Genomic DNA, 115,343 nt, shown 5'->3' with positions numbered 1-115,343 from the left:
AAGCCCAAGCTCCCTTCATAAGATTGTTTAATTTCCATCGTCGCCTGTTTGTACCACAAACGTTGATGAGCATAACTGTATTTCAAGGTCAACTCGCCACCTTTGGCAATTTGATGTTGCCAACCCTGTGGCGGCTCAGAGCCTGTCACTTGATGAATGCTTTCTTGCAGGCGCTGTGCGGCCTTTGTTCCTAAAATACCGACCGTTAGTGTACTTTGATTAGCGGTATTATCGTCGACTATCTGTAATTGTGAATTTGCTAAATACAATAAACTGGCGTAAGGACGGTCATCATACACAATATTTTCTTGCTGAATATCTTCTGGCGAAAAAGCGGCAATGCCCAATTGTAGACTGTGTAAATACAGGTTATTGGGGTGTCTGATACCTAAACCTTGATTGATGAAGGTGAGAGCCCTATCGACAGAGATTGGCCATCTTTTTACGTGTTGACCTGCAAAGGTGATATTTATACCGCCTGTGTAGTCTCTATCTTGTTTATGCGGACTAAATAAATCGTTATCAATATGCAGCGACCAACCACTTTGTTCAGGCTCTGGCCAGAGGTTGTCGTTATTGTTATGGCTATAGGCATTTTCTGGACTGAGCGCGAATAATAAGCTGACCGCAGCGTAAAAACGCTGCCAAGTTAACATCACCCATCTCCTTCAAAATAGTTGATTAAAACACTAGGTTATAACGCTATTTTTAGGGATAAAAAGTGTACTGAGTAGTACACAAACCTTGAAAATGGTGTTTCCTATTTGGAAAAAGTCCAGCGACTTACGGTGGATTAGACAGTTATTTTTTGATGGACAAGCAGTGATACCACAGAGGCACGGTTAGAAACCTGTAATTTACTAAAGATGTTTTGGATATGCCATTTGGTCGTTGACAAGGAAATACCCACAGTTTGGGCAATATCTTTATTACTCAGCCCTTTTTGAATCAGGCTTAAAATTTCATACTCTTTGGCAGTCAATTGGTCTGCTGCTAAGGTGGTGGGCGTGCCGACGTAAGGGTAAAGCACATCACGGTAGTGTTGTAGATAGATATCGGGTAGGGTGATAATGCCTTTTTGGTGTGCATCACGGACAATATGGGCAAAGCCAGGAGCTTCGTCAAACACGGTGCGGATGCCTGCTTGTATACCCGCATGGTGACACAAACGGACTAATAACTGTTTCGCCTCTTCTGCGTTGCCTTGTAAAGATAACAGCACGATTTGATTGGCTTTGATAATCGTGCGTCGACTGCACAATTGATAGCGCGCTAGGTGTTGGTCGAGTACCGTTAATATCGTCAGTGCAGCCGCATATTGCTTGCGACTACGCAAATACAAGGCAGCCGCCAAACCGCGATATACCCATGATTCTTGATAAGTCGAAGGTGGACTTAGCCAACTTTGTTGTGTGATGTCGGCGAGCAAGTCGTAATCATGGACAATGGTTAAGAGATGTTCTAATTGTTGCGTCCGTAGACTGTGACAGATTTCTTCTGCCAACAGTTGATTGAGTAAACGGCTGTGTTGGCCATGACGTAATATGCGTCTGAGTTGTAGCAGCAGTTGATTGGCACGCTGATTGGCCGCTGTACCCTGTAGCCTAGCTAAGGTCACATAGACATGAAACATCAGTTCAGTGACACAAGCGGAATCCATAGTTAGCATTAATTGTTCGCAGATATCTTTGGCTTCAGCACAGCGATTTTGCTCATATAAACTGACTGCCATACAGGTGGCGGCATTGACCCAACACGGGGTTTGCGGTTGCTTGGCGTATTGTTGAAAAAATGCCTGTGTCATTTGCCGTGCCACGACAACATGTCCTAGCTCACGCTCGGATAAAATTAAAATGACATCATTAAAACTGCTTAAATAATCGTGATTGAGTTCTGTCAGTAGTGTTTTAGCGTATTTGGCATACCGAATGGCCGCCTCACAATCGCCTTGCAGCATGGCATGACGTGCTAAAAAGGTATGAGCCGCATCACGGATATCATAATAATGCTTGTGTTGGTTTAGGTCATTGAGAGCGGGCGCGGGGTCGTAATTATCATCATGAAATAATAAAAGCACATTTTCTAAAAAGTGTAATGTCATGACGGTGTTTGCGTGGTCGTCGTGTCCTATCTGTTGTTTTAGTAGCCCAAGTTGATAAAACGCAGCACTAAATTGGCGAGAAAAAATCAGTGCGCACAGATGTAGCAAGGCCAAATTGGGTTGAGCTAAACGAAGGTGTGCATCAATTTGTTGTAACCATGACAGCATCAAGGCCAATTTACCTTCTTTTAACCATTGCTGACAGCACTGTGCCAAAATTTGATAAAAACGTTGTAAGTCTTGTAGTTGTTGTGCATGGTGCAAGGCGGATTCTGGCTCATGGTGCTGTAAAAAATAATTTGATGCGCGTAAATGTAACTGTTGTGCGTAGAGAGGCGATTCTTGCCATAAACGTGTTTGTAAGGATTGCTGAAATAAGGGGTGATAACGATAGACATGAGATTGTTCATCTAAGGGATGAATAAACAGATTTTTTTGCCAAACCCGTTGTAGTAACGGCCAACAGTCTAAGTTAGGCAGTAAAAACGACATAATTTTGGCATCTACTTTGTCCAGAATGGCACTGACCAATAAAAATTCACGTAAGGGAGCATCCAGCTCATTGAGCACGACATCTAAAAAATAATTCACAATTTCTGGGTGTGTACCCTGAAAGTCACCTGTTGCTAATTGGCCTGTTTTGGCTCTGGCCAGTAGCGCCAGTTTAATGCCTGCAATCCAGCCTTCTGTGATTCTGACTAGCTCATCGGTTTCTGGGTGTGTGAGAGCAGGCTGCTGTAATAAATCGCAAAACTCATGAATCTGGGCGAGGGGTAAACGCAGGTCGTGTTGGTCGATGAGCAGCAGTTGGTCATCGAGCTTCAAACGGCTCAAAGGAAAGGCAGGATAATTACGGCTAGCAATAATCACGTGAATATGTGCAGGTAAGTCATTCACTAAGTCTGCAAAAAACTGTTGAATTAACGGGCTACTGGCATAATGAAAATCGTCTAATAACAAAAAGAAGTCTGTCGCTAGCGTATTAAATGCATCTAGCAAGCATTGTACAAAGACATCGAGCTGTTGGGCGTCAGCCTCCAACGCATTACCTGATAATACAGGGCTGATGGCAACATACTGTGCAACCGTTTTGTGTAAACGATGAAAAAAATACATCGCATCTTGGTCGCGTCTATTGAGCGATAGATGAGCCACTGTCCCGTGTGAAGTTTGGCTGCGCCACTGTTGTAATAGTGTCGATTTGCCTGAGCCAGCAGGGGCTAAAATCAGGGTTAAGGCTACGGTTTGGCTGTGGTCGAGTAAATGTAATAGCTCGGGTCGTAGCAAGCGTTGGGGCGACGTATGAGATTTAGACAAGCTCATGACATATCCTTGTGACGGACGTGTGTTATCTTGCTACAGCGAGGAGATAGAGGCATTGACACCGTGTGCGGAGGGAGATAAAGGCGTATTACAAACACCGTCTACAGAAAACCGCTTTAAGGTAAATAACCATTCTGCGCCGTATCAGACGATACACTATTATTGTTGTTTTGATGGGGATGAATTATAAGCGCATTTTGGGGACTATCACCCCATACTTTGGTATGGGCAATGTAACCTAAAGGAGGGGCGATGAAGGACTTGACCGCCTAATACTAAAAGATGACCGTAAAAATCAAAAATAGCGTACTTTGCTTGCACAATCCGTGTGTGCCAACGCCAAAAATCAGCATAATACGGCGTGATAGCACAAAAAATGACAGATAATCACAAAAAAATTGTCAAATAACGCCATAAGTCGGGCGCAAAAATCTTCAATATGCCCCCACCCAAAGCAGGGGTGGGAAGCCAAAATCCTTTGTTAGACTTACCCACGACTGAATGTGGCTGTAGAAAAATAACGCTTAGGATGTACACGACTAGCACTTATTTGCTCGCTAAATAAGCGCTTTTAGCGATTTTTAGCTCACAAAACGCGCTAATTTCGGTGAAATCCCTACGTCCTAATCTGAGATACAGTGCAATGTATCGAAATAGATAAACCTCTACGTCCTTCAATATTCAGCCAGCTCCTAAACACAACAATATCCATAGGACTGATGCATCCACTGCATGCCGCCCCGTTGCCTACATGTTTTAAGTCGGTAGTGAGCGTGCGTACATCGGGTTTGTTTGAGTCCTAAGCGACCACATGAGGAATACCATAATGGCAATTTGGGTCACATGGCCTGCTTGGACTAAGCTAGGTACATTGGGCATTGCTGCTGGGCTAATTACTTTAGCAGCCGAGCGTAATGAATTATTAAAAAATAATATGTTTGATTTGGAAGATTATCCTAAACTCAACAAACATATTGTCTGTGATGAACGCAGTAAAAGCGCACGTACCGAAGACGGTACGTGTAATATTTTAAGCAATCCTGCCGAAGGTTCGGTGTATGTGCGTTTTGGCCGTAATGTCAATCCAACGTATACTGCAGGCGAAACCGAAGCCAACACTTTATTAAGCCCAAACCCACGCGAAGTCAGTAATACGCTGTTAGCTCGCGGTGAATTTAAACCTGCGCCTAGCCTTAACTTTATCGCCGCCTCATGGATTCAGTTTATGGTGCATGACTGGGTTGACCACGGCGAAAATCAAAGCACAAACCCAATTAAAGTGCCATTACCTGCGGGTGATAGCATGGGTAGTGGCACTCTAAATGTACGCCGCACTCAGGCAGACCCAAGCCGCACGGCTGCTGATGCAGGCAAGGTTAATACCTACCGTAACCACAATACTCACTGGTGGGATGGCTCTCAGTTATATGGTAGCAGCAAAGCCCAAAATGACAAAGTACGCTCTTTTGTTGATGGTAAATTAAAAATTAATGCCGATGGCACATTACCCACTGAGTTATTAAGCGGCAAACCCATTACTGGTTTTAACGAAAACTGGTGGGTGGGGATTAGTATGCTCCATCAAATCTTTACCAAAGAGCATAATGCCATTGCTACCATGCTCAAACAAAAGTATCCAAATGCAACTGACCAATGGTTATATGACAAAGCTCGTTTAGTTAACTCGGCATTAATGGCCAAAATTCACACCGTTGAATGGACCCCTGCGGTGATTGCCAATCCAGTGACCGAACGTGCTATGTATGCAAACTGGTGGGGCTTAATTGGTAATGCCAATGGCCGTGACAAATATCAAGCCGAAACCCGTAAATGGTATGAAGACCTAGCTAAAACCGACTCTTTCTTAAAAACGTTTTTAGGGGCTAATACCGATATTGCAGGTACAGTCGGTAGTGGCACTTTAGACCACGCGATTGCAGGTTTGGTTGGCTCTGCGAATCCAAACAATTATGGCGTGCCTTATACCTTAACCGAAGAATTTGTTGCCGTATATCGTATGCACCCGTTAATGCGCGACAAAGTGGATGTGTATGATATTGGCTCTAACGTAGTGAGCAAGTCCGTGCCTGTCGAAAACACTCGTGACCGTAATGCTGAATCCATGTTAACTAGCGAAAGTCCTGACCGTTTATGGTATTCCTTTGGTATTACTAACCCAGGTTCGTTAACCTTAAATAACTATCCAAACTTCTTGCGTAATTTGTCTATTCCTATCGTCGGTAATATTGACTTAGCAACCACCGATATTTTGCGTGACCGTGAACGTGGTGTGCCTCGCTACAACCAATTCCGTCGTCAAATTGGCTTAAATCCCATTACTAAATTTGAAGACTTAACCACAGAACCAGCTGCTTTAGCTAACTTAAAACGTGTGTATAGCAACGACATTGAAAAGATTGATACCTTAGTAGGGATGATGGCTGAGACCGTACGTCCTGATGGCTTTGCTTTTGGTGAAACCGCGTTCCAAATCTTTATTTTGAATGCTTCTCGTCGTTTAATGACCGACCGTTTCTTTACTAAAGACTATACGCCAACCGTTTATACGCCAGAAGGTTATGCGTGGGTAGAAAACACCACGATGGTTGATGTGATTAAACGTCATCATCCACAATTAGCGGCTAGTTTGGTGGGTATGGAAAATGCCTTCAAACCGTGGGGTTTAAATATACCTGCTGACTACGAAAAATGGTCTGCTCAAGCCAAAGCCGATCATTTATGGGTCAATGGCGCACAACGTACTCAGTACAAAACTACGATGCCCAATTTAGTTCCTGTGGATATTGGTGGTTTAATTAGTTCTATCTTGTGGAAAAAAGTGCAAACCCGTACCGATGTTGCGCCAGCAGGTTACAAAAAGCCGATTCATCCATATGGGGCAATGGCTAAAGTGAAGTTTATTCCTGTTGCCAATAATGGGTATACAGGGTTATTCCAAGGCTCTGACTATGGTTTATTACGTTTATCCGTAACAGGTTTACCCTCTGACCGTGGTTTTGCACCGGGTTTAGCATGGAAAGCCTTAGTTGATGGCAAACCCTCAGAAAACGTATCCGCCTTATATACCTTATCGGGTCAAGGTCAAAATCATAACTTCTTTGCTAACGAGTTATCTAACTACGTCTCGCCAGAAGCTAATGAAACCTTAGGTACAACGGCATTGTTCTCTGCGGTATCTACTAAGCCTACTTTAGTGGTGATGAACGATATGGCCGAAGTGACGCAAAAAGGCGTAGCGGTATTAACGCCTAAAGCACCCACACAGATTTATTTTGTGCCACGTCCCGAAGTCAAAACTAAATTTTCTACGGCAGCGCATGACTTCCGTTATGACTTAGCCACGTTAGGTGCAGGTTCCAAACTCTATGATGTCTATGCCACGTCAATGGAAATTAAAACTTCTATTATTCCATCAACCAATTTAAGTTATGCACAACAACGTCGTGCCAGTGCTAAAAAAATTGGTGAATTAGAGTTAACCTCGCCATTGATTGTCTCTGCCTTTGGCGACAGCGGAGTCTTTTTCAAACATCAACGTTATGAAGATAGATAATTAAACTGCGTTTGTTTAGTATCTGGGTTTGCCTGTTGTCTCTCTCATGCAGACCCAAACTCCTCCTAAATGGGCAATCATTGCCCATTTTCAAGTCTCAACACGCTGACCTATAAAAAGAAAAATTTGCGTCTTGAAATCTTTTGGCTATACCTCATTTCATAAAATATAACCTTAAATTTTATGTGTGAATGACTTACCCATCGCTCTGCAATTAGCGCGGTTTATGAGCATAAAATCGTTAACAACGAGCTAGATGTGAATAAATAAGCGATAGCCGCGTAAGTCATTCAAAATGAATGAGGACTCATCATGCGTTTTGACCGTTTTACTGCCAAATTACAACAAGCATTAAGTGAGGCTCAATCCTTAGCAGTAGGTAAAGACCATACTACGATTGATGCTGTGCATTTATTATTAGCCTTTATTCAGCAACAAGGTGGCTCGATTAAACCTTTATTAACGCAATCAGGCGTGAATATGGCGAGCTTAGATAAAAAGTTGAATGAAGTCTTAGCACGTGCGGCGACGGTAAACAAACCAACGGGCGATGTGCAAATTGGCCAAGAGTTACAGCGTGTGTTTAATTTGGCTGATAAATTAGCGCAACAACGCCAAGACCAATTTATTGCCAGTGAGTTAGTACTGTTGGCGATGATTGAGCAGGGGGGCGACACCGCCAAAGCCTTACAACAAGCAGGCTTAAACAAACAACAACTCCAACAAGCGATTCAACAATTACGCGGAGATAGTCCTGTGACTGATAGTAATGCCGAAGATAACCGTCAAGCCTTAAGCAAATATACCATTGATTTAACCGAGCGTGCCGCCAAAGGCAAATTAGACCCTGTCATTGGTCGTGATGACGAAATTCGCCGCACTATTCAAGTGTTGGCACGGCGTACCAAAAATAATCCTGTGTTAATTGGTGAACCCGGTGTGGGTAAAACCGCGATTGTTGAAGGTTTAGCACAACGTATTATTAATGGTGAAGTGCCAGAAGGTTTACGCAATAAAAAAGTGTTGTCTTTAGACATGGGCGCATTGATTGCAGGTGCAAAATTTAGAGGTGAATTTGAGGAACGCCTAAAAGCTGTGCTGAATGATTTGGCCAAACAAGAAGGCAATATTATTTTATTTATTGATGAATTACATACCATGGTGGGTGCAGGTAAAGCCGATGGCGCGATGGATGCAGGCAATATGCTCAAGCCTGCTTTAGCGCGTGGTGAGCTGCATTGTGTCGGGGCAACAACTTTAGATGAATATCGTCAATATGTTGAAAAAGATGCCGCTTTAGAACGTCGTTTCCAAAAAGTATTGGTTGATGAGCCAAGTGTGACCGATACCATTGCCATTTTACGTGGTCTAAAAGAGCGTTATGAGTTGCATCATGGTGTGGATATTACTGATCCTGCGATTATTGCCGCAGCAAAAATGTCACATCGTTATATCACTGATCGTAAGTTACCAGACAAAGCCATTGATTTAATTGATGAAGCGGCTTCACGGATTCGCATGGAAATGGACTCCAAACCCGAAGTGATGGATAAACTTGACCGCCGTATTATTCAATTAAAAATGGAGCGTGAAGCCTTAAAACAAGAGGAAGATAAAGCCTCAAAAGTGCAGTTAGAGTTAGTTGAAGGCCAAATTCAAAAGCTAGAGCGTGAATATGCCGACCTTAACGAAATTTGGCAGGCAGAAAAAGCCAGTGTTAAAGGTTCACAAAACATTAAAGAAGAATTGGAAAAAGCCAAGTTTGCCTTTGAGCAAGCGCAACGTAAAGGCGATACCAATGAAATGGCACGCCTTAAATATGGTGTGATTCCTGATTTGGAAAAACAACTTAATCAAGCCGATGATGCCGAGCAAAGCACACATCAATTATTGCGTAATAAAGTCACTGATGTAGAAATTGCCGAAGTTGTTTCCAAAGCAACAGGCATTCCTGTGGCTAAAATGATGGAAGGTGACCGCGAAAAATTATTGCGTATGGAAGAAGCTTTACATCAGCGTGTCGTTGGCCAACATGAAGCCGTCGAAGCGGTATCTAATGCGGTACGTCGTGCGCGTGCGGGCTTGTCTGACCCCAATCGTCCTAGTGGTTCTTTCTTATTTTTAGGGCCAACAGGGGTCGGTAAAACCGAGTTATGTAAGGCATTAGCGAATTTCTTGTTTGATACTGATGAGGCGATGATTCGGATTGATATGTCTGAGTTTATGGAAAAACACAGTGTGTCGCGGTTAATTGGTGCGCCACCGGGTTATGTCGGTTATGAAGAAGGCGGTTATTTAACCGAAGCGGTGCGTCGCAAGCCATATTCCGTGGTGTTGTTGGATGAAGTGGAAAAAGCCCATCCCGATGTCTTTAATATTCTATTGCAAGTGTTAGAAGATGGACGTTTAACCGATGGTCAAGGTCGTACGGTAGATTTCAAAAATACCGTGATTATTATGACCTCTAACTTAGGCTCAGAAGTGATTCGTCATTTAAGTGAAGACAAACAATATGACCAAATTAAATTAGCGGTATTGGAGGTCGTTGGCAAACATTTCCGCCCTGAATTTATTAATCGTATTGATGAGATGGTGGTATTTCATCCTTTGCAGGAAAGTCAAATTCGTGGCATTGCCGAAATTCAATTAGATAGATTACGTTCACGTTTAGCGGAACGTGATTTAAAAATTGACCTCAGTGAAGCGGCGATGGAGCAAATGGTGGTTGCAGGTTATGACCCTGTGTATGGTGCACGTCCATTAAAACGTGCTATCCAAACTGGCTTAGAAAATCCCTTAGCCCAACGTTTGTTAGCAGGCGAGTTTGTGTCTGGTGATACCATTTTGGTGGATGTTGAGCATAGCCAATTAGTGTTTCATAAACAGCGATTGCATTAATGTGTTAGAAACATGGCTATGGTTATTGTAGGTAGAGCTCGTATGTTTAACTAAGTCTCATTTTGTAAAAAAAGGCGCGAAATAGCGCCTTTTTTTATGGGGCATTGCCAATAAACACACAGTTTCAGACTAGGCTTAAGTTGATAATTCTTTTTGCTTATTTGTGGGTTTAACCGAGTAATAACAATGAAAAAACTATTATTAACATTACTTATTGCCAATGCCTGTTCGACAACGGTGTTGGCCAGTGATTTAACGAGCGCTATTAGCAAAGGTAATGCCTATTTAGTCGATACCGTAGACGAACTTTACACCGCGATTGATGCTCAAGTGATAACGACTAAAAATTTACAAACCAGTTTTATTAATGGGCTATACCCACCTAATACAGCGATTAATTATAACGCAGGTCAGAATAGCCAAATTTTTAACATCTATGATATTAGTCGTACATTTCCTGTATTAATGGGCTCTGCTAAAAATACAAATTTAGCGATAGCAGGGACTTACGGCAATGGGCGGTTTTTGGCTTGGGGTACCAATGTGCCAGCTCGCCTGCAAGCAGGTGACATGAGCGGTTTAGAACGCGTGATGGATAATAGTTTACGGATTGCGTTAAAAACCACGATAACTGCTTTATCAGCCAATAAAAAAGTCAGTATTGTCATGATGTCAGGTACAGACCTGACGCGCACCCAACAATGGTTACAAGCGCGATTTCCATTGTGGACAATTAACGTTTGTAATGATGCAGCGAATTTAGCAACATGTATTGCTTCTGCTAACCTGATTATTAGTGGTGACAGTATTGCAGATACGGCCGCATCTGGCGCTTTGGCAAATGTGTTGGCACGTGTAACGACAGGTGTGGGCTTGGTATATTTTCATAACCGTTGGAGTACGAATGCCTATTCTAATGGCTTAATGCAAACGATTGGCGCAGAAATGCCCTATGCAGGAAATTGGTTCAATGGCGATTATGCCAGTTGGAGCAATAAGAACCCTATGATGCTTCTAGATATGCCCTTAAAACAGGTAGGTAGACTGGTTGGTCATCTAAAAAACCAAGATTTTCCGAGTTTTGACTGGTCTAAATGTGTTAATAACGTAGGGACAGTCAGTTGTGATGCTGTTCCACAATGGAATAGCGAATTTGTTGCGCCTGCCAGTTATTTGCGTAATAGTTTACGCCAGCTCGACCAGTCGGGTACATCATTATTCCAGTTGCAAGGATATCGCTTGTTAAAAATGTTTGTCTTATTGGGCGATAAATTACGCACACAAATTGATTATCCCTTAGATAAACAAACCAATCCTTATGGCTTCTATAAGGCCTATTTAGCCGACCACTTAAATAGTTATGTGCGTAGCTTAAATCCTCGTCAGGAAGATTTAGGTACTTTTGCTAATCATCTGAATCCGACGCCTACCACCACCTCTAAAGAGCTGGTTTTTAATTTAGGCACGAACCCTCAAAGCGTGAGCACGGGTTTATACGCTTTAGCAGGGATGCCTCTTAAAGTCGTACGCACCGATACAACGGGTGCTAATGTTGGGTTGTATCTTAATTCGATTCGTAGTGGTTCAACCCGTGCATTTAATAGCAATGGCTTAGCTAGACCGAAATACCTACAAACCCCAACCATTCCTACCACTACGATAACGAAAACCATTATCTCGCCTTATGGTGGAGCGGTTTATCTCAATCTCCCCGCAGGTACGGGACAGGTTAAGATGCGCATGGTGGGGGTTACTATGTATCCGTATTTAAGTAATATTAACAACACAACGTTAGTCAATAATTTCCAAACAACCCTCGCAACGACGCCTTACGATTGGGCAGGTATCAAAACAGATTTTGTTGATATCAACTCGCGTGTCAGTATGTTGAAGCAAACTATTAATAGTGCGCCATATAACGGTGACTTGAAAAAAGCCTTTGCCGATATTTGGACTTATATGATTAAAGGCACTTATGATTTGGCAGGTTTTACAGGGGATGGTTTGGCCTTGCCGACGGCCGTACAAAATAAATGTACAGCTTTAGGTTGGGATTGTACAAGTACAAGCATTCATGCCAAACCTGTGGTGCAACATATTACCGTGGATACCATGGCACATTGTGGTTCGGGGTGTTCTGGCAATCCTTACGACCAAGATTGGCCGTTATCGCCCATGGGATGGGGAGAAAGCCATGAGATTGGCCATAATTTACAGCGTGAACGCTTAAAAATTTATAGCGGTAAATCGACCGAAGTCTCCAATAATTTATTCCCCAGTTATAAAGGTTGGCAATACTATCAAGCAACGGGTCTCAAGGTGGAGCATTGTAGCCGTGGCAACGACACCAAAATGTATACATGGTTACAAGAGGCTAAAAAGACAACTGACGCTAAGTCAGCGATGTACACTAAATTGTGGTCACAAACAGGCACATATGATAATGCTTTTGAGCGTTTAGCCTTTTATTTGCAACTCGCTTATGCCGCCGACACCTTAGCAACGCTGCAAAATGGCTGGCAAATTTATACCTTGATGTATTTACACGAGCGTTTATTTACCGAAGCGATTAAATCGTCCACGGCGTGGACAGCGAATAGCGTAAAACTCGGTTTTGGCACATACAGTGCCGCGCCTACGTCAATGAACGGCAATGATTTTATGTTGATAAGTTATTCCTATTTAACGGCTAAAGACCAGCGTCCGTTATTTGATGCATGGGGTATCACGTACAGTGATGCCGCCAATCAGCAAGTGGCAAGTTATGGTTTTATGCCTGCCACGGTAGTGTATTACGGGGCAACCGAACATTGCAGCACATTGAAAGTTGCTGCTCGTCCAGTAGATGGCGTTACAGTTTGGCCTTAATCGACGGTTAATCACAACAAGGGCTGTGATAGCCCTTGTTGTTTTTAGCGTAGCCACACTAAACAAAGTTGCACAATAAAGGTGTTGGCAAAATCAATAAAAAAAGCACCGACAATAGGCACAACCAAATAAGCACGTGGCGCGGGGCTGTAACGACGTACAAACGCCTCCATATTGGCCATTGCATTCGCCGTTGTCCCCATCATAAAGCCATAGAATCCCGTGGCAGTGACTGCAGCTTCATAATCTTTACCCATATACCTAAATACAAATACGGCACTGATGGTGGCTATCAATACGACTTGTATGCTAATAAGCACTAAAATCGGGATAGCGACCGTACTGAGTTTGGCTAACTCTAAGGTCATTAGCGATAATGCCAAAAAATAGGCCAATGCCACTGAGCCGATAGTGTCTACAGTCTCTGGGTTGACGGGCGCAATACGGTAATAGTCATTGAGATTACGTAAAATGGCAGCGACAATCATGGCGCCAATATAAGCAGGTAAGGTCAGACCTAAGGCAATAAAACCTGCACTGACCCAACTGCCTAACCACATCGCCATGATAATTAAGCCAAAACAACTCAGTAAATGCGTATCGCTGTGAGAATTGAGGCTGTGATGAAGTTTATCGAGTACGGAGGTGGGGGAGCTAGCTGACATGGCTTTGCCATCACGTTGAAGTCTGGTTAAGAGCCAAGTACCAATCGGGCCACCAAAGACCCCGCCCATAATAATCCCACACATCGCGGCTGCGACAGCAATCGCTTCTGCCCCTGCAATCCCTGCTTGCTCAAATTGAGGCGCAAATGCCAAACCTGTCGCTGGCCCCCCCGTCAACGTGACCGACCCACACAGTACCCCAAATAGGGCAGGCAGCCCCATTAAGTGTGCCGCCGTCGCCCCGACAACATTTTGTAGAATCGCTGCGATAATACTCAGAGCTAAAAATATCAAGACAAAACGACCGCCAATTTTGAGTAGGCGTAAACTGGCAGCAAAACCTAAGCTGGTAAAAAAGGCGAGCATCAACGGGGTGCGTGCACTGTTATCAAATTTGACTCGATAGTCAAAAAGCTGTTGTCCTAGTAATAACAATAGCGCAATCACCAAACCGCCAATGACGGGCGTCGGTAAGTTATAGCGGCGTAAAAAAGAAATATGTTGTTGTAAGTAGTAGCCGATGATTAAGACTAGAGTCGCCACACCTAAAGTGGCAATCGCATCAAACGTCAGCATAAAACGCATCCTTTGTGTGTGAGACCCTGTGCCTGTATAGCGGCTGGCAGTTTGGGAACTGATAAATAACGGGTTTTGTGTCAAACAGACACTCAGGAATAAAATACACTAAAAATTAAGATTAAACCGTACAGTAAATAAGCAATTTGTTGGCAGTACATTGGCAGATGTGACAAATTTTATCGTCAAAAGAGTGCTTTTACTTGCTCCCTAGGGACGCTAGTGCTACTGTCAGACGCTTAATTTATGCCGAGTGTTTTAGCCTTAGAAGGGGCGGACAGCTTCTAAGCTCATACAGTCAGGCAGAGGGGCATCACATGTCTGTTGATGCCAGCCTCAGGTTGTGTTCCATTTTGCCAAGAGACCAAGACAGTGAACAAACAAAAAATTTTGCTAGAGTTACAGCGTGCATATGTTGCCACCATGATGGAAGTTGTGGGACGGGGTTTGGTATCTACCAGTTATGTCGATGAAGAAGTGCGTAAAGAAGTTGCGGGCTTACCCGTCGGCTTTCATATTCAAATGATTGTGTTACCCAATGGCTCGCGTTTTACCGCCAAAGTCATTGCGGGTGGGCATTTAGAGTTAGTCTCTGACTTTACAGGTAAACCTGACTTAACGGTTAAGTTTAAGCATTTATCACATGCCTTTTTGGTGTTGTCTTTTCAAGAAGGGACAGCACGTGCATTTGCTAATGACCGTATGGTGGCTGATGGTGAAGTGTCACATGCGATTCGTTTAGTGCGTTGTTTAGATAAAATGGAAGCCTTAATTTTGCCAAAAATGATTGCACAAATGGCGGTTAAGCGTTATCCAGAAAATTTAACCTTGAATGAAAAAATCAATAAAGCTGCCCGCATTTATGGGTTAGTGGCAAAAAATTTCTTAAATCGGAGTTAATCATGGCCAAATCATATTATGAGTTTTTTTGTCCTGTTAAAGTCGTTGCAGGTCATAAAGCCTTAGAACATATTCCTTTTGAATTGGCGACCTTACAATCTAAACGCCCCATGATTATTACCGATAAAGGGGTGCGTGGTGCAGGCTTATTAGAGCATGTGGCTAGTGCGTTTGAAGGCGCAGAGAGTCAGGTTGTGGCTATTTTTGATGATGTACCACCCGATAGTAGTTTGCATACAGTACGTAAGGCGGCTGCCATTTATCGTGAACATCATTGTGATGCGATTATTGCGATTGGCGGCGGCTCAGTCATTGACACCAGTAAAGGGGTTAATATTTTAGTCAGTGAGGGCGGCGATGACCTCTTGAAGTATTCAGGTGCACATAATCTTCCCAAACCCTTAAAGCCATTTTTTGTTGTACCAACCACGTCGGGTACAGGTTCTGAGGTGACGATGGTGGCGGTAGTTGCCGACACCGACAAGGGCGTAAAACTGCCTTTTACCTCTTACTTTTTAATGCCAAATGCCGCCGTTTTAGACTCGCGTATGACCTTGACCTTACCGCCCCATATTACGGCGATGACAGGTATGGATGCCTTAACGCATGCGGTAGAGGCTTATACGTGTTTGGGTGCTAACCCCATGAGCGATGCCTATGCCACCGCAGCCATCCGTAAAATTAGCCAAAATCTGATGAAGGTCATGGAAAATCCTAAAGATGCCGATGGCCGTTTAGAGTTAGCCCAAGCCTCAACCATGGCGGGTGTGGCTTTCTCTAATTCGATGGTCGGTTTAGTGCATGCGCTAGGACATTCATTAGGGGCAGTCTGTCATATTCCGCATGGCTTATGTATGAGTTTATTTTTGCCTTATGTTTTGGAGTATAACCAAGAAGTTAATGGTGAGCGTATTGGGGAGTTGTTGTTGTATTTAGCAGGCGATGATGTCTATGCCGCAACGCCTAAAGCCCAACGTCCAGCTAAAGCCATTCAATACATTCGTGCCATGCGCGATGAATTATATCAACGTTGTAAATTGCCACGTACCTTAACCGAAACGGGTAAAGTGCGTGAAGACCAGTTACAACAAGTCGCTGACTTAACCGTAAACGATGGCGCGATTATTTTTAATCCCAAGGAAGCCAGTGTTGAAGATGCTTTAGCCATTCTGAAACGTGCTTGGGTCTAAAACCTGATGTGTGTGCTTGTAGGGGGTAATCACCCCTACAAACATCAAAATTTTATCTGTATTTTTCTGCCATTTAGTTTGGTCCCTCTTTCTATATTCTAATGACATATATAAATTGTGATTGAATACACAATAATAAAAATCATATTACTCTTATCTCAAAAAAATGCTTATTACAACTGCCCCTAAAGTGGCAGCAGTTTTTTGCTATCATCTAATATCAAGTGGGTTTAATCGTTTAATAATCGCTATAAATGATTCAATGCAGACACACTAAAACATAGGCATCGTGTTTGCGATTTAATATTCCAAAGTCCGAATAAGTAGCAACGAGGGGCGTATGAAGTATGAGACAAATGCTTTAGGACAAGCAGTTGGATTAAAAGTTAGCCATTGGATTGCGCCACAAACACCTCCCTTAACACACATGCAAGGTCGGTTTTGCCGTGTTGAGCCCTTAAATCCAGACCGTGATTCGCAAGCCTTATTTGAAGCGAACAGTTTGGATAAAGACGGCCGTATGTGGACATATTTACCTTATGGGCCATTTGCCAGCTTTGAGTTATATCGTAGTTGGTTAAGAGTTTCAGTGTTAACCAGTGACCCGCAGTTTTATGTCATTATCGACCAACACACCAATAAAGCGGTAGGTATTGCAGCGTATTTAAGAATTGACCCCAAAAATGGTTGTTTAGAGGTCGGACATCTGAATTTTTCGCCGCTGATGCAAAAAACGGCCATCGCCACAGAAGCCATGTATTTGATGATGGATTATGCGTTTAGTTTGGGCTATCGTCGTTATGAATGGAAATGTAATGCCCTCAATAAGCCGTCGCGGCGTGCCGCCAAACGGTTTGGTTTTAGCTATGAAGGGGTTTTTAGGCAAGCCATGGTGTCTAAAGGACGTAACCGAGATACGGCATGGTACTCCGTGATAGATGAAGAGTGGCCTACACTCAAATCGGCTTTTTTGACGTGGTTAGCCCCTGATAACTTTGACGAACAGGGTGGTCAAAAAGTAGCGCTGTCTTCGTTAACCGCACCCTTAGTGAAAGCATGGGGCTAATTTATCACTGAGTATACAGTCGCCGTACTCAGTGAAACTCACTAATCTACCATAGGGTATGCCAATCAACAGGCTTTGTTGTCTGTGTAGCGTTAGCAAACACAGACTCATCCGATAAGCCTCTTAATGTCTTCTTAAGCGGTCATCATAAGTGGCCTTACCTCATGTTCATGCGCGCGAACGGGTATTTTTGATATACGAGCTTGACTTTATACGCCAGAATATCTGTGCTTATTTGCATATTGTTTGACTAAATGAGCAAACTGACTACGTTAAATCTATTACAGTAGCTTCGCTTAATCTATCACCTTATATTAGGGGCTGTTGACGTTTGGCGTGTGAGCCGCGTTGCTGATAAAAATGGACTCAGGCAAGGCACAAAACGCAGGGAGTAGTGATTCTATTGTCCAGTTTTGTCACGCAGAATGAGTCAATTTTTAACGCAACCCACAGGGAAAGAGCTATTTTTTGAGGCGACTTTGTTGCTCATCGCTGATTTGGAATAACCAAACTACGCGCTTCATGCCTCGTATCCTCTAAAAAATAGTCTCTTTCGCAACCATAATCAAAACGTCCACAGACCCTAAATGATTAAAACAGTGTTTGAGTCTTCATGGTGAGCTCAACAAAACGATATATATAAAATAATACGACTTACGCCAGCGATAGTTAACGCATATTTATAGCTCTGACTAGTGATTGCGGGGACTGTCTAGTGATAGAGGCGTAAGTCATTTGTCATCTTAAGGAGAAGGGCTTTATGCGCCATAAGCCATTCGAGTTTGTTAGTCGTGGCCAAAAATTATACGCACAACGCTGGTGGCCAGACGTTTACCCTAAAGCGGTCGTTATCTTTATTCATACGTGGGCAGACCATTCTAATCGTTATATGGCATTAGTTGAACGCCTGACACAAGAAGGTTATGCCTGTTATGGTTTTGATTTTGCAGGGCATGGTCAATCACAAGGTAGACGGGCATATATTGCCGATTTTGACCATTGGGTCGCCGATTTAACGACATTTATTGAAGTTGTGCACCGTGAATTACGCAGCGTACAAGTGTTTTTACATGGTTATGGCGTCGGTGGTTGTGTTGCGGCGCATTATTTGGTTTCAGGACGACATGATATTGATGGTGTGATTTTTAATAGTGGGGCGTTGGCCGTAGGTAAAAAAATCTCTAAAGCACACATTATTTTAGCGTGGATTATTGGCGGGATTATCCCGCGTATTCCCGTTGCGCCATTGCCTCCTAACAGTATGTCATCCGTTGTATTAGAACAACAAGCCTACGATACCGACCCCTTAGTCTTTCATGGACAAATGACAGCGGGCACAGGTAAAGAATTATTGATGGCGAGTTTGCATATTACCAAGCGTCTGGCGCGGATTAGTGTGCCATTTCTGACCCTTGTAGGCGAACAAGATACCTTAGTCACGGGCGGTGAGTTACTGTATAAACAGGCAGAAAGTGTGGATAAAGACATCAAAACCTATACGGGCGCACTACACGATTTATTGCACGAAAAAGTCAAAACGCAAGTTATAGAAGATATCGTGCTGTGGTTAGAAGCGCACGTGGTTCAGCATTAAACATTTCTGCGAGGTGGTGGCATGTTGTGCTAACGAATACCCGCAAGTTGCGCTAAACAGTTTTGGCGCGCGCTGGTCAAAAAGTCTTCAATAAACGCAAGTTCGGTATCCTCTTGGCGTATGGCGGCATACAAGGTGCACCACACGCCATGCTCACCTAAAGACACCGTTTTTACCCAGTCACGTGCCACATATTCTGCGGCAACCCAATTAGGTAAGGAACAAACACCCCGTTCGCTGGCGGCCAGTTGTACCATCATTAAGGTGAGTTCACTGCTGCGTAAGCGACTAGGCTGTATGCCCGCAGGACTTAAAAAATGTTGAAAAATATCTAAGCGGCTGTGTGGAATCGGGTAGGTAATGAGGGTTTCATCGGCCAATTCATGGGCATAGATAAAGGGACGTTGCTGAAAACGATGCTGTTTACCAACCACTAATACCGACTCATAGTCAAATAAGGGGATAAACCGTAAATCGGGATGTTGCGTTGGATTCGAGCTAATGACTAAATCAATCTCACGTTGTAAGAGACTTTCTTGCGCATCGTCAATAAAACCCGTTTGAAAATCAAGCTCTACTTCTGGCCAATCGTCCCTAAATTGATTCAATGTCGGCATCAGCCATTCAAAGCAACTGTGACATTCAATCGCTAACATCAATCGACCTGCTTGGCCATGCCGTAATTTATTTAATTCGCGCTCAGTTTGACGCACTAAGGGTAATACGTGGTCTGCTAAGGCTAATAAGGCTTCGCCTGCTTTGCTAAAACGTGGAGGGCGAGTCTTACGTACTAAGAGTGTTAGGTCGAGTACATGTTCTAGGTCTTTTAATTGGTGTGATAACGCCGATTGTGTTAGGTGCAAGCGCTGTGCCGCTTCGGCGAGAGAGCCTGTATCACGAATCGCGACGAGCGTTTTGAGTTGGCGTAAATCGAACATAGTCACTGTACTCTGGCTTATAACATGAATATATCTCAATTTAATTATTAAATAAATGAGTTTGTTTCAAGTTTTTATCCTAAGCATACTGTATGTCAGCAAGCTATTAGATAAAAGGTGAAACGTGATGCGAGCACATTGTTTGGGTTTTCCGCGCATTGGCGCACAACGAGAGTTAAAAAAAGCCTTAGAGGCGTATTGGTCAGGTCAAATCAGCCAACAAGAGTTAGAGCGTGTAGGACAGACCTTGCGTCAACAACATTGGCAGTTACAAGCGGACGCAGGTTTAGATTGGGTGACGGTGGGTGACTTTGCATTTTATGACCATGTATTGAACCATAGTTTGTATTTTGGTGTCATTCCGCAGCGATTTCAGACAAATGAGACGACAACAGACCTAGATTTGAGTTTTAGATTAGCAAGAGGGCGTGCGCCGACGGGGCAAGATGCGCCTGCATGTGAAATGACCAAATGGTTTGACACGAACTATCACTATATTGTCCCTGAGTTAGCCGACGACCAAGACTTTCACTTATCTGCACACCGTTTATTGGCCGAAATTAAAGAAGCACAAGGCTTAGGTCATACCGTCAAAGTGGTGTTGTTAGGCCCATTAAGCTATTTATGGTTGGCTAAGGCGTATGGTAATCAGCAAGATAAATTAGCCTTGTTAGACCGTTTAGTGCCTGTTTATATTGAATTATTTAGCCAAATTGCTGGTTTAGGCGTGGCGTGTTTACAAGTTGACGAGCCTATTTTAGCCTTAGACTTAGCGCCAGCATGGCAAGCCGCTTTTGAACGCGCTTACCATAAATTACAACGCCGTGACTTGTGTATAGTATTAGCAACGTATTTTGCGCCATTGAACGAAAATTTATACATCGCCAGTCGTTTGCCTGTCTCGGGTTTGCATATTGATGTGGTACGTAGTGGGCAGGAATGGTTACAAGCCTTAGACCAGTTACCCGATTATAAAGTATTATCCTTAGGACTCGTCGATGGCCGTAATATTTGGCGCCACGATGTGCACGCCAGTTTGGACATACTCAAACCTGCCTATGAACGTTTAGGCGAACGCTTATGGGTAGCAAGTAGTTGTTCTTTGTTGCATGTGCCAGTCGATTTAGAAGCAGAACAACAACTCTCCTCGGAGGTAAAAGTCTGTTTGGCATTTGCCAAACAAAAGCTGGCTGAAATTGCCTGCCTCAAACAAGCCCTTCTACAGCCTGATGCGGTCACGGTACAGCGTGCTAGCCAAGAAGCACGACAGGCATATCAGCAGTTAGAGCAAAGTACCCGTTGGCGCAATCTTGCAGTGCAACAACGTGTGGCGCAACTGACAGCACAAGATGCCCAGCGCGCAAGTGCGTTTGAACAGCGTGCGTTGATTCAACACCAGCGTTTACAACTCCCGTTATTACCCACAACCACCATTGGTTCATTTCCGCAAACCCCAGAGATTCGTCGCGCACGCGCTGCTTACAAACAAGGCTTGTTGAGCGAGTCTGATTATGTGATTGCGATGCAGCAGGAAATTAAACAAACCTTAGCCATTCAAGAAGAGCTAGGTTTAGATGTCTTAGTGCATGGGGAAGCGGAACGTAATGACATGGTCGAGTATTTTGGCGAGCAGCTACAGGGCTATGTATTTAGTCAACAAGGGTGGGTGCAGAGTTATGGTAGCCGTTGTGTCAAACCCCCCATTATTGTTGGCGATATTAGTCGTCCTCAGCCCATGACAGTGGCGTGGGCTCAATATGCGCAACAACAGAGTCAGCGTTGGGTTAAAGGCATGTTAACAGGCCCTGTGACCATGCTATGTTGGTCATTTGCGCGTACCGATATTAGTCGTGAGCAAATAGCCTTGCAATTAGCACTAGCGATTCGTGATGAAGTCGTTGACTTGGCTAAGGCAGGCATTCAGATTATTCAAATTGATGAGCCAGCCTTTAGAGAAGGTTTACCGCTTCGTCAACAACAGCAGGCAGACTACTGGCGATGGGCTGTATTGGCTTTTAAACTCAGTGCGGGTGGCGTGAGTGATGACATACAAATTCATACGCACATGTGTTATTCGGAGTTTAATGATTGTATTGAAGCAATTGCAGCGATGGATGCCGATGTGATTACCATTGAAACCGCACGTTCGGCTATGGAGTTATTAACCGCATTTGAACAATTTGCCTATCCCAACGCGATTGGACCAGGTGTATATGATATTCACTCGCCTCAAGTCCCGACAGCGGCAGCCATGAAAAAGCTACTGCAAAAAGCGGCACAAGGGATAGACAAACAGCGCTTATGGGTGAATCCCGATTGTGGATTAAAAACAAGAGCATGGCCAGAAGTGAAACAAGCGTTAACGCAGATGGTGCAAGCGACACAGGAGTTAAGAGCGTTGTGGCAATAATCAATCGAGGGTAGGGGATGTCACAGTACTCCCGTTAGGGAGTACTGTCTCAGGCTTTATTCGGCTTTGTTTTCCACAGGCGTAGGCTCAGTCTCTCCTTTGATATAACCCTGCTGGACTAACCATGTTAAGTTGGCTTTAGCGGTGGTATCCCCTTGGTCAGCGGCTTTACCCAACCATTTTACGCCTTCATCAATATTTTGGCGTACCCCTCGACCACTGATGTACATCATGCCTAAATTTAATTGTGCACTCGTTTTACCTTGTTCGGCTGCTTTTTTGTACCATTTAGCCGCTTCACTAAAGTCTTGCTTCGTGCCTGTCCCTGAGGCATACATCATGCCAATATTAAATTGCGCACTGGGTTCACCCAAATTGGCGGCTTTTTGAAACCACTTGAAGGCCTCCTCGTAATCACGTTTTACGCCATCACCGTGATAATAGTGCCAACCCATCGTATTTTGTGCTTCGGCAAGCCCGCGTGTGAGGGATTTAGGCGTGGGCTTTTCGGCTGGTTTGGTCTCTGCTGCTGGAGCAGGTTTGGTTTCGGTGGCAACAGTAGCAGGCGCAACAGCTGGCGTCGCCACAGGTGCAGGCTCAGTGACTTCGGTCGTGGTAGCAGTATTATCGTTAGCGGATGTTGTCTGAGTGACGGTTTCTTTCGCTGGTTTTTCAGGTTTTGGGGCTTTTTCTTTAACGACTTTGGGTGCAGGCGTACTTGGACTCCCCGATAATAACACACTATCAGGTGTCTCTTTTTTGTTCTTGACCGTAGCGACTTCGGGTGTGCTGACACTACTGGCTTCACTCAGTAAAGCAATATTCGCGGCGGCGACATCATCAACAGGTGGCTCTTCTGTGGGTAATAATTCGGCAGGTTCTTCAGCAGGCGTAGCCTCTACCGCTAATGCAGGGGCAGGTTCTGGTGTCGCTGCGGTGCTAGTATTGTCTTGTTTTAAGTCTAATAAGGTATACGCCTCATAACCCAACTGTAAGGCAACTAACACGGCAATCACCGCCCATTTATTAACACTAATGAGCTCGTCTTCTTTTTCTTTAACGGGCGCGCTTGCCATCGTTAAGAGTTTGGCAGGTGGCTCATGGTTACTGTCTTCTTGTAAAGCGGCTGCGACTTCTGGACTGACACTGATAGCTTCGGGTTTGTTAGTCGCTGAGGTCTCCGTGATGTCCTCATTATTAGTCACATGGCTGGTTGGCTCGGGCATGTCAGTTTTATTTTGAAGCGTTTCTGTTGTGTCAGGCGTTGGTGTCGACAGCGTATCGGTCGCCTCTGTTTCCGGTGTTGTGGGTGTGTCAGTGGGTTTAGATGGATGTAATTCAGCCTGTGCAATCGCATCAATCTCATCCAGTTCTAAGGTTTGTTGCGATACAGCAGCTACTGTTGCAGCGGCGGCAACCACGACAGGGGCTGCATCAGATGTGTCTTCAGTGTCGCTAGACGGCACAGCGTTGCGCGCTAAGGTGGCAGGTCGGCGTTGTGGTGCAGGGGGCGTCCCAAAAAGTTTGCCCGCAAATGCTGTCGCACCTCCACACAAGAGAATCAGCATCATCGAGGATAAAATATCGAGATTAAGCTGATTGCCATCACTGTAAATAAAAAACATCAGCATGAGTGTGATGACTGAAGGGATAACGACACCCTTCGATAATTCAACAACGTCAGCCGCGCTTTCCTGCGCACTGACGACATCGTCATGGTCCTGCATAGGGGTGGTCTCTGTTTTTATGGAGTTTGTTGTTGTTATGTTGTTTGTACTGGGCGTCGATTTAGTTAGCATTTTGCACGCAAGCGCGGCAAGAATGCCGACGACCAACACCAAGCTAGAAGAGGCCAAGACATCAAGGCCTAGCTCATTACCCGATTGTACAAAAAAGAAAATGATTTGAGCGGTCACAATTAAAGAAATCACCACCCCTTTATTCAGCTCAATATGGCTATCTACTAACGAAGAATCGGGTACGGATTGGGTGTTAGGATTCATGGGTTGTTGATTCGTGGTCATCGTGACAATCTCTGGAGCAAAAGTCGTATCAGTCGATGACAAACTCATGTCATCGTCTAAAAACTGGGTGGGGTCTAAGCGTAGACGATAATTATGGGGGGCTAAGGCTTTGTTATCTAAGGCTAATAGATAATCAATATGTTTTAGATAGCCATCATGGGGCAACAAATGAAAGTATTTGCGTTTGATACTGTCTGGAATGCCTTTGTCATAACTTTTCAGCTCTTGAATCAGTTGGTGTATCTCCATAGACAACTCTGCTTGTCTATCAGGCGGATACAGCAAATCTTGCTGAAACACTTGCTCTAAAATCACCCCTAAAGCAAACATGTCGACACTGTAATCCACCCGTTGAATTTTTTCGGCTAAACGTGTTTGGCGGTCTTCTTCTAGGGCATTAAGCAGTAAACGTGATTGTGTGCCTTCTGTATTCGTAGAAATAGGAATAGCTCTAGACAATTTGAGGGTATGGCTAATGGCAAACATAAAGTCAATGAGTGCCAAATTTTCAATATCTAGCTGTAAGTCACTATCAAAGTGATAAGGGGTGGGTAAATAAGGAATACAAATATTATCAGGACGTAAATGGGCGTGAATCACCCCCATCTGATGAATATGTTTGAGAGCCGTGATGGCGTATTTGGCTAACAGTAAAAAATTAACGACGGGATAAAAGGGATGTTTTAGCGGCACTTGTCCATCAATATGGAGTGGTTTAGCGCATAACCATTGTGCGAGAGACAAACCCGCATCACGTGTTTTAACCGTTTGATAAGAGGTTTCTGTTTTTTCTTCTTCTTTGCGTAGACGAACAATATGTGGCGTCTTTTTTAATAACATTAAAATATTTTTTTCGCGGGCAATCCAATATTCGTTCTGTGCTAATCCTTCTACACTTTTCATAAAGGTGCATTTGCCATCTTCATCAATAGCCAAACGCTCTATTGTAATAAAATGACGATCTTTTTGCTGATCTGCCCCTAACACGGTATGTGTATTGGCAAACAAGTTAGCAACAGTTTTCATGAACATATATCCGTAGAGGATTGTTATTTTTAGGCTGAAGTCGATAACGGATGATTGCTGATTGAGACTGTCTAGCGTAGATGTCACTGAACCAAGTAAAAGAGAATAAGGTCAACACGATAAATCCATTGTGACAGTTCAAATCGTTTTTATTGTAACTTAAAATTGCTTTATAGCTTACATTGAGTCTGATTGTTGTACCAGTTTTTCCTGAACGGCGCACAGCTCGCGGTAAAAGCAAGGCTATTGTATGTCGACTATACCGATTAGGCAGCTATTATTCATATAATAATAGCGAAAAAGATGAAAAAATAGACAAAAAAAGACCGATTGCATGCATTTAGCATGAAAATAATCGCATCGCTCTTCTCAACACAGGAGGGACAATCCGCTCAATGACTGTAAGTCTTAATACCTTCTTTAGTACAAGAAATGGTTTGTACACGTTTTTGCTCATCCCAACACTCTAAATGAACATCAAACTTCCATAAGGCGTAGAGGTGTTTGAGCACAGCGGAAGAGCTATCCGCCAGTGGTCGGCCACGTTGACGGATATGACGTAAGGTAATGGAGCGGTCGCCGCGTAAGTTGACACTCCAGACCTGTATATTGGGCTCATTCATGCTCAAATTATATTGGTTGGATAAGGATTGCCGTAGTTTACGAAAACCCGTGTCATCGTGAATGGCATCAATCAATAAGTTATCTTTTTTGTCATCATCAAGCACACTAAACATTCTAAATTCCCGCATGATTTTGGGGCTTAGAAATTGTTGAATAAAACTTTCGTCCTTAAAATTTTGCATAGCAAACTTGATGGTTTCTAGCCAGTCTTTACCGACTAATTCAGGAAACCAATATTTGTCTTCATCGGTAGGTTGTTGGCAAATACGTTTAATATCCTGAAACATGGCAAAACCAAGTGCATAAGGGTTGATGCCCCGATAATACGGTTTGTCAAAGGTAGGTTGATAGACAACGGCGGTGTGCGATTGTAAAAACTCCAACATAAAGCCATCGGTGACTAAGCCTTTGTCATATAAGCGATTGAGCAGGGTATAGTGCCAAAAAGTTGCCCAACCTTCGTTCATGACTTGGGTTTGCCGTTGAGGGTAAAAATATTGCGCGATTTTACGGACTATTCTGAGAATTTCACGTTGCCACGGCTCTAACAAAGGCGCATTTTTTTCAAAAAAATATAAAATATTTTCTTGGGGTTCTGAGGGAAAACGATAACTATCATCGGCTTTTTCTTTTTTGTGACTAATAGGTAAGGTACGCCATAAGTCATTAATTTGTGCTTGTAGCGCCGCTTCTCGCTCTTCTTGACGCAGACGCTCTTCTTCGGCAGAAATAGGATAGGGACGTTTGTAGCGGTCAACACCATAGTTCATGAGGGCATGGCAAGAGTCGAGCAAGGCTTCTACCTCGGCTACGCCATAACGTTCTTCACATTTACGAATATAGTTTCGTGCAAATACCAGATAGTCAATAATACTACTAGCGTCAGTCCACGTTTTGAATAAATAGTTACCCTTAAAAAAGGAATTATGACCGTAACATGCATGAGCTATGACTAAGGCTTGCATGGTGATGGTGTTTTCTTCCATCAAATAAGCAATACAGGGATTAGAGTTAATCACAATTTCATAGGCCAGTCCCATTTGGCCACGCTGATAAGCGTTTTCGGTACTGACAAAATGTTTGCCAAATGACCAATGGTGATAACCAATCGGCATTCCTACAGAGGCATAAGCGTCCATCATCTGTTCGGCTGAAATAATTTCAATTTGATTAGGATAGGTGTCTAAGCCAAACTCGCCTTGCGCAATGTCGCTAATTGCCGCGTCATAGGCTGAAATCAGTGGAAACGACCATTCAGAACCTGTAGAAATATAATGGGTCATGCAGGTTTCCTCGCAAATAACTCTCTAAAAACGGGATAGATATCGCTCGCTTCGATAATTTGTTGTAGGGCAAATTGTTCGGGGTAAGCCGCCTGTACTTCTTCATAGGCCAGCCACAAGGCTTGATGCTGGCGAGGCGTAATTTCGATATAAGAAAAATACTGTACGGCAGGAATAATCTGTTCTATTAGAATTTGCTGGCACAAAGGTGAATCATCACTCCAGTTGTCGCCATCGGAGGCTTGTGCGCCATAAATGTTCCATTCTTCGGGCGGATAGCGCGTTTGAATAATGTCATTCATCAGTTTGAGGGCACTAGACACAATCGTGCCTCCTGTTTCTCGTGAGTAAAAAAACTCTTGTTCATCGACCTCTTTGGCACTGGTGTGATGACGAATAAATACGACTTCTATTTTGTCGTAATTACGTTTAAGAAACAGATATAACAGCAAAAAGAAACGTTTGGCCATGTCTTTAGTCACTTGGCTCATCGAGCCAGAGACATCCATGACACAAAACATCACCGCTTGAGCCGTAGGTTTGGCTACTTTAATATGATGGTTGTAACGTAGGTCAAATGTGTCAATAAAAGGGATTTTTTCTAAACGTAACTTGAGTTTTGCTATTTCAGCCCGTAGTTCGGCAATACGTGCCACGCGTTCGGGTGATGTCTCTTCGGCTAAGAGACGATTCAGCTCTTCTTCTTTGACACGAATACTGCGTTTTTTGCCTGTCCCCAAGGCAATACGACGCGAGGTCGCCGCCCGTAAACTGCGTACAATATTGATTTTGGCGGGGTTGCCTTCGGTGACAATGCCTGCATTTTGCCACTCCCATGTTTCTAAACCTGCCAGACGGCGTTTGACTAAATTGGGTAGGGCAAGGTCTTCAAATAAAAAATTCAAAAACTCTTCTTGGGTGAGGGTAAAGTTAAACTCATCTTCGCCATTGCCTTGATTACTGGCTTTGCCACTGCCTTTGCCGCCACTACCGCCTTGTGGCCGTGGCACTTTATCGCCAGCGACAAATTCTTGATTACCTGTATGGACAATGTCGCGTGCGCCGCCAGAGCCATGATGAAAAACAGGCTCAGAAATGTCTTTAGTGGGTAAAGAGACAGATTCACCGCGTTCCATATCGGTAATACTGCGTTTGCTGGCTGCATCGGCAACGGACTCACGAATTTGCGCTTTATAACGGTCTAAAAAACGTTGGCGATTGACCATGCTTTTATGACGGCCATTCAGACGACGGTCGATGATATAGCTCATGTGTTCTCCAGCATTAACTGCTCCTCCCCTTAATTTAGGGGGAGGCTGGGAGGGGGTAGAGGTAGAACCCCACCCTAACCCTCCCCCTAAATTAGGGGAGAGAATTATTGCGCTTTTCTGAAGCGTAAATACCACTCACATAACAAACGTACTTGTTTTTCGGTATAACCGCGTTCGACCATACGACGAACAAAATCTTGGTGTTTTTGTTGGTCGTTTTTGTTGGCTTTGGGATTAAACGAAATCACAGGTAATAAGTCTTCGGTGTTGGAGAACATTTTTTTCTCAATCACAGCCCGTAGTTTTTCGTAAGATAACCATGTGGGATTTTTGCCGTTATAGTTAGCACGTGCGCGCAATACAAAATTAACCACCTCATTACGAAAATCTTTGGGATTAGAAATGCCCGCAGGCTTTTCGATTTTTTCCAGCTCTTCATTGAGGGCTTGACGGTTAAAAATCTCACCCGTATCTGGGTCACGGAATTCTTGGTCTTGAATCCAGAAATCCGCATATTGCACATAACGGTCAAAAATATTTTGGCCGTATTCGGAGTAAGACTCCAAATAAGCTGTTTGGATTTCTTTGCCAATAAACTCCACATAACGAGGGGCTAAAAACTCCTTAATAAAACGTAAATAACGCGCTTGCGTATCATTCGCGTATTGTTCTTGCTCAATTTGAGTCTCTAATACATGCAGTAGGTGGACTGGATTGGCCGCCACTTCGGCATGGTCATAATTAAAGACTTTGGACAAAATTTTGAACGCAAAACGTGTAGATAAGCCTGTCATGCCTTCGTCTACGCCTGCGGCATCTTTGTATTCTTGATGCGATTTGGCGCGTGGGTCGGTATCTTTGAGGTTTTCACCATCATAAATCCGCATTTTTGAGTAAATACTGGAATTGTCAGGGTCTTTGAGACGCGATAACACCGTAAATTGCGCTAACATGCGGAGCGTATCAGGCGCGCAAGACGCGGTTTTTAATGATGAACCATCGACCAATTTTTGATAAATTTGTATTTCTTCACTGACCCGTAAACAATAAGGGACTTTGACAATAAAAATACGGTCAATAAAGGCTTCGTTGTGTTTGTTGTTTCTAAAGTTTTGCCACTCTGACTCGTTAGAGTGCGCTAAAATTACGCCATCAAAGGGAATAGGACCGATGGCTTCGGTACCATTATAATTCCCTTCTTGGGTGGCGGTGAGTAGCGGATGTAAGACCTTAATAGGCGCTTTGAACATCTCCACAAATTCCATTAGGCCCCGATTCGCTTTACACAAGCCACCCGAAAACGAATAGGCATCAGCATCGTTTTGTGGAAAGTCCTCTAGCTTACGAATATCGACTTTGCCGACAAGGGCAGAAATGTCTTGGTTATTCTCGTCACCAGGTTCGGTTTTGGAAATAGCGAGTTGATGCAAGATGCTTGGATAAATTTTGACGACCTTAAATTTGCTAATATCGCCGCCAAACTCTTGTAAGCGTTTCACTGCCCATGGCGACATAATGCCGCGCAAATAGCGTTTAGGAATGCCGTAGTCTTGTTCTAAAATATCACCGTCTTCTTCGACATTAAATAAACCAAGCGGGGATTCGTTGATGGGTGAACCTTTAATGGCGTAAAACGGGGTCTTTTCCATTAAAGATTTTAAGCGTTCTGCTAACGAGCTTTTGCCACCGCCCACAGGGCCAAGCAAATATAACACTTGTTTCTTTTCTTCTAAACCTTGTGCCGCATGGCGAAAATAAGACACGATTTTTTCCACCGCATCTTCCATACCATAAAATTCACTAAAGGCAGGGTAGCGACGAATTACTTTGTTAGAAAAAATCCGCGATAGTCGAGCATCTCGACTGGTATCAATCACCTCTGGCTCGCCAATGGCCATCAATAAACGTTCGGCAGCCGTCGCATAGGCGGTGGGGTCATTTTTGCACAGAGTCAAATACTGCTCTAAGGTATATTCTTCGGGACGGCTATAGTCGAAACGCGATTGATAGTGTTGGAACAAACTCATGGCGAACCTCTTGATGTGTAGCCCTATAAATCCAAGTTTAGGTACTGAGGGTTGAGTGCTGAACAGGCAAAAACTCAGTTCCGCAATTCCTAAGACGTCTTATTTTTAGCTTAGACAGAAAATCGTAAAATGTTGTAAAAGTTTTGAGCGTTTTTTGTATGACACGGCCAAAACCTAGACAACCTTAGCCAGAACACGCGGGATATCAGCGATTTTATCGATAGTCAATGCTGTGTATTGCCTTGTCATGGTGGAGAGTGATGAACCGTGACGGCTGGCTGTGACTATCTATAACAAGCGTTTATGACCTTGTAGATTACACAAGTCTGAGACACGACTTTGTTTAATAACAATTACTTAAATCTTGTTATCTTGCTTCAATCTACGATAGTAAAGAAATTGTATGAGCAACACCTTAGCTATACGTGGTCTGTACGTATCTGCACATAAGCCTGATAAAATAGGCATCTAGGTTTTGCTCTGCATGTCTTGTGCCAGTTTAGAGATAATAGTTTGTGTTTTTACAAATGTGTTAGGAAGATGCGAGCTAGAGTGTAATGCCAGTTAGTTAAGCAATTTTTGCTGATTTGGTTTCGACTCCGCTCAACCACCTCGATTCCGCTCAGTCAACGCAAAAATGCGCCCTGAGCGTAGTCGAAGGGCTGTTTTTAAGTGCCCATTTTTCTTAACTAAACAGCATTCGAGCTATAGTGGGGGTATTGTGATGGGGGAGCACCATACAGTAGATTAAATCAGTAGATTACTCGGTTTAGGAGCGAGTTCTAAGCCACATTGAATACAGGCCGTTGTTGCGCTAAACAGTTGGCCGTCATCTAAACGATAGGCTAATAATTGCCCGCCCCATACACAGCCGCCATCCAACGCAATGATGGGCGCTTGTGGACCATTACCTTCGAGTGCTGCCCAGTGGCCAAACAAAATACGGGTATTTTTGATGCTCGGATTGGGGATATTAAACCAAGGATAATAACCTTCTGGCAGGTCTTCTAAGCCTTCTTTGTGGCTAAATTCGAGTTCGCCCGCTAAGTTACACAAACGCATACGGGTCAAATAATTGGTAATAACACGCCAACGTTTTGCGCCACGTAGTTGCTCGTGCCAGAGTGCAGGAGAGTTGCCGTACATGCCGCCTAAAAACTGTTGAATTTGGTCACTTTTTAAGATGGCAGACACTTCGGCAGCGAGGGTTCGAGCTTGGTTGAGACTCCAACAAGGGGGAATGCCCGCATGTGTCATCACCGCATTTTGATGGGGAATATCTAATAAGAGGGGTTGTTGACGCAGCCAATCGATTAGCTCTTGGGCATCGGGTGCGCTGAGGATATCGGCAGTACGGTCTTTCTTTTTAACAGGGCTATAACCATAAAAACAGGCCAATAAATGCAGGTCGTGATTACCCAATACCACACGTGCACTACAACCTAAGGCCTTGACTTGGCGCAATACAGCCAATGAATCTGGCCCGCGTGCGACTAAGTCACCCGCAAACCATAAACAGTCGTGTTGCGGATTAAATGCGATGATGTCTAGTAATTCGTTCAGCGCCTCAGCACAGCCCTGTACATCGCCTATCGCATAATCCGCCATTATGTCTCCTCAATTTTTTGTGAATACTAACTAATTTATGATTAAGCCATAGTCCACCGTACAAGTCGGTGTTGTTAATGTAACATGCGTGGGACAGCGAGACGAAAGACGGGAATACGGGCATTAAAGTGCAAGCCATGTTGGTCAACCATGCCATAAAAACCTTGCATGCTGCCAACGGGCGTTTTGAGTACTGCACCGCTGGTATATTTATAACTTTTTCCTGCCGCAATTAACGGTTGCTCACCAATGACACCATCGCCACGCACTTCTTCGGTGCGCGCTTCCCCATCTGTGATAATCCAGTGCCTTGTTAAGAGGCGCGCGTCTTGTTCACCTTCATTTTTAATATGAATATGGTAGGCAAACACATAACGGTTATCTTGCGGGCTGGATTGTTCAGCCAAATATTCGCTTTTTACGTCGATATGAATGTTATGTTGAGACATGGCTATCCAATTGATTAGTAAGTTGTACAAACTGTTGTACGCTGAGCACTTCTGCGCGTAGGTTGGGATTAATGCTGACCGCTTCAAAGTCTGCGTCACTCGCCAAGCCTTTTAAGCAATTGCGTAAAGTTTTTCGACGTTGATTAAACGCCGTGCTAACGACCTGCTGTAATAAAGATTCATTGACACAATTATAGGGCGATTTTTGCCAAGGTGTGAGCTTTACGACCGCAGATTGTACTTTAGGGGCAGGATTAAAGGCTTCGGGTGGTACGGCTAATAACCAATCTACTTGGCAACGATACTGCACCATGACGCTTAAACGACCATAGTCCGCAGTGTCGGGTTCGGCGCCCAGTCGGTCAACCACTTCTTTTTGCAGCATAAACACCATATCTTGAATAGATTGACTATGGCTGAGTAGATGAAAAATCAGAGGTGTAGAAATGTTGTATGGTAAGTTGCCAATGACACGTAATTGAGGTGTTTGATTGGCGAGCTGGGAAAAGTTGAATGCTAAGGCGTCTACTTGATGAATAGTCAATTGGCCTAAACCAGCTAAGGTTTGTGGTAAACGTGCTGCCAAATCGCGGTCTAATTCAACGACATGTAGATGTTGTAGGGCAGGGAGTAAGTATTGGGTTAATGCACCTAAGCCAGGCCCAATTTCTACCGCAAGTTGACCTTGTTCGGGCGCAAATGCGGCGACAATTTGTTGAATAATATTGTCATCATGTAAAAAGTTTTGCCCAAAACGCTTGCGTGCTTTGTGGCCTTGTAAAGAGTCAGTCATAGCAAATCAACAATATCATCAGCAAATCAAGGGGGAGGGGTAGTATAAGATACCCAGCCTTGCTGTGCAGAGATTTATTCAATAATTACGCATCGTATGAGTCATATCATCATAACGAATAGCTTGTTTAGTGCACGTCAAACCGTTGGCAAGACGGGAATCTGATTCGTCACTGGCGCAAGCAGGTATGCATTTATGATGTGCCATAGGCCATCGTTGCAGCCATTTGTAAGGCAGCCAACAAGCTACCTACCTTAGCCTGACCTGTCCCTGCTAAGGCTAAGGCGGTGCCGTGATCAACCGAGGTACGAATAATGGGTAAACCAAGGGTAATATTCACCGCTTCGCCAAAACCTTTGGCTTTTAAGACGGGTAAGCCTTGGTCGTGATACATGGCCAGCACCGCATCACAATGGGCGAGATTGTCAGCAGTAAATAAAGTATCTGCGGGTAAGGCTTCTGATACATCGATACCTTTGGCACGTAATTGCGACAAGGTCGGATTGATGATGTCGATTTCTTCACGGCCAAGATAGCCATTTTCCCCTGCATGCGGGTTTAAGCCTGTCACTAAAATACGTGGTGCAGGCAGTGCGAATTTTTGTTGTAAATCACGATGTAGAATGTCAATCACCTCGGTGAGCAGTTCAGGAGTGATTTGTTCGGCGACAGCGCGTAAGGGGAGATGTGTAGTCGCCAATGCGACCCGTAAATCGGGACAAGCCAGCATCATCACCACGTTAGGGACCTTGCACAGTCCTTGTAAAAACTCCGTATGACCACTAAACGTAAAGCCCGCATCGTTAATGACGGACTTTTGTACGGGTGCAGTGACCATACCTGCCGCGAGGCCATCAAGACAGGCATAAGTGGCGGTCTCGAGCATTTCGAGCACGTATTCGCTATTGTTAGGATTGAGTTGTCCCGTCACCACTTTATCACGTAGGGCAATAGGCCATACCGCTAATTGGCCTTTTGACAGCGTAGGGTAGGCGTTTTCGGGCTGATAATAGTGAATATCAAGCTCTAACCCTAGCTTATGCGCACGTTGTAGAAGCAGTGTCGGGTCGGCCATGACAACAAAAGGCAGATTCAGGTCTAAGTGTGCGAGTTGAATACAGAGGTCTACCCCAATGCCTGCGGGTTCGCCAGAGGTCACAAGTAGCGGCTTCATTGTTTTGCCTCGCTGCCATCTTTAATTTCGACAAAGGCTTCGGCACGTAATTCACGCAACCAATTCACGCGTTCTTCATCAAATTGACGGGCGTATAAGGCTTGGCGAGCGAGGCTACGACGGTATTGTTCGGTCATGTCTTGGTCGCGTTCGGCTAACACTTGTAAAATATGCCAACCAAATTGACTTTCAAATACAGGGCTGATGCCATTGATAGCCGTTTTATTCATCATATCTTCAAAGGCTGGCACCATATCACCCGCAGATACCCAATTCAAATCGCCACCATTACGTGCCGAGCCTGTATCTTCGGAGTAAGTTTGGGCTAATTCGGCAAAGTCTGCGCCTTTTAGTAAGCGCTCATGGAGTTCGTCGGCTTTTTGTTTGGCATCTTCAAGACTCATAATTTCTGAGGGTTTAATCAGAATATGGCGCACATGACGTTGCTTAATCAGCATCTGTTGTGCGCCACGTTTGTCAATCACAGTAACGATGTGATAACCCGCAGGACTTTGTAAAATAGCAGAAAATTGACCTTTGTTAAGTTTGTCGGCGGCCTCGGCAAATAAGTTGGGAAGCTGTGCAACTTTGCGCCACCCTAAATCACCGCCTTGTAAGGCGTCTTCGGCATTCGAGTATTCGGTGACCACTGTAAAAAAGGGTTTGCCTTGTTGCAGTTCGGCTAAGGCCTGCTCACTTTTAATTTTTGCAGCTTCCCATTGTTGGGGGCTGGCTTCACTTGGCACATTAATAGTGAGGTGCGCTAATCTAAATTCAGACTCTAGGGCGATGGCACTTTGTGGCGAGGCTAAAAAATTACTAATATCTTGTTCACTAATCCGAATACGGTCGCCCACTCGTTTATTACGTAAGCGACTAATCATCATTTCTTCACGGATTTGTTCGCGCACCTGTTGATAGGCACCCGCTTGTTCACTCTCTAGCTTGGCTCTAAAGTCGGCTAACGATAAGCCATTTTGATTGGCAATATCGGTGAGAGAGGCATTGAGACTGTTATCATCAACACGAACTCCAGCACGTTCCGCTTGGCTGAGCTGTATGCGTTGGACAATCAGTTGCTCAACCACTTGTTTGCGTAAAATCTCTACAGGAGGCATGGTTTGTTGACGATTGCGGTATTGATATTGAATATCCGCTGTACGTTGTTCGACTTCACTTTCGAGGACAACATCTTCGTCAACGATAGCAGCAATACGATTTAAGGCTTGTGGCGCTGCACAGACGGATAGGCTTAGCATACTCAATAACAACGCGGACAAAATATGACGCATAATCATCTCAAGAGTTAAAAACGAGAATTATTTTTGGTGTCTGGTTTGATGAGTTGGTAGCCAAACACACGATTAGCGAGTAGGTCGTTGACACCACTCGATAAGCCTGCGAGTCCTTTGAGCTTTAACTCAATAAAAAACGCACTGCGTTTACGTTCGGCAGCGCTAGTGTTGTCAACGTCTGCCAAAAACTGTCTGCGATAAAACGAGACCTGCCAGCAACAGGCGTCATAAGTCACACCCAATAAGGAATCGGGCGTTTCTTTGTTGAGTAAGTCATATTGCCACAGACCTAACATTTGCCAATGTAAACTTAAGGGCTGAATAAATGACAGGCTGGTTTGACGCAGTGCTTTTTGGTTTAGCGCTTGAACTTCGCGCCTAAAACTATACCCCAGATTAAATAATCGTTCGTAGGTATTGGGTAAATAATGCAATTGTAAGCCAAATTGCGAGGTGTTCCCATCTGCTGTCCACAAAGCATCGGCAGAGCCTGACCAACTGGCATTAAACTGGGCATTGATTTCACCTGCTAAACCAGAGGTTGAGGCGGTGGCGATAGGGTCGCTACTGTTCAATTGCACTTTGCGGTCACGAAAATAAAATACTTCACCTAAAGAAATACGTAAGCGTTCACTGCCATCTTCGTTATCAATACGCCGTGATGTTAAACCTAAAGAAATTTGGTTGGCATCATCAACACGGTCGCCGCCCGAAAAACGGCTTGCCCTAAATAATTGCGCAAAGCTAAAGGTTGTCGATGCAGTGTCAAAATTCGGTAGGTCGTTTTGTTCGTGATAGGGCGAAAATACATAAAATAAACGCGGTTCTAGGGTTTGGGTAAAGCTCTTAGCGGGACGTTCAAAGACTAAACCTGTATCTATGCTAAAGTGTGTGGCGTTAATGTGGCTGGTATTATGCATATCGCCATCTAAACGGTAAGCCAACTGCTTAAAACCCAATTTAGGCGTAACAAAACCCCACGGTTTATGCAGGTCATAACTCAGCTCTGGTTCAATTCGCCAACGTAAACCGTTCACTTCGGCACCACTGTTATCGGTAATGGAGCGCTGAAAGTGCGTCAACTCGCTCAAAAGATGGGTTTGTATGGGGCTAGAGTTTGGTAATTGTGCGGTTACTAATAATTGCGGTAAGCGCGCATAGGGTTTGTCTATATCTTGCAGTAAGGGGTCGATGGTTTGATAACCTTGTACACGAACTAAACCTGTCCAGTATTTACCCCAATAACTAAAGTCTGCACTACGCTCTTGATGTGTGGTGTTACTTTGTACAAGGTCTGTGCCTAAGTCGGTGAAATAAGCGCCGTCAGACACATAATTCACATTACTACTCAATTGCCAATTGGCAGGACGGTAACGGTGTCGCCATGTCGCGCGTTTACGGTCTAAATCTTCGTACAGTTTATCGCTAGGCAAAAAAGCGCCATTTACTTCACCTTCGCCCCATGTCGCCGTTAAATAACGAAACTCGCTTTCGGCCATCAACCCCCGACGCGATAAAATACGGGGCGTAAAAGTCGCATCATAATTAGGAGCAATATTCCAATAAATCGGTTGTGCAAAATCAAAGCCACCATCATTGGTTGTCCCAAAACGTGGGACTAACAGTCCCGACATACGACGACCATCAATCGGGAAGTTAAAATAAGGTACATAAATCACGGGAATGTCTTGTACGTGCAAGGTTGCACGTTTCACCGTTCCTCGACCTGTCGTCGGATTGAGGCTTAAGTCATGTGCCGAAAAGTACCACACACGGTCGTTGGGTTCACAGGTCGAATACTCGCCTGCGGCAATCGTGACAATACCCTGACTATCGCGTTGGATTTGGTCGGCACGGCCATGGGCATTCAAAAAAGTAGCCACAAATTCGGCACGCTCTAAACGGGCAATATCGCTTTGTAAGTCGATATCCGCTTGCTCGCCTGTCATCACCACACCGGGTTCGGCTAATAAAATATTGCCTTTGAATTTACCCGTATTTTGACCTTGAGAGAGTTCGGCATTATCTGCCTCAATTAAACGGCCTTGTTGGCTAATACGGACATTGCCATTTAATTTAGATTCCCCTTCGGGGTTATAATAAACCCATGCCGCTAAGGCTTCTACAGGTGTGCTATCAGGCGTAGGAGCTTTGACAGTACTGGCAATGGGAGTTATCCATGCACCCTGACATACTTTGGGATAAACAGGTTGTTGCTCGAGCGGTAGTTTGCCAATCTCCGCTTGAGTCAGCCAACCTAAACGCTGATAATTTACCGTCTCGCCAGCACAGGCAATACTCGAAATTAAGAAAAAAAATGGAAATAAACGCAGTTCTGGCATGGAGGCAACTTGGGTTGTAGACAAAGCTCAGCGATAATAACAAAACTTCGACCATTTTCAGCCATGAGTTTTTGTAATGGAACATTACTACAGCCAAGATAGCCGCCGTCAAGCATTGTATGAATGGGCATGTGCCTATGTTAAAACAAATACCGTGTATCAACCAGCCGCTTTAGACGTGGTTTCGGGGGATGCCAGCTTTAGGCGCTATTTTCGTCTTCAACACAATGCAGGCAGCTATATTGCGGTTGATGCGCCGCCTGCCAAAGAAAATTCACGACCTTTTGTTGCCATTGCCCGTGCTTTATATGCGCACGGTGTGCCTGTCCCACAGGTGATAGCGGTCGATTTTGACCAAGGTTTTATGCTACTTAGCGATTTAGGCGATACCTTGTTACGGCCTTGTTTAAGCGCTGAGCGCGTCGATGCGTTATATCAATTAGCCATGCGTGAATTGCTGCGTATCCAATCGTGTCCTGCACCTATTGATTATGCCTTACCGCCTTATGACCAAACAAAATTGCTCAGTGAAATGGCCTTGTTTAAGGATTGGTTTGTGGCGCAATACCTCGGACTGACACTCAGTCCAGAAGAAATCGCATTGCTTGACCAAACCTGTGTGCAGATTGCTGAACAAGTGGTGCAACAGCCGACCGTCTTTGTACACCGAGATTACCATTCGCGTAATTTAATGGTATTAGATGAACGGACATTAGGCGTGATTGATTTTCAAGATGCCGTGACGGGGTCGATTACTTACGATTTGGTGTCGTTATTGCGTGATGCGTATGTCGAATGGCCTGCTGCTGATGTGGAGCGTTGGGTAGAAGACTTCCGTCAAATGTTACAGCAACAAGGCGCGATTGCTCAGGTGTCACAGGCGGAGTTTTTAGCGTGGTTTGATTGGATGGGCGCACAGCGTCACTTAAAAGTCGTGGGCATTTTTGCCCGTCTGAGTTTGCGCGATGGTAAACACGGCTATTTACAAGATATTCCCTTAGTCTTTAAGTATTTATTAAATGAAATCAAGGCTTATGCCGAACTGCAAGACGTTTATCGGTGGTTATGTCAACGTATTCTACCTGTTTATGTGGCTAAACATGCCCAAGCCCAGCCATTTTTGCATGAGCATCTGACATGAAAGCCATGATTTTAGCCGCAGGCTTAGGCAATCGTATGCGGCCTTTAACCCTACATACCCCAAAACCACTCCTTGAAGTGGGCGGAAAGCCCTTAATCGTCTGGCATATTGAGGCATTAAAAGCCGCAGGTATCTATGAGATTGTGATTAATACGGCATGGTTAGGACATAAGTTGCATGACGCCTTGGGTAACGGAGAGGCTTTGGGTGTCAGGATTCAATGGTCAGACGAAGACGAGCCATTAGAGACCGCAGGTGGCATCCAACGTGCTTTAAGCTACTTAGGGGACAACCCCTTCGTATTAGTGAATGGCGATGTCTGGTTGCGTTATGATTTTGCCCGTTTAGTCGCACATGACCTACAGTCGAATTTAGCGCATTTAGTGTTAGTGCCGAATCCGCCACAGCATCCCCACGGTGATTTTGTATTTTCACGGCAGCAATCACCATCGCATGTGCAAGTCGAAGGGGATGAACGTTATACCTTTGCAGGGGTGAGTGTCTTATCACCCCAGTTATTTGCACAGTTGACGGCAGGTAAAGCGCCCTTAGCCCCCTTATTACGGCAAGCGATTGCACAAGGACAGGTGACGGCAGAGTATCACGGCGGCGCATGGGTCGATGTGGGGACCCCCGAACGCTTAGCGGATTTAGATTCCGCAATTCGTTCAGCAAAGATTTAGTCGTTTTTTCTGGTTGCTGTGTGTTGTCTACTTGCTAAAAATTGACAGTTGCATAACGTACCTGATTACGCCCTTGATGTTTGGCCTCATATAAATACTGGTCGGCCAGCTTTAACATGTTTTCTAAGTTGTCTTCTAAGCGGTCATTAAGCCCCATGCTCATCGTGACTTTGAGGTCTGGATGAATAGTATGCCACGGATAGGCTTCAATTTGAGCGCGTAAGCGCTCACACAAACCCACAGCCTGCGCGAGTGAGGTTTGGCTAAACGCAATCACAAATTCTTCACCGCCATAACGTGCCACCAAGTCACTGTTGCGGGTGTGCGTTTGTAATAATTGAGCCACCTGTTTTAAGACGAGGTCACCTGTGGCATGTGAAAAGTTATCGTTAATCCGCTTAAAAAAATCGATATCGCCCATCATAACGGTAAAAGGGTGTTGATAACGTAGGGCTTCTGCATGTAAACGGCTAGCGTACTCATCAAAATGGCGACGATTATAAAGTTGAGTTAACCCATCACGAATACTCAACTCTTTGAGTTGTTTGGCTTGTGCTTGAATTTTAGCGTGTGAAGCCTGTAGCGCCTCATGGCTGGTGGCTAAGTCTTCACTCATGCGGTTGAAGTTTTGCGCTAATAAGCCCAGCTCATCTTGGCGGCGCGTATTGATGTATTGCCGTAATTTACCTTCACCCATGGCACGTAAGGCGTGCGCCAATTGGCGTAACGGCAAACTGACGCGATTGCCAAATATCACCCCTAAGACTAAGGCTAAGAACAAGGCCGTGACGACACCGACCATCAAGGCTTCACGCATCGCATTAAGGTAGGTTTTATCTTGTTGCGATAGCGTTAATACCCCTTTAGGAACCGCATAACCAAACAGTTGGCCGTTAATATAAATGGGGCGGGCGCGTTGAATATCTTCATGGCTAAGTTGGTCGCCTACGTCATAGGGAGGTACAGCTAATAAAGCAAGATGATAGGGGTCAGATAACACAAAACGAAACGGGGGAAGATGGCTGCCATACACACTGTGTGTGTTGTTGGGTGCTTGTTGTAGGCTTGCACCTAAGCCCATATTATGTTGTGGCGTTTTCCCCAAAAAAGCGGCATAACGTTCAATAAACAAGCTAAAGGGTTCAGACTCTGTGGCACGCACCCAAGAGCCATAGGTTTGCACATACGCAATCACATCTTGTTCAAAGCGTGTGAAGGCCTCTTGCATCAGACTTTCACTGAACTTTGCTGCCAGTTTGTAATAGGCAATGCCGCCGACAACAGCAATGGACAGCAGATTCGTGAGCAGTAGCGCGAGCATCAATTTGAAGCGTAGGGTCATGCGTGGCGTGTCCGTTAAGTCCGAAAAATAATATGTATGCGCTAAGTGTAGAGTACACGAATCGCATCTGATAAGAGAATAAACGATGAATGACGGTATCTATCCCGCTAATTATTATCAAATACATGATTTATTAGCCTGCTCAGGCCAACCGAATGAAGCACAGTTGCAGCACATAGCCGCCTGTGGATATCAAGTCGTCATTAATTTGGCTTTAGTGAATAGCGAACCCTCGCTATTAAATGAGGACGAAATGGTATCTCAATTAGGTATGACCTATGTCCATATTCCTGTCTTATGGAATGCACCAAAACTGCAAGACTTTATACTATTTGCAGAGTTATTAACCGCATATCGTCGGCCTAAGGTATGGCTACATTGTGCCAAAAACATGCGGGCTTCTTGTTTTTTATATTTATACCAAAAACACATATTGCATTATGATGAAGCACGTGCCCGTTATCCGATGGCGAATATTTGGCAGCCCAATGAGGTATGGTCGGCATTTATAGAACAAGTCAGTCAGTATTTCTCCCGCCGTCCTGTTGCCTCTTGCTAAACAGAGGATTAGGCCTAGCGAGCGAGTTCGCGTACAATATACGCCATCATTCACCTGATTGTGAGAAATATGATGTCTGACTTTTTGATTGCGCCGTCTATTTTATCTGCTGATTTTGCCCGTCTAGGTGCGGAAGTAGATGCCGTTTTAGCCGCAGGGGCTGATATTGTGCATTTTGATGTGATGGACAATCATTATGTCCCCAATTTGACGGTTGGGCCAATGGTATGTAAAGCCTTACGCAAATATGGCGTGACCGCACCGATAGATGTACATTTAATGGTCAGTCCTGTTGACCGTATTATTGGCGACTTTATTGAAGCAGGCGCGAGTTATATTACCTTTCACCCTGAAGCCTCCGACCATATTGACCGTTCTTTACAATTGATACGTAGTGGCGGGTGTAAGTCAGGGTTAGTATTTAATCCTGCAACTCCATTGCATTATTTAGATTATGTACTAGATAAAGTAGATATGGTGTTGTTGATGAGCGTGAATCCGGGTTTTGGTGGCCAACAGTTTATTGCCAAAACCCTAGACAAAATTGCCCAAGCCCGCGACATCATAGACAGTAGCGGTTTTGCCATTCGTTTAGAAGTAGATGGGGGAGTCACCAGTAAAAATATTCGCCAAATTGCGCAAGCAGGCGCGGATACGTTTGTTGCAGGCTCCGCAATTTTTGGTGCAGACAGTTATCAACAAGCCATTGATGCAATGCGTCAAGAACTTGCATTGGTGACCCAATAAGTTGAGATAGGCAGTTAGCTTTTAAGGCGCTGCCTTAAAATAATAAACAAGGAATCCTATATGCAATTTAAAAAAATAGGTTTTACGCCTAAGTTAGTGATTTGTGATTTAGATGGCACCTTAGTTGATTCAGCAGGTGACATTCAATATGCCCTTAATCATGCCTTATCGGAGTTGGGTTTAGACACGGTGAGCGAATACGATGTACGTCGTTGGGTGGGGCGGGGTGCTTCACGTTTAGTCTCTTGTGTATTGGAGTCTAAACATTATCGTAAAGACTTACACGATGAGTTACTGGCCGTATTTATGCGCCATTATCAGGCAGCCGTTTGCCAAACCAGTCAGTTATATGACGGCGTAGCGGAATTTATTGCTGCGTGCCAACAAGCGCATATTAAACTGGCTTGTGTCACCAACAAACCTTATGCACCTGCAAAAGATTTGTTAGCTGCCTTGAACATCTTAGAACCCTTCCAGTTATTGGTAGGTGGTGACACCTTGCCCCATAAAAAGCCACATCCTGAACCCTTTTTGCACTGTTTACGCTACTTTGATATTTCCGCCAAAGAAACCTTGGTCTTGGGCGATTCGCGTAATGATGTAGAAGCTGCCTTAGCTGCGCATATTCCCTGCGTAGCCGTCAGTTATGGCTATAATCATGGCGAGCCGATAGAAGCCTCTAAACCCGAATGGATTGTTGACTCACTGATGGCGTTAATCTAAACCCACGTTGCCCTGCTGCGGTAGGGCAATAAAAACACCTTTAACTGTTGACCCCTGCTAAGAGTTAATTTAAGGTTATCAACTCATTTATCGTATTTTTTAGGATGACAATAATGGCGCTGCGTTGGCGATAGTTATATTGAATCTTGCTTGTTATTACTTATCGCTGACTAAATTGAGTATATCGCCATGTTGTCGTTTGAACAATTTTCTGCTTTTGCCGCCCAAGGCTACAATCGTATTCCCTTAGCCATCAAGTTATTAGCTGACCTAGAAACCCCCCTTTCTGTGTATTGTAAACTGGCGAATCAGCCCTTCAGCTATTTATTTGAATCTGTACACGGCGGCGAGCGCTGGGGGCGTTACTCGATGATTGGTTTGCCTGCGTCTACACGTTTAGAAGTACGTGACCATCAGGTACAAATCTATCAACATCAGCAGTTAGTGAGTGAACAAACGGTCGCAGACCCTTTAGCATTCATTCAAGCGTATCAGGAACAGTTTCGTGTGCCCGAAATTGAGGGCTTGCCGCGTTTTACGGGTGGCTTAGTGGGCTATTTTGCTTACGATACGGTGCGCTTGTTTGAAAAGAAGCTCGCAGCAGTTGTTAAACCCGACCCACTCAATGTGCCAGATATTCAGTTGATGTTATCTGAAGAAGTGGTTGTCTTTGATAACCTTAAAGAAAGTGTCTTTATTATTGTGCATGTTGACCCGCAACAAGAAAATGCCTACCAACAAGGCCAAGCGCGTTTACAAGCTATCGTCAAACAATTACAAACAACGCAATATCAACTGGCGACAACGACGGCACCGCAAGCGATTGCCGAACAGGATTTTATCTCAAGTTTTGGCCAAGACGCATTTAAGGCAGGTGTAGAGCGTATTAAAGAATACATTTTGGCGGGTGATGTGATGCAAGTTGTACCCTCACAACGTATGACTTTAGCATTTAATCATCCTCCATTAACGCTATATCGCGCCTTACGGCACTTGAATCCTTCACCTTATATGTATTTTGTCGATTGTGGCCATAGTCATATTGTCGGGTCTAGTCCTGAAATTTTAGCCCGTGTGCAAGAGGGTAAAGTGACCGTAAGGCCGATAGCAGGTACTCGTCCTCGGGGTAAGACACCAGACCAAGACGATGCCTTAGCACGGGAGCTATTGGCTGACCCCAAAGAAATCGCCGAGCATTTGATGTTGATTGATTTGGGACGCAACGACGCGGGACGTGTCAGCGAAATTGGTAAGGTTCAAGTCACAGAGCGTATGGTCATTGAACGTTATTCACATGTGATGCACATTGTTTCTAACGTTGAAGGTGTGCTTAAAGCGAATGTCAGTGCGATAGATGTATTAAAGGCAGCTTTGCCCGCAGGGACCTTATCGGGTGCGCCCAAAGTACGGGCAATGGAAATCATCGATGAGCTAGAGCCAGTCAAACGAGGCATTTATGGCGGGGCGGTGGGCTATTTAGGCTGGAATGGTGAAATGGATACCGCAATTGCGATTCGTACGGCGGTTATCAAAGACGGGATGATGCATGCCCAAGCGGGGGCGGGGGTCGTGGCCGACTCCGTTCCTGAATCAGAATGGCAAGAAACGCTGAATAAACTGCGTGCTTTATTCAAAGCGGCCGAACTGGCGGCGGCGCAATTACAACTGTAATCATCGCATCGTATGCGTGTGGGTGATGTGTCTGTGCTCAAATAAACAGCACTTCTTGCCCGCTTATGTTGCTTTTGCTTAAAAAAAGGGCGCTGACGCTTAAAAAAGAAACATTCGAGCGCAAATAAGTGTTTTATTTAAGAATAGGTACTTGCGCTCATAAAAAAAATTGCTAAAATGCACGCCACTTTTAGCGAAGCCGGTATAGCTCAGTTGGTAGAGCAACTGACTTGTAATCAGTAGGTCGTGAGTTCGAGTCCCACTGCCGGCACCATTCTTAACCGCGAAAGTAAGAGCTTAACCCTGACCAGTAAGCTCAGCTAAGTGCGACACCGCGTTGGAGAGGTTGGGGAGCGGTCAAACCCATCAGACTGTAAATCTGCCGTCTTAGACTTCGAAGGTTCGAATCCTTCCCTCTCCACCACTTTAATAATACAAGCGCGGGTGTAGTTTAGTGGTAGAACTTCAGCCTTCCAAGCTGATAGTGCGGGTTCGATTCCCGCCACCCGCTCCAATAGGTACGGTTACTTAAGCTCATATAGCTCAGTCGGTAGAGCACTTCCTTGGTAAGGAAGAGGTCACCGGTTCAAGTCCGGTTATGAGCTCCAGAATTTATTTTAAGCAGATGAGCATGGCTTGATCTGCTTTTAGTGTTAATAAAATTGGCTAAATCACCCACGAGGGAGACAAAAAATGGCTAAGGCTAAGTTTGAACGTAATAAGCCGCACGTAAACGTGGGCACGATTGGTCACGTTGACCACGGTAAAACGACATTAACGGCTGCGATTGCGACGATTTGTGCAAAGGTACACGGTGGTGAAGCCAAAGGTTACGACCAAATTGACTCTGCACCAGAAGAGAAGGCACGTGGTATTACCATTAACACTGCGCACGTTGAGTATGACTCTACCAACCGTCACTACGCACACGTAGACTGTCCAGGCCACGCTGACTATGTTAAAAATATGATCACGGGTGCTGCTCAGATGGACGGCGCGATTTTAGTGTGTTCGGCTGCTGACGGCCCGATGCCACAAACACGCGAACACATCTTATTGTCTCGTCAAGTAGGCGTACCATTCATCGTTGTGTTCTTGAACAAGTGCGATATGGTTGACGACGAAGAATTATTAGAATTGGTTGAGATGGAAGTACGTGACTTGTTAAGCAAGTACGATTTCCCAGGTGACGACACGCCAATCATCCGTGGTTCTGCCTTACAAGCATTAAATGGCGAAACAGGTCCATTTGGTGTGGACTCGGTATTAAAATTAGTTGATACCTTAGACTCTTACATCCCTGAGCCAGTTCGTGCGATTGACCGTCCATTCTTGTTGCCAATCGAAGACGTATTCTCGATTTCTGGTCGTGGTACAGTTGTGACTGGTCGTGTAGAACGCGGTATCATCAAGGTTGGTGAAGAAGTTGAGATTGTGGGTATCAAAGATACCGCAAAATCGACCTGTACTGGCGTTGAAATGTTCCGTAAGTTATTAGACGAAGGTCGTGCTGGCGAGAACTGCGGTATTTTATTACGTGGTATCAAGCGTGAAGATATCCAACGTGGTCAAGTATTGGCGAAGCCTGGTACGATTAAGCCACACACCCAATTCTTGGCAGAAGTGTATGTGTTGAGCAAAGATGAAGGTGGTCGTCATACGCCATTCTTCAAAGGCTACCGTCCGCAGTTTTACTTCCGTACAACGGATGTGACTGGCTCTATCACGTTACCAGAAGGTGTAGAGATGGTTATGCCAGGTGACAACATTCAGATGACGGTTGAATTGATTCACCCGATTGCGATGGACGAAGGTTTACGCTTCGCTATCCGTGAAGGCGGTCGTACCGTCGGCGCTGGCGTCGTCGCTAAAATTATCAAGTAATTGATATCGTTGATGTAAAGCCCAGTCTAGGCTGGGCTTTATTGTCAAACAGTTTAGGCCAGTAGTTCAATTGGTAGAGCACCGGTCTCCAAAACCGGGTGTTGGGGGTTCGAGTCCCTCCTGGCCTGCCACTTTCTTGTCTAAAAAGCTGACGGTTTATGACCACACAAGCTGAAACCGCACCAAACAGTAGTCTTAATGCCGTTAAATGGGTGTTGGCTATTGCTATTCTTATTGCGGCAACCGTGGGTAATCGTTACGCACCAGAGTTGTTACCGCAATTATCTGCTTGGGTTCGCATTGTAGCCTTAGTGATTATGGCGCTCGTGGCCTTAGGTATCACCCTAACGACCATTCAAGGTCAAGCCTTCTTAAAACTCTTAAAAGAAGCACAAGTCGAAGCTCGTCGTGTTGTCTGGCCGACTAAAGATGAAACCATGCAAACCACATTGATTGTCTTTGTTGTTGTATTGGTGATGTCCTTAGTCTTATGGGGAGTCGATTCCCTGTTTGGTTGGATGATTTCTGCGGTTATCGGCTAAGAAGGGGCATTTATGAGTAAGCGTTGGTATATCGTTCATGCCTATTCAGGCTTTGAAAAACAAGTCATGCGTTCTTTGCAAGAGCGTATTAAACGTGCGCAAATGGAGCATTTCTTTGGGGATGTATTAGTTCCTACCGAAGAAGTGGTCGAAATCAAAAACGGCGTCAAGCGTAAAAGTGAGCGTAAATTCTTTCCAGGTTATGTGCTGGTACACATGGAAATGAATGATGATTCGTGGCATTTGGTAAAAGATTGTCCCAAAGTCATGGGCTTTATTGGTGGTAAGGCGGATAAGCCAGCACCAATTACCGATAAAGAAGCCGATGCTATCTTGAGTCGTTTACGTCAGAGTACCGACGCGCCGCGTCCAAAAACCTTATTTGAACCAGGTGAAGTTGTGCGTGTGGCAGATGGCCCATTCGCTGACTTTAACGGTGTCGTTGAAGAAGTACACTACGAGAAAAGCCGTTTGCGTGTAGCTGTCATGATTTTTGGTCGTGCTACACCGGTTGATCTTGAGTTTAATCAAGTCGAAAAAGTTAATTAACCAAACAGTATCCGCTGTTTTTTATTCACTAGGGGAGCCTCGCGGCGCTATCACCCAAGGAGTCTATTATGGCTAAGAAGATTGACGCTTACGTCAAGCTGCAAATTCCAGCTGGTAAAGCAAATCCATCGCCACCGATTGGTCCAGCATTGGGTCAACGTGGTGTGAACATCATGGCTTTCTGTAAAGAGTTCAATGCCGCTACGCAAAAAATGGAAGTAGGTCAACCTACACCTGTTGTGATTACGGTTTACTCTGACAAGAGCTTTACTTTCACCATGAAAACCCCACCAGCGACCTTCTTATTGAAGAAAGCGGCTGGTATTAAGTCGGGTTCTGCACGTCCTAACACACAAAAAGTGGGTAAAGTGACGCGTGCTCAATTAGAAGAAATTGCAACCCTTAAGAAAGCTGACTTAACTGCTGCTGATATGGACGCTGCTGTGCGTACATTAGCAGGTTCTGCGCGTTCTATCGGTTTAGAAGTGGAGGGTTAATTCATGGCTAAATTAACTAAGCGTCAAAAAGCTATTAAAGCACAATTGCAACCTGGCAAAAGCTATGCAATTGAAGAAGCGGTTGGTTTATTGAATGCGTTGCCACCTGCAAAATTCAAAGAATCTATTGATATCGCTGTCAACTTGGGTGTAGATCCACGTAAGTCCGACCAAGTCGTTCGTGGTGCTTCTGTATTACCACACGGTACAGGCAAAACTGTACGTGTTGCGGTATTTGCTCAAGGTGCTAACGCTGAGGCAGCTAAAGCTGCTGGCGCAGATATCGTTGGTTTTGATGATTTAGTAGCCAGCATTCAAGCAGGTAACTTAGATTTTGACGTAGTGATTGCGACGCCTGACGCCATGCGTGTGGTGGGTAAATTAGGTACAATTTTAGGTCCACGTGGTTTAATGCCAAACCCTAAAGTCGGTACAGTGACTGCTGATGTTTCTACTGCAGTTAAAAATGCCAAAGGCGGTCAAGTACGTTACCGTGTTGACAAAGGCGGTATTATCCATACAACCGTGGGGCAAGTCGGTTTCTCTGCTCAAGCAATCAAAGAAAACGTTGAGTCTTTAATTGCTGACTTGAAAAAAGCAAAACCAGCTACCTCTAAAGGTGCATACGTTAAGAAAGTTACCTTGTCTAGCACCATGGGTCCTGGCTTAGCCATCGACCAAGCTAGCTTGGCAACAGCTTAATGACAAAATCAGTGCTAGGAGTACGTGTTGCTCTTAGCCTACAAGGACTTTGATACGCTTATGTAGCGTCAAAGACCTCAGGTGTACTTCGGTGCATAATTGCGAAAGCAGCCTGCGTAGACGCGGTGTGGTTCAGGTTTCTGTGCCCCCGCGAATAGTTGATAAGCGACATCCCTTTGGGGGGGGCTTATCGGCTTTTGGCATAAAGCTTAGATACCAAGGTGTCTAGGCTTTTAAACTCTTAGGAGGTTACAGTGACTCTGAAGTTAGAGGATAAAAAAGAGATAGTTGCCGAAGTCAACAAAGTTGCTTCTGGTGCATTCTCTGCTGTGGTCGCCGATTACCGTGGTTTAACTGTAGGTCAGTTAACCAAGTTACGTACCAAAGCTCGTGAGCAAGGCGTTTATGTGCGTGTTATTCGTAACACCTTAGCACGTCGTGCAGTCGAAGGTACTAACTTTGCTTGCTTACAAGACTCGTTAGTTGGTCCAAGCATTATTGGTCTCTCTCTGTCTGAAAATGACATGGGTGCATCCGCTCGTTTGTTTAAAGAATTTGCGAAAGACAATCAAAAAATGGTTGTTAAAGCATTGGCCTTTGATGGCAAGTTTTACGATGCAAAAGACATCGATAAGATTGCAACATTGCCAAACCACAAACAAGCATTGTCTATGTTGTTGTCTGTTATCCAAGCACCAGTATCCAAGTTTGGCCGCTTGATGACAGCATTGAAAGAACAGAAAGAAGCTGCTTAATCGCGGCGTAATGAATTTAACCGTGTAGGATAGATGTGATTTTGCGTCATGCGCATGATCTCCTATGTGATGTTCATTGAGCTGCATAAGCGTGAAGTAACATATCAGTCCTGACCATGCCCACACATTGTTGGAGTGTATTAACATGGCCTTGTCCAAAGAAGAAATTTTAAATGCCGTTGCTGAATTAACAGTAATGGAATTAGTTGACTTAATCGCTGCTTTTGAAGAGAAGTTTGGCGTTTCTGCTGCTGCTGTTGCTGTTGCTGCTGGCCCAGCTGCTGCTGCTGCTCCAGTTGAAGAGCAAACTGAATTCAACGTGGTAATGACCAGCTTCGGCGCTAACAAAGTTAACGTCATTAAAGCCGTTCGTGAAATCACTGGCTTAGGCTTAAAAGAAGCTAAAGACATGGTTGAAGGCGCTCCTTCTACTATCAAAGAAGGTATCAGCAAAGACGACGCAGCGGCTCTCAAGAAGAAGTTGGAAGAAGCTGGCGCAACTGTCGAAATCAAATAATATCCCAATTACGGGGTGTTTACTGTTTTCAACAGATAAGCGCGACAATGGCTGGTGGCTGTTTAAGCTGCCGGCCTTTTTCAGTTTTAGACTGAGAAAAATTAAACGCTTTGACAAGAAACAATTAAGGCCTGTTCTCCCACTCGTTAATAGACACGGCTTAGTTATTTCTTGCAAATGGTTTGAATGAGCGTGATGTCAAGCATCGCACTACATAACAAAGGCAAACACCACTTCTGTGATGTTATTGCCTAGACGCAAGAGATTCATAACAAAGTTGCACTATGATATAGCAGCACTTTGTTAACTCTGTGTTAATAGTCTCGCCAGTTTTTCTACTGGTTATTTTCGAGTTTAGTCTAGCTGAGGACTCCAGATGGCATACTCATACACCGAAAAAAAACGCATCCGAAAGAATTTCGGCAAGCTACCTACGCTGATGGACGTGCCTTATTTATTGGCCATCCAAGTCGATTCCTATCGTGCGTTTTTGCAGGATGGTAAAAAGCCCAAGCAACGTGAAGATGTGGGCTTACAAGCGGCTTTCAAATCTGTATTTCCGATTCAAAGTTATTCGGGTAATGCAGCCTTAGAGTTTGTCGAATATCATTTGGGTCATCCCGCCTTTGATGTTCGTGAATGTATTTTACGTGGTTTGACTTACGCCGCGCCATTACGCGTCAAAATCCGTTTAGTGATTTATGACCGTGAAGCCTCGGTCAAAACCATTAAAGACATTCGTGAGCAAGAAGTTTACATGGGTGAAATGCCTTTGATGACGGATAACGGTACCTTTGTGATTAACGGTACTGAGCGCGTTATCGTCTCGCAATTACACCGTAGTCCGGGTGTCTTCTTTGACCATGATAAAGGCAAAACACACTCCTCAGGCAAATTATTATTTAATGCCCGCGTGATTCCTTACCGTGGTTCTTGGTTAGACTTTGAGTTTGATGCCAAAGACCTTGTGTATGTCCGTATCGACCGTCGTCGTAAACTACATGCCACCATCTTATTGCGTGCCTTAGGTTATAATTCCGATGACATTTTGGGTATGTTCTTTGAAACCAGTACCGTTAAACATAACGGTAATGGCTATCAATTAGACCTCGTACCTGAGCGTTTACGCGGTGAAACTGCTGCGTTTGAGATTACCGCTAAAGACAAAGTGATTGTTGAAGCAGGCCGTCGTATTACGGCAAAACACATCCGTGAAATGGAAAAAGCAGGTCTCAAAGAATTAGATATCCCTGCCGATTATTTACACGGTAAAGTCATTGCGAAGACCTTGTTAAACCCCGCGACTAATGAGTTAGTTTGCGAGTGTAATACCATTATCACAGCCGAAGTATTAACCCGATTAATGAAAGCGGGTATTACGCAGTTTGATATTTTATATACCAACGATATCGACCGTGGTGCGTTTATCTCGGATACCTTACGTGCGGATGCGTCTACACGTACCGAATTAGATGCTTTAGTCGAAATCTACCGTATGATGCGTCCTGGTGAGCCACCGACCAAAGATGCTGCCGAAGCCTTATTCAAGAACTTATTCTTTACGCCCGAACGTTATGATTTATCCAACGTAGGCCGTATGAAGTTCAACCGTCGTCTCAACCGCAGCAATGACCGTGGTAACGGCGACAGCATGGAACGTGATGGCGTTTTATCTAAATTAGATATCGTACAAGTCTTAAAAACCTTAATCGACATCCGTAATGGTAAAGGTGAAGTTGACGACATCGACCATTTAGGTAACCGTCGTGTGCGCTGTGTCGGTGAAATGACCGAAAACCAATTCCGTGTGGGTTTGGTGCGTGTTGAGCGTGCGGTGAAAGAACGTTTAAGTTTGGCCGAAAGCGAAAACTTAATGCCACAAGACTTAATTAACGCGAAGCCAGTCTCCGCGGCCATTAAAGAGTTCTTCGGCTCTAGCCAGTTATCTCAATTCATGGACCAAAACAATCCATTATCTGAGATTACCCATAAGCGTCGTGTGTCTGCGTTAGGCCCAGGTGGTTTAACCCGCGAACGCGCTGGCTTCGAAGTCCGCGACGTTCATCCAACACATTATGGTCGTGTTTGTCCAATTGAAACGCCTGAAGGGCCAAACATCGGTTTGATTAACTCCTTAGCCGTCTATTCGCGTGCTAACAGTTATGGCTTCTTGGAATCCCCGTATCGTAAAGTCGTGGATGGTCAAGTCACTGACGAGTTTGAATACTTATCTGCGATTGAAGAAAGTCAATGTGTGATTGCACAAGCAGACTCGGCAGTAGACGGTGATAATCGTTTATTGGATGACTTAGTCGCGGTACGTTATAAAAACGAATTTACCGTGATGTCCCCCGATAAAGTGACACACATGGATATTTCGCCTCGCCAAGTAGTCTCGGCGGCGGCTTCGTTGATTCCGTTCTTGGAACACGACGACGCGAACCGTGCCTTGATGGGTTCTAACATGCAACGTCAAGCTGTACCTACTTTACGCGCAGATAAGCCGCTCGTTGGTACAGGTATGGAGCGTTATGTTGCCCGTGACTCAGGCGTCTGTGTGACCGCAAAACGTGGTGGTGTGATTGATTATGTGGATGCTGCCCGTATTGTGGTGCGCGTTGACGAATCAGAAATGGTTGCGGGCGAAGCGGGCGTTGATATTTACAACTTGACCAAGTATACCCGTTCTAACCAAAACACCTGTATTAACCAACGTGCGATTGTCAACCGTGGTGATGTGATTGCCCGTGGTGACATCTTGGCCGATGGCCCATCAGTAGATTTGGGTGAATTAGCCTTAGGTCAAAACATGCGCGTGGCCTTCATGCCGTGGAATGGTTACAACTTCGAAGACTCGATTTTGTTATCTGAGCGAGTGGTGCAAGAAGACCGCTTTACCTCGATTCATATTCAAGAGTTGTCGTGTATTGCGCGTGATACCAAATTGGGTGCCGAAGAAATTACGGCCGATATTCCCAATGTTGGCGAAGCCGCTTTATCTAAATTAGATGAGTCTGGTATCGTTTATATTGGTGCTGAAGTCAATGCGGGCGATATTCTGGTCGGTAAAGTCACACCCAAAGGTGAGACTCAACTCAGCCCAGAAGAAAAACTATTACGTGCTATTTTTGGTGAAAAAGCCTCTGACGTGAAAGACAGTTCTTTGCGCGTGCCATCGGGTACGAAAGGAACGGTTATTGACGTGCAAGTCTTTACCCGTGACGGTGTAGACAAAGACAGCCGTGCCTTAGCGATTGAGAAACAACAGCTCAATGCCTACCGTAAAGACTTAAAAGAAGAATATCGTATTTTTGAAGAAGCCGCGCGCGCCCGTTTGTTGTCCTTATTAAAAGGTCAAGAAGTGAATGGTGGTTCAGGCTTCAAGAAAGGCGACATTCTCACCGAAGACAGCTTAAATGCCTTACGTTTTGAGCAGTGGTTTGATATTCGTACGGCTGATGAAGCGGTAGCTGACCAATTAGAACGCGTACAAGCCTACCTCAAAGAGCGTCAAGAAGAAATTGAGGCCAAGTTTGAAGACAAAAAGCGCAAAATCACCACAGGTGATGACTTAACGCACGGCGTCTTAAAAGTGGTTAAAGTCTACTTGGCGGTTAAACGTCGTATCCAGCCCGGTGACAAGATGGCGGGTCGTCACGGTAACAAAGGTGTGGTTTCGGTCATTATGCCTGTTGAAGACATGCCCTATGACGAAAACGGTGAGCCTGTAGATATCGTATTGAACCCGTTAGGTGTTCCATCCCGTATGAACGTGGGTCAGATTTTAGAGACACACTTAGGATGGGCAGCGAAAGGCTTAGGCACTAAGATTGGTAAGATGTTAGACCAACAACGTCAAACGGCGGAATTGCGTGATTTCTTAGATAAGATTTACAACCAAATTGGCGGTGAACAAGAAGAAATAGGCTCATTAAGCGATGACGAAGTGACGGCATTGGCCAAAAACTTACGCGGTGGTGTACCGATTGCAACCCCTGTGTTTGACGGTGCGCACGAAAGCGAAATCAAAGGCTTATTAAAGCTGGCCGACCAATCCGAAACAGGTCAACAGTGGTTATATGATGGCCGTACAGGCGACCGTTTTGACCGTCCTGTCACCGTAGGTTATATGTACATGCTCAAACTCAACCACTTAGTGGACGATAAGATGCATGCGCGTTCGACGGGTTCTTACTCCTTGGTGACACAACAGCCATTAGGTGGTAAAGCTCAGTTCGGTGGTCAACGTTTTGGTGAGATGGAAGTGTGGGCGTTAGAAGCCTATGGTGCAACTTACACCCTACAAGAAATGCTCACTGTGAAGTCTGACGACGTGAATGGCCGTACCCGTATCTATAAGAACATTGTTGATGGTGACCATCGTATGGAGCCTGGCATGCCTGAATCCTTTAATGTATTGATTAAAGAGATTCGTTCTTTAGGTATTAACATCGAGTTAGATCACGAATAAACAGGGCGATATCCCTGTCCATATCGAGAAGCACGAGGGGAGGAGTAAGCCTCCTCCCACATTGAACGCTTGCTGGAGATAAGACCTTGAAAGACTTGCTAAATTTATTGCAAAACCAAGGAAAAGAAGTCGAATTCGACCGTATTCGTATTGGTCTGGCTTCGCCTGAAATGATTCGCTCTTGGTCGTATGGTGAAGTCAAAAAACCAGAAACCATCAACTACCGTACCTTCAAACCTGAGCGCGAAGGCTTATTCTGTGCCAAAATCTTTGGTCCAATCAAAGATTACGAATGTTTATGCGGTAAATATAAACGCATGAAGTTCCGTGGCATTATTTGTGAGAAGTGTGGTGTAGAAGTCACCTTGACCAAAGTACGTCGTGAGCGTATGGGTCACATTGAATTAGCTTCACCTACGGCACATATTTGGTTCTTAAAATCCTTACCAAGCCGTATTGGCTTGTTATTGGATATGACCCTGCGTGATATCGAACGTGTATTGTACTTTGAAAGTTTTGTGGTCATTGAACCAGGCATGACACCTTTAGAAAAAGGTCAATTATTGTCTGATGAAGATTACTACACTGCCTTAGAAGAATACGGCGATGAGTTCGATGCCAAAATGGGTGCAGAAGCGATTCAAGCCTTATTAAAAGACATTGATTTACAAGCTGAAGTTGAGCGTTTGCGTGAAGAAATTCCACAAACCTCTTCCGAAACTAAGCTCAAAAAGCTCTCTAAGCGTTTGAAGTTGGTGGAGTCGTTCATTGCCTCTGGTAACAAACCAGAGTGGATGGTCATGACCGTATTGCCTGTATTGCCACCTGATTTACGTCCTTTAGTCCCATTGGACGGTGGTCGTTTTGCAACGTCTGACCTCAACGATTTGTATCGTCGTGTCATTAACCGTAATAACCGTTTGAAGCGTTTATTAGAGTTAAGTGCGCCAGATATTATCGTCCGTAACGAAAAGCGTATGCTGCAAGAAGCAGTGGATGCGTTATTGGATAACGGTCGTCGTGGTCGTGCCATTACAGGCAGCAACAAGCGTCCATTAAAATCCTTAGCCGATATGATTAAGGGTAAACAAGGTCGTTTCCGTCAAAACTTGTTAGGTAAGCGCGTAGATTACTCTGGTCGTTCCGTCATCGTGGTCGGTCCAACTTTACGTTTGCATCAGTGCGGTTTACCGAAAAAAATGGCGTTAGAACTATTTAAGCCGTTTATTTTTGCTAAATTAGAAAGCAAAGGGTTGGCAACGACGATTAAAGCCGCCAAAAAAATGGTCGAGCGTGAAACCGCAGAAGTGTGGGATATCCTCGCAGACGTGATCCGTGAACATCCCGTCATGTTAAACCGTGCGCCCACCTTGCACCGTTTGGGTTTACAAGCGTTTGAACCTGTGTTGATTGAAGGTAAAGCGATTCAGTTACACCCATTAGTCTGTACCGCGTTTAACGCCGACTTCGACGGTGACCAAATGGCGGTGCACGTCCCGTTGACCTTAGAAGCACAGTTAGAAGCCCGCGCGTTAATGATGTCTACGAATAACATCTTATCGCCAGCGAACGGTGAACCAATTATTGTACCGTCCCAAGACGTGGTATTGGGCTTGTACTATATCTCCCGTGATAAAATTAATGCCAAAGGTGAAGGCATGGTCTTTGCGGACTTTGCTGAAGTGACCCGTGCATTAGCCAATAAAGCGGTTGATATTCATGCGCGGATTAAAGTTCGTGTCCGTGAAGTGACGATTGATGATGAGGGGACTCGTCAAGAGCGTAAGTTCTTAGCCGATACCACACCTGGTCGTTGTATGTTGTGGAATGTAGTACCTGAAGGCTTACCTTACAGTATCATTAACCAACCGATGACCAAGAAAAATATCTCTAAGCTAATTAACACATGCTATCGTGTGTTAGGCTTAAAAGATACAGTCATTTTTGCTGACCAATTGATGTACTTAGGCTTCCGTCAGGCCACCTATTCGGGTGTATCTGTCGGTATGGAAGATATGGTCATTCCTGCCGAAAAAGAAGTCATCATTGGTGAAGCCGAAGAAGAAGTGCGTGAAATCGAAAATCAATTCGGTTCAGGCTTAGTCACTGCAGGTGAGCGTTATAACAAAGTTGTCGATATCTGGTCACGGACTAACGAACGTGTGGCCAAAGCGATGATGGACAACTTGTCTACCGAAAAAGTTACTAATAAACAAGGCGCTGAAGAATCGCAAAAATCCTTCAACTCCATCTTTATTATGGCCGACTCGGGTGCGCGGGGTAGCGCGGCTCAGATTCGTCAGTTGGCAGGTATGCGTGGTTTGATGGCCAAGCCAGATGGCTCGATTATTGAAACCCCGATTAAAGCGAACTTCCGTGAAGGTTTGACCGTTCTCCAATACTTCATTTCAACCCACGGTGCGCGTAAAGGTTTGGCCGATACCGCGTTAAAAACCGCGAACTCGGGTTATTTGACACGTCGTTTGGTGGATGTGGCGCAAGATTTAGTCATCACTGAGCCAGATTGTGGTACCAGTGGTGGTTTGACCATGAACCCCTTAATTCAAGGTGGTGATATTGTTGAACCCTTACGTGAACGCGTTTTAGGTCGGGTGGTTGCTGCCGATGTCTTACGTCCGAATACCGATGACGTACTCGTACCGATTGGCACTTTGCTCGATGAAAAATGGGTTGAAAAATTAGAATTGGCAGGCGTTGACGAAGTTGTCGTTCGCTCGGTCATTACCTGTAATACCCGTTTTGGTGTCTGCTCTAAGTGTTATGGTCGTGACTTGGCGCGTGGTCATCAAGTCAATATTGGTGAGTCCATTGGGGTTATGGCTGCTCAATCCATCGGTGAGCCAGGTACACAGTTAACGATGCGTACCTTCCACATCGGGGGTGCGGCGAGCCGAGCGTCTGCCATCAGTAATGTGACGGTGCGTAACGACGGTACAATCCGCTTGCACAACATCAAAATGGTACAACACGCCAATGGTAACTTAGTCGCGGTATCGCGTTCGGGTGAAATTGGTGTTGCCGATAACCGTGGTCGTGAACGTGAGCGTTACAAATTACCGTACGGTGCGGTGATTACCGTTAAAGACGGTCAAGAAGTGAAAGGTGGCCAAATTGTGGCTAACTGGGATCCACATACCCATCCGATTATCACAGAAGTGGCAGGTCGGGTGAAGTTTGTGCATATGGATGAAGGCATTACTGTACGTCATCAAACTGACGAACAGACAGGTCTCACCAATATGGAAATTATTGACCCTAAAGACCGTCCAGCCGCAGGTAAAGACTTACGTCCAGCGATTGCCTTAGTTGACAAAAACGGTAACTACATTCGGTTAGAAGGCTCTGACCAACCTGTTCAATACTTCTTGCCAGCTTTAGCGATTACCAGTTTACAAGATGGTGCTGAGTTAGGGGTGGGTGATGTTATTGGTCGTATTCCACAAGAGTCGTCCAAAACCCGTGACATCACGGGTGGTTTGCCGCGTGTTGCGGACTTGTTTGAAGCGCGTAAGCCCAAAGAACATGCTATCTTGGCCGAAAAGAGTGGTGTCGTCACCTTCGGTAAAGAAACTAAAGGCAAACATCGTTTGATTATTACGCCTGACGATGGTGGTGAGACCTACGAAGAGTTGATTCCAAAATGGCGTCAAATTAACGTCTTCGAAGGCGAGCGTGTGGCACGTGGTGAAGTCATTTCTGATGGCCCACAAAATCCACATGACATCTTACGCTTAAAAGGCGAAACCGCGTTGGCTTCGTATATTGTCAACGAAGTACAAGACGTTTATCGCTTACAAGGTGTAAAAATCAACGATAAGCACATCGAAGTGATTATTCGCCAAATGTTGCGTAAAGTCGATATCGTCGATGGTGGGGATTCCTCCTTTATCAAAGGTGAACAAGCAGAATACGCGCGTGTGGTTGAAGAAAACGATATTCTCGAAAACAATGGGGATATCCCAGCGAAGTTTGAGCGTATCTTGATGGGTATTACCAAGGCCTCCTTGGCAACGGACTCCTTTATCTCTGCGGCTTCTTTCCAGGAGACAACCCGTGTCTTGACCGAAGCCGCCGTGACAGGTAAAGAAGACGATTTACGTGGTCTCAAAGAAAACGTAGTTGTGGGTCGTTTGATTCCTGCGGGTACAGGCTTTGCTTATCATGCAGAACGTCGTCGTCAACGCCTTGCTGAAGCCGAACCACAACTCAGTAAACTGGTTGATGTAGTCGAAGAAAGCAGTGCGGATGATTTGGCCAAAGAAGCCGCTGCTCAAGCCTTGTCTGAATTACTGAATTTTAATCAATAATTCAAGCGGAGGTACGCCAGTACTTGGCGTACCTAATAGACAACGCTGTTTTGCAAAAAAGCCCCATGTGATGCATGGGGCTTTTTGTTTGTGCATAACTTTGTACCGATTCGTTACCAGTGCCGCCGTCTCGCTTGACGACTAGACACACTGTCCCTAAAATACGCAACCCTCAAAAAGTCTATTTATTCTGCAAATGTCTAAATAGGCACTGTGAGGTTTTCTTTTTAGGCTGTGTTTTGCGCAAAAAGCGACTTGAAAATGATTCAAAATGGTCATTAAAAGTGTCAGCAAAGTATCAACCTAAGTTTGATTTTAACGGGAGAGAGTGCCGATATGGCAACAACTAATCAATTAATTCGCAAAGGTCGTACTACCCTTGTCGAAAAATCAAAAGTGCCTGCATTAAATGCTTGCCCACAACGTCGTGGTGTATGTACCCGCGTTTATACAACGACACCAAAAAAACCAAACTCTGCGTTACGTAAAGTTTGCCGTGTGCGTTTAACCTCTGGTTTCGAAGTGTCTTCGTATATCGGTGGTGAAGGCCACAACTTGCAAGAGCACAGTGTTGTCTTAATTCGTGGTGGTCGTGTTAAAGACTTACCCGGTGTGCGTTATCACACTGTTCGTGGTTCCTTAGACTGTGCTGGCGTAAAAAATCGTCAACAAAGCCGTTCTAAATACGGTGCAAAACGTCCTAAGAAATAATTTTTACGCCTTAGTTGCGTAAAAATTAGACGGATGTAGTAAGGCTGGGCAAAAAAGTCCCAGATAATTCCTGAAGTTCATTAAAGGTTCATAAAGATATGCCAAGAAGACGCGTCGTAGCAGCCAGAGAGATTCTGCCCGATCCAAAATTTAAAAGCCAAACTGTTGCTAAGTTCATTAACCACGTCATGGACAGTGGTAAAAAATCAGTAGCAGAAGGTATTGTTTATGGTGCATTAGACCGTGTTATTCAAAAAGGTAAAGCAGACCCTGTTCGCTTTTTTGAAGACACCTTAGAAAAAGTGCGCCCAATGGTCGAGGTAAAAGCACGTCGTGTGGGTGGTGCTACTTATCAAGTGCCTATGGAAGTACGTCCCTCCCGTCGTACTGCCTTAGCCATGCGTTGGTTAGTAGATGCTGCTGCAAAACGTAGCGAAAAAACAATGGCTCTACGTTTAGCGGGTGAGTTATTAGATGCTTACGAAGGCAAAGGCGCTGCAATCAAGAAGCGTGAAGATGTCCATCGTATGGCTGAAGCTAACAAAGCCTTCTCTCACTATCGTTTCTAATTCTGTAAGGTCTTTCTGTTGTAAGAAAGACCTTCAAACGAGTACATTATCATGGCGAGAAATACCCCGCTCGCACATTACCGTAATATTGGTATTAGTGCGCACATTGACGCTGGTAAGACAACCACGACGGAGCGCGTGTTGTATTACACAGGTGTTAATCACAAAATTGGTGAAGTTCATGAAGGCGCGGCCACCATGGACTGGATGGAGCAAGAACAAGAGCGTGGTATTACCATTACCTCTGCGGCAACGACTTGTTTTTGGTCTGGTATGGCAAATAATTTTGCTAAACACCGTATTAACATCATTGATACGCCTGGTCACGTTGACTTCACCATCGAAGTAGAACGTTCTATGCGTGTACTTGATGGTGCATGTATGGTGTATTGTGCGGTTGGTGGTGTTCAACCTCAATCTGAAACCGTATGGCGTCAAGCTAACAAGTACAAAGTGCCGCGTATTGCCTTTGTTAACAAGATGGACCGTACAGGTGCAAACTTCTTCCGCGCTGTTGAACAGATGAAGACACGTTTGGGTGCTAATCCAGTGCCAATCGCGATTCCTGTCGGCGAAGAAGAACACTTTGAAGGGATTATTGACTTAGTCAAAATGAAAGCCATTATTTGGGATGAAGCATCCCAAGGCATGAAGTTTGAATATGGTGATATTCCTGCGCATTTAGTCGCTTCTGCGAATGAATGGCGTGAAAAGATGGTCGAAGCAGCTGCCGAAGCCTCTGAAGAATTGATGAACGAGTACTTAGAAAACGGTGACTTAAGCGAAGAACAAATCGTTCAGGCTTTACGCATGCGTACTATTGCTTGTGAAATCCAACCCATGCTTTGTGGTTCTGCCTTCAAAAACAAGGGCGTACAAGCGATGTTGGATGCCGTGATTCAATACTTGCCTGCGCCAGGCGATGTTGAGGCTATCAAAGGTATTTTAGACGACAAAGACGAAACCGAAGGTGAGCGTATTGCCTCTGACGATGAGCCATTTGCTGCCTTAGCGTTCAAAATCATGAACGATAAGTTTGTTGGTTCTTTAACCTTTATTCGTGTTTACTCTGGTGTGTTAAAAACAGGTTCTGCGGTGTGGAATCCTGTAAAAATGAAGAAAGAACGTATCGGTCGTATCGTGTTAATGCATGCGAACGAACGTGAAGACGTTGAAGAAATCCGCGCAGGTGATATTGCTGCGGTTGCTGGCTTAAAAGACGTCACCACAGGTGATACCTTGTGTGATGAAAATCATATCATCACGCTTGAGCGTATGGTGTTCCCAGAGCCGGTTATTTCTTTAGCCGTTGAGCCAAAAACCAAAGGCGACCAAGAAAAAATGGGTATCGCGTTAGGACGTTTGGCCAAAGAAGACCCTTCCTTCCGCGTTTGGACAGATGAAGAATCCAGTCAAACCATTATTGCGGGTATGGGTGAATTACACTTAGAAATTCTTGTTGACCGTATGAAGCGTGAGTTTGGTGTCGAAGCCAACATCGGTAAGCCACAAGTTGCTTACCGTGAAACGATTCGTAAGAGCGTTGAACAAGAAGGTAAGTTTGTTCGTCAAACAGGTGGTCGTGGTAAGTTCGGTCACGTCTTCTTGCGTTTAGAGCCATTAGATACCGAAGTGGCTAACTATGAGTACGCGGTAGAAGTCGTTGGTGGTACTGTACCAAAAGAATTCTTCGGTGCGGTTGACAAGGGTATTCAAGAACGTATGAAAAATGGCGTTCTTGCCGGTTATCCAGTGGTTGGCGTTAAGGCAACCTTGTTTGATGGCTCATACCACGACGTTGACTCCGACGAATTGTCCTTCAAAATGGCAGGCTCGATGGCATTCCGTCAAGGCTTTATGAAAGCCGACCCCGTATTACTTGAACCCATCATGAAGGTCGAAGTAGAAACACCCGAAGACTACATGGGCGACATCATGGGCGACTTAAACCGTCGTCGCGGCGTGATTCAAGGTATGGAAGATTTGCCTGGTGGCACTAAACAAATTCGTGTTGAAGTGCCCTTGTCCGAAATGTTTGGTTATGCAACCTCCATGCGTTCGATGTCTCAAGGTCGTGCCACTTACTCCATGGAGTTTGTGAAATACGCCGAGACACCTAAAAACGTTGCGGACGCGATTGTGGCTAAATTTGCAGGTAAAGGCAGCAAAGACGACGAGTAATGGTCGTTCCTTGCAAGTATTGTTAGATTGTTAATAACGATAATCCTCTTGCCTAAGTTGGTGAGAGGGTTTTTTAAGAGGATTAAAAAATGGCTAAGGCTAAGTTTGAACGTAATAAGCCGCACGTAAACGTGGGCACGATTGGTCACGTTGACCACGGTAAAACGACATTAACGGCTGCGATTGCGACGATTTGTGCAAAGGTACACGGTGGTGAAGCCAAAGGTTACGACCAAATTGACTCTGCACCAGAAGAGAAGGCACGTGGTATTACCATTAACACTGCGCACGTTGAGTATGACTCTACCAACCGTCACTACGCACACGTAGACTGTCCAGGCCACGCTGACTATGTTAAAAATATGATCACGGGTGCTGCTCAGATGGACGGCGCGATTTTAGTGTGTTCGGCTGCTGACGGCCCGATGCCACAAACACGCGAACACATCTTATTGTCTCGTCAAGTAGGCGTACCATTCATCGTTGTGTTCTTGAACAAGTGCGATATGGTTGACGACGAAGAATTATTAGAATTGGTTGAGATGGAAGTACGTGACTTGTTAAGCAAGTACGATTTCCCAGGTGACGACACGCCAATCATCCGTGGTTCTGCCTTACAAGCATTAAATGGCGAAACAGGTCCATTTGGTGTGGACTCGGTATTAAAATTAGTTGATACCTTAGACTCTTACATCCCTGAGCCAGTTCGTGCGATTGACCGTCCATTCTTGTTGCCAATCGAAGACGTATTCTCGATTTCTGGTCGTGGTACAGTTGTGACTGGTCGTGTAGAACGCGGTATCATCAAGGTTGGTGAAGAAGTTGAGATTGTGGGTATCAAAGATACCGCAAAATCGACCTGTACTGGCGTTGAAATGTTCCGTAAGTTATTAGACGAAGGTCGTGCTGGCGAGAACTGCGGTATTTTATTACGTGGTATCAAGCGTGAAGATATCCAACGTGGTCAAGTATTGGCGAAGCCTGGTACGATTAAGCCACACACCCAATTCTTGGCAGAAGTGTATGTGTTGAGCAAAGATGAAGGTGGTCGTCATACGCCATTCTTCAAAGGCTACCGTCCGCAGTTTTACTTCCGTACAACGGATGTGACTGGCTCTATCACGTTACCAGAAGGTGTAGAGATGGTTATGCCAGGTGACAACATTCAGATGACGGTTGAATTGATTCACCCGATTGCGATGGACGAAGGTTTACGCTTCGCTATCCGTGAAGGCGGTCGTACCGTCGGCGCTGGCGTCGTCGCTAAAATTATCAAGTAATTTTATTATTTGATATAAAAAAGGAGGCGAAAGCCTCCTTTTTGTTTTTAATACACCCTAATCGTATTTTACTAATGACCACTTAAATTGATGGCTCAGTGAAAGATGGCAATGATAATAGGTTATTACCAGAATAAAAAAGATTGATAAAATGGATTGCAAAGCACTAGATACTGGGATATGATTCGCCACCCGCTAAAGAGTTGGGTTAATAAAGTGTTCCTAATGTTAAATAAGAGCACTTTTTACAGCTAGGGCATCGTTCTTAGCATAGTTTTTATGGCTTTTCGCTGTTCTATATAAACAGGCGAAGAGGCTTTTTTATTTTTTGGCTTGGAGTTGCTGGTATGGCTAACCAGAGAATCCGCATTCGCCTGAAAGCGTTTGATCATCGTTTGATTGATCAATCTGCTCAGGAGATCGTTGAGACCGCCAAGCGCACTGGCGCACAGGTTTGTGGTCCGATTCCGATGCCCACTCGCATCGAACGCTTTAACGTGCTGACTTCGCCGCATGTCAATAAAGATGCCCGCGATCAGTACGAGATCCGCACCCATAAAAGATTGGTGGATATCGTGCAACCTACAGACAAAACTGTAGATGCATTGATGAAACTTGATCTCGCTGCTGGTGTTGATGTGCAGATTAGTTTGGGTTAATCGTTTTCCGTATCGCGCTACTTGATAAAGTGGCGTTAAAAAGAGGTTAGAGGAAATGGCTATTGGTTTAGTCGGTCGTAAATGCGGCATGACACGTATCTTCACTGAAGCGGGTAGCTCTATACCTGTTACAGTGATTGAAATCGATCCTAACCGCATCACTCAGATTAAAACCTTAGAAACCGACGGCTATCAAGCAGTACAAGTAACCACTGGCGAACGTCGTGCTTCTCGCGTAACCAAGGCGATGGCTGGGCATTTTGCTAAAGCAGGTGTTGCAGCGGGTCGTGGTGTTTGGGAATTCCGTGTGAGCGGCGATGAAGCTGCAAATTATGCAGTGGGTGCTAGCATTGGTTTAGATGCTTTTGCAGTAGGTCAGATGGTTGACGTTACTGGTACTAGCAAAGGTAAAGGTTTCCAAGGCGGTGTAAAGCGCTGGAACTTCCGTACACAAGATGCAACTCATGGTAACTCCGTGTCGCACCGTGTGCATGGTTCTACGGGTCAAAACCAGTCTCCTGGTCGCGTGTTCAAAGGCAAAAAAATGGCCGGTCATTTAGGTGACGAGCAAGTGACAGTACAGGGCTTGGAAGTGATTTCCGTTGATGTCGAACGGTCTGTGCTTTTAATTAAAGGTGCGGTTCCGGGGGCAACTGGCTACGATGTGATTGTACGTCCATCGGTTAAGGCCTAAGGGGAGCTAAGCGTGAATCTGAAGACTGTTTCCGGCGCAGCTGTTGAGCTGTCCGAAGTTGCCTTCGGCAAAGAATTTAACGAGGCGTTAGTGCATCAGGTTGTCACCGCATATTTAGCGGGTGGTCGCCAAGGCACACGTGCTCAAAAAACACGTGCTGAAGTAAGTGGTGGTGGTAAGAAGCCTTTTAAACAAAAAGGTACTGGCCGCGCGCGTGCAGGTTCTATCCGTAGTCCATTATGGCGCGGCGGCGGCAAGATTTTTGCTGCTAAGCCTCAAGATTGGGCTCAGAAAGTTAACCGCAAAATGTACCGTGGCGCGATGCAATGTATTTTGGCTGAATTAGTACGTCAAGAGCGTTTAATTTTAGTTGATGACATGACAGTTGCAGCACCAAAAACTAAAGAGTTGGTAGCTAAGCTCAAGGGCTTGGGTGCTGAGAATGCTCTGATTGTGACTGAAGCGATTGATGAGAACTTATACCTTGCTGCTCGTAACTTGCCACATGTGGCAGTTATTGATACCGCAGCAATCGATCCAGTAAGCCTGATCGGTTATGACAAGGTGTTAATGTCTGTGCCAGCCGCTAAAAAATTAGAGGTGGAATTGGGATGAACAACGAACGTTTATACCAAGTAATCCTTGGCCCACACATCTCCGAGAAAGCAAATATCATCGCTGAAACCCAAAATCAAGTGGTTTTCAAGGTGCGTACAGATGCTACTAAGCTCGAGATCAAGAAAGCAGTAGAAAAACTATTGGGCGTACAAGTTCAAGCAGTTAACACTGTGTTGGTTAAAGGCAAAAATAAAGGTTTTGGTCGCACACCAGGCCGTCGTTCTGACTTCAAAAAAGCCTACATTACATTACCTGCAGGCACAGAAGTTCAGTTAGCTGACGTAGCTGAGTAAAGGTGAGGATGCGTTATGCCAATTGTAAAATGTAAACCAACGTCACCAGGTCGTCGTTTTGTTGAGAAGGTCGTTAATCCTGACCTTTATAAAGGTCGCCCTTACGCACCTTTAGTCGAAAGCAAAAAGAAAACAGGTGGCCGTAATAACAATGGTCATATCACTACCCGTCATATCGGTGGTGGTCACAAGCAGTTATACCGTGTGATTGACTTTAAGCGTAACAAAGATGGCGTGCCTTCGGTTGTTGAGCGTTTAGAGTACGATCCAAACCGTTCTGCTAATATTGCTTTGTTAAAATATGCTGATGGTGAGCGTCGTTATATCATTGCTCCTAAAGGCTTAAAAGTGGGTGATCCTGTTCAATCAGGTGATGACGCCCCAATCAAAGTAGGTAATACATTACCTTTACGTAATATGCCACTTGGTGCAACTTTACACTGTATCGAATTAAAAGTAGGCAAGGGCGCTCAATTAGCTCGTGCTGCTGGTACTTCTGTACAGTTGTTAGGTCGTGACGGTGCTTATGCTATTGTGCGCTTGCGCTCTGGTGAAATGCGTAAAGTACACGTTGACTGTCGTGCAACGTTTGGTGAAGTGTCCAACGCCGAACACAGCTTACGCTCTTTAGGTAAAGCTGGTGCTAGTCGTTGGCGCGGTGTTCGTCCGACTGTTCGTGGTACTGCGATGAACCCAGTTGACCATCCGCACGGTGGTGGTGAGGGACGTACATTTGGTAAGCATCCAACCACTCCGTGGGGCGTGCAGACCAAGGGTTACAAAACTCGTAGTAATAAGCGTACGACTAATATGATCGTTCGCGATCGTCGCGTCAAGTAATAGGAAGAGGAGACTAACTGTGCCTCGTTCACTTAAGAAAGGCCCGTTTGTAGATACGCATCTTTTTGCGAAAGTTGAAGCTGCTATTGCTTCGAACTCCAGAAAGCCGATCAAAACTTGGTCGCGTCGGTCAATGATTTTGCCAGAAATGGTTAGTCTAACCATCGCTGTCCATAACGGTCGTCAGCATGTGCCAGTATTAATTTCCGAGCATATGGTTGGCCATAAACTCGGCGAGTTCGCACCCACCCGCACTTATCGCGGTCACGGTGTTGACAAGAAAGCCAAACGCTAAGGGGTGAGTAATGGAAGCTGTTGCTAAACTTCGCGGCGCACCAATCTCTGCCCAGAAAGCTCGTTTAGTGGCTGATCTGGTGCGTGGTATGCCAGTGGGGCAAGCGCTGAATACTTTAGAATTCAGCACCAAAAAAGCAGCCCATTTTGTTAAGAAAGTACTCGAGTCAGCGATTGCTAACGCCGAGCATAACAATGGGGCTGACGTGGATGAGCTCAAAGTCGCCACGATCTTTGTTGATGAAGGTATTACGTTGAAACGTATCATGCCACGTGCTAAAGGCCGTGCTGATCGTATCAGTAAACGTACTTGCCATATCACCGTCAAAGTCGCGGAATAAGTGGGGTCGGGAAATGGGTCAAAAAGTTCATCCAATAGGCATTCGTCTTGGTGTGATCAAGCGTCATAATGCCAACTGGTATGCTAGTCCAAAAAACTATGCTGATTTTTTGCTTACTGACTTAGCTGTTCGTGAGTATTTGTATAACAAGCTCAAGAGCGCTGCGGTAAGCCGTATTTTGATTGAACGTCCATCTGAGACAGCTCGTATTACTATCAGTACAGCACGTCCAGGCATCATCATCGGTAAAAAAGGTGAAGATGTTGAGCGTTTAGGTCGCGAAGTATCGAAGTTGATGAAGACGCCAGTTCAAATCAACATTGATGAAATTCGTAAACCAGACTTAGATGCACGTTTAGTGGCAGAAAGCATTGCTGCACAGTTAGAAAAGCGCGTGATGTTCCGTCGTGCGATGAAACGTGCTGTGCAAAACACGATGCGTGCAGGTGCCAAAGGTATCAAAGTTGAAGTATCAGGCCGTTTAGGTGGTGCAGAGATTGCACGTTCTGAATGGTACCGTGAAGGTCGTGTGCCTTTACATACTTTACGTGCCGACATCGATTATTCCATCATGCGTGCCGAAACAACCTATGGCTGTATTGGCGTGAAAGTTTGGATCTTCAAAGGTGAAATTTTGGGCGGTATGGCGCAAGCAATGCAACCTGCACCTGTAGAAGAAGCTAAACCCGCTAAAAAGCGTAGTGACCGTGAAGATCGCGGTGGTCGCGGCGGTCGCAACGCGGAAGCAAGAGGGTAATAGTCATGTTACAGCCTAAACGTACTAAGTTCCGTAAGGTTCATAAAGGCCGTAATACAGGTTTAGCTCATCGTGGTAGTACCGTTGCTTTTGGTAGCATCGCGTTAAAATCCCTTGAGCGTGGTCGTATTACTGCCCGTCAAATTGAAGCAGCGCGTCGTACGATTACTCGTCGTGTGAAGCGTGGCGGTAAAATCTGGATTCGTGTCTTCCCAGACAAGCCAATTACCGAAAAACCCTTAGAAGTTCGTATGGGTAACGGTAAAGGTAATGTTGAATATTGGGTTGCCGAAATTCAACCAGGTAAGATCCTCTATGAAATCGAAGGTGTTTCTGAGGAATTAGCGCGTCAAGCATTTGCGTTGGCTGCTGCTAAATTACCTGTAAAAACAACCATCGTGACGCGGACGGTGATGTAATGAAAGCAACAGAATTACGTCAAAAGACTGTCGAGGAACTCAAGACTGAGCTTGATGGCCTCCAGTTGCAGCAATTTAAGCTGCGTATGGCGAAAGCAACTGGCCAACTCGCCAAGACGCATCAGGTAGGGCAGGTTCGTAAAGATATCGCCCGTATCAAAACAGTCTTGACAGAAAAACAAGGTGGCTGAGATGACAGAGCAGACCAAAACCCAACGGACATTGACTGGTAAAGTCATCAGCAACAAGATGGATAAGTCCATTACTGTGTTGATTGAGCGTCTCGTCAAACATCCGAAGTACGGTAAGTACATTCGTCGCTCCACCAAGTTGCACGCACATGATGAAAACAATGTGTGTCAAGAAGGCGATATTGTTACCATCGCAGAATGTCGTCCAATTTCCAAGACTAAGACTTGGACTTTGGTCGCTGTGGTTGAATCGGTACAATAACTTGGAACGCTAGGCAGAAAAATTATTCTGCCTATATTCTAAATAAGCTGATTTTTACTTGTATCCCTGTGCAATATTGGGTAGCATTAGCGCCCCTTCGCATGGGGTTCTCTAGGTTTGGAGTAGAGCAATGATTCAGACCGAAACGATGCTCGAAGTAGCAGATAACAGTGGCGCGCGTCGCGTACAGTGCATCAAAGTACTGGGCGGCTCTCATCGTCGTTACGCTACAGTGGGCGATATTATCAAGGTCACGGTCAAGGAAGCAATTCCTCGTGGCAAGGTTAAGAAAGGTGATGTAATGAACGCTGTGGTTGTGCGTACCAAATTTGGTATTCGCCGTCCAGACGGTTCGTTAATCCGTTTTGATGACAATGCTGCGGTGTTGCTGAATAACCAAAAAGCCCCCATCGCTACCCGTATTTTCGGGCCGGTAACTCGCGAATTGCGTACTGAGCAATTCATGAAAATCATCTCGCTGGCACCTGAAGTGCTGTAAGGGTGGGACTCATGGCAAAGATTAAAAAAGGTGACGAAGTTGTCGTCATCACTGGTAAAGATAAAGGCAAACGTGGCACTGTGGTGTCCGTTGCTGATGAACGTGTCACTGTAGGCGGTATCAACTTGGTTAAAAAACACGTTAAGCCGAATCCGGCTCGTGGCACCCAAGGTGGTATCGTTGAAAAAGAAGCCGCTTTAGCAATCTCTAATGTTGCTATTGTGAATCCTGAGACACAAAAAGCAGATCGCGTCGGTTACAAGTTGTTAGAAGATGGCACAAAAGTTCGTGTTTTCAAGTCTAACGGCGCTGTGATCAACGCTAAGTAATAGGTTGGTTTGACATGGCCAGACTAAGAGGCGTGTACAAAAATGAACTAGCTCTTAAATTAAAAGAAGAGTTAGGTCTTGAGAATGTGATGCAAGTCCCTCGCATCACAAAAATTACTCTGAATATGGGAGTGGGCGGTGCCGCGCAAGATAAAAAGATGCTTGATGGTGCCGTGGCCGATATGCAGCTGATTTCTGGCCAGAAACCCGCTATTACTCTCGCACGTAAATCAATTGCAGGCTTTAAGATTCGTGAAGGCTGGCCAATTGGTTGCAAAGTGACATTGCGTGGCGACCGTATGTACGAATTTTTGGATCGTTTGATTTTTATTACGATTCCACGTATTCGTGACTTCCGCGGTTTTAGCCCCAAAGCATTTGATGGCCGTGGTAATTACAGCATGGGCATCAAAGAACAAATCGTGTTCCCCGAAATTGACTTTGACAAAATCAGTCAAATCCGTGGTTTAGATATTACCATTACCACCACAGCGGCTACCGACGATCAAGGTCGTGCGTTACTGCGTGCTTTCGGTTTCCCATTTAAGTGAGAACGCGCCATGGCAAAACAAAGCATGATTAACCGCGAAGCCAAACGCGAAAAGGCAGTTGCTAAATATGCTGAATTACGTCAGCAGTTAAAAGCAACCATTAAAAACGTTAATTTGAGTGATGAAGAGCGTTGGGCTGCAATGTTGAAATTGCAATCTTTACCACGTAACTCGTCGCCAATTCGTTTGCGTAATCGTTGTGGTGTGACTGGTCGTCCTCACGGTTATTTCCGTAAGTTCGGTTTAGCACGTACTAAATTACGTGAAGCTGTGATGCAGGGTGATGTACCAGGCGTCGTTAAGGCTAGCTGGTAAGAGGAAAGACGCATGAGTATGCAAGATACCGTTGCCGATATGCTCACTCGCATTCGCAACGCGCAATTAGCTCGTAAGCAAACCGTCGCTATGCCAGTTTCTAAACTGAAAACAGCGATTGCAAATTTATTGCTCGATGAAGGTTATATTTCTTCTGTAGAAGCTGAAGGGTTATCCTTAACCTTAGGCTTAAAATACTACGAAGGTAAGCCTGTTATCGAAAAAATTCAGCGTGTTAGCCGTCCAGGTTTACGCATTTATAAAGCAAAAGATGAATTAAAGCCAATTAAACAAGGCTTAGGTATTCTGATTGTTTCTACTAACAAAGGCATCATGACCGATCGCGCCGCTCGTGCAGCTGGTGTGGGTGGTGAAGTGATTGCTCTCGTTTCTTGATAGGTGCAAGCATGTCTCGCGTGGCTAAAGCTCCAGTTGCTCTCCCAAAAGGGGTAGAAGTGACTCTTAATGGCCAAGACCTACAAGTGAAGGGTAGCAAAGGTGTATTAACACTGTCTCTTCACAACTTGGTTGAAGCTAAACAAGAGGGTGAAACCTTAGTATTCACACCTCGTCAAAATACACAAGCAGCGTGGATGCAAACAGGTACTGCCCGTGCCTTAGCAAATAACGTTGTTAAAGGTGTAAGTGCTGGTTTTGAGCGTAAGTTGCAATTAATCGGTGTGGGTTATAAAGCAGCCGCTAAAGGTAAAGTATTAAACTTAGCTTTAGGCTTCTCTCATCCTATCGATTATGAATTGCCAGAAGGTGTGACTGCTGAAACGCCAACACCCACTGAAATCATTCTGAAATCTTCCAACAAAGCCTTGTTGGGTCAGGTTGCTGCTAATGTTCGTGCTTTCCGTCCGCCAGAGCCGTATAAAGGCAAGGGTGTACGTTATGCGGATGAAGTTGTTCTCCGTAAGGAAGCCAAGAAGAAATAACGCGTGAGGTTCGTCATGAACGAAAAGAAAGAAGCTCGCTTACGGCGCGCCAAAAGCACTCGTTTGAAAATTCGTCAGTTGGGTGCTGTACGTCTGTGTGTCAACCGCACGCCGCGTCATATTTATGCTCAAGTCATTTCTGCATGTGGTGGAAAAGTCTTAGCTCAAGCCTCTACTTTAGATGCTGGTTTACGTGATGGTGCTACTGGCAACGTCGAAGCCGCTAAAAAAGTAGGTTTGTTAGTTGCTGAACGTGCTAAAGCTGCTGGTGTTACCAAAGTTGCTTTTGACCGTTCTGGCTTTCAATATCATGGCCGCATTCAGGCTTTAGCTGATGCTGCCCGCGAAGGCGGTTTGGAGTTCTAAAATGGCTAAAGTTGAACAAAACGAAGGCTTTGTTGAGAAGCTCGTTGCCGTTAATCGTGTTGCTAAAGTTGTTAAAGGTGGTCGTATTTTCTCGTTCACCGCATTAACTGTTGTTGGCGATGGTAAAGGTAAAGTTGGTTTCGGTCGTGGTAAAGCCCGTGAAGTGCCTGCTGCTATTCAAAAAGCATTAGAAGCTGCTCGTCGTAACATGATTAGTGTTGAATTAAACGGTACAACCTTACAACACGAAATCATTGCTCAACACGGTGCTTCTCGTATTTACATGCAACCCGCCTCTGAAGGTACGGGTGTAATTGCCGGTGGTGCAATGCGTGCGGTATTGGAAGTTGCAGGTGTACAAAACGTGTTAGCTAAGTGCTACGGCTCTACAAATGCTAACAACGTGGTTCACGCTACTTTCAAAGGCTTGGCATCTATGTCTTCGCCAGAGCAAGTTGCAGCAAAACGCGGCAAAACTGTAGAAGAAATTCTGGGGTAAGATCATGACCCAAGCAACTATTAAAGTTACGCAAATTCGCTCCAGTGCGCATAAGTTAAAAAACCACAAGCTTTGCTTACAAGGTTTAGGCTTACGTCGTATTGGTCATACCGTAGAAGTGTTAGACACACCTTCTAACCGTGGCATGATTAACAAGGTGTATTATCTTGTGAAAGTGGGAGAGTAAACCCATGCGCTTAAATGAATTAAGTCCTGCTGAAGGCTCTAAGTTTGCAGGTAAACGCTTAGGTCGTGGTATTGGCTCTGGCCTAGGTAAGACAGGTGGTCGTGGTGTTAAAGGCCAAACCTCTCGTTCTGGCGGCGGTATTCGTCCCGGTTTCGAAGGCGGTCAAATGCCAATTTATCGTCGTTTGCCAAAGTTTGGCTTCACTTCCTTAAAGTCTCAGGTAACAGCCGAAGTGCGTTTATCTGAATTGGCTTATGTTGAAGGTGAAGAAGTGACTTTGGCTTCTTTGAAAGCAGCAAATGTCGTTCGTAAAGACATGGTGCGTGCCCGTATCATCCTTTCGGGTGAAATTGGTCGTGCAGTCACCGTTAAAGGTGTTGTCGTTACTAAAGGCGCACGTGCTGCAATCGAAGCTGCTGGCGGTAAAGTTGAGGAATAATCCGAATGGCAAATACCCGTAATGAGGCAGCACGTGCGGCTATGCAGTCGCCTGGTATGCGTCAAGGCTTAAGTGAGCTTTGGGGACGTATCATATTTTTGTTTGTCGCTTTAGTGGTATTCCGCCTAGGAGCCCATGTGCCAGTTCCAGGAATTAACCCTGCGAAACTGGCGCAGTTATTTGAACAAAATAAAGATACGATTTTAAGTTTATTTAATATGTTTTCGGGCGGTGCCTTAGAGCGTATGTCTATCTTAGCTCTAGGAATTATGCCTTATATTTCTGCTTCCATTATTATGCAGTTGATGACAACTATCAGTCCTCAGCTTGAAGCATTAAAGAAGGAAGGGGAGGCAGGCCGTCGTAAAATTAATCAATATACTAGATACGGTACAGTTATTTTAGGTTTTGTCCAAGCGGTAGGGATGTGTTCTGGCTTGCTTAGTCAGGGTATCACACTCACCACAGGTTTAGCATTTTATGTGCCCGCCGTTGTCAGTTTGGTGGCAGGTACCGTATTTTTAATGTGGTTAGGTGAACAAATTACCGAACGTGGTATTGGCAATGGTATTTCCATGCTCATCTTCGCAGGTATTGTTGCAGGCATTCCTTCAGCGATTGGTATGTCCTTAGAGTCGACACGTCAAGGTGAAATGAGCATGTTGGGCTTGTTAATCTTGTTTTTGTTGGCAGTTGTCGTGGTGGGTGCCGTTGTATTTATGGAGCGCGGCCAGCGTCGCATTACGGTTAATTATGCGCAACGCCAACAAGGCCGTCGTTTATATGCAGCCCAACAAAGTCACTTACCATTAAAAATTAATATGGCAGGTGTTATTCCTGCAATTTTTGCAAGCTCTTTGTTGTTGTTCCCTGCCAGTATTGGTCAGTGGTTTGCTCAGTCGCCGAATCCGACGACAACGCAACGTATTATTCAGGATATTACCCTGGTCTTGTCACCAGGTCAGCCTTTGTATTTGTTGTTGTTTGCAATTTTGATTATTTTCTTCTGCTATTTCTACACGGCGTTGATGTTTAACCCTAAAGACGTAGCAGATAATTTGAAGCGCTCTGGTGCCTATATTCCTGGTATTCGTCCAGGAGAACAGACAGCAAAATACATTGATAGTGTATTAGCGCGCTTAACATTGGTAGGGGCGTTGTATATTACAGCGGTCTGTTTGTTGCCGATGTTGTTACAAGTTGCGTTTAATGTGCCTTTTTATTTGGGCGGTACATCATTGCTAATCGTTGTAGTAGTAGTGATGGATTTTATGTCTCAAGTACAGGCACATTTAATGTCACATCAGTATGGCTCACTGATGAAAAAAGCCAATCTTAAGTAATATCTTTTGATTATCAAACACTTAAGATTTGTGTTGATTTAAGTAGGTGTATTATGAAAGTTCGTGCTTCAGTCAAAAAAATTTGCGGTAGCTGCAAAGTTGTACGCCGCAATGGCACAATCCGCGTTATTTGTAGCGCGGAACCCCGCCACAAACAGCGTCAAGGTTAAACTTCGCTGTTGATTTCCGCAAGCTGTGGCGATACAATCGCGCCCTTTCGCGGCTTGGCGGATTATCGCAACCGCTTTCTGTGGAGAATAAGTGAATGGCTCGTATAGCCGGCGTTAATATTCCAGATAACAAACACGCGGTTATCTCGTTAACTTATATTTTTGGTATTGGTCGTACTACTTCCGCTAAAATCTTAGCAGCTGTAGGTATTGCACCAGCAACAAAAATCAAAGATTTATCAGATAGCCAATTAGATGCACTTCGTGCTGAAGTGGCCAAGTTACCAACTGAAGGTGATTTGCGTCGTGAAATCTCGATGAACATCAAACGATTGATGGACTTAGGCTGCTACCGCGGTTTACGTCATCGTCGTGGTTTGCCTGTCCGTGGTCAACGTACGAAAACTAATGCTCGTACGCGTAAAGGCCCACGTAAGGCAATTAAAAAGTAATTAGCCCCTCGGAAGCTAAAAGATGGCAAAAGACAATCAGCGCAATCGGAAAAAGGTCAATCGCACCGTTTCTGAAGGTATGGCGCATATTCACGCTTCTTTTAATAACACCATTGTGACAATTACCGATCGTCAAGGTAATGCACTGGCCTGGGCCACTAGCGGTGGTCAGGGCTTCCGTGGTTCGCGTAAATCGACTCCCTTTGCCGCACAGGTAGCTGCTGAAGTTGCTGGTAAGGCTGCACAAGAATACGGTCTAAAAAACTTAGACGTGCTCGTAAAAGGTCCGGGTCCTGGTCGTGAATCCGCGGTTCGTGCATTAAATTCAGTTGGTTATAAAATCAACAGTATTACCGACGTGACGCCAATTCCTCATAATGGCTGTCGTCCTCCTAAAAAACGTCGCGTGTAACAGGAGACTTGAAGAATGGCACGTTATATTGGTCCTAAGTGCAAGCTCTCCCGTCGCGAAGGCACGGATTTGATGCTGAAGTCTGGCGTTCGTGCGTTAGACTCTAAATGTAAAATTGACACACCACCTGGCGTACACGGTGCTTCTCGTAAAGGTAAGTTGTCCGATTACGGTACTCAGTTGCGTGAAAAACAAAAAGTTCGCCGTATTTATGGTGTTCTTGAGCGTCAGTTCAGCAATTATTACAAAGAAGCAGCTCGCTTAAAGGGTGCAACAGGTGAAAACTTATTGCAACTTTTAGAAAGCCGTTTAGATAACGTGGTATACCGTATGGGCTTTGGTGCAACTCGCTCCGAAGCACGTCAATTGGTTAGCCATCGTTCGATTACCTTAAATGGTCGTCGCGTAAATATCGCTTCTATGCAAGTACAACCAGGTGATGTGGTTGCTGTGTATGAAAAGGCTAAGAATCAATTACGCATTAAGAGTGCAATTGAATTAGCTGGCCAACGCGGTACACCTTCTTGGTTAGATGTTGATCACAGTAAAATGGAAGGTACATTCAAGGCATTGCCTGAGCGTGCTGATCTTCCAGCTGAAATCAATGAAAGCTTGATTGTTGAGTTGTACTCTAAGTAAGGTTTTAACCTGACTCAGTTTTGAGTGGTTTTGAGGTGGCATTCCATGACGCGCACCAATGAGTTTTTAACTCCTCGCACCATTGCAGTTAATGCATTCAGTGCAACCCACGCCAAAGTGATTTTGGAGCCGCTTGAACGCGGCTTCGGTCATACGCTTGGTAATGCCTTGCGTCGCATTTTGTTATCTTCGTTGCCTGGTGCAGCGGTAGTTGAAGCAGAAATCGAAGGTGTGGATCACGAGTACAGTACACTCGAAGGTTTGCAAGAAGACATCATTGAATTATTGTTAAACTTGAAGGGTTTGGCAATTAAGTTGTTTGAGCAAAATGAAGCTGTATTGACCGTAGATTTTAAAGGTCCAGGTGTTGTGACAGCAGCAGACTTAAGTTTGCCGCACAATGTTGAGTTGGTGAATCCAGAACACCACATTGCAACATTGGGTAACAATGGTCACTTAAAGATGAAGCTGAAAGTGGCGCGTGGCCGTGGCTATGAGCCCGTTGATGCGCGTTATGCTGAAGGCGAAACTCGTCCAATCGGTCGCTTACAATTAGATGCAAGCTATAGCCCCATTAAGCGTGTAGCTTATGTCGTTGAAAGTGCACGTGTTGAACAACGTACTGACCTCGATAAATTAGTGATCGACTTAGAAACTAATGGCACTATTGAGCCAGAAGAAGCTATTCGTCGTGCAGCGACTATTCTCCAGCAACAAATTGCAGTGTTTGTTGATTTACAAAAAGATCATCAACCTGTAGCTAAAGCTGAACCAGAAACAGTAGACCCAATCTTATTGCGTCCTGTGGATGATTTAGAGTTGACTGTTCGCTCCGCTAACTGTCTCAAAGCTGAAAATATTTATTATATCGGTGATTTGGTTCAACGTACTGAAGTTGAACTGCTCAAGACGCCAAACTTGGGTAAAAAATCATTGACCGAAATTAAAGATGTGCTGGCTTCCAAAGGCCTGTCGTTGGGTATGCGTTTAGATAACTGGCCTCCAGCTAGCTTGCGTGCTGACGATCGTTTTGCCTATCGTAGCCGCTAATCGCTTAACCTTTTTAGGCTTGCTTTTCGGTTAGTGATGAGTAAGCCCCGATATTTTAGGAAGTTTTAGCCATGCGTCATCGTAACAGTGGTGTCAAACTCGGTCGTAACAGCAGTCATCGTCATGCTTTGTTTCAGAACTTGGCGATTTCTTTGTTTGAACATGAGTTAATTCATACTACTTTACCTAAAGCAAAAGAGTTGCGCCGTGTTGCCGAGCCACTCATTACTTTAGCAAAAGTAGATAGTGTTGCTAATCGTCGTTTAGCGTTTGCCCGTACTCGTAACAAAGCAACTGTTGCTAAGTTATTTAATGAGTTAGGTCCTCGTTATAAAACCCGTAACGGCGGTTATTTACGTGTTTTGAAAGCTGGTTTCCGTGCTGGTGATGCAGCACCGATGGCTTATGTTGAGTTGGTCGATCGTCCAGCTCCACAAGCGCCAGCAGCTGAATAAGCGTAATTGCTAAAAAAGCCGACTTTATGTCGGCTTTTTTTATGCCTAATGCGATAATATTTTTTGTTTTTGAGCCTGTATCTGTTTTCTGGGCGCTTTTTATTGCGCTTAGTGATGCATCGACATACTTTCAACGTTGAATTCTTTCTTGTTAATACTTTTCCTTCACGATAAAAAATCGTTCAAAAGCTACGCCATTGCGCATGATAATAAATGAGTCTTATTTACATTTCGCTACTAATTTTCCATGTTTGCACACTGTACTAAGTAGTACACATGAATTAAGGTGTTGATGGAAACAATGCCAGATTCAGGTTGGTATGGCAGTTTTAGTCTTAGGACAGTATCTCGCTCAGCCTTGAGTAGGATGGTCTGTTTTTTCCAGTTCATCATCGGTCAATCAATCATCTGTATAAAACAGTGTGTTCTGGTACTGTGTTTATATAGTGGGCAATATGCATAAATAAGCGGAGTTTGGTATGAAGATGCGTGTATGGGTAATGTTATGGCTGTGTTTTACAGGGATACCCTCATGGACATTTGCACAAACGCCGACTAAAAAGCCACCCCCTACTGTCGAGGTACAAACTGTCACGCGGGCAAAAGTGATGAATAGTTTGACAGCGATTGCGACAGTACGCGCGTCGGAGTCTGTGGTGCTTAAACCCGAAGTGGCTGGACGTGTGACCGCAATTAAGTTTCAAGAAGGGCAGACAGTGAAACAAGGCCAATTACTGATTCAATTGGATGATGATTTGCTGAATGCAGAATTAGAGACGGCTCAAGCCAGTTTAGATTTAGCACAAGCAGAATATCGACGTTATCAAGCCTTAATCAAAGAACAACAAATTTCTGCGTTAGATTATGAACGTAAAAAAGCAGAGTTAAGTCAAGCCAAAGCAGCAGTGAGTTTGGTGCAGGCGAAGTTACGTCAAAAACAAATTCGAGCGCCTTTTACGGGGCTGCTCGGTATACGTAGTGTTGCTATGGGTGATGTGGTGCAAGCCAACCAAAGTCTCGTTCGTCTTAGTGCCTTATCGCCACTGAAATTAGATATTAAAGTCCCTGAAACACAAGCTAAATCCATTTATGTCGGCCAGTCTTTAACGGTGAGTATAGATGCGGTCACAGGCCTCACACTGAATGCCCAAGTGCAAGCGATAGAACCTGCATTAGATAGTACGACTCGCGCTTTAATTGTCCGTGCATTAACACGTCAAGGCGACAACAGAGTGAAAGAAGGAATGACGGCTCGTGCAAGTTTTGTCCTGAATCAACGTGACGATATTGTCATTCCCGAACAGGCCTTAGTTGCTCAACGTGGGAAATTTGTGGTTTATACCGTCAAAAATAATATCGCAACAGCAGTCCCTGTGGTTGTGGGTAGCCGTCAAGTAGGTAAAGTAGCGATTCAATCAGGTTTACAAGAGGGTGATGCCATTGTTGTTTCAGGGCAAAATAAATTAAGTAAACCAGAAATGCCGATTAACGCGGTGATGGTGCAGGGGGCATTATAATGCAATTACCTGCACTCTGTATCAAACGTCCTGTTCTAGCGATTGTGATGAATCTGCTGATTGTATTGGCAGGTCTGTTGGCTTTTGACCGTCTAACGGTGCGTGAGTATCCAAACATTGATATTCCAACCGTTACCGTTGATACCACCTATTCTGGCGCAAGCGCGGCGATTGTAGAATCGACGGTGACTAAAATTCTTGAAGACTCGTTGTCGGGGATAGAAGGTATTGACTATCTTTCATCCATTAGCCGAACAGGCCGTAGTCAAATTACGATTGCCTTTAAGCAGGGGCGAGAAATTGACAGTGCCACTTCGGACGTGCGTGACCGTGTGTCACGGGTGCGCGGTAAATTGCCAGACACCATAGATGAACCTGTTATTACCAAAACAGAAGCGGATGCTCAGCCAATCATTTGGTTAGCTTTTTCCTCTACCCGCCATAATCCATTACAAATCAATCAATTTGCCGATAAACAAGTTAAAAGTCGTTTACAGACCTTAGATGGTGTTGCCGATATTCGCATTTTTGGTGAACGTCGTCCTGCGATGCGTATTTGGTTAGACAGTGAAAAATTATCACGTTTTAGTTTGACCCCTCAAGATGTAGAAGCTACTTTGCGCGCTCAAAATGTCGAAATTCCATCAGGTCGAGTCGAAAGTTTGCAACGCGAGTTTTCGGTCTTGGCAGAAACCGATGTCAATACACCCGAACAATTTGGCCAACTGATTATTCGTCAAGAAGCGGGCTTACTGGTGCGTGTTGCCGATGTCGCACGTGTGGAAATTGCTCCTGAAGATGTACGTCGTATCGCACGTTTTAATGGCACACCTGCGGTTGCTTTAGGGGTGATTAAAACCTCGACCGCCAACCCACTCGAAGTCTCTAAAGCTGTTCGTGCCGAGTTGCCTAAAATTGAAGAAAGTCTGCCAGAAGGTATGCAAGTACGTTTGGCTTATGACTCATCCGTCTTTATTCAAGAGTCGATTGATTCGGTACAACGTACGATTTTAGAAGCAGTCGCTTTAGTGATTTTAGTCATTTTTATTTTCTTGCGTAGTTTGCGTGCCACATTGATACCCGTGATTACTATTCCAGTGTCTTTGATTGGCGCATTGATTTTTATGCAGATTTTTGGCTTTTCCATCAATACCTTGACCTTATTAGCGATGGTATTAGCGATTGGTTTGGTCGTAGACGATGCCATTGTGGTGCTAGAAAATATCTATCGGCATATTGAAGAAGGAAAAACACCTGTACAAGCAGCCATTCAAGGTTCAAAAGAAATTGCCTTTGCCGTATTGGCCATGACGTTTACCTTGGCCGCTGTCTTTGCCCCCATTGCATTTACTGAAGGAAGAACGGGGAAATTATTTGCTGAGTTTGCACTGACCTTAGCCGCGGCGGTGATAGTGTCTGGTTTTTGTGCGTTGACCTTATCTCCCATGATGAGCTCACGTTTACTGACGGCGCATCAACCGGACAGTAATGTTATCTATCGCGCCATCGAACGTGGCCTAAATGCAATGACCGCGGCTTATGAGTGGTTATTGACACGGCTCTTAGTATGGCGTTGGTTAGTGTTGTCACTTTCTCTAGTGGCAATCGGTGCGATGGTTGTGATGTTTAAGGCCTTACCGTCAGAATTATCGCCTATAGAAGATAGAGGGGTCATTGTGTCCATCGGTATTGGCCCAGAAGGCGCCACGCCTCAGTACTTTGATAAATATGCCCAGCAAGTGGAGCAGATTTATAGTCAAGTCCCTGAGCGTGCATCTACCTTTTTGATTATTGGCTTTCCTGATGAAACCAAATTTATCAGCTTTAACCGTTTTATTCCGTGGGCGGAACGTGAACGTACAACAGCGATGATAGTGCCCAACCTGATGCCGCAACTGTCACAAGTTCCAGGTGTGATGGCCTTAGCTACACTGCCACCTTCTTTAGGGCAAGGCACGTCCAGCTCCCCCATAGAATTCGTGTTACAAACCACAGGGAGTTATGCTGACTTAGGTAAAATGATTGGTCAGTTGATGGAAAAATTGGCGCAAAATCCTAATATTGTGAATCCTATTCCTGACTTAAAATTGAATAAGCCACAGTTATCACTCGCCGTCGACCGAGATAAAGCCGCTTTATTAGATGTGGGTGTTGCTGATATTGGTAAAACCTTAGAAACGCTATTAGGGAGTCGTAAGGTGACGACGTTTAAGTTAGATGGCGACCAGTATGATGTTATGTTGCAATTGGAAGATGATGGTCGACGTACCCCCGACCAATTGCAGCAAATTTATGTGCGCAATAGCCAAGGTCAAATTTTGCCTTTGTCAGCGTTGATTACCATGCAAGAAACAGTCAGTCCTGCGGAGTTAAACCATTTTAATAAACTCCGCTCAGCCAAAATTACCGCCAGTTTGGCGGAGGGTTATGCGATGGGCGATGCGGTGGCTTATATGCAGCAAGCGATGGTCGATATCAATAATCCCACAATGTCCTATGATTGGGCTGGGCAAACCCGCGAATTTTTAACCTCGGGCGATGCCTTGGCCAAAGCCTTTATCTTGGCGGTCTTGTTTATTTACTTAGTCTTAGCAGCACAGTTTGAAAGTTTTAGAGACCCCTTTATTATTCTGTTCTCTGTGCCTTTGGCCATGTTGGGGGCAATTTGGGCGTTAAAATTAACGGGTGGTACACTCAATGTGTATAGTCAAATTGGTTTAATTACACTGGTGGGTTTAATCAGTAAACATGGTATTTTATTGGTTGAATTTGCCAACCAGTTACAAGAACAAGGACGCACTAAAATACAAGCCGTGGTCGAGTCGGCAAGTTTGCGCTTACGTCCGATTTTGATGACAACGGCGGCGATGGTGTTAGGTGCTGTGCCTCTAGCCATAGCAGTCGGCGCAGGGGCAGAAGTACGACATCCGATTGGTTGGGTGATTGTGGGGGGCATGACAATAGGTACATTATTTACACTGTTTGTGATTCCCTGTCTTTATTTGGTGATTGGTCGAGTGCACAGTGAACATGACAACAAAAACCTATAGTTTGCCTACTAAAAATGTCACTAACGAGGTTTGGCAAAAACCCAATCTTGAGGTAGACCTGTCTTATTATAATGGCCAAACGTTTTATAATCCGTGGCAACGCGAAGAGCGTAACAATGCCGCTTTGTTTAAGTGGATATTAACGCGTGAAAATAAAACATGGCCACAGCAGCAAAACCAGCCCTGTCTTGAGTTCCCCCTGACGCAATACAGTGAGCAATTATCGGATTGGAAACTATGGTTTGTTGGCCATGCAACGGTTTTGCTACAAATTGGCAAATATAACTTTTTGACTGACCCTGTTTGGGCGCAGCGTTGTAGTCCTTTTGCTATGGTGGGACCAAAGCGTGTGCGTCCCGCAGGTATTGCCTTAGAGGATATTCCCCCGTTAACCGCTGTTTTATTAAGTCATAATCATTATGATCACCTAGATACGGCTACTTTATTATGGCTACATCAACGTGACCAAATGCCCATTATCACAGGCTTAGGTAATGGCGTGTATTTACGTCAATATGGCATGAAGGTCATCGAACTGGCATGGTGGCAGCACTATACCTGTGCGGACGGGGTAGACATCCATTATTTACCGGCTAAGCATTTTTCGGGACGGGGCGTTAGAGATAGAAATGCAGCCTTATGGGGCAGTTTATCGGTCAATACTGCCTTTGGTTATGCCTATTTTGCGGGAGATACAGGTTATGCACCCCACTTTCGGGAGATTTATCAACAATTAGGTGCGCCACGTCTTGCCTTACTACCAATTGGTGCCTATGAGCCTAGAGCCTTGATGAAGCAAGTACACATGAATCCACAAGATGCGGTGCAAGCACATCGCGATTTACAGGCAGAGTTGTCCGTTGGTATTCATTTTAATACCTTTCAACTCACCGATGAGGCCATTGACCAGCCTGTACAAAGGCTAAATCAGCTATTGATAGAAAACACCTTAAATCCTTTTATTGTCTTAGCAGAAGGCGAGGGTTATTGTGTGTAGTATCAATTGTTTGAGTGTTAGGACTTGACCGCAAAATTGGAGGCATAAAAATCACGATATCGGTTGTTTTGTGCGTTTAGTCACAAAAAAATTGATTTACAGTCGATAGTCAAGTCTACAAAATCAAAAGTAGGCGTTGGTCAATAAAAAAGCGCCTATTATCTATTGGTAGTTGACTATTTAATGGCTTGAAAATATTTTTTAATCATAGTCTTCTATAATTAAGAGTGCTGGAGGCCATTATGTACATTTTATATGCAGTTTTACAGCAGCTATTGACATCTCGCCCATCCCAGTCTCGTATTGACGAGCAAGCGCAACCGCTAAAAATTCGTATTGTTCCAGTTCATACTAAAGACCAGCATCATAAATAAATGTTTTAGTTTTACGCCAATCAAGACTGCGTTTATCACTTTTTGGAGTTCACATCATGGCAACAGTTAACGGTACCACAGGTAATGACAATTTAGTCGGCACAAGTACAGCCGATACCCTGAATGGTTTAGCAGGTAACGACACATTAAATGGCGGTGCAGGCACTGATACCATGGTCGGCTCTACAGGAGATGACACCTATATTATCGATGTTGCGACCGATGTGATTACCGAATTGCTCAATGAAGGTACCGACCTTGTACAAAGTGCGGTCACTTATACCTTAGCTAATAATGTTGAAAATTTAACCTTAACAGGCTCTGCGACTATCAATGGGACAGGTAATACCTTAAATAATGTGATTACAGGTAACACCGCTAATAATGTTTTAGACGGTGGAGCAGGCGCAGATACCCTGATTGGTGGTTTGGGTAATGATACCTATATTGTTGATAATGTCAGTGACATCATTACAGAAGCCGCGAGTGCGGGTACAGACTTAGTGCAAAGTAGTGTCACGGAGACATTATCGGCTAACGTAGAAAACCTGACCTTAACAGGGACTTCTGCTATCGATGGGACAGGTAATGACCTTGCTAACACAATTATTGGTAATACTGCAAACAATATTCTGGATGGTGGTGCAGGTATTGATATGTTGGTGGGTGGTGCGGGTAATGATACTTATATTGTGGATACCAACACCGACACCATTACCGAAAATGCGAATGAAGGTACAGACACTGTACAAAGCAGTGTCGCTTACACCTTGGGTAATAACCTTGAAAACCTCACCTTAACGGGGACTTCTGCCATTAACGGGACAGGTAACACCCTCAATAACGTCATTACAGGTAACTCAGCAGCTAATGCCTTAAGTGGTGCAACAGGTACAGATACCTTAATTGGTGGTGCAGGTGATGACACCTATACTGTCGATGATGCAAGCGATGTGGTTACCGAAAACACCAACGAAGGCAACGATACGGTTCAAAGCAGCGCCACACATACCTTAAGTGCGAATATTGAAAATCTAATTCTTGTGGGTACGTCTGCGATTAATGGGACAGGGAATGCCTTAAATAACGTCATTACAGGCAATACGGCCAATAATATTTTAGATGGTGGTCTGGGTGCAGACACCTTAGTGGGTGGTGCGGGCAACGACACCTATATTGTTGATAATATAGGTGGTGTGGTCACTGAAAATGCGGGTGAAGGCACAGACACAGTACAAAGTAGTGTCACCTATACCCTTGGTAATAATATTGAAAATCTGACCTTAACGACCACGGCTGCGCTGAATGGGACAGGAAATGCCTTAAACAACGTCATTACAGGGAATACGGCTAATAATATCTTAGAGGGTGGTGCTGGGACTGACACCTTAGTCGGTGGTGCAGGTAATGATACTTATGTCGTTGACAGTACCACAGATACGATTACCGAAAATGCGAGTGAAGGTACCGACACCATTCAGTCCAGTGTGACCTATACCATTTCTAGTGCCAACGTTGAAAATCTCACTTTAACGGGCACGTCTGCGATTAATGGCACAGGTAATAGCCTAAATAACCTCATTACAGGAAATAGTGCGGATAATATTTTGGATGGTGGTACTGGAACTGACACCTTAGTCGGTGGTGCAGGTAATGATATCTATGTCGTTGACAGTACTACAGATACGATTACCGAAAACGCGAGTGAAGGTACCGACACCATTCAATCCAGTGTGACGTATACCATTACCAGTGCCAATATTGAAAATTTAACCTTAATAGGTACGTCTGCGATTAACGGGACAGGGAATGCCTTAAACAACGTCATTACAGGAAATACGGCCAATAATATTTTAGATGGTGGTCTGGGTGCAGACACCTTAGTGGGTGGTGCGGGCAACGACACCTATATTGTTGATAATATAGGTGGTGTGGTCACTGAAAATGCGGGTGAAGGCACAGACACAGTACAAAGTAGTGTCACCTATACACTTGGTAATAATATTGAAAATCTGACTTTAACGACCACGGCTGCGCTGAATGGGACAGGAAATGCCTTAAACAACGTCATTACAGGGAACAGTGCTGATAACATCATTGATGGTGGTGCTGGGACTGACACCTTAGTCGGTGGTGCAGGTAATGATACTTATGTCGTTGACAGTACCACAGATACGATTACCGAAAATGCGAGTGAAGGTACCGACACCATTCAGTCCAGTGTGACCTATACCATTTCTAGTGCCAACGTTGAAAATCTCATTTTAACGGGTACGTCTGCGATTAATGGCACAGGTAATGCCCTAAATAACGTGATTACGGGTAACTCGGCAGCCAATACCTTAAGTGGTGCAGCAGGTGCTGACACCATGATTGGTGGTGCAGGTGATGATATTTATGTGGTTGACGATGTCAACGACGTGATTACTGAAAATGCAAGTGAAGGCACAGATACGATTCAAAGTAGTGTCACTGAAACATTGATGTCTAATGTTGAAAACTTAACCTTAACAGGTGCCTCCGCGATTGATGGTATTGGTAATGATGCAAATAATATTATTACAGGTAATAGTGCTAATAATAGCTTAACTGGTGCAGCGGGTAACGACACCTTAAACGGCGGTGGTGGTACGGATACTTTTATCGGTGGTTTGGGTGATGATACCTATGTCGTTGATGATGCCAGCGATACTGTTTCAGAAGCATTTGGCGAAGGAACAGATACGGTACAGTCGGCTATTAGTTACACTCTGGCGTTGAATATTGAGAACTTGACCCTGACCGGCAGTTCTGCCATTAACGGTACAGGTAACGATGTTGGTAATACGATTACAGGAAATAGCGCTAATAATGTGTTAGATGGTGGTACGGGCATTGACACTTTAATTGGGGGGTTAGGTGACGATACTTATATTGTTGATTCAGCAAGCGATGTCGTCACTGAAGCATCCTCGGCAGGGACAGATACTGTCCAGAGTTATGTGTCGTACACACTCGGCAATAATATTGAAAATATTACCTTGTTGGGCTCGGCTTTAATTAATGCGACTGGAAATACCTTAAATAATATTGTCACAGGAAACAGTGGTAATAATGTTTTAGACGGTGGTACTGGTGCAGATACCATGATTGGTGGTTTAGGGGATGATACCTTTGTTGTAGGAAACGCGTCTGATATCGTTGTCGAGCAAGCTAATGAAGGTATAGATACCGTACAAACGATTATTGCTTATACCTTAGCGGATAATCTTGAAAATTTAATCTTACAAGGTGCAAGTAATTTAACAGGCACAGGCAACAGTGCGGCAAATTCAATTACAGGTAACTCAGGAAATAACACACTGAATGGTTTGTTAGGTGCGGATACTATGATTGGTGGCTTAGGTAATGATACTTATATTGTTGACCAAGCTGACGATATCATAGGTGAGTTAGAAGGTGAAGGATTAGACACAGTCTTCAGCTCTGTTAATTATGTATTGGGCGCAGGTATTGAAAATCTAAATTTAACAGGGACGGCATTAAGTGGTACAGGTAACGTGAGTAATAATGTGCTCACAGGTAATGCGGGGAATAACACATTAGATGGACAAGGTGGTGATGATACACTAATCGGTGGTAGTGGTAATGATACCTATGTCATAGACAGTATTGCTGATGTTATTACCGAAAATGCAGGTGCAGGTACAGATACAGTTCAATCCTCTATTTCTTACACGCTCAGCGACACCTTAGAGAACTTAACATTATTGGGTTCTCTGGCATTAAATGCGACTGGTAATTCGGGTAATAATATTATTACAGGGAATTCTGGCAATAATATTATTGACGGTGTAACTGGAATTGATACCTTAATTGGCGGTGGTGGTAATGATATCTATTTGGTTGATAGTTCGACCGATGTGGTGACTGAACAGTTAAATGAAGGCACAGATACTGTTAATAGCAGTGTTTCTTATACCTTATCAGCAAATGTTGAAATCTTGAATTTAACAGGTACGGGTGCAATTAACGGGACAGGTAGTGTTGATAACAACCAAATTACAGGAACTTCGGGTGATAACGTCTTAACGGGGATGACAGGTAATGATACTCTGATTGGTGGTGAGGGTGTAGATACTTATGTCTTTAATGTGGGCGATGGTCAAGACACGATTGATAACCTACAAACGACTATTGTGAATGATAAAATTGTGTTAGGTACAGGCTTTACCGCCGCGAACTTAAGATTGAATCGCTATGGTGACGACTTAATTCTGACCTTCCTGAATAGTGTAAACGACAGTATTCGTATCAAAAACCAATTTAATAACCCTGCCTTTGAAATCAAAATTGTCCAATTTAGTGACAACTCTACGTTTAATATTTCAACAACTAATACCAATTACACCTTGTACTCTACAGGTACGGCTGCAGGCGAGTCGATGTATGGCTTTGCTGGTGTAGATATTATGGCGACAGGCGACGGTGATGACTTCGCCTACGGTGCGGATGGTAATGACAGTATTGATGGTGGTAACGGCATTGACAGTGTCAGTGGTGAAAACGGTAATGATACCGTTAGTGGTGGTGCAGGTGATGACTTTGTTTATGGTGATGCAGGTAACGACTCCTTAGTGGGTGGTGACGGTAACGACTTCTTAGATGGCGGTGTGGGTATTGATACCATGCTGGGTGGTTTAGGCAATGATACCTATGTCGTAGACGAAGCAACCGATGTCGTTACGGAAGTAGCTAGTCAGGGCACTGATTTGGTACAAGCTAAAGTTAGCTATACCCTAAGTGCAAATGTTGAAAATATAACCCTGTTATTAGGGGGTGAAAATGCCACAGGCAACACACTGAATAACGTATTAACAGGCAATAATGCGGGTAATATTCTAGATGGTGCGGCTGGTAGCGATACCATGATTGGTGGCTTAGGTGATGATGTTTATGTTGTAGATAATGCGGCCGACGTGGTCACCGAGTTAGCAAACGAGGGCACAGATACCGTTAAGAGCAGTTTGACTTATACCTTAGCCGCTACCTTAGAAAATCTCACCCTCACAGGCACAGCAGTTATCAATGGCACAGGCAATGCCTTAAACAACATAATGATTGGTAATACCGCCAATAATAGTTTAACTGCCAGTGCAGGTGACGATACCTTAGATGGAGGCACAGGGGCAGATACGTTGGTCGGTGGTACAGGTAACGATACCTATGTTGTAGATAACATTGCTGATGTGATTACCGAACTGGCTAATGAAGGCACAGACCTTGTACAAAGTAGTGTCACCTATACCTTAGCGGCGACTTTAGAAAACTTAACACTAACAGGTACAGCCGCTGTTAATGCGACGGGTAACGCAAGTGCAAATATCCTCATTGGAAATGCAGGCAATAACACATTAAATGGTGCAGCAGGCGCTGACACCATGACGGGTGGCTTAGGTGATGATATTTATGTTGTTGATAGCACAGGCGATGTTATGACTGAAGCAGTCAATGCGGGTACTGATACTATTCAGTCAGCGATTACCTATACCTTAGGTGTAAATTTTGAAAATTTAACCCTCACAGGGACGGCTGCAATTGATGCTACAGGTAATACCGTAAATAACGTATTAACGGGTAATAGTGGCAATAATCGACTTGATGGCTTTGCAGGTGCTGACACCATGATTGGTGGTGCAGGTGATGATATTTATATTGTGGGTAATGTTGCAGATGTCGTCACTGAAAGTACGTCGGCAGGTTATGATATTGTTGAAAGTAGTGTGACTTATACACTAAGTAATAACGTTGAACAACTGACATTGGTTGGTAGCCAAGCTCTCAATGGGACAGGTAATAGTTTAGCTAACACATTGATTGGTAATACGGGTATCAACCGATTAGATGGCGCGACTGGTGCTGACACGATGATTGGTGGCTTAGGTAATGATACCTATGTCGTTGGTAATGTGGGTGATGTGGTTACGGAATTAGTAGGTGAAGGTGTTGATACTGTTGAAAGCAGTGTGACATATACCTTGTCAGCGAATATTGAAAAGATGATATTGACGGGTGAATTGATTATCAATGGGACAGGTAATGATTTGGCGAATACGATTACTGGCAACATAGCCAATAATAGCTTATTTGGCGGTGCTGGAAATGACACACTGAGTGGTGGTGATGGTAATGACTTGTTGGATGGTGGCGAAGGCAATGATGCATTAACGGGTGGTTTGGGTAACGACATCTATGTGATTGATGCGGCTTCTGATTCTGTCACAGAAGCTGTTGACTCTGGCATAGATACCGTGAGAAGTAATCTGACTTATACATTAGGTATAAACTTAGAAAATCTATTGTTGTTAGGGACTAATGCCCTCAATGGGACAGGTAATAGTCTCAATAACACGATTACAGGGAACACCGCTAATAACAGTTTATCAGGTGCAGATGGTAATGATTCTTTAGTCGGTGGTGCCGGTGCAGATACGCTCATCGGAGGTCTAGGGATTGATACCATGGCTGGGGGGGCTGATAACGATAATTATATCGTGGATAATATTGCTGATATTGTCAGTGAATTAGCTAATGAAGGAATAGACTCTGTACAGGCATCGGTCACTTATACCTTAAGTGTTAACGTAGAAAATTTAGCATTAACAGGGACAACAGCAATTAACGGAACAGGTAATAGTTTGGCTAATACGATTACGGGTAATGCATCAAGTAATACACTCAATGGTGGTGTTGGTGCAGATACTTTGGTCGGGGGAGCAGGTAATGATACCTATGTTGTCGATGATGTGGGTGATGTCGTCACCGAAAATGCAGCTGCTGGTACCGATACGGTTCAATCTACTTTAAGTTATGTATTAGGCGCGAACCTAGAGAATCTGACCTTAACAGGTACATCCGTGATTAACGGTACAGGTAACACCTTGGCCAATGTCATTACAGGTAATGCTGCTAATAACATCTTAGATGGTGGGACAGGTAATGATACCTTAGTCGGCGGTGCAGGTGATGATGTCTATATTATTGATAGTAGCACTGACGTTGTGACGGAGTTACTCAATCAAGGTACTGACTTAGCATTAAGTAGCGTAACTTATACCTTGACGGGTTACTTAGACAATTTGACCTTAACAGGTACCGCAGCAATTAACGGCACAGGTAACTCCCTGAATAATATAATTATTGGTAATACTGCGAATAATAACTTGATAGGCGGTACAGGCAATGATTCGTTGTCAGGTGGTGCAGGTGATGATACGGTCGATGGCGGCGTAGGGGCTGATAGCTTAGTCGGTGGTGTCGGTAATGATACCTATTTAGTCGACTCGGTATCTGATATTGTGACTGAACTTGCTAATGAAGGGATTGATAGTGTCCAAGCGACTATCAACTATACCTTAGCAGACAATGTAGAAAATCTGACACTGGGTGGTACATCTAACTTAAATGGTACGGGTAATAATTTAGCGAATACGGTCACAGGTAATGCAGGCGCTAATACGCTAGATGGTGGTGTGGGTGCTGACACCCTGATAGGCGGTACAGGAAATGATACCTATGTCATAGATGATGCTGGAGATGTTGTCACTGAAGCAGCTAATGCGGGTACAGATTTAGTGAGAGCATCACTATCCTATATCTTAACGACCAATGTCGAAAATCTCACTTTAACGGGCACTGATACCATCAATGGTACAGGTAATACGCTCACAAACCTGATTACAGGCAATAGTGCAAACAATACCTTAGATGGTGGTGCTGGCGCAGATACTTTAGTCGGTGGAGCAGGTAACGATACGTATTTGGTCGATAATGCCTTAGATGTGGTGACAGAAACGGTATCTGCTGGTACAGACACAGTGATTTCTTCGGTCACTTATACCTTATCTGCCAATGTCGAAAACCTCACTTTATCTGGAACAACGGGGTTGAATGGCACAGGTAATGATTTAGCCAATACCTTAACAGGCAATACGGGTGCGAATATTTTAGATGGGGGTATCGGTGCAGATACCATGATAGGGGGTACAGGGAATGATACGTATATTGTCGATAATAGCAGTGATGCTATTACCGAAATAGAGGCAGCTGGTACGGATGTGGTACAGGCATCGGTGACTTACAGTTTAGCGGGGAATGTTGAAAATCTGATTCTCACAGGTACAACAGCCATCAATGGCACAGGTAACGATTTGGCTAACAGCCTAACGGGTAACGATGCCAATAACGTCTTAAATGGTGGGGTAGGTACAGATACTTTAATTGGTGGTTTGGGCAACGATACCTATATTTTGAATGATTTGGATGTCATCACAGAGGCCTTAGACCAAGGTATAGACTTGGTGCAAAGTACTGTTAATTATACGCTGGCTAATCACGTCGAAAACTTAACACTCATGGGTGCAGCAACGACGGGAACAGGCAACACCTTAGCCAACTACCTCACAGGCAATGCTGCCGCTAATACCTTAAACGGTGGCACAGGCGCAGATACCTTAGTGGGTGGTTTGGGCGATGATATTTATGTCGTAGATGATGCGGGTGATATCGTTATTGAAAATAGTGCCGAAGGGACAGACACCGTACAGTCAACGATTAGCTATACCTTAGTTGCACAGGTTGAAAAATTGACGCTTACAGGTACAACGGCTATCAATGGCACAGGTAACGATTTAGCCAATACCTTAACAGGTAATTCGGGTGCGAATATTTTAGATGGTGGTATCGGTGCAGACACGATGATAGGGGGATCAGGCAACGATACTTATATCATTGATAGTGTCTCTGATGTAATGACTGAAGAAGCAAATGCGGGTATTGACACCGTAAAAGTGGGCTTTGACTTCATCTTAGCGGCTAATTTTGAAAATCTCACATTATTAGGTAGTGCTATCAATGGTACGGGTAATACCGTAGCCAATATGTTAGTCGGTAATGCAAACAACAATACGCTCAATGGACTAGGAGGCACCGATACCTTAGTGGGTGGTGCAGGTAACGATACTTATATTGTGGATGCAACTACAGACGTGATTACCGAAATTGCAGGTGAAGGCGTAGATAGCGTCCAAAGTAGCGTGTCTTATGTCTTATCGGCTGAGGTAGAAAATTTAACCTTAACAGGTACAGGTACGATTAACGCCACAGGTAATGCCTTAAATAATGTTTTGATTGGTCACATAGGGGCTAATGTTTTAACGGGTGGCTTAGGCGCAGATACCTTAATCGGTGGTGCAGGTAATGATACCTATATTGTCGACGATTTAGGTGATGTCGTCACCGAGTTATTAAACGAAGGCACAGATGAGGTGGAAAGCAGTATTAGCTATAGTTTAGGTGCGAATGTTGAAAAACTCACCTTAACAGGTACAGCCAATATCAATGGTACAGGCAATGAGTTGGCCAATACCTTAACAGGCAATGCAGGTAATAATATCCTCAACGGTGGTGCAGGTAATGACACGATGGCGGGTGGTGCAGGTGATGATATCTACTTCGTTGATTCGACAACGGATAGCATTAGTGACACCTCAGGTATTGATACCGTCAATGCCAGTGCAACTTTTACGCTTGCTACGGGGCTTGAATACTTAACGCTATTAGGAACAGCGAATATTAATGGTACAGGCAACACAGGCAATAATATACTGACAGGTAATGACGGCAATAACAGCCTGAATGCGAGTTCGGGTAACGATACCTTGAGTGGTGGTTTAGGCGCAGACACCTTGATTGGGGGTACAGGGAATGACACCTATCTGTTAAATCGCACGACCGATGCAGATATTATTGATAACACTGACACAGGTAATAGCACAGCGACAGATATTGTCTTATTAAGTGCAGACGTAGCGGCTGACCAAGTGTGGTTGCGCCAGGTCGGTAATCATTTAGAAGTCTCGATTATTGGTACGACTAACAGTATGACAATTCAAGACTGGTACACTAATACCGCTAAACGTATTGATAGTTTACAGTTGGCAGACGGCAAAACTTTGTTGGCTTCTGAGGTACAAACCTTAGTCGATGCGATGGCGGCGTTTGCACCACCTGCAATGGGTCAAACTACCTTACCACAAAACTATCAAGAGGCCTTAGCGTCTACGATTGCTTCAAGTTGGTAACGGTTGATGTGATGGTTATTTGATAAACAAAAAGCCCAGTTAATCTGGGCTTTTTTGTGTCTATACATTTTTGGAGTGTTGCGGCAGAGTGTCTAAAATAGTCCACCATTCAGCCTTACTTGCGGCATAAATATGGTAACTCGGTTGGCAGCTAATAGGGCTATTTAACGTGCCTAAACGTAAACGAATAATCTCTGGTAAATCATCACGTTGACTATAGAGTGGACTGCCACAACGTTGACAAAAAACTCGTTTTTTTAATGGGCTAGAATAGTAGCTTTGTAACAGTTCTGCACCTTGAGTAATGGTAAATAAACGACTGTCAATGGGTGAGTTACTGGCAAAGGCAGAGCCTTGGGCTTTGCGGCATTGTTGGCAATGACATAAGGCAATTTCTGTAATGTCACCTGCATATTGATAGTGAATCCCACCACATAAACAACTACCTGTTAGCATAATTTTGTCTCATTAATTAGTAGGTTGACTTCGACTCCGCTCAGTCAACCCAAAAATGCGCCCTGAGCGAAGCCGAAGGGTAGTTTTAAAGAACAAGTTTTTATTAAATAATTTAACCGCCTCAATGTAGCATTTTGTCTGCTGTTAAAAAATCTTTTGTCAGATATATTGATTATTTACATAAGAAATACTAATATGCGCCCCATTCGATAGCACATTGGCTATTTCAAACGATTTTGGAGGTTCTTGAACAATGAGTTGTATTCAGTATTTACAATTTGCTTAATACACTTCTTCAAGAATCAGAGCTTGAAGGAGTGATAACCCTTCAAGCTAGAGTAAAACACTGACGCATTGCACCGCAATTAGCGTGTTTTATCAAAGTAACATCACTAATCGTGATGGAAACTTTGATAAATAAGCGATAACCGCGTCAGTGATAAAAAAGCCCTAGCTTAATTCGCTAGGGCTTTTTCTTTGGGCAATAGTTTTGTGTTTTTCACCCAGAAACAAAAGCTGTTGTATGGATTACCCAAAACAAATAGTGATCCCTATTTGTTTAAATATCTGAACTAACTGATATGTGGTTGGTTCGTTGAGAGATTTATCATGCCTGTACAATTGGTTTTAAATGCCAACGAAAAAAATGGTCACAAACCCGTTAAAATTTTTACTAACGAGGTTGACCCACAAGCTTTACAACAATTACGCAATATAGCTGCTTTACCTTTTGTTTATTCGCATATTGCTGCCATGCCTGATGTTCATGTTGGCATTGGTGCAACCGTTGGCTCGGTGATTCCCACCAAAGGCGCAATTATTCCTGCGGCAGTGGGTGTGGATATTGGTTGTGGCATGAATGCTGTGCGCTTGTCACTCAAAGCCCATCAACTTCCTGATAATCCAAAAGTATTGCGTACTGCGATTGAAAAAGCTGTGCCTGTGGGTTTTGCTGAACATAAAAAAGAAACAGTCAAAGCTTCTAGTATCAGTGCCTTAGATGTGGGCATTGATAAAATTGTTGGTAAACATGCAGGTATCATGAAAATGATTAAGCAGTTTCGCCAAACATGGGCGCGACAGTTAGGGACATTGGGTGGCGGTAATCACTTTATCGAAATTTGTTTAGATGAAAACCAAGACGTTTGGGTGATGCTCCATTCAGGTAGCCGAGGCATTGGCAACTGTATTGGTCGTTATTTTATTGAGTTGGCCAAAAAGGATATGCACCGTGAATATGGCCATTTGCCTGATAAAGATTTGTCTTACTTGGTGGAAGGTACACAACATTTTGCCGACTATGTTGAAGCGGTCTCTTGGGCGCAAGATTATGCCATGCTCAATCGTCGGGAAATGATGCGTTTAGTGGTGGAAGCCCTGAAAACAGTATTACCGAGTTTTGAGCTCACCAAAGAAGCGATTAATTGTCATCATAATTATGTTGAACAAGAAACGCATTTTGGTGAGCAGGTTTATATTACCCGTAAGGGTGCAATTAGCGCACAACAAGGGCAGTTAGGCATTATTCCGGGCAGTATGGGCGCAAAGTCCTATATTGTCCGAGGTAAAGGTAATGGTGAGTCATTTTGTTCTTGTTCGCATGGAGCAGGGCGCAAAATGAGTCGAATGGAAGCTAAACGCAAATTTGATAGTCACGACTTGGTGTTACAAACCGAGGGCATTGAATGTCGTAAAGACAAAGGGGTAGTGGATGAAATCCCTGCGGCTTATAAAGACATTGAAGCTGTTATGGCGTATCAAAGCGATTTAGTGGAGGTCGTTCATACCTTACGCCAAATTGTGTGTATTAAAGGGTGAGGCGGACTAAGGAAATGTCTGGGAGACATTTACTCCGCCGAACGACACGCAGGGATGCGTGGCTGGACAGACCCTACAGGGACGTTGTGTTTACACCGATTTAGACAGGAGGAATGAATAATGAAACAAAGCCAACTAGACGAAGTCATTGCGTGTTTACCTAAAGAGAAAACTTGTTTTTACTACCACCGTGACCGTTATGTGTTGTACTTGTTAGGGCGGCTGCAACAACATGGCGGTATGCGGACTATTCGGGATGTAAAGAAGAGCCGCTATGCTCATTGGTTAAATAAACCTTTGATTAAGGACTGGTTGGCGCGTTGTGGTCGTGATGACATTGCTTTAGCAGAGTTATTGCATTATTGGCCACAACAGTCCATTCATAACTATGTGTTAAATCTTGCACAATGGGGTAACGAACAGTGGAACCCTTGGTATCAAACCAGTCGTGCAGGACTCAATGCCGTATTGCAACTTAATTTACCTATTTCTCATGTAAAAGCATTTACAAACCATGAATTAGGTCAAGTTTGGCGTTATGGCCGTTGGCATCACCCCATGTCTGAGCAACGTATTACCTTGGCATGGGCGCGTTTAGATTGGGATTGGCAAACAGGCCAAGCAATGATTGAAGAGATTCAGTCGGATTGGTTACGTGATTATGCTGAGTTGTACGCAGCAGCCAAACAAGCGACACAAAATAATGAACTGCGTGTTTGGTGGCGGAGTGCTTGGTTGCCTGTGGATGTGGTGCTTGACTATCAAACGGATATTCAACAGCACCAAAAAACATGGAGTGAGGCTATGCTGACTGCTGCATTATGGTTTTTACAGGAAGAATTAGGTTTTAAGGAAGTGTTTTATCATGCGTGGCAAACGGGAAATGCTTTAAAACGTTTGGATGAGGAACATATTCCGCCTCGCTCTTTATATAGTGATTTGCCCGAAAAATTCGCCTTTGAGCGAGTGAATAAAGGGCCGTTATTTTTAGAATCTGACCCGAAAGTAAAAAAGGTCAAAAAACGCCAAGATATTTGGCAATGGTATCGCTGGGCAGCTTAGGAGATAGAAAAATGCCTAAACGACATGCAGTCAAACTGCAAAAAAGACCGCGTAATTGGGTGACTTTGGTTGCGATTGCGCAAAAAGGTGGTGCTCATGGTAAAAGTGAAAAAGCGTTACGCCGCACCGAACGTCAACACACACAAATGTCCGCACGGGAGGCTTTTTCCTCCCGTGAGGATGTTCTTTTAGCCGCTTAAATCCCCCTATTCAAATACCATTCTTTGGCTTTATCATTCAAAAAACAACGAAGTCACGGAATGTCTATGTCTAAAACCCATCAAGTATTACTGAGTTCCGCTCTCTGTGTCGCGACACAAACAGCAAGCGCGAATGCCTATTTTCTCTCCTTGACGCAAAAAAAGACTTAATTCGTGCGGGTCAACTTTATGATGCCGAACAACGTTTATATGATGTGTGGATAGTTCCTGGTTATGTCGTTCCTATCAATCATGTGGCCAAAGGTTGGCAGCGTGCGGGGACATCATTAAGCCAGTATGTAAAGCCGCAGTTTTATACCGATATTGCTAACACAGCCAATACGACATGGCGTTGGGGAGCAAAAGAGGTTTTAATGGACTATACCGTTCAGGGGGTGGCCGATACATGGCAAACATCAATGGCTAAAGCCAAAAGTCGTACGCAAAAACGGGTTTTTGGTTGGTGGTTGGCCTATCCGTGGGCGAGTTTTGAGTCTTCTATTCTTACGGTGTTACGTGTGGCAACGGGGTTACCAATCGGTGTCGCTGTCACGGCTTCTGCATATACGCTTGTTCCAACGGTAGGTATGGTGTCGCCTGTGATTGTCAGTGTGGCCACCGCGACGATTGAAGGCACAGCCTATCCTGTGGTGGCGGCCTCGTGGAATACCCTAATTGCGCCACCCTTAGCGTTGTTTGGCCAACAGCCTGCGCCTGAACGGGCGGATGGGTTTTGGATGAGACAAGTCGATGACCCACGTTTAGAACAGTTTGTACAGCTATTTAGTCAGTGGCAACTAGGTTTAGCAGTGGATAAGCCTAGCTTAGTGACAGACTATGATGCACAAATTGACGCCTTACGCCAACAGTTATCCGCTTTAGAGGTGCTAAAACAGCAGCAGCAACAAGCCGCACGCGAGCACTATTTCGCAGCATTATTAACACAGGTCAAGGCGCAGAGGCCACTGTTGCTTGCCGCTTTAGAAAATCAAGGCTTGTCTTTGGCGATGTTGTCACGCAATCAGCAGCAGCTCAAAATCCGTTTAGCCCCTGCATTACGATGGTCAGATGAAGAGTTAAATCAAGTGTTAGCCGTATTAATAGAGACCGAACCGATGTTAGAACGGGCCAGTGATGATAAAACAGACCCGTTACAACGCAGTTTAGACTTAATTAAACAACATTAGCCACAGAAGGCAAATGGCCTCCTGCGACATTAGACCTGTATTACCCTAATACAGGTTTTACTCGGCTTGCTGACTCTCTGGCATTGGCTCTGGCTAAATCAACACTCTCTGCACGACATAAGGCTACACCCATTCTGCGTTTAGCAAAACTTTCGGGTTTACCAAATAAACGCAAATCACTATTGGGCACTTGTAAGGCTTCGGCAACGCCTTCAAACGCAATTCCTTGCGCTTCTAAGCCGCCATAAATCACCGCACTGGCAGCCACACTATGACAAGCGGTATTGACAGGCAGGCCTAAAATTGCGCGAGCATGAATTTCAAATTCTGATTGATATTGACTCGCCAACGTGACTAAACCCGTATCATGTGGGCGAGGGCTAACCTCAGAAAACCACACCTCATCCCCTTTGACAAACAACTCAACGCCAAAAATGCCACGACCGCCTAAATTGGTAGTGACTTTATCAGCAATGTCACGGGCTTTTGCTAACGCAATTTCACTCATGGCTTGAGGTTGCCAACTTTCGACATAATCACCTGCCACTTGTTTGTGACCAATCGCATCACAGAAGAAAGTTTGTACTTGACCGTTTGCACCCACAGCACGCACAGTGAGCAGGGTAATTTCAAAATCAAAATTAATCATGCCTTCAAGAATCACTTTGCCATGATTTACTCGCCCACTGGCTAAGGCGTAATCCCATGCGGCGGCTAATTCTGCAACATTATCCACTTTAGATTGGCCTTTACCCGAAGAGGACATCACAGGCTTGATAAAACACGGAAAACCAATGTTTTTGGCAGCCGCTTGTAGTTGTTCTAAACTTTCAGCAAAGGCATAAGGGGAGGTGGGTAATTGTAGTTCTTCGGCGGCTAAACGACGAATGCCTTCACGGTTCATGGTTAAATTGACTGCCCGCGCGGTGGGAATGACTTCGGCAATGCCTTCTTGTTCAATATCAACTAAAACTTGGGTCGCAATCGCTTCAATTTCAGGGACAATAAAATGCGGTTTTTCGGCCAAAATTAAAGCCCGTAACTCGTCAGCATTGCTCATATTAATCACATGGGCGCGATGTGCCACTTGATGAGCAGGTGCATTAGCATAACGGTCAACAGCAATAACCTCTACGCCCAAGCGTTGTAAAGAAATGACCACTTCTTTACCTAACTCGCCCGAACCTAATAACATGACTTTGGTGGCATGATTGCTTAAGGGAGTGCCAAATCTCATAACGTGATACTCTAAAGGCTCAAAATTGCTGGCTATAATATAAGACTTAGGCATAACACGGCTATTGGAATTATTATGATTATTCGTCCACGTCAGCATTGGTTGCGGATGTTATTTATTTGGCGTGGTTCGGTATTGCCACGGATTTTGCCCCAACTCGCTGCGGTGACAGGTTTAGCAAGCCTCATCACGATTATTCATGGTCAAGTTTTTGCCTTAAAAGTGCCTTTAACCTTTGTCCCGTTTACTTTAATTGGTGTCGCCTTAGCGGTGTTTTTGGGTTTTAGAAATAATGCCAGTTATGACCGTTATTGGGAGGGACGCAAATTATGGGGCAGTATGTTAAGTGAAAGTCGCACGTTAACGCGTCAATATCTCACTTTAGTGACGGATATTCAGCAACAACAAGGTTTTGTCTATAGTTTAGCGGCTTTGAGCCATGTCTTACGTCATCAATTACGTGGTACAGACCCAAGTCAGGATTTACAACGATTATTAAGTGTAGAGGTTTATCAAACCCTCAAAAACGCCCGATTTATTCCTAATTTATTGATTTTACACCTCGCTCAACAACTGCAAATACAACGCCAACAACAGCAACTTGAACCCATTTTAGCGGCACAAATGGAATTACCTTTAGCTAAACTCACTGAGGCGGTGAGTGGTTGTGAGCGTTTGAGTAGTACGCCTTTGCCCTATACCTATGTGGTGATTTTGCACCGTACCGCGTATTTGTACTGTTTTTTATTACCGTTTGGTTTGGTGGACGCGATTGGTTGGACAACTCCCATTATGGTGGCGTTTATTGCGTATACGTTTTTTGCTTTAGAAGCCTTAAGTGATGAGTTGGAAGAACCGTTTGGCACTAGCCCCAATGATTTAGCCTTAGAGGCGATGTGTGTGATGATTGAAACCACGCTAAAAGAAATGTTGGGCGAAAAAGACTTGCCAGAAGCGGTGAGGGCGGTGGATTTTGTACTGAGTTAGCCGATTAACTTCATTTTAAGGTATCATAGTTGCGTGGGAGTAAGAAAATAAAAATAGAACAAAAACAAAAAATACCAGAGACGAGATTTAGAATTTTTTCTTTATGGATATTAATATATTTTTTTGTTATTTCAATTCAATTAGGTATATATGATGTTGTTTTAATAATGATAAATAATCCATCAAAGATATTTTCAGGGTATATCTTATGGATTGTGTTTCTTTGGATTATTCCGCTCTATCTTTATTTTGGTATTTATCTGTCAGTTTCTCCACAAGGTATTAAAAAGGTATGTTTGGGGCTGTCCTTTTGGAATTCAAGCTATTCTTTTGATTGTTTAACTAAAGTGACTACTCAACAGAATTTTATTTATAACCCCAAAAATCATAGTCATATCGTCCTAGACTTTAATGATGGCAATCAAATAACTGTAAATCAACGAGATGCTCAAATCTTCAAAAATAATGTGATAGAGCTAAAGTATGCTAACTTTTTGCAAGTATTAAAGTACTATCAAAAACATATAATTATTGAAAAATATGAGCAATTTACTGTAGCTGAAATAATGACTAGCCGAAAAATGACAGCTTTATTTTTTATGTTTTTGGTTGTGATTATTTCAATTGGAATTAGTGTCAACAATAGACTTATACAAATATATTTTGATTGGGGTTGGAGTTATTATGCTGTTACGTCATTACTTTCTGCGCTAATTATTTATAAAAGTAAAATTATTGATGAGCGCCGACTGGATAATAGTGTGTATAGCACCATAATTGGTTTATCATTTGGATTATTATTTTGTATTCTTTTACATCTCTATGTCTTATTCACAGTACCTCCTGAAAAAACACTGTATCAAGTAGCTAAAATAGGTTCATATCATATTTCTTGGCACGATGTTGATGGTAAAGCACCTGAATTAAGTAGGGAGGGATATTATATCGCTAAGGCTGATTTCGATAAATATAAAAACAAGCAGCGAAGTGTTGATATATATTATGGTCCATTTGGTCTTGTGATGATGGACATGGAGCAATCTAAAGAGTTTGATGTGGAGTAACTATGTTATTTAGGCCATGTTATAAAAAGCAGATATTGATACTGTTGGGCTTGGTTTTTTTTCTGTCTTTTGACTATTTTATGGAGAAACAGGATGATGATTTATACTACTCTTTCCCTAATAAGTTAACTTTTTTAGTCATTCAAACCTATATTTGCTTTATATTTGTACTTTATCTTTTTTATCGATTCAAATCATTTATTAAGGTTGACGATAATATTATGATAAGTTACCCATTTTCTTGGGGTAAAGAACCCTGTTTTATAAGTAAAAAAGATGTGAAAAATATTATTTATGATGTTGAAAGTGATTTTTTCTTATTTGATATCAATGGATACTATTTAGAAATAGACTGTAAGTTATGGCGTCCTACAACCGCTAACACTAAAACCTTATCGTATGTCATGAGTAATAAGATTAAAGAGTGGGGATTAGTAGAGTCCAAGCCTGATTTTATTGATATAGAGAAATATAAGCAAAGATTTTTGTTTAATCATGTAAGTGTCATCTTTTTTATTGGTTTATCTGTCATATTACAAACTCTTAGCTTTGAATATACATCTTATATTTTTCCATCGGTTGAAATGTTAGATAAAATAGTTATAATGGTTTCTATAATCATGGCGTGTTTGACGTTGCTTTTTTATTGGTTTAGAGAAAGTGATGGTCGTATTTTTGAATCTAGTTATTTTTCTATTTTAATTTTACCTTTTATACTTTCGCTGTGTTGTGCCTATGCCATTCCTAAATATACTGTGTTTAATGGTCATGCTAAAGAGTATGTTTACATCTTGGTTAGTAGTAATGAGAGTCAACAAATATGGCAAAGTCAAGGAATGGATGATTTACAAATCAAACGTAAATATAACAATGATTATCGAGATGAAACAATCGGAGCACAACGCACTGTGCTGATTTACCAAGGATGGGGTGATATTAAAGTAATTAAAGAATCAACAGCGAATAGTTTTTTTCAGAAATAAAAAAGCCCCGACTTATTCAGTCAGGGCTTTTTTGGAATCTTGGTGCCTAGAGCCGGACTCGAACCGGCACGCCCGCAAAGGCGGTGGATTTTGAGTCCACTGCGTCTACCGATTCCGCCACCTAGGCAAGGTAGGCCTGCGATTATAGTCGTCATGAAAGTTGCGTCAAGTATTTTCATTAAAACTTGTTATAATAGATATCCTATTTGACTAATTCTTACCCAAGCTCATGCAACTGTCTGATTTTAGCTATCATTTACCCGACGAACTCATTGCCCGTTATCCCTTAGCCCAACGCTCGGCTTCCCGTTTGTTATATTTGTCACAACAGGGTGTACAACATAAACAAGTCGTTGATTTACCCAGTCTAATTAAACCTAATGACTTATTGGTCTTTAATGATACCCGCGTTTTAGCAGCGCGTTTATATGGCCAAAAAAGCTCAGGCGGCAAAGTTGAAGTGCTGATTGAACGTATCATTAACGACGATACGGCACTGGTTCATTTGCGTGCCAGCAAATCGCCCAAAGCAGGCGCGCAACTGTTGTTTGCCAATGGCCAAGTGCAAGCACAGATGCTCGACAGGGTAGAGGACTTATTTAAGTTACAATTTAGCCAGCCGATTCGCGGTGTGTTGGCGCAATACGGTGAAATGCCATTGCCTCCCTATCTCAATCGTCAAGTCGAACAAGCGGATAGCGAACGCTACCAAACCGTGTATAGCGACCCCAACAAACAAAATTCGGTGGCTGCACCTACGGCGGGTTTGCATTTTGATGAAGCCTTATTAGCCAATATCAACGCGGTAGGTGCAAATTTTGCCTATGTCACTTTGCATGTGGGCGCAGGCACATTTAGACCTGTGAAAACAGAGGATATTCGTGACCATCAAATGCACAGTGAATGGTTAAATGTACCCCAAGAAACTGTACAAGCCATTAAAGATACAAAAGCTAAAGGTGGGCGGGTGATTGCAATTGGTACAACCAGCGTGCGCGCCTTAGAAAGTGCCGCGTTGTACAATGAGGGACAATTAAAAGCGTGGTCGGGAGAGACGCAAATTTTTATTTATCCCAGTTATCAGTGGAAAGTCGTAGATGCTTTATTTACTAATTTTCATTTACCTGAATCCACCTTATTAATGTTGGTTTGCGCCTTTGCAGGGAAAGAAGCAGTAATGAATGCCTATGCGCAAGCGGTTGAGCAAAAATACCGCTTTTTTAGTTATGGCGATGCGATGTTTGTGGAAAAGTCAGGATGATAGCGACTGAACGGCGCATAGAGAGACACCAAAAATGCGCTGTTGTGCCTAAATCGACCGCGTTTTGTCATTTTTAGGAGATAAAATCTGCAAACGTCGGTCAAATTTGGCTGTCCTGAGTTATACTTGCGCCCCGATTTTTGCTCTTAAATACCTAAATTTAGGTTTGGTCTTATGCAATTTAAACTTTTAGCTACTGATGGTATTGCCCGCCGCGGCGAGCTCACCTTACAACATGGTAAGGTACAAACGCCTGCTTTTATGCCTGTGGGTACATACGGTACGGTTAAAGGCATGTTTCCTAGTGATATCGAAAATATTGGTGCAGATATTATTTTAGGCAACACCTTTCATTTGTGGTTAAGACCAACCACCGAAGTCGTCAAACAGTTTGGCGGTTTGCATAAGTTTATTAATTGGGACAAACCTATTCTTACCGATTCGGGCGGCTTTCAAGTATTTAGCTTGGGCGCATTGCGTAAAATCAGTGAAGAAGGCGTTAAGTTCCAGTCTCCGATTGATGGTGCAAAAGTTTTTTTAACGCCAGAAGTGTCGATGCAAATTCAGCGTGAATTAAATTCTGACATCGTGATGATTTTTGATGAATGCACACCGTATCCTGCCACCGAAAAAGAAGCGCGTGACTCGATGGAGTTAAGTTTGCGTTGGGCAGCACGTTGTAAAACCGCTCACGAAGGCAACCCAAACGCCTTATTTGGTATTGTGCAAGGCGGCATGTATGAGCATTTGCGTGATGTCTCTTTAGCTGGATTATTAGATATTGGTTTTGATGGTTATGCGATTGGCGGTTTGTCGGTGGGCGAACCCAAAGATGACATGTTGAAAATCTTAAATCACGTCCCCACTAAACTACCCGACGATAAACCGCGCTATTTGATGGGCGTGGGCAAGCCCGAAGATATTGTTGAAGCGGTCAGACGCGGCGTGGATATGTTTGATTGTGTCATGCCCACTCGTAATGCGCGTAATGGGCATTATTTTGTCACCGATGGTGTGGTCAGAATTCGCAATAGTCAGTACAAAACTGACCAATCCCCGATTGATGAACACTGTGATTGTTATGCTTGCAAGAACTTTTCACGCGCCTATTTACATCATTTAGACAAATGTGGCGAGATGTTGGGTGCAATGTTAGGCACACTACACAACCTGCGTTATTACCAACGGCTAATGGCTGGTTTGCGTACTGCTATTGAAAACGGTACATTGTCGGCCTTTGTGGCAGATTTCTATGCCCGCCGTGGTTTGCCTGTTCCTGTGTTATAGAGAGTTTTTATCATGAGTTTTTTTATTGCCGACGCCTATGCAAATGCCGCCCCTGCTGCACAAGAGCCATCTGCTTTTGCCAATATTGCTATGTTGGTAGTGTTTATGCTGGTGTTTTATTTCTTGTTATGGCGGCCACAAGCCAAACGCCAAAAAGAACATCAAAGTTTAATGGCGGGCTTGCAAAAAGGTGATGAAATTGTCTTTGCTGGTGGCTTATTGGGTAAAGTAAAGGCAGTGGATGAGGATTATGCAGTCGTTGAAATTAACGATAATTTAACCGTCAAAATTCAAAAAGCCTCTGTATTAGCAACACTTCCCGAAGGCACTTTGAAGAGTGTAGGTACGGGCGCGAATGTGAATTTGACCAAATAAGTCATTTAACTTGCTATGGCGGCTCAGCCATATCGCCGTTGTGCTGCCGTTACACAACGGCGTTAACAATAACCAGATAGAGTTAATCACGGAGCAAGGCTGGTCTAACTCTCGATAATGAAAGAACCGTTATGCGTTATCCTGCTTGGAAGTATATTTTAATTGTGCTGGTGCTGATTGTTAGCACCGTTTATTCCTTACCTAATTTATATCCTGATGAACCAGCCATTCAGATTTCTGGTGCAAATGCAGGGATTAAAGCCGACCAAGCAGTGTTAAGCCAAGCCGAAACCGCGCTGAAACAAGCAGGCTTAGCCTATCACGGCGGTGAAATTCAAGAGAAAGGCGTATTAGTGCGCGTCAAGACCAACGACGAGCAGCTAAAGGCACAAGAAATTGTGAAACGTGCCTTAGGCGATGCCTATGTGGTGGCCTTAAATTTAGCACCAACAACCCCTGAGTGGCTGTTGAATCTAGGTGCGCGGCCAATGAAATTAGGTTTGGACTTGCGCGGTGGCGTACACTTCTTATTAGAAGTGGATATGTCAAAAATTTTAGAGCAACGCCAAGAAACCTATACCGCCGAAATTAAAAGCAAGTTACGTGATAGCAAAATTGCATATCGGTCGGTCAGTGATATTAGTAACGGTCTAACGGTCAAGTTTGAAACAGACAGCGAACGCGAAAAAGCTAAAGAAGTCTTAGCGGCGGAATACCGTGAGTTTGTTTATGTGCCCAGTGAAAAAGAAGGCGCTTTTTTCTTAGATTTAGGTTTTTCTCCAGCCAAATTAAAAGAATTTTCCGATTATGCCATTGAGCAAAACTTAACCACTTTACGCAATCGGGTGAATGAATTAGGGGTTGCCGAGTCGGTTGTGCAACGTCAAGGGGCTAGCCGTATTGTGGTTCAGTTACCGGGTGTACAAGATACCGCCGAAGCAAAACGTGTCTTGGGGCGTACAGCGACCTTAGAGTTTCGTTTTGTGGATTGGGAAAATAAAGATGCGCCCTTAGATGGCATTGCGCCAGCAGGTACGGAAATTTTACCCTTCCAAGAGGTAGGTGGCCAACCTGTCTTATTACAAAAGAAAAAAATTGTCACGGGCGACCGTGTTGTCAATGCGCAATCAGGATTTGATGAGTATTCAAACCCACAAGTCAATATTAGTTTAGATAGCCGTGGCGGCAAAATGATGGCAGATGCCACGCGTGATAATGTCGGTAAGTTAATGGCGGTGGTGTTTGTTGAACATAAACAGCGCAGTCGCTTTATCACTGATGCAAATGGCCAAACCATTGAGCAACGCGAACCCTATATTGAAAAGACGGTTATTAACCGCGCAACCATTCAATCCATGTTAGGGTCGAGTTTCCGTATTACAGGTTTAGACTCACCCGCAGAAGCCAAGGAATTAGCCTTATTATTGCGTGCAGGTGCATTAGCAGCCCCCATGTATTTTGTGGAAGAACGCACCATTGGCCCGAGCTTAGGTCAAGATAATATCGACAAAGGCTTATTATCCACACAAGTCGGCTTTGCCGCAGTGGCTTTGTTTATGTTGGCGTTTTATCGTTTATTTGGTTTGATTGCCAATATCGCCTTGTTTATGAATGTCGCGATGATGATAGCAGTCATGTCTGCGATTGGGGCTGCACTCAGTTTGCCTGGTATCGCAGGGATTGTATTAACGGTCGGTATGGCTGTTGATGCTAACGTCTTGATTTTTGAGCGTATTCGTGAGGAACTACGCGCAGGACAGTCTTCCCACAGTGCCATTATTGCAGGCTATGACCGAGCCTATACCACCATTTTGGATGCCAACTTAACCACCTTAATTGTGGCGTTTATCTTATTTGCAGTGGGTACAGGCCCTGTTAAAGGGTTTGCGGTCACACTCTCTATCGGCATTATTTGTTCGATGTTTACGGCAATTACTGTGACCCGTGCGGTTGTCCAACTGATGTATGGTCAACGTCGCGGCGCGAAGTTAAGTATTTAAGGGGCGCATCATGGTTGAAGAAAAAATTATTCGCTTTATGCGTTTTCGCAAACCCATGGCGATTTTCTCCTTATTGGTTGTTTTAATTGGTTTGGCTTCTATCTTAACCAAAGGCCTAAACTTAGGTTTAGATTTTACGGGCGGAACGTCGGTTGAATTGGCCTATGCCAAACCTGTAGAACAAGTTGCTGTACAAGAAGCCCTAGAAAAAGCAGGTATTAAAGACACCGTGGTTCAGCATTTAGGGACAGCAACCCACGTTTTGATTCGTATGCCGCCACAAGAAAAGGCAGGCACAGACATTGGCCAGCAAGTCTTAACCGCAGCCCAATTTGATGTACAAAACCCTGCCACTTTACGCCAAGTGGATTCGGTAGGCTCGCAAGTGGGTTCTGAGCTATACACCCAGTCTTTGTTAGCCGTAGGTTTGTCGTTATTTTTGATGATGGTCTATGTGGCCGTCCGTTTCCGTTTTAAGTTTGCGGTGGGGGCAGTTATTTCTCTATTGCACGATACCTTATTTACCGTCGGTATTTTTTCGATTATGGGCTGGCCATTTGACTTAACGGTACTAGCAGCAGTATTAGCCTTAATTGGTTACTCGCTTAACGATACCATTGTGGTCTTTGACCGTGTACGTGAAAATTTTAGATTATTACGTCGTACCGATTCGGTAGAAATTATTGATATTTCGCTGACGCAAACCTTGCGTCGTACCATTATGACGGTAGCTACGGTGGTCATCGTGGTGATTGCGCTCTTGTTCTTAGGCGGTATTGCGCTGAAGTGGTTCTCGGTTGCCTTGTTGGTAGGTTTATTTGCAGGCACCTATTCTTCTATTTATATCGCTACCAGTTATGCACTGGCGATGGGTTTAAGCAAAGAAGATTTTATGGTTGTGTCTAAGTCTGAGTTTGTGGAAGAGGGTGAAGAAATCAAACCCTAAGTGAGCTATGATGGCCACATAAAAAAAACTCTAAGTGTTAATTCCAGTCAGTTAAGCCATCGTTGCTGATTTGGTTTCGACTCCGCTCAACCACCTCGATTCCGCTCGGTCAACGCAAAAATGTGCCCTGAGCGGAGTCGAAGGGCTGTTTTTAAGTGCCCAGTTTTCTTAACTAACCAGCATTACTCTACGTATGGCTTAGAGGGATTTTTTATCAGTGTTCTAAGGGGATATTTGCACTTTCTAAGCCTAACTTAGCGTACAACGCATCTAAGCACCATGCAGGACCAATCAATAAAAACTGTAAGTCCTTAAAAAAAGAAGGTTTTTTGCCTTCGATATAGTGACCTACAAATTGACCAATCCACGCTACAACAAATAAGCCAATCGCCCACCACAATAAATTGGGCAATATACTCGCAATCGCCATCATCAAAGCCAACATGACAAACATACCAATAGCAATGGCCATCGACAGTTGTGCATAAAACCATAAAGCTGCCAGAGAGGCCGCCAAGGCGACGCCCCAATGTAAACTGTAAGCGAGGGCTAATACGGTAAAACTAATCACAGGCACACATAGCCAATGAATTTTTTTGTTGATAGGGTTGCGGTGACTGTCGTTATATTCGGCAAACCATTGTTGTAATGTTCTCATTGTCGAGGCTCTTTATATCTGTAGGAGTGAGGGCTATTGTTGAGTATAGAAGACATTTTAGTCCTGACACTGTCTAGCACACGACAATTCTCTATTTTCTTTCATGACGTGAAGACGGGTAAGAAATAAAACCCACGCCCACTAAAATACAGAGTGCACCTAGCCATTGTTGTTGCGTTAAAAATTCGTTTAACAGCCAAGCGCCTAGCGCTAAGGTAATCACAGGGCTAATCGCACTGACTAAGGCTGATTGAGGTGCGCCAATCCGACGAATACCTTGTGTTAGTAGCGTGGCAGGTAAAAATGTGCAGAAGAAACCTAAAATAGCGCATAATACCCACACTTCTGTTGCTAAAGTGCGTAGTTCGGATAAAGAATGCGTCAATAAAAATTGAATAAAGCAACACAAGGATGCGACACTTAAGGCCAGTGCAGTAAAACGGGCAGCACCAAAACGTGGAATGAGTTGTGCGCTGGCAATTAAATAACCTGCATAAGCCAAAGCCCCTAAAAAGACTAGACTACTACCCAAAACAATATTTTTTTGCGGTTCATGGTGATAGCCTGTAAACACCAATAACATGCCGCCATAACTTAACACAATCGCCCACCAAGTCCGTTGGCTAATGGCGGTTTTGAAGAAAATCGCCGATAAAAATACAGTTAGCGTTGGATACATAAATAAAATCAGGCGTTCAAGGCTGGCACTGATGTATTCCATGCCCCAAAAGTCAAAAATACTCGCACCATAATAACCAAATACCCCTGCGGCGATTAAAGCAGCATAATCAGCAGAAGAGGGTTTTTGACTGGGTTCTTCGCTCCACCATAGCATCGCAATAAAAAAGGGAAGGGCAAAGGCCATACGCAAGGTTAAGACTACGACCGAGTCAACAGCGTATTGGTAGGCTAGTTTGACAAAAACGGATTTTGCAGAGAAGAGCGTGGCTGATATTAAGACAAATAGCACACCCCATAGTTGGGCAGACGAGTGACTGTGTGCAGGCACAGAAAATTTAGACATAAAGACATCGCATGGACGGTGGAGACATGATGAATTCAGGGATATCAACGCGTCCTGCGTCAAAAAGCAATAGCACCTAAGGCGCGGCACTATAGTGCAATTTAGAGGAAAAACCTATCCTTTTATGGTGACTCTATTGGATTGAGGTCAATGAAAAAATTGTCAAAAAATGTCAGTTGGGCTGCTTTTGTTGTGAAATGACGACATTTTTGGGCGTCAATGGCATAAAAAATTAGAAAATGTTGGTATTCACGCTAAAAATATCGTTCAAGGTAGAGTACAATCCCCCGCCTTTTGGTTTTTTTAAGTACCATTTCCCCATTATTGGGTATCGGACTTAGCCTTGGAGGCTAGTTGGCCACAAGCCAAGTGACTTATTTGCTCACCGCTTATTGGTTTACACACTGCACTACCCGTGCTGTGTTGTCGGCAAAAGTGCAATGCCTAAGTCTAGACTAGCCAATCGTTGTAAAAGCTCATGCTGAGGGTTGACCATGCAAATCGGAATTCCAGCGGAAATCATCGCTGGCGAAACACGCGTTGCAGCCACACCAGACACCGTTAAAAAATTGATTACGGCTGGCCATAAAGTGGTAGTGCAAGCGGGTGCTGGTGTAAATGCCAGTGTACCAGATGCCAGTTACAGTGCAGTTGGTGCATCTATTGTGGATGCAACAGCGGCGTACGCCAGTGACATCATTCTTAAAGTACAAGCACCAACCGCAGAAGAAATTGCGTTGATTAAGGACGGGGCAACGGTTATTGCCATGTTCGACCCCTATCGTAATGCAAACTTAGCTGCATTTGCTGCCAAAAATTTGCAGTGTTTTGCCTTAGAATTGTTACCACGCACCTTGTCGCGTGCGCAAAATATGGACGTTTTATCCTCCCAATCTAACTTGGCAGGTTATAAAGCGGTCATTATGGCAGCCGACGAATATCAACGTCCGTTCCCGATGTTTATGACCTCTGCGGGTACAGTCAAACCTGCCCGTGTCGTGATTATGGGGGTGGGTGTTGCGGGCTTACAAGCCATTGCAACCGCCAAACGTTTAGGGGCAGTGGTAGAAGCCACAGACTTACGCCCAACCGCTAAAGACCAAGTCGAGTCTTTAGGGGGCAAATGGCTTGATGTGCCCATGTCTGATGAAGAGAAAGAAAACGCTAAAAAAGCCGCTGCCAGTGGTTATGCGTGGATGCCCGGCCCACAATATATTGCTGACCAAGCCGTGATTGTTGACAAAGCCGTGTCTCAAGCCGATATCGTGATTACGACTGCTTTAATTCCAGGTCGTAATGCACCACGCTTAATTAAAGCCGAAACTGTTGCCAAAATGAAAGCGGGTTCTGTGATTTTGGATATGGCGGTTGAAACAGGCGGTAACGTTGAAGGGTCTGTAGTGAATGAAATTGTGACTACGGCCAACGGCGTAAAAATTATTGGTACACCCAATATTCCTGCGCAACTCGCCGCACAATCCTCGGCGTTATATGCCAACAACGTCTATAACTTCCTCGTGACCATACTCAATAAAGAAGGTCAAATGGTCGTTAACCTCGAAGACGAAATCCAAAAGGCTTTGCTGATTACTCAAGCAGGCCAACAGCTTTTTCCACCTAAGCGCGCCTAAGGAGAGCTGACATGGTCGAAACGATTACCATTTTTGTTCTAGCGATTTTTGTTGGTTATTACGTCGTTTGGGGGGTAACACCCGCCTTACATACGCCCTTGATGGCCGTTACTAACGCACTGTCCAGTATCATTATTGTCGGTGCCATGATTCAAACCGTAGGTTTACCCGCCATCGGGATGGAAGGCAGTGTGACATTCCAAACTATTAATATTATTAGTATTTTGGGAGCCATCGCAGTCTTTTTAGCAAGCATTAACATCTTTGGCGGCTTTGCGGTCACCGAGCGTATGCTTGAAATGTTTAAACCAAAAAAGAAGTAAGGGGCGCAATCAATGGAAGTTATTCGTGAATTGGCCAATTGGTTTTATTTGGTTGGCGCAATCTTATTTATTTTAACCTTACGTGGTTTGTCAGGGCCAAAAACAGCGATTATGGGTAATCGTTATGGCATGATTGCGATGGTCATCGCCGTATTGACCACCTTTTTTGTTGCCCAAAACCCTGTGGTTTGGATGATTGTCGTGGCAATGGCCGCAGGTGCTGTGGTGGGTATTAGCCGTGCGCGTGCCGTTCCGATGACGCAAATGCCCGAAACTGTTGCGTTAATGCACTCCTTAGTCGGTTTGGCAGCCGTATTGATTGCGGTAGCTGCGGTACTACATAACAATCATTTAGTCGCTTTAACCTTACAAAATGCGACAGCCTTACAACAGGCGGGTGTCGAATTTCACCCCATGACCAAAGTTCATCAGTTTGAATTGTTTGTCGGTTGTTTTGTGGGTGCGATTACCTTTACCGCTTCGGTGTTTGCTTACGGCAAATTAGCTGCTAAAAAATGGGCGAAAACACTGAAAGGTGGCTGGGTAAAACCTGTACAAGCGACGTTATTTGCTGCAATGTTGGTGTGTGGGGGTATCTATTTCACCTCTGGCAATATGACCATGTTCTGGGCAATGACAGGTTTAGCCTTAGCCTTTGGTTGGATGTGGATTGCGCCTGTCGGTGGCGGTGATATGCCAGTGGTGGTGTCCTTATTAAACTCATTCTCGGGTTGGGCAGCCGCAGGTATCGGTTTTACCTTAGAAAACAATATGTTAATCGTTGCTGGTTCTTTGGTTGGCTCATCGGGTGCTATTTTGTCTTATATTATGTGTAAGGCAATGAATCGTTCCATCATCAATGTATTGTTTGGTGGTATTGCAACGGCAGACAGTGGTAGTGCCGCAGAAGGCGAGAGTAAGCCTAAAAATTATCGCTCTGGTTCACCAGATGATGCAGGCTTCTTAATGTCTAATGCGAGCAGCGTTATCATTGTGCCTGGTTATGGTATGGCTCAAGGTCGCGCCCAAAATGCGGTCAAAGAGTTATACAACACACTCAAGGCAGAAGGCGTAAATATTCGCTTTGCGATTCACCCTGTCGCAGGTCGTATGCCAGGTCATATGAACGTCTTATTGGCCGAAGCTGATGTGCCTTATGAAGACATTCTAGAAATGGACGAAATCAATTCCGATTTTGCAGGTACAGATGTCGTGTTAATCATTGGCGCTAACGACGTGGTCAACCCCGCAGCTAAAGATGACAAGAGTTCGCCTATTTATGGTATGCCGATTTTGGAAGCCTATAAAGCACAAACGGTCATGGTGATTAAGCGCTCTATGTCTGCAGGTTATGCAGGCTTAGATAACGATTTGTTCTATATGGACAAAACCATGATGGTATTTGGTGATGCCAAAAAAGTGGTTGAAGACATGACCAAAGCCATCAACGGCACAGGTCACTAAGCATTCCTTTATCTTCCCTCTCTTTGGGAGAGGGTGAGATGAAAGGCAAAACCCCGACGTGTTCGGGGTTTTTTTATTGCGAAAAAGCACAACCGTCTACACAAAATTTACGTTACAATTATTGCCCTGCAATTTAGCGTATAGCTGCGCATAATGCTGTTGATAATATTGGCAAAACATCATCAACGTCATGCACAAGACTGATTGATTGCACTCAAGCCCGCGCATGTGGTGAACCTAGGGTTAACGCTCACCAATGAGTCAATCAGCGATAAGCACTTCAGTCCTAAGCGTCATGGTACTCTGGGTTGTCAGTATCTAAATCTTTAGTTCTCAGGTCTTCAGACAAACGAACTCACAATTTTTGCGCAAACAGGCACTATTATGCTGTTAATGATTGATAATTATGATTCTTTTACCTATAACATCGTTCAATACTTCGGCGAACTTGGCCAAGATGTGCGTGTTTATCGTAATGATGAAATCAGTATTGCACAGATTGAAGACCTCAATCCGCAGCACATTGTCATTTCGCCAGGCCCGTGTTCGCCCAACGAAGCGGGTGTGTCGATGGCGGTCATTGAGTATTTTGCAGGCAAAATTCCGATTTTGGGGGTGTGTTTAGGGCATCAAAGTATTGGCCAAGTGTTTGGCGGTGACGTGATTCGTGCCCGTCAAGTGATGCATGGTAAAACCTCGCCGATTTATCATCATCATCAAGGGGTTTTCAAAGACCTCAATAATCCACTCACTGCTACCCGTTATCATTCGTTAATTATTGATAAAAATACCTTGCCCGATTGTCTAGAAGTGACCGCGTGGACACAGTTAGACGATGGTTCGGTTGATGAAATTATGGGTGTACGTCATAAAACGCTTGCCGTTGAAGGGGTGCAATTTCACCCAGAGTCTATTTTGACCGAACAAGGCCATCGTTTGTTAAATAATTTTTTAGTGGCACATTAAGTCATGGATATCAAGCAAGCCTTAGCGCAGTTAATAAATCGCCAGCATTTATCGACAGAGTCTATGCAAACGGTCATGCGTGCAATCATGACAGGCGAATGTACCACCGCGCAAATCGCAGGGTTTATGGTGGCCTTACGTATGAAGGGCGAAACCTTAGACGAAATTGAAGGCGCAGTCAGGGTAATGCGCGAGTTATGTACGCCTGTGCAGTTAGCCTCTTTGCAATATACGGTGGATATTGTGGGGACAGGTGGTGATGGTGCGAACTTATTTAATGTCTCTACGGCCTCCTCCTTTGTTGTGGCTGCATCTGGCGCTAAAGTGGCTAAACACGGTAATCGTGCGGTGTCTTCTAAGAGTGGTAGTGCCGATGTCTTAGAGGCGGCAGGTATTAATTTACAATTAAGTGCCGAACAGACCGCCCGTTGTATAGACAGTATTGGCGTGGGCTTTATGTTTGCTGTCA

General features: G+C 44.3%; 97 protein-coding genes and 6 tRNA genes (2 of these 103 cut by a window edge). 83 read left to right on the top strand and 20 right to left on the bottom strand.

All coding sequences use genetic code 11. The features are described from left to right. On the bottom strand, positions 1-656 hold the 5' portion of the coding sequence (locus C8N29_RS06070; protein ID WP_107865148.1) for a lipid A deacylase LpxR family protein. Its footprint begins 403 nt before the window's first position; the window shows 656 of its 1,059 coding nt (coding positions 1-656); it begins with the start codon at positions 654-656; its stop codon lies beyond the left edge, outside the window. Positions 657-793: 137 nt separating this feature from the next. Then, positions 794-3,424 carry a helix-turn-helix transcriptional regulator gene (locus C8N29_RS06065; protein ID WP_107865147.1) on the bottom strand — a complete coding sequence of 877 codons (2,631 nt, stop codon included), beginning with the start codon at positions 3,422-3,424 and terminating at the stop codon, positions 794-796. Here C8N29_RS06065 and C8N29_RS16660 point away from each other — a divergent pair. The 4 genes from C8N29_RS16660 to C8N29_RS06050 all read left to right on the top strand — a co-directional run bounded on the left by C8N29_RS16660 (position 3,423) and on the right by C8N29_RS06050 (position 12,764). Next, positions 3,423-3,614, top strand: coding sequence for a hypothetical protein (locus C8N29_RS16660; protein WP_146164423.1), 192 nt, complete (start codon positions 3,423-3,425; stop codon positions 3,612-3,614). The two genes, C8N29_RS06065 and C8N29_RS16660, sit on opposite strands and share 2 nt — an antisense overlap. A gap of 636 nt (positions 3,615-4,250) precedes the next feature. Continuing rightward, on the top strand, positions 4,251-6,998 hold the full coding sequence (locus tag C8N29_RS06060; protein ID WP_107865146.1) for a peroxidase family protein: 2,748 nt from the start codon (positions 4,251-4,253) through the stop codon (positions 6,996-6,998). 312 nt (positions 6,999-7,310) lie between these two features. After that, entirely contained in the window at positions 7,311-9,896 is a 2,586-nt protein-coding gene (gene clpB, locus C8N29_RS06055) for an ATP-dependent chaperone ClpB (RefSeq protein ID WP_107865145.1), read from the top strand. A gap of 186 nt (positions 9,897-10,082) precedes the next feature. Next, positions 10,083-12,764: an ImpA family metalloprotease gene (locus C8N29_RS06050; RefSeq protein WP_107865144.1), complete on the top strand. Its 2,682-nt coding sequence runs from the start codon at positions 10,083-10,085 to the stop codon at positions 12,762-12,764. Between the two features lie 44 nt (positions 12,765-12,808). Here C8N29_RS06050 and gltS read toward each other — a convergent pair whose 3' ends face one another. Continuing rightward, positions 12,809-14,005 carry a sodium/glutamate symporter gene (gene gltS, locus C8N29_RS06045; protein WP_170106905.1) on the bottom strand — a complete coding sequence of 399 codons (1,197 nt, stop codon included), beginning with the start codon at positions 14,003-14,005 and terminating at the stop codon, positions 12,809-12,811. Between the two features lie 423 nt (positions 14,006-14,428). Between gltS and C8N29_RS06040 the strand changes: the two genes are divergently transcribed. The 4 genes from C8N29_RS06040 to C8N29_RS06025 all read left to right on the top strand — a co-directional run bounded on the left by C8N29_RS06040 (position 14,429) and on the right by C8N29_RS06025 (position 18,755). Continuing rightward, on the top strand, positions 14,429-14,905 hold the full coding sequence (locus tag C8N29_RS06040; RefSeq protein ID WP_107865198.1) for a hypothetical protein: 477 nt from the start codon (positions 14,429-14,431) through the stop codon (positions 14,903-14,905). A 2-nt stretch (positions 14,906-14,907) separates the two neighbouring features. Next, positions 14,908-16,095: an iron-containing alcohol dehydrogenase gene (locus C8N29_RS06035; RefSeq protein ID WP_107865142.1), complete on the top strand. Its 1,188-nt coding sequence runs from the start codon at positions 14,908-14,910 to the stop codon at positions 16,093-16,095. Between the two features lie 340 nt (positions 16,096-16,435). Beyond that, positions 16,436-17,161, top strand: coding sequence for a GNAT family N-acetyltransferase (locus C8N29_RS06030; RefSeq protein WP_107865141.1), 726 nt, complete (start codon positions 16,436-16,438; stop codon positions 17,159-17,161). Between the two features lie 760 nt (positions 17,162-17,921). Continuing rightward, positions 17,922-18,755 carry an alpha/beta hydrolase gene (locus C8N29_RS06025; RefSeq protein ID WP_107865140.1) on the top strand — a complete coding sequence of 278 codons (834 nt, stop codon included), beginning with the start codon at positions 17,922-17,924 and terminating at the stop codon, positions 18,753-18,755. Positions 18,756-18,784: 29 nt separating this feature from the next. On the opposite strand, the gene C8N29_RS06020 is transcribed toward C8N29_RS06025, so the two are convergent. Beyond that, a complete protein-coding gene (locus C8N29_RS06020) occupies positions 18,785-19,693 on the bottom strand; it encodes a LysR family transcriptional regulator (protein WP_107865139.1) in 909 nt (302 codons plus the stop codon). A gap of 127 nt (positions 19,694-19,820) precedes the next feature. On the opposite strand from C8N29_RS06020, the gene metE reads away from it, so the two are divergent. Continuing rightward, on the top strand, positions 19,821-22,103 hold the full coding sequence (gene metE, locus C8N29_RS06015) for a 5-methyltetrahydropteroyltriglutamate--homocysteine S-methyltransferase (RefSeq protein WP_239986969.1): 2,283 nt from the start codon (positions 19,821-19,823) through the stop codon (positions 22,101-22,103). Positions 22,104-22,159: 56 nt separating this feature from the next. Here the strand turns inward: metE and C8N29_RS06010 are convergent, their stop codons facing one another. From C8N29_RS06010 to C8N29_RS05965, 10 genes are all read right to left on the bottom strand, one after another. After that, the gene (locus tag C8N29_RS06010) at positions 22,160-25,153 is read right to left on the bottom strand and encodes a Sel1-like repeat-containing protein kinase family protein (RefSeq protein WP_170106904.1); all 2,994 of its coding nucleotides are present in this window, start codon (positions 25,151-25,153) and stop codon (positions 22,160-22,162) included. 392 nt (positions 25,154-25,545) lie between these two features. Next, positions 25,546-27,060 carry a SpoVR family protein gene (locus C8N29_RS06005; protein ID WP_107865136.1) on the bottom strand — a complete coding sequence of 505 codons (1,515 nt, stop codon included), beginning with the start codon at positions 27,058-27,060 and terminating at the stop codon, positions 25,546-25,548. Further along, positions 27,057-28,331 carry a YeaH/YhbH family protein gene (locus tag C8N29_RS06000; RefSeq protein ID WP_107865135.1) on the bottom strand — a complete coding sequence of 425 codons (1,275 nt, stop codon included), beginning with the start codon at positions 28,329-28,331 and terminating at the stop codon, positions 27,057-27,059. The genes C8N29_RS06005 and C8N29_RS06000 overlap by 4 nt, the downstream gene beginning before the upstream one ends. A 104-nt stretch (positions 28,332-28,435) precedes the next feature. Then, positions 28,436-30,358, bottom strand: a complete 1,923-nt coding sequence (locus tag C8N29_RS05995; protein ID WP_107865134.1) for a PrkA family serine protein kinase — start codon at positions 30,356-30,358, stop codon at positions 28,436-28,438. A gap of 747 nt (positions 30,359-31,105) precedes the next feature. Further along, positions 31,106-31,966: a symmetrical bis(5'-nucleosyl)-tetraphosphatase gene (locus C8N29_RS05990; RefSeq protein WP_107865133.1), complete on the bottom strand. Its 861-nt coding sequence runs from the start codon at positions 31,964-31,966 to the stop codon at positions 31,106-31,108. A gap of 74 nt (positions 31,967-32,040) precedes the next feature. Beyond that, positions 32,041-32,415 (bottom strand): Co2+/Mg2+ efflux protein ApaG, encoded by a 375-nt coding sequence (gene apaG, locus C8N29_RS05985; protein ID WP_107865132.1) that lies wholly within the window; start codon positions 32,413-32,415, stop codon positions 32,041-32,043. Next, positions 32,402-33,208 carry a 16S rRNA (adenine(1518)-N(6)/adenine(1519)-N(6))-dimethyltransferase RsmA gene (gene rsmA, locus C8N29_RS05980; protein WP_107865131.1) on the bottom strand — a complete coding sequence of 269 codons (807 nt, stop codon included), beginning with the start codon at positions 33,206-33,208 and terminating at the stop codon, positions 32,402-32,404. Before rsmA ends, apaG begins: the two co-directional genes overlap by 14 nt. 193 nt (positions 33,209-33,401) lie before the next feature. Further along, positions 33,402-34,382 (bottom strand): 4-hydroxythreonine-4-phosphate dehydrogenase PdxA, encoded by a 981-nt coding sequence (pdxA, locus tag C8N29_RS05975; protein WP_107865130.1) that lies wholly within the window; start codon positions 34,380-34,382, stop codon positions 33,402-33,404. After that, positions 34,379-35,674, bottom strand: a complete 1,296-nt coding sequence (locus tag C8N29_RS05970) for a peptidylprolyl isomerase (protein WP_170106903.1) — start codon at positions 35,672-35,674, stop codon at positions 34,379-34,381. Before C8N29_RS05970 ends, pdxA begins: the two co-directional genes overlap by 4 nt. Positions 35,675-35,688: 14 nt before the next feature. Next, on the bottom strand, positions 35,689-38,019 hold the full coding sequence (locus C8N29_RS05965; RefSeq protein WP_107865128.1) for an LPS-assembly protein LptD: 2,331 nt from the start codon (positions 38,017-38,019) through the stop codon (positions 35,689-35,691). Positions 38,020-38,095: 76 nt separating this feature from the next. On the opposite strand from C8N29_RS05965, the gene C8N29_RS05960 reads away from it, so the two are divergent. Together C8N29_RS05960 and murU are read left to right on the top strand one after the other, a co-directional pair. Next, entirely contained in the window at positions 38,096-39,160 is a 1,065-nt protein-coding gene (locus C8N29_RS05960) for an aminoglycoside phosphotransferase family protein (RefSeq protein WP_107865127.1), read from the top strand. Beyond that, positions 39,157-39,843 carry an N-acetylmuramate alpha-1-phosphate uridylyltransferase MurU gene (gene murU, locus C8N29_RS05955; RefSeq protein ID WP_107865126.1) on the top strand — a complete coding sequence of 229 codons (687 nt, stop codon included), beginning with the start codon at positions 39,157-39,159 and terminating at the stop codon, positions 39,841-39,843. The genes C8N29_RS05960 and murU overlap by 4 nt, the downstream gene beginning before the upstream one ends. Before the next feature lie 34 nt (positions 39,844-39,877). Here the strand turns inward: murU and C8N29_RS05950 are convergent, their stop codons facing one another. After that, entirely contained in the window at positions 39,878-41,185 is a 1,308-nt protein-coding gene (locus C8N29_RS05950) for a GGDEF domain-containing protein (RefSeq protein WP_107865125.1), read from the bottom strand. Between the two features lie 85 nt (positions 41,186-41,270). Here C8N29_RS05950 and C8N29_RS05945 point away from each other — a divergent pair, with 85 nt between their 5' ends. The 55 genes from C8N29_RS05945 to C8N29_RS17160 all read left to right on the top strand — a co-directional run bounded on the left by C8N29_RS05945 (position 41,271) and on the right by C8N29_RS17160 (position 93,945). Next, complete coding sequence (locus C8N29_RS05945; RefSeq protein ID WP_107865124.1) at positions 41,271-41,744, top strand: protein tyrosine phosphatase family protein; 474 nt, start codon at positions 41,271-41,273, stop codon at positions 41,742-41,744. Between the two features lie 69 nt (positions 41,745-41,813). Then, positions 41,814-42,491, top strand: a complete 678-nt coding sequence (gene rpe, locus C8N29_RS05940) for a ribulose-phosphate 3-epimerase (RefSeq protein WP_239986968.1) — start codon at positions 41,814-41,816, stop codon at positions 42,489-42,491. A gap of 60 nt (positions 42,492-42,551) precedes the next feature. Further along, positions 42,552-43,214, top strand: a complete 663-nt coding sequence (locus C8N29_RS05935; RefSeq protein ID WP_107865122.1) for a phosphoglycolate phosphatase — start codon at positions 42,552-42,554, stop codon at positions 43,212-43,214. Between the two features lie 189 nt (positions 43,215-43,403). Further along, the gene (gene trpE / locus C8N29_RS05930) at positions 43,404-44,885 is read left to right on the top strand and encodes an anthranilate synthase component I (protein WP_239986967.1); all 1,482 of its coding nucleotides are present in this window, start codon (positions 43,404-43,406) and stop codon (positions 44,883-44,885) included. A 198-nt stretch (positions 44,886-45,083) separates the two neighbouring features. Further along, positions 45,084-45,159: transfer RNA gene (locus C8N29_RS05925), tRNA-Thr, on the top strand. Between the two features lie 65 nt (positions 45,160-45,224). Further along, a tRNA-Tyr gene (locus tag C8N29_RS05920) sits at positions 45,225-45,309 on the top strand. A gap of 16 nt (positions 45,310-45,325) precedes the next feature. Then, positions 45,326-45,399 (top strand) — tRNA-Gly (locus C8N29_RS05915). 18 nt (positions 45,400-45,417) lie between these two features. Then, a tRNA-Thr gene (locus C8N29_RS05910) sits at positions 45,418-45,493 on the top strand. Between the two features lie 85 nt (positions 45,494-45,578). After that, positions 45,579-46,769: an elongation factor Tu gene (gene tuf / locus C8N29_RS05905; protein ID WP_107865110.1), complete on the top strand. Its 1,191-nt coding sequence runs from the start codon at positions 45,579-45,581 to the stop codon at positions 46,767-46,769. 55 nt (positions 46,770-46,824) lie between these two features. Next, positions 46,825-46,900, top strand: a tRNA-Trp gene (locus tag C8N29_RS05900). 27 nt (positions 46,901-46,927) lie between these two features. After that, positions 46,928-47,311, top strand: a complete 384-nt coding sequence (gene secE / locus C8N29_RS05895) for a preprotein translocase subunit SecE (RefSeq protein ID WP_107865121.1) — start codon at positions 46,928-46,930, stop codon at positions 47,309-47,311. Between the two features lie 12 nt (positions 47,312-47,323). Continuing rightward, positions 47,324-47,860, top strand: a complete 537-nt coding sequence (gene nusG, locus C8N29_RS05890) for a transcription termination/antitermination protein NusG (protein ID WP_107865120.1) — start codon at positions 47,324-47,326, stop codon at positions 47,858-47,860. Between the two features lie 68 nt (positions 47,861-47,928). Beyond that, entirely contained in the window at positions 47,929-48,357 is a 429-nt protein-coding gene (rplK, locus tag C8N29_RS05885; protein ID WP_107865119.1) for a 50S ribosomal protein L11, read from the top strand. 3 nt (positions 48,358-48,360) lie between these two features. Next, positions 48,361-49,059, top strand: a complete 699-nt coding sequence (gene rplA, locus C8N29_RS05880; RefSeq protein WP_107865118.1) for a 50S ribosomal protein L1 — start codon at positions 48,361-48,363, stop codon at positions 49,057-49,059. A 254-nt stretch (positions 49,060-49,313) separates the two neighbouring features. Next, a complete protein-coding gene (gene rplJ / locus C8N29_RS05875) occupies positions 49,314-49,814 on the top strand; it encodes a 50S ribosomal protein L10 (RefSeq protein WP_107865117.1) in 501 nt (166 codons plus the stop codon). Positions 49,815-49,959: 145 nt separating this feature from the next. Then, positions 49,960-50,331, top strand: a complete 372-nt coding sequence (gene rplL / locus C8N29_RS05870) for a 50S ribosomal protein L7/L12 (protein ID WP_107865116.1) — start codon at positions 49,960-49,962, stop codon at positions 50,329-50,331. Positions 50,332-50,707: 376 nt separating this feature from the next. Further along, positions 50,708-54,802, top strand: coding sequence for a DNA-directed RNA polymerase subunit beta (gene rpoB / locus C8N29_RS05865; protein WP_107865115.1), 4,095 nt, complete (start codon positions 50,708-50,710; stop codon positions 54,800-54,802). Positions 54,803-54,888: 86 nt separating this feature from the next. Next, positions 54,889-59,130, top strand: a complete 4,242-nt coding sequence (gene rpoC, locus C8N29_RS05860) for a DNA-directed RNA polymerase subunit beta' (protein ID WP_107865114.1) — start codon at positions 54,889-54,891, stop codon at positions 59,128-59,130. 336 nt (positions 59,131-59,466) lie between these two features. Next, positions 59,467-59,841, top strand: a complete 375-nt coding sequence (rpsL, locus tag C8N29_RS05855; RefSeq protein ID WP_107865113.1) for a 30S ribosomal protein S12 — start codon at positions 59,467-59,469, stop codon at positions 59,839-59,841. Between the two features lie 98 nt (positions 59,842-59,939). Continuing rightward, entirely contained in the window at positions 59,940-60,410 is a 471-nt protein-coding gene (rpsG, locus tag C8N29_RS05850; RefSeq protein WP_107865112.1) for a 30S ribosomal protein S7, read from the top strand. Positions 60,411-60,461: 51 nt separating this feature from the next. Beyond that, the gene (fusA, locus tag C8N29_RS05845) at positions 60,462-62,591 is read left to right on the top strand and encodes an elongation factor G (protein WP_107865111.1); all 2,130 of its coding nucleotides are present in this window, start codon (positions 60,462-60,464) and stop codon (positions 62,589-62,591) included. Positions 62,592-62,680: 89 nt separating this feature from the next. Then, the gene (gene tuf / locus C8N29_RS05840) at positions 62,681-63,871 is read left to right on the top strand and encodes an elongation factor Tu (protein WP_107865110.1); all 1,191 of its coding nucleotides are present in this window, start codon (positions 62,681-62,683) and stop codon (positions 63,869-63,871) included. Positions 63,872-64,218: 347 nt separating this feature from the next. Further along, positions 64,219-64,530: a 30S ribosomal protein S10 gene (rpsJ, locus tag C8N29_RS05835; protein WP_107865109.1), complete on the top strand. Its 312-nt coding sequence runs from the start codon at positions 64,219-64,221 to the stop codon at positions 64,528-64,530. Between the two features lie 55 nt (positions 64,531-64,585). Next, the gene (rplC, locus tag C8N29_RS05830; RefSeq protein ID WP_107865108.1) at positions 64,586-65,224 is read left to right on the top strand and encodes a 50S ribosomal protein L3; all 639 of its coding nucleotides are present in this window, start codon (positions 64,586-64,588) and stop codon (positions 65,222-65,224) included. 12 nt (positions 65,225-65,236) lie between these two features. After that, positions 65,237-65,839, top strand: a complete 603-nt coding sequence (gene rplD, locus C8N29_RS05825) for a 50S ribosomal protein L4 (protein WP_107865107.1) — start codon at positions 65,237-65,239, stop codon at positions 65,837-65,839. Continuing rightward, entirely contained in the window at positions 65,836-66,135 is a 300-nt protein-coding gene (gene rplW / locus C8N29_RS05820) for a 50S ribosomal protein L23 (RefSeq protein WP_204509284.1), read from the top strand. Before rplD ends, rplW begins: the two co-directional genes overlap by 4 nt. A gap of 15 nt (positions 66,136-66,150) precedes the next feature. Further along, on the top strand, positions 66,151-66,975 hold the full coding sequence (gene rplB, locus C8N29_RS05815; RefSeq protein WP_107865105.1) for a 50S ribosomal protein L2: 825 nt from the start codon (positions 66,151-66,153) through the stop codon (positions 66,973-66,975). Between the two features lie 19 nt (positions 66,976-66,994). Then, positions 66,995-67,270, top strand: a complete 276-nt coding sequence (rpsS, locus tag C8N29_RS05810) for a 30S ribosomal protein S19 (RefSeq protein ID WP_107865104.1) — start codon at positions 66,995-66,997, stop codon at positions 67,268-67,270. Positions 67,271-67,280: 10 nt separating this feature from the next. Further along, complete coding sequence (gene rplV / locus C8N29_RS05805) at positions 67,281-67,610, top strand: 50S ribosomal protein L22 (protein ID WP_107865103.1); 330 nt, start codon at positions 67,281-67,283, stop codon at positions 67,608-67,610. A 13-nt stretch (positions 67,611-67,623) separates the two neighbouring features. Then, a complete protein-coding gene (rpsC, locus tag C8N29_RS05800) occupies positions 67,624-68,367 on the top strand; it encodes a 30S ribosomal protein S3 (protein ID WP_107865102.1) in 744 nt (247 codons plus the stop codon). A gap of 5 nt (positions 68,368-68,372) precedes the next feature. Next, entirely contained in the window at positions 68,373-68,786 is a 414-nt protein-coding gene (gene rplP, locus C8N29_RS05795) for a 50S ribosomal protein L16 (protein WP_107865101.1), read from the top strand. Beyond that, on the top strand, positions 68,786-68,977 hold the full coding sequence (rpmC, locus tag C8N29_RS05790) for a 50S ribosomal protein L29 (RefSeq protein ID WP_107865100.1): 192 nt from the start codon (positions 68,786-68,788) through the stop codon (positions 68,975-68,977). The genes rplP and rpmC overlap by 1 nt, the downstream gene beginning before the upstream one ends. 1 nt (position 68,978) lies before the next feature. Next, positions 68,979-69,239, top strand: coding sequence for a 30S ribosomal protein S17 (rpsQ, locus tag C8N29_RS05785; RefSeq protein ID WP_107865099.1), 261 nt, complete (start codon positions 68,979-68,981; stop codon positions 69,237-69,239). Between the two features lie 130 nt (positions 69,240-69,369). Beyond that, positions 69,370-69,738 carry a 50S ribosomal protein L14 gene (rplN, locus tag C8N29_RS05780; protein WP_107865098.1) on the top strand — a complete coding sequence of 123 codons (369 nt, stop codon included), beginning with the start codon at positions 69,370-69,372 and terminating at the stop codon, positions 69,736-69,738. Between the two features lie 11 nt (positions 69,739-69,749). Further along, positions 69,750-70,067, top strand: coding sequence for a 50S ribosomal protein L24 (rplX, locus tag C8N29_RS05775; protein WP_107865097.1), 318 nt, complete (start codon positions 69,750-69,752; stop codon positions 70,065-70,067). Between the two features lie 14 nt (positions 70,068-70,081). Beyond that, on the top strand, positions 70,082-70,618 hold the full coding sequence (rplE, locus tag C8N29_RS05770; protein WP_107865096.1) for a 50S ribosomal protein L5: 537 nt from the start codon (positions 70,082-70,084) through the stop codon (positions 70,616-70,618). A 9-nt stretch (positions 70,619-70,627) separates the two neighbouring features. Next, positions 70,628-70,933 carry a 30S ribosomal protein S14 gene (gene rpsN, locus C8N29_RS05765; protein ID WP_107865095.1) on the top strand — a complete coding sequence of 102 codons (306 nt, stop codon included), beginning with the start codon at positions 70,628-70,630 and terminating at the stop codon, positions 70,931-70,933. Positions 70,934-70,945: 12 nt separating this feature from the next. Then, positions 70,946-71,329 carry a 30S ribosomal protein S8 gene (gene rpsH / locus C8N29_RS05760; RefSeq protein WP_107865094.1) on the top strand — a complete coding sequence of 128 codons (384 nt, stop codon included), beginning with the start codon at positions 70,946-70,948 and terminating at the stop codon, positions 71,327-71,329. An 11-nt stretch (positions 71,330-71,340) separates the two neighbouring features. After that, positions 71,341-71,874, top strand: coding sequence for a 50S ribosomal protein L6 (gene rplF, locus C8N29_RS05755; protein WP_107865093.1), 534 nt, complete (start codon positions 71,341-71,343; stop codon positions 71,872-71,874). Positions 71,875-71,889: 15 nt separating this feature from the next. After that, the gene (gene rplR, locus C8N29_RS05750; RefSeq protein WP_107865092.1) at positions 71,890-72,240 is read left to right on the top strand and encodes a 50S ribosomal protein L18; all 351 of its coding nucleotides are present in this window, start codon (positions 71,890-71,892) and stop codon (positions 72,238-72,240) included. Between the two features lies 1 nt (position 72,241). Further along, positions 72,242-72,739: a 30S ribosomal protein S5 gene (gene rpsE, locus C8N29_RS05745; RefSeq protein WP_107865091.1), complete on the top strand. Its 498-nt coding sequence runs from the start codon at positions 72,242-72,244 to the stop codon at positions 72,737-72,739. 4 nt (positions 72,740-72,743) lie between these two features. After that, positions 72,744-72,926 (top strand): 50S ribosomal protein L30, encoded by a 183-nt coding sequence (rpmD, locus tag C8N29_RS05740; RefSeq protein WP_107865090.1) that lies wholly within the window; start codon positions 72,744-72,746, stop codon positions 72,924-72,926. A gap of 4 nt (positions 72,927-72,930) precedes the next feature. Beyond that, entirely contained in the window at positions 72,931-73,365 is a 435-nt protein-coding gene (gene rplO / locus C8N29_RS05735; protein WP_107865089.1) for a 50S ribosomal protein L15, read from the top strand. Between the two features lie 41 nt (positions 73,366-73,406). Then, positions 73,407-74,708 carry a preprotein translocase subunit SecY gene (secY, locus tag C8N29_RS05730; protein ID WP_204509288.1) on the top strand — a complete coding sequence of 434 codons (1,302 nt, stop codon included), beginning with the start codon at positions 73,407-73,409 and terminating at the stop codon, positions 74,706-74,708. 53 nt (positions 74,709-74,761) lie between these two features. Beyond that, the gene (rpmJ, locus tag C8N29_RS05725) at positions 74,762-74,878 is read left to right on the top strand and encodes a 50S ribosomal protein L36 (protein ID WP_107865087.1); all 117 of its coding nucleotides are present in this window, start codon (positions 74,762-74,764) and stop codon (positions 74,876-74,878) included. 95 nt (positions 74,879-74,973) lie between these two features. Then, positions 74,974-75,330, top strand: coding sequence for a 30S ribosomal protein S13 (rpsM, locus tag C8N29_RS05720; RefSeq protein ID WP_107865086.1), 357 nt, complete (start codon positions 74,974-74,976; stop codon positions 75,328-75,330). A gap of 22 nt (positions 75,331-75,352) precedes the next feature. Then, positions 75,353-75,742 carry a 30S ribosomal protein S11 gene (gene rpsK / locus C8N29_RS05715; RefSeq protein WP_107865085.1) on the top strand — a complete coding sequence of 130 codons (390 nt, stop codon included), beginning with the start codon at positions 75,353-75,355 and terminating at the stop codon, positions 75,740-75,742. Between the two features lie 15 nt (positions 75,743-75,757). Further along, positions 75,758-76,381 (top strand): 30S ribosomal protein S4, encoded by a 624-nt coding sequence (rpsD, locus tag C8N29_RS05710; RefSeq protein WP_107865084.1) that lies wholly within the window; start codon positions 75,758-75,760, stop codon positions 76,379-76,381. Between the two features lie 45 nt (positions 76,382-76,426). Continuing rightward, positions 76,427-77,431: a DNA-directed RNA polymerase subunit alpha gene (locus C8N29_RS05705; protein ID WP_107865083.1), complete on the top strand. Its 1,005-nt coding sequence runs from the start codon at positions 76,427-76,429 to the stop codon at positions 77,429-77,431. Positions 77,432-77,502: 71 nt separating this feature from the next. Beyond that, entirely contained in the window at positions 77,503-77,886 is a 384-nt protein-coding gene (rplQ, locus tag C8N29_RS05700) for a 50S ribosomal protein L17 (protein WP_107865082.1), read from the top strand. A gap of 479 nt (positions 77,887-78,365) precedes the next feature. After that, on the top strand, positions 78,366-79,403 hold the full coding sequence (locus C8N29_RS05695; RefSeq protein ID WP_107865081.1) for an efflux RND transporter periplasmic adaptor subunit: 1,038 nt from the start codon (positions 78,366-78,368) through the stop codon (positions 79,401-79,403). Next, a complete protein-coding gene (locus C8N29_RS05690) occupies positions 79,403-82,453 on the top strand; it encodes an efflux RND transporter permease subunit (RefSeq protein ID WP_107865080.1) in 3,051 nt (1,016 codons plus the stop codon). The genes C8N29_RS05695 and C8N29_RS05690 overlap by 1 nt, the downstream gene beginning before the upstream one ends. Next, positions 82,434-83,450, top strand: coding sequence for an MBL fold metallo-hydrolase (locus C8N29_RS05685; RefSeq protein ID WP_107865079.1), 1,017 nt, complete (start codon positions 82,434-82,436; stop codon positions 83,448-83,450). Before C8N29_RS05690 ends, C8N29_RS05685 begins: the two co-directional genes overlap by 20 nt. A gap of 242 nt (positions 83,451-83,692) precedes the next feature. Beyond that, on the top strand, positions 83,693-83,824 hold the full coding sequence (locus C8N29_RS17295; RefSeq protein WP_275656199.1) for a hypothetical protein: 132 nt from the start codon (positions 83,693-83,695) through the stop codon (positions 83,822-83,824). Positions 83,825-83,880: 56 nt separating this feature from the next. After that, on the top strand, positions 83,881-93,945 hold the full coding sequence (locus C8N29_RS17160) for a beta strand repeat-containing protein (protein WP_107865078.1): 10,065 nt from the start codon (positions 83,881-83,883) through the stop codon (positions 93,943-93,945). 60 nt (positions 93,946-94,005) lie between these two features. Here C8N29_RS17160 and C8N29_RS05675 read toward each other — a convergent pair whose 3' ends face one another. Next, positions 94,006-94,401, bottom strand: coding sequence for a GFA family protein (locus tag C8N29_RS05675; RefSeq protein ID WP_107865077.1), 396 nt, complete (start codon positions 94,399-94,401; stop codon positions 94,006-94,008). A gap of 609 nt (positions 94,402-95,010) precedes the next feature. On the opposite strand from C8N29_RS05675, the gene C8N29_RS05670 reads away from it, so the two are divergent. The 4 genes from C8N29_RS05670 to C8N29_RS05655 all read left to right on the top strand — a co-directional run bounded on the left by C8N29_RS05670 (position 95,011) and on the right by C8N29_RS05655 (position 98,668). After that, entirely contained in the window at positions 95,011-96,219 is a 1,209-nt protein-coding gene (locus C8N29_RS05670; protein ID WP_107865076.1) for an RtcB family protein, read from the top strand. Between the two features lie 120 nt (positions 96,220-96,339). Further along, positions 96,340-97,281 carry a hypothetical protein gene (locus C8N29_RS05665; protein ID WP_107865075.1) on the top strand — a complete coding sequence of 314 codons (942 nt, stop codon included), beginning with the start codon at positions 96,340-96,342 and terminating at the stop codon, positions 97,279-97,281. An 11-nt stretch (positions 97,282-97,292) separates the two neighbouring features. Then, positions 97,293-97,481: a hypothetical protein gene (locus tag C8N29_RS05660; RefSeq protein ID WP_107865074.1), complete on the top strand. Its 189-nt coding sequence runs from the start codon at positions 97,293-97,295 to the stop codon at positions 97,479-97,481. Positions 97,482-97,696: 215 nt separating this feature from the next. Then, positions 97,697-98,668 carry a hypothetical protein gene (locus C8N29_RS05655; RefSeq protein WP_107865073.1) on the top strand — a complete coding sequence of 324 codons (972 nt, stop codon included), beginning with the start codon at positions 97,697-97,699 and terminating at the stop codon, positions 98,666-98,668. Positions 98,669-98,708: 40 nt separating this feature from the next. On the opposite strand, the gene purT is transcribed toward C8N29_RS05655, so the two are convergent. Further along, entirely contained in the window at positions 98,709-99,905 is a 1,197-nt protein-coding gene (purT, locus tag C8N29_RS05650) for a formate-dependent phosphoribosylglycinamide formyltransferase (RefSeq protein WP_107865196.1), read from the bottom strand. 75 nt (positions 99,906-99,980) lie between these two features. On the opposite strand from purT, the gene C8N29_RS05645 reads away from it, so the two are divergent. The 3 genes from C8N29_RS05645 (at position 99,981) to C8N29_RS05635 (ending at position 102,939) form a co-directional block, all read left to right on the top strand. Beyond that, a complete protein-coding gene (locus C8N29_RS05645) occupies positions 99,981-100,892 on the top strand; it encodes a bestrophin family protein (protein ID WP_107865072.1) in 912 nt (303 codons plus the stop codon). Between the two features lie 29 nt (positions 100,893-100,921). Further along, positions 100,922-101,956, top strand: a complete 1,035-nt coding sequence (locus C8N29_RS05640; protein ID WP_107865071.1) for a hypothetical protein — start codon at positions 100,922-100,924, stop codon at positions 101,954-101,956. An 80-nt stretch (positions 101,957-102,036) separates the two neighbouring features. Next, positions 102,037-102,939 (top strand): hypothetical protein, encoded by a 903-nt coding sequence (locus C8N29_RS05635; RefSeq protein ID WP_146164422.1) that lies wholly within the window; start codon positions 102,037-102,039, stop codon positions 102,937-102,939. 40 nt (positions 102,940-102,979) lie between these two features. Here the strand turns inward: C8N29_RS05635 and C8N29_RS05630 are convergent. After that, a tRNA-Leu gene (locus tag C8N29_RS05630) sits at positions 102,980-103,066 on the bottom strand. A 102-nt stretch (positions 103,067-103,168) separates the two neighbouring features. Between C8N29_RS05630 and queA the strand changes: the two genes are divergently transcribed. From queA to secF, 5 genes are all read left to right on the top strand, one after another. After that, positions 103,169-104,200, top strand: a complete 1,032-nt coding sequence (queA, locus tag C8N29_RS05625; protein WP_107865069.1) for a tRNA preQ1(34) S-adenosylmethionine ribosyltransferase-isomerase QueA — start codon at positions 103,169-103,171, stop codon at positions 104,198-104,200. Between the two features lie 174 nt (positions 104,201-104,374). Continuing rightward, positions 104,375-105,487 (top strand): tRNA guanosine(34) transglycosylase Tgt, encoded by a 1,113-nt coding sequence (tgt, locus tag C8N29_RS05620; RefSeq protein WP_107865068.1) that lies wholly within the window; start codon positions 104,375-104,377, stop codon positions 105,485-105,487. Positions 105,488-105,499: 12 nt separating this feature from the next. Continuing rightward, positions 105,500-105,862 carry a preprotein translocase subunit YajC gene (gene yajC / locus C8N29_RS05615; protein WP_107865067.1) on the top strand — a complete coding sequence of 121 codons (363 nt, stop codon included), beginning with the start codon at positions 105,500-105,502 and terminating at the stop codon, positions 105,860-105,862. 131 nt (positions 105,863-105,993) lie between these two features. Then, positions 105,994-107,862 carry a protein translocase subunit SecD gene (gene secD, locus C8N29_RS05610; RefSeq protein WP_107865066.1) on the top strand — a complete coding sequence of 623 codons (1,869 nt, stop codon included), beginning with the start codon at positions 105,994-105,996 and terminating at the stop codon, positions 107,860-107,862. Positions 107,863-107,872: 10 nt separating this feature from the next. Then, positions 107,873-108,808: a protein translocase subunit SecF gene (gene secF, locus C8N29_RS05605; RefSeq protein WP_107865065.1), complete on the top strand. Its 936-nt coding sequence runs from the start codon at positions 107,873-107,875 to the stop codon at positions 108,806-108,808. A 214-nt stretch (positions 108,809-109,022) separates the two neighbouring features. On the opposite strand, the gene C8N29_RS05600 is transcribed toward secF, so the two are convergent. Together C8N29_RS05600 and C8N29_RS05595 are read right to left on the bottom strand one after the other, a co-directional pair. Then, the gene (locus C8N29_RS05600) at positions 109,023-109,466 is read right to left on the bottom strand and encodes an Mpo1 family 2-hydroxy fatty acid dioxygenase (RefSeq protein ID WP_107865064.1); all 444 of its coding nucleotides are present in this window, start codon (positions 109,464-109,466) and stop codon (positions 109,023-109,025) included. Between the two features lie 91 nt (positions 109,467-109,557). Beyond that, positions 109,558-110,490, bottom strand: a complete 933-nt coding sequence (locus C8N29_RS05595; protein ID WP_107865063.1) for a DMT family transporter — start codon at positions 110,488-110,490, stop codon at positions 109,558-109,560. Positions 110,491-110,984: 494 nt separating this feature from the next. On the opposite strand from C8N29_RS05595, the gene C8N29_RS05590 reads away from it, so the two are divergent. From C8N29_RS05590 to trpD, 5 genes are all read left to right on the top strand, one after another. After that, positions 110,985-112,121 carry a Re/Si-specific NAD(P)(+) transhydrogenase subunit alpha gene (locus tag C8N29_RS05590; RefSeq protein WP_107865062.1) on the top strand — a complete coding sequence of 379 codons (1,137 nt, stop codon included), beginning with the start codon at positions 110,985-110,987 and terminating at the stop codon, positions 112,119-112,121. An 11-nt stretch (positions 112,122-112,132) separates the two neighbouring features. Further along, positions 112,133-112,444: a proton-translocating transhydrogenase family protein gene (locus C8N29_RS05585; RefSeq protein ID WP_107865061.1), complete on the top strand. Its 312-nt coding sequence runs from the start codon at positions 112,133-112,135 to the stop codon at positions 112,442-112,444. A 12-nt stretch (positions 112,445-112,456) separates the two neighbouring features. Next, positions 112,457-113,908: an NAD(P)(+) transhydrogenase (Re/Si-specific) subunit beta gene (locus C8N29_RS05580; protein WP_107865060.1), complete on the top strand. Its 1,452-nt coding sequence runs from the start codon at positions 112,457-112,459 to the stop codon at positions 113,906-113,908. Positions 113,909-114,292: 384 nt separating this feature from the next. Beyond that, positions 114,293-114,874, top strand: coding sequence for an aminodeoxychorismate/anthranilate synthase component II (locus C8N29_RS05575; protein WP_107865059.1), 582 nt, complete (start codon positions 114,293-114,295; stop codon positions 114,872-114,874). Positions 114,875-114,877: 3 nt separating this feature from the next. Then, on the top strand, positions 114,878-115,343 hold the 5' portion of the coding sequence (trpD, locus tag C8N29_RS05570) for an anthranilate phosphoribosyltransferase (protein WP_107865058.1). It continues 578 nt past the right edge of the window; 466 of the gene's 1,044 nt are visible here — the first part of the coding sequence; the start codon lies at positions 114,878-114,880; the stop codon falls past the right edge of the window.

The sequence above is a fragment of the Agitococcus lubricus genome, from assembly GCF_003051055.1.
GTDB lineage: Bacteria > Pseudomonadota > Gammaproteobacteria > Pseudomonadales > Moraxellaceae > Agitococcus > Agitococcus lubricus.
This window is presented reverse-complemented; position numbering and strand designations above follow the sequence as displayed.

What these genes read in the sequence shown, in the direction of transcription:
- C8N29_RS16660 (WP_146164423.1), top strand. Translation starts at nt 3,423, where the DNA reads ATGACATATCCTTGTGACGGACGTGTGTTATCTTGCTACAGCGAGGAG.
- C8N29_RS06065 (WP_107865147.1), bottom strand. Translation starts at nt 3,424, where the DNA reads ATGAGCTTGTCTAAATCTCATACGTCGCCCCAACGCTTGCTACGACCC.
- C8N29_RS06060 (WP_107865146.1), top strand. Translation starts at nt 4,251, where the DNA reads ATGGCAATTTGGGTCACATGGCCTGCTTGGACTAAGCTAGGTACATTG.
- clpB (WP_107865145.1), top strand. Translation starts at nt 7,311, where the DNA reads ATGCGTTTTGACCGTTTTACTGCCAAATTACAACAAGCATTAAGTGAG.
- C8N29_RS06050 (WP_107865144.1), top strand. Translation starts at nt 10,083, where the DNA reads ATGAAAAAACTATTATTAACATTACTTATTGCCAATGCCTGTTCGACA.
- gltS (WP_170106905.1), bottom strand. Translation starts at nt 14,005, where the DNA reads ATGCTGACGTTTGATGCGATTGCCACTTTAGGTGTGGCGACTCTAGTC.
- C8N29_RS06040 (WP_107865198.1), top strand. Translation starts at nt 14,429, where the DNA reads ATGATGGAAGTTGTGGGACGGGGTTTGGTATCTACCAGTTATGTCGAT.
- C8N29_RS06035 (WP_107865142.1), top strand. Translation starts at nt 14,908, where the DNA reads ATGGCCAAATCATATTATGAGTTTTTTTGTCCTGTTAAAGTCGTTGCA.
- C8N29_RS06030 (WP_107865141.1), top strand. Translation starts at nt 16,436, where the DNA reads ATGAAGTATGAGACAAATGCTTTAGGACAAGCAGTTGGATTAAAAGTT.
- C8N29_RS06025 (WP_107865140.1), top strand. Translation starts at nt 17,922, where the DNA reads ATGCGCCATAAGCCATTCGAGTTTGTTAGTCGTGGCCAAAAATTATAC.
- C8N29_RS06020 (WP_107865139.1), bottom strand. Translation starts at nt 19,693, where the DNA reads ATGTTCGATTTACGCCAACTCAAAACGCTCGTCGCGATTCGTGATACA.
- metE (WP_239986969.1), top strand. Translation starts at nt 19,821, where the DNA reads ATGCGAGCACATTGTTTGGGTTTTCCGCGCATTGGCGCACAACGAGAG.
- C8N29_RS06010 (WP_170106904.1), bottom strand. Translation starts at nt 25,153, where the DNA reads ATGAAAACTGTTGCTAACTTGTTTGCCAATACACATACCGTGTTAGGG.
- C8N29_RS06005 (WP_107865136.1), bottom strand. Translation starts at nt 27,060, where the DNA reads ATGACCCATTATATTTCTACAGGTTCTGAATGGTCGTTTCCACTGATT.
- C8N29_RS06000 (WP_107865135.1), bottom strand. Translation starts at nt 28,331, where the DNA reads ATGAGCTATATCATCGACCGTCGTCTGAATGGCCGTCATAAAAGCATG.
- C8N29_RS05995 (WP_107865134.1), bottom strand. Translation starts at nt 30,358, where the DNA reads ATGAGTTTGTTCCAACACTATCAATCGCGTTTCGACTATAGCCGTCCC.
- C8N29_RS05990 (WP_107865133.1), bottom strand. Translation starts at nt 31,966, where the DNA reads ATGGCGGATTATGCGATAGGCGATGTACAGGGCTGTGCTGAGGCGCTG.
- apaG (WP_107865132.1), bottom strand. Translation starts at nt 32,415, where the DNA reads ATGTCTCAACATAACATTCATATCGACGTAAAAAGCGAATATTTGGCT.
- rsmA (WP_107865131.1), bottom strand. Translation starts at nt 33,208, where the DNA reads ATGACTGACTCTTTACAAGGCCACAAAGCACGCAAGCGTTTTGGGCAA.
- pdxA (WP_107865130.1), bottom strand. Translation starts at nt 34,382, where the DNA reads ATGAAGCCGCTACTTGTGACCTCTGGCGAACCCGCAGGCATTGGGGTA.
- C8N29_RS05970 (WP_170106903.1), bottom strand. Translation starts at nt 35,674, where the DNA reads ATGCGTCATATTTTGTCCGCGTTGTTATTGAGTATGCTAAGCCTATCC.
- C8N29_RS05965 (WP_107865128.1), bottom strand. Translation starts at nt 38,019, where the DNA reads ATGCCAGAACTGCGTTTATTTCCATTTTTTTTCTTAATTTCGAGTATT.
- C8N29_RS05960 (WP_107865127.1), top strand. Translation starts at nt 38,096, where the DNA reads ATGGAACATTACTACAGCCAAGATAGCCGCCGTCAAGCATTGTATGAA.
- murU (WP_107865126.1), top strand. Translation starts at nt 39,157, where the DNA reads ATGAAAGCCATGATTTTAGCCGCAGGCTTAGGCAATCGTATGCGGCCT.
- C8N29_RS05950 (WP_107865125.1), bottom strand. Translation starts at nt 41,185, where the DNA reads ATGACCCTACGCTTCAAATTGATGCTCGCGCTACTGCTCACGAATCTG.
- C8N29_RS05945 (WP_107865124.1), top strand. Translation starts at nt 41,271, where the DNA reads ATGAATGACGGTATCTATCCCGCTAATTATTATCAAATACATGATTTA.
- rpe (WP_239986968.1), top strand. Translation starts at nt 41,814, where the DNA reads ATGATGTCTGACTTTTTGATTGCGCCGTCTATTTTATCTGCTGATTTT.
- C8N29_RS05935 (WP_107865122.1), top strand. Translation starts at nt 42,552, where the DNA reads ATGCAATTTAAAAAAATAGGTTTTACGCCTAAGTTAGTGATTTGTGAT.
- trpE (WP_239986967.1), top strand. Translation starts at nt 43,404, where the DNA reads ATGTTGTCGTTTGAACAATTTTCTGCTTTTGCCGCCCAAGGCTACAAT.
- tuf (WP_107865110.1), top strand. Translation starts at nt 45,579, where the DNA reads ATGGCTAAGGCTAAGTTTGAACGTAATAAGCCGCACGTAAACGTGGGC.
- secE (WP_107865121.1), top strand. Translation starts at nt 46,928, where the DNA reads ATGACCACACAAGCTGAAACCGCACCAAACAGTAGTCTTAATGCCGTT.
- nusG (WP_107865120.1), top strand. Translation starts at nt 47,324, where the DNA reads ATGAGTAAGCGTTGGTATATCGTTCATGCCTATTCAGGCTTTGAAAAA.
- rplK (WP_107865119.1), top strand. Translation starts at nt 47,929, where the DNA reads ATGGCTAAGAAGATTGACGCTTACGTCAAGCTGCAAATTCCAGCTGGT.
- rplA (WP_107865118.1), top strand. Translation starts at nt 48,361, where the DNA reads ATGGCTAAATTAACTAAGCGTCAAAAAGCTATTAAAGCACAATTGCAA.
- rplL (WP_107865116.1), top strand. Translation starts at nt 49,960, where the DNA reads ATGGCCTTGTCCAAAGAAGAAATTTTAAATGCCGTTGCTGAATTAACA.
- rpoB (WP_107865115.1), top strand. Translation starts at nt 50,708, where the DNA reads ATGGCATACTCATACACCGAAAAAAAACGCATCCGAAAGAATTTCGGC.
- rpsL (WP_107865113.1), top strand. Translation starts at nt 59,467, where the DNA reads ATGGCAACAACTAATCAATTAATTCGCAAAGGTCGTACTACCCTTGTC.
- rpsG (WP_107865112.1), top strand. Translation starts at nt 59,940, where the DNA reads ATGCCAAGAAGACGCGTCGTAGCAGCCAGAGAGATTCTGCCCGATCCA.
- fusA (WP_107865111.1), top strand. Translation starts at nt 60,462, where the DNA reads ATGGCGAGAAATACCCCGCTCGCACATTACCGTAATATTGGTATTAGT.
- tuf (WP_107865110.1), top strand. Translation starts at nt 62,681, where the DNA reads ATGGCTAAGGCTAAGTTTGAACGTAATAAGCCGCACGTAAACGTGGGC.
- rpsJ (WP_107865109.1), top strand. Translation starts at nt 64,219, where the DNA reads ATGGCTAACCAGAGAATCCGCATTCGCCTGAAAGCGTTTGATCATCGT.
- rplC (WP_107865108.1), top strand. Translation starts at nt 64,586, where the DNA reads ATGGCTATTGGTTTAGTCGGTCGTAAATGCGGCATGACACGTATCTTC.
- rplW (WP_204509284.1), top strand. Translation starts at nt 65,836, where the DNA reads ATGAACAACGAACGTTTATACCAAGTAATCCTTGGCCCACACATCTCC.
- rplB (WP_107865105.1), top strand. Translation starts at nt 66,151, where the DNA reads ATGCCAATTGTAAAATGTAAACCAACGTCACCAGGTCGTCGTTTTGTT.
- rplV (WP_107865103.1), top strand. Translation starts at nt 67,281, where the DNA reads ATGGAAGCTGTTGCTAAACTTCGCGGCGCACCAATCTCTGCCCAGAAA.
- rpsC (WP_107865102.1), top strand. Translation starts at nt 67,624, where the DNA reads ATGGGTCAAAAAGTTCATCCAATAGGCATTCGTCTTGGTGTGATCAAG.
- rplP (WP_107865101.1), top strand. Translation starts at nt 68,373, where the DNA reads ATGTTACAGCCTAAACGTACTAAGTTCCGTAAGGTTCATAAAGGCCGT.
- rpmC (WP_107865100.1), top strand. Translation starts at nt 68,786, where the DNA reads ATGAAAGCAACAGAATTACGTCAAAAGACTGTCGAGGAACTCAAGACT.
- rpsQ (WP_107865099.1), top strand. Translation starts at nt 68,979, where the DNA reads ATGACAGAGCAGACCAAAACCCAACGGACATTGACTGGTAAAGTCATC.
- rplN (WP_107865098.1), top strand. Translation starts at nt 69,370, where the DNA reads ATGATTCAGACCGAAACGATGCTCGAAGTAGCAGATAACAGTGGCGCG.
- rplX (WP_107865097.1), top strand. Translation starts at nt 69,750, where the DNA reads ATGGCAAAGATTAAAAAAGGTGACGAAGTTGTCGTCATCACTGGTAAA.
- rplE (WP_107865096.1), top strand. Translation starts at nt 70,082, where the DNA reads ATGGCCAGACTAAGAGGCGTGTACAAAAATGAACTAGCTCTTAAATTA.
- rpsN (WP_107865095.1), top strand. Translation starts at nt 70,628, where the DNA reads ATGGCAAAACAAAGCATGATTAACCGCGAAGCCAAACGCGAAAAGGCA.
- rpsH (WP_107865094.1), top strand. Translation starts at nt 70,946, where the DNA reads ATGAGTATGCAAGATACCGTTGCCGATATGCTCACTCGCATTCGCAAC.
- rplF (WP_107865093.1), top strand. Translation starts at nt 71,341, where the DNA reads ATGTCTCGCGTGGCTAAAGCTCCAGTTGCTCTCCCAAAAGGGGTAGAA.
- rplR (WP_107865092.1), top strand. Translation starts at nt 71,890, where the DNA reads ATGAACGAAAAGAAAGAAGCTCGCTTACGGCGCGCCAAAAGCACTCGT.
- rpsE (WP_107865091.1), top strand. Translation starts at nt 72,242, where the DNA reads ATGGCTAAAGTTGAACAAAACGAAGGCTTTGTTGAGAAGCTCGTTGCC.
- rpmD (WP_107865090.1), top strand. Translation starts at nt 72,744, where the DNA reads ATGACCCAAGCAACTATTAAAGTTACGCAAATTCGCTCCAGTGCGCAT.
- rplO (WP_107865089.1), top strand. Translation starts at nt 72,931, where the DNA reads ATGCGCTTAAATGAATTAAGTCCTGCTGAAGGCTCTAAGTTTGCAGGT.
- secY (WP_204509288.1), top strand. Translation starts at nt 73,407, where the DNA reads ATGCAGTCGCCTGGTATGCGTCAAGGCTTAAGTGAGCTTTGGGGACGT.
- rpmJ (WP_107865087.1), top strand. Translation starts at nt 74,762, where the DNA reads ATGAAAGTTCGTGCTTCAGTCAAAAAAATTTGCGGTAGCTGCAAAGTT.
- rpsM (WP_107865086.1), top strand. Translation starts at nt 74,974, where the DNA reads ATGGCTCGTATAGCCGGCGTTAATATTCCAGATAACAAACACGCGGTT.
- rpsK (WP_107865085.1), top strand. Translation starts at nt 75,353, where the DNA reads ATGGCAAAAGACAATCAGCGCAATCGGAAAAAGGTCAATCGCACCGTT.
- rpsD (WP_107865084.1), top strand. Translation starts at nt 75,758, where the DNA reads ATGGCACGTTATATTGGTCCTAAGTGCAAGCTCTCCCGTCGCGAAGGC.
- C8N29_RS05705 (WP_107865083.1), top strand. Translation starts at nt 76,427, where the DNA reads ATGACGCGCACCAATGAGTTTTTAACTCCTCGCACCATTGCAGTTAAT.
- rplQ (WP_107865082.1), top strand. Translation starts at nt 77,503, where the DNA reads ATGCGTCATCGTAACAGTGGTGTCAAACTCGGTCGTAACAGCAGTCAT.
- C8N29_RS05695 (WP_107865081.1), top strand. Translation starts at nt 78,366, where the DNA reads ATGAAGATGCGTGTATGGGTAATGTTATGGCTGTGTTTTACAGGGATA.
- C8N29_RS05690 (WP_107865080.1), top strand. Translation starts at nt 79,403, where the DNA reads ATGCAATTACCTGCACTCTGTATCAAACGTCCTGTTCTAGCGATTGTG.
- C8N29_RS05685 (WP_107865079.1), top strand. Translation starts at nt 82,434, where the DNA reads ATGACAACAAAAACCTATAGTTTGCCTACTAAAAATGTCACTAACGAG.
- C8N29_RS17295 (WP_275656199.1), top strand. Translation starts at nt 83,693, where the DNA reads ATGTACATTTTATATGCAGTTTTACAGCAGCTATTGACATCTCGCCCA.
- C8N29_RS17160 (WP_107865078.1), top strand. Translation starts at nt 83,881, where the DNA reads ATGGCAACAGTTAACGGTACCACAGGTAATGACAATTTAGTCGGCACA.
- C8N29_RS05675 (WP_107865077.1), bottom strand. Translation starts at nt 94,401, where the DNA reads ATGCTAACAGGTAGTTGTTTATGTGGTGGGATTCACTATCAATATGCA.
- C8N29_RS05670 (WP_107865076.1), top strand. Translation starts at nt 95,011, where the DNA reads ATGCCTGTACAATTGGTTTTAAATGCCAACGAAAAAAATGGTCACAAA.
- C8N29_RS05665 (WP_107865075.1), top strand. Translation starts at nt 96,340, where the DNA reads ATGAAACAAAGCCAACTAGACGAAGTCATTGCGTGTTTACCTAAAGAG.
- C8N29_RS05660 (WP_107865074.1), top strand. Translation starts at nt 97,293, where the DNA reads ATGCCTAAACGACATGCAGTCAAACTGCAAAAAAGACCGCGTAATTGG.
- purT (WP_107865196.1), bottom strand. Translation starts at nt 99,905, where the DNA reads ATGAGATTTGGCACTCCCTTAAGCAATCATGCCACCAAAGTCATGTTA.
- C8N29_RS05645 (WP_107865072.1), top strand. Translation starts at nt 99,981, where the DNA reads ATGATTATTCGTCCACGTCAGCATTGGTTGCGGATGTTATTTATTTGG.
- C8N29_RS05635 (WP_146164422.1), top strand. Translation starts at nt 102,037, where the DNA reads ATGGAGAAACAGGATGATGATTTATACTACTCTTTCCCTAATAAGTTA.
- queA (WP_107865069.1), top strand. Translation starts at nt 103,169, where the DNA reads ATGCAACTGTCTGATTTTAGCTATCATTTACCCGACGAACTCATTGCC.
- tgt (WP_107865068.1), top strand. Translation starts at nt 104,375, where the DNA reads ATGCAATTTAAACTTTTAGCTACTGATGGTATTGCCCGCCGCGGCGAG.
- yajC (WP_107865067.1), top strand. Translation starts at nt 105,500, where the DNA reads ATGAGTTTTTTTATTGCCGACGCCTATGCAAATGCCGCCCCTGCTGCA.
- secD (WP_107865066.1), top strand. Translation starts at nt 105,994, where the DNA reads ATGCGTTATCCTGCTTGGAAGTATATTTTAATTGTGCTGGTGCTGATT.
- secF (WP_107865065.1), top strand. Translation starts at nt 107,873, where the DNA reads ATGGTTGAAGAAAAAATTATTCGCTTTATGCGTTTTCGCAAACCCATG.
- C8N29_RS05600 (WP_107865064.1), bottom strand. Translation starts at nt 109,466, where the DNA reads ATGAGAACATTACAACAATGGTTTGCCGAATATAACGACAGTCACCGC.
- C8N29_RS05595 (WP_107865063.1), bottom strand. Translation starts at nt 110,490, where the DNA reads ATGTCTAAATTTTCTGTGCCTGCACACAGTCACTCGTCTGCCCAACTA.
- C8N29_RS05590 (WP_107865062.1), top strand. Translation starts at nt 110,985, where the DNA reads ATGCAAATCGGAATTCCAGCGGAAATCATCGCTGGCGAAACACGCGTT.
- C8N29_RS05585 (WP_107865061.1), top strand. Translation starts at nt 112,133, where the DNA reads ATGGTCGAAACGATTACCATTTTTGTTCTAGCGATTTTTGTTGGTTAT.
- C8N29_RS05580 (WP_107865060.1), top strand. Translation starts at nt 112,457, where the DNA reads ATGGAAGTTATTCGTGAATTGGCCAATTGGTTTTATTTGGTTGGCGCA.
- C8N29_RS05575 (WP_107865059.1), top strand. Translation starts at nt 114,293, where the DNA reads ATGCTGTTAATGATTGATAATTATGATTCTTTTACCTATAACATCGTT.